Annotated in this window: 105 protein-coding genes, 1 tRNA gene, 3 pseudogenes and 1 riboswitch (2 of these 110 only partly in view); of the genes and pseudogenes, 42 read left to right on the plus strand and 67 right to left on the minus strand. The window is 60.6% G+C overall.

Translation table 11 applies throughout. From position 1 onward, the window contains the following. The 9 genes from pssA to AB1781_02840 all read right to left on the minus strand — a co-directional run. Positions 1-472, minus strand: the 5' portion of a protein-coding gene (pssA, locus tag AB1781_02800) for a CDP-diacylglycerol--serine O-phosphatidyltransferase (protein MEW5703501.1). It extends 344 nt beyond the left edge of the window; the window shows 472 of its 816 coding nt (coding positions 1-472); it begins with the start codon at positions 470-472; its stop codon lies off the left edge, out of view. Then, positions 473-1,141: a phosphatidylserine decarboxylase gene (locus tag AB1781_02805; GenBank protein ID MEW5703502.1), complete on the minus strand. Its 669-nt coding sequence runs from the start codon at positions 1,139-1,141 to the stop codon at positions 473-475. A gap of 48 nt (positions 1,142-1,189) precedes the next feature. Then, positions 1,190-2,161: a GDP-L-fucose synthase gene (locus AB1781_02810; GenBank protein MEW5703503.1), complete on the minus strand. Its 972-nt coding sequence runs from the start codon at positions 2,159-2,161 to the stop codon at positions 1,190-1,192. Beyond that, complete coding sequence (gmd, locus tag AB1781_02815) at positions 2,158-3,210, minus strand: GDP-mannose 4,6-dehydratase (GenBank protein MEW5703504.1); 1,053 nt, start codon at positions 3,208-3,210, stop codon at positions 2,158-2,160. Before gmd ends, AB1781_02810 begins: the two co-directional genes overlap by 4 nt. Before the next feature lie 13 nt (positions 3,211-3,223). Beyond that, entirely contained in the window at positions 3,224-4,747 is a 1,524-nt protein-coding gene (locus AB1781_02820) for a mannose-1-phosphate guanylyltransferase/mannose-6-phosphate isomerase (GenBank protein MEW5703505.1), read from the minus strand. A gap of 86 nt (positions 4,748-4,833) precedes the next feature. Then, positions 4,834-6,852, minus strand: coding sequence for a Gldg family protein (locus AB1781_02825; GenBank protein MEW5703506.1), 2,019 nt, complete (start codon positions 6,850-6,852; stop codon positions 4,834-4,836). A 9-nt stretch (positions 6,853-6,861) separates the two neighbouring features. Further along, positions 6,862-7,596, minus strand: a complete 735-nt coding sequence (locus AB1781_02830; GenBank protein ID MEW5703507.1) for an ABC transporter permease subunit — start codon at positions 7,594-7,596, stop codon at positions 6,862-6,864. Further along, positions 7,593-8,573 (minus strand): ABC transporter ATP-binding protein, encoded by a 981-nt coding sequence (locus tag AB1781_02835; GenBank protein ID MEW5703508.1) that lies wholly within the window; start codon positions 8,571-8,573, stop codon positions 7,593-7,595. Before AB1781_02835 ends, AB1781_02830 begins: the two co-directional genes overlap by 4 nt. A 180-nt stretch (positions 8,574-8,753) precedes the next feature. Further along, on the minus strand, positions 8,754-10,040 hold the full coding sequence (locus AB1781_02840; GenBank protein MEW5703509.1) for a nucleotide sugar dehydrogenase: 1,287 nt from the start codon (positions 10,038-10,040) through the stop codon (positions 8,754-8,756). Positions 10,041-10,471: 431 nt separating this feature from the next. On the opposite strand from AB1781_02840, the gene AB1781_02845 reads away from it, so the two are divergent. Further along, positions 10,472-11,611, plus strand: a complete 1,140-nt coding sequence (locus AB1781_02845) for a DegT/DnrJ/EryC1/StrS family aminotransferase (GenBank protein MEW5703510.1) — start codon at positions 10,472-10,474, stop codon at positions 11,609-11,611. A 117-nt stretch (positions 11,612-11,728) separates the two neighbouring features. Here the strand turns inward: AB1781_02845 and AB1781_02850 are convergent, their stop codons facing one another. Then, a complete protein-coding gene (locus AB1781_02850) occupies positions 11,729-12,289 on the minus strand; it encodes a hypothetical protein (protein MEW5703511.1) in 561 nt (186 codons plus the stop codon). Positions 12,290-12,958: 669 nt separating this feature from the next. Between AB1781_02850 and AB1781_02855 the strand changes: the two genes are divergently transcribed. After that, on the plus strand, positions 12,959-13,960 hold the full coding sequence (locus AB1781_02855; GenBank protein ID MEW5703512.1) for a lysylphosphatidylglycerol synthase domain-containing protein: 1,002 nt from the start codon (positions 12,959-12,961) through the stop codon (positions 13,958-13,960). Positions 13,961-13,972: 12 nt separating this feature from the next. Here the strand turns inward: AB1781_02855 and AB1781_02860 are convergent, their stop codons facing one another. The 3 genes from AB1781_02860 to AB1781_02870 are packed head-to-tail and all read right to left on the minus strand — an operon-like array spanning position 13,973 to position 16,420. Continuing rightward, positions 13,973-14,458: a DUF934 domain-containing protein gene (locus AB1781_02860; GenBank protein ID MEW5703513.1), complete on the minus strand. Its 486-nt coding sequence runs from the start codon at positions 14,456-14,458 to the stop codon at positions 13,973-13,975. After that, complete coding sequence (locus tag AB1781_02865) at positions 14,445-16,100, minus strand: nitrite/sulfite reductase (protein ID MEW5703514.1); 1,656 nt, start codon at positions 16,098-16,100, stop codon at positions 14,445-14,447. Before AB1781_02865 ends, AB1781_02860 begins: the two co-directional genes overlap by 14 nt. A gap of 5 nt (positions 16,101-16,105) precedes the next feature. Continuing rightward, positions 16,106-16,420, minus strand: coding sequence for a DUF2849 domain-containing protein (locus AB1781_02870; protein ID MEW5703515.1), 315 nt, complete (start codon positions 16,418-16,420; stop codon positions 16,106-16,108). A 235-nt stretch (positions 16,421-16,655) separates the two neighbouring features. On the opposite strand from AB1781_02870, the gene AB1781_02875 reads away from it, so the two are divergent. Further along, on the plus strand, positions 16,656-17,132 hold the full coding sequence (locus AB1781_02875; GenBank protein MEW5703516.1) for an Lrp/AsnC family transcriptional regulator: 477 nt from the start codon (positions 16,656-16,658) through the stop codon (positions 17,130-17,132). 10 nt (positions 17,133-17,142) lie between these two features. Here the strand turns inward: AB1781_02875 and AB1781_02880 are convergent, their stop codons facing one another. Continuing rightward, complete coding sequence (locus AB1781_02880) at positions 17,143-18,036, minus strand: helix-turn-helix transcriptional regulator (GenBank protein ID MEW5703517.1); 894 nt, start codon at positions 18,034-18,036, stop codon at positions 17,143-17,145. A 287-nt stretch (positions 18,037-18,323) separates the two neighbouring features. Between AB1781_02880 and chrA the strand changes: the two genes are divergently transcribed. Beyond that, on the plus strand, positions 18,324-19,724 hold the full coding sequence (gene chrA, locus AB1781_02885; protein ID MEW5703518.1) for a chromate efflux transporter: 1,401 nt from the start codon (positions 18,324-18,326) through the stop codon (positions 19,722-19,724). A gap of 13 nt (positions 19,725-19,737) precedes the next feature. On the opposite strand, the gene AB1781_02890 is transcribed toward chrA, so the two are convergent. The 7 genes from AB1781_02890 to msrA form a co-directional block, all read right to left on the minus strand. Next, a complete protein-coding gene (locus AB1781_02890; GenBank protein MEW5703519.1) occupies positions 19,738-20,424 on the minus strand; it encodes a hypothetical protein in 687 nt (228 codons plus the stop codon). Between the two features lie 54 nt (positions 20,425-20,478). Then, positions 20,479-20,727 carry a zf-HC2 domain-containing protein gene (locus AB1781_02895; protein ID MEW5703520.1) on the minus strand — a complete coding sequence of 83 codons (249 nt, stop codon included), beginning with the start codon at positions 20,725-20,727 and terminating at the stop codon, positions 20,479-20,481. Between the two features lie 49 nt (positions 20,728-20,776). Next, positions 20,777-21,361, minus strand: coding sequence for a sigma-70 family RNA polymerase sigma factor (locus AB1781_02900; protein MEW5703521.1), 585 nt, complete (start codon positions 21,359-21,361; stop codon positions 20,777-20,779). A 172-nt stretch (positions 21,362-21,533) separates the two neighbouring features. Then, on the minus strand, positions 21,534-21,968 hold the full coding sequence (locus AB1781_02905) for a DoxX protein (GenBank protein MEW5703522.1): 435 nt from the start codon (positions 21,966-21,968) through the stop codon (positions 21,534-21,536). Positions 21,969-22,152: 184 nt separating this feature from the next. Further along, positions 22,153-22,566: a hypothetical protein gene (locus AB1781_02910; GenBank protein MEW5703523.1), complete on the minus strand. Its 414-nt coding sequence runs from the start codon at positions 22,564-22,566 to the stop codon at positions 22,153-22,155. A gap of 29 nt (positions 22,567-22,595) precedes the next feature. Then, positions 22,596-23,093, minus strand: a complete 498-nt coding sequence (gene msrB, locus AB1781_02915; protein MEW5703524.1) for a peptide-methionine (R)-S-oxide reductase MsrB — start codon at positions 23,091-23,093, stop codon at positions 22,596-22,598. Further along, a complete protein-coding gene (gene msrA, locus AB1781_02920; protein MEW5703525.1) occupies positions 23,090-23,701 on the minus strand; it encodes a peptide-methionine (S)-S-oxide reductase MsrA in 612 nt (203 codons plus the stop codon). Before msrA ends, msrB begins: the two co-directional genes overlap by 4 nt. A 147-nt stretch (positions 23,702-23,848) precedes the next feature. Here msrA and AB1781_02925 point away from each other — a divergent pair, with 147 nt between their 5' ends. The 4 genes from AB1781_02925 to AB1781_02940 all read left to right on the plus strand — a co-directional run bounded on the left by AB1781_02925 (position 23,849) and on the right by AB1781_02940 (position 30,520). Further along, positions 23,849-26,572 carry an HAD-IC family P-type ATPase gene (locus tag AB1781_02925; protein MEW5703526.1) on the plus strand — a complete coding sequence of 908 codons (2,724 nt, stop codon included), beginning with the start codon at positions 23,849-23,851 and terminating at the stop codon, positions 26,570-26,572. A gap of 363 nt (positions 26,573-26,935) precedes the next feature. After that, positions 26,936-28,183, plus strand: coding sequence for a DEAD/DEAH box helicase (locus AB1781_02930; protein MEW5703527.1), 1,248 nt, complete (start codon positions 26,936-26,938; stop codon positions 28,181-28,183). Between the two features lie 34 nt (positions 28,184-28,217). Further along, positions 28,218-30,050: a translational GTPase TypA gene (typA, locus tag AB1781_02935; protein MEW5703528.1), complete on the plus strand. Its 1,833-nt coding sequence runs from the start codon at positions 28,218-28,220 to the stop codon at positions 30,048-30,050. An 89-nt stretch (positions 30,051-30,139) separates the two neighbouring features. Next, a complete protein-coding gene (locus tag AB1781_02940) occupies positions 30,140-30,520 on the plus strand; it encodes a hypothetical protein (protein MEW5703529.1) in 381 nt (126 codons plus the stop codon). Here the strand turns inward: AB1781_02940 and AB1781_02945 are convergent. From AB1781_02945 to AB1781_02960, 4 genes are all read right to left on the minus strand, one after another. Beyond that, positions 30,407-32,161 (minus strand): hypothetical protein, encoded by a 1,755-nt coding sequence (locus tag AB1781_02945; GenBank protein ID MEW5703530.1) that lies wholly within the window; start codon positions 32,159-32,161, stop codon positions 30,407-30,409. The two genes, AB1781_02940 and AB1781_02945, sit on opposite strands and share 114 nt — an antisense overlap. 110 nt (positions 32,162-32,271) lie before the next feature. Beyond that, entirely contained in the window at positions 32,272-34,446 is a 2,175-nt protein-coding gene (locus tag AB1781_02950; protein ID MEW5703531.1) for a hydantoinase/oxoprolinase family protein, read from the minus strand. Between the two features lie 61 nt (positions 34,447-34,507). Further along, positions 34,508-35,074, minus strand: a complete 567-nt coding sequence (locus AB1781_02955) for an acetone carboxylase subunit gamma (protein ID MEW5703532.1) — start codon at positions 35,072-35,074, stop codon at positions 34,508-34,510. A gap of 9 nt (positions 35,075-35,083) precedes the next feature. Continuing rightward, positions 35,084-37,318, minus strand: a complete 2,235-nt coding sequence (locus tag AB1781_02960; GenBank protein ID MEW5703533.1) for a hydantoinase B/oxoprolinase family protein — start codon at positions 37,316-37,318, stop codon at positions 35,084-35,086. Between the two features lie 249 nt (positions 37,319-37,567). Between AB1781_02960 and AB1781_02965 the strand changes: the two genes are divergently transcribed. Further along, positions 37,568-38,710, plus strand: coding sequence for an NADH:flavin oxidoreductase/NADH oxidase (locus AB1781_02965; protein ID MEW5703534.1), 1,143 nt, complete (start codon positions 37,568-37,570; stop codon positions 38,708-38,710). A 3-nt stretch (positions 38,711-38,713) separates the two neighbouring features. Here the strand turns inward: AB1781_02965 and AB1781_02970 are convergent, their stop codons facing one another. The 5 genes from AB1781_02970 to AB1781_02990 all read right to left on the minus strand — a co-directional run bounded on the left by AB1781_02970 (position 38,714) and on the right by AB1781_02990 (position 43,929). Continuing rightward, positions 38,714-40,675 (minus strand): AMP-binding protein, encoded by a 1,962-nt coding sequence (locus AB1781_02970; protein MEW5703535.1) that lies wholly within the window; start codon positions 40,673-40,675, stop codon positions 38,714-38,716. A gap of 53 nt (positions 40,676-40,728) precedes the next feature. Beyond that, entirely contained in the window at positions 40,729-41,022 is a 294-nt protein-coding gene (locus tag AB1781_02975; protein ID MEW5703536.1) for an antibiotic biosynthesis monooxygenase, read from the minus strand. A gap of 16 nt (positions 41,023-41,038) precedes the next feature. Further along, entirely contained in the window at positions 41,039-42,133 is a 1,095-nt protein-coding gene (locus AB1781_02980; GenBank protein MEW5703537.1) for an alkene reductase, read from the minus strand. A 2-nt stretch (positions 42,134-42,135) separates the two neighbouring features. Further along, positions 42,136-42,888, minus strand: a complete 753-nt coding sequence (locus tag AB1781_02985) for a glucose 1-dehydrogenase (GenBank protein MEW5703538.1) — start codon at positions 42,886-42,888, stop codon at positions 42,136-42,138. Between the two features lie 105 nt (positions 42,889-42,993). Continuing rightward, positions 42,994-43,929, minus strand: coding sequence for a hypothetical protein (locus tag AB1781_02990; protein MEW5703539.1), 936 nt, complete (start codon positions 43,927-43,929; stop codon positions 42,994-42,996). 284 nt (positions 43,930-44,213) lie between these two features. Between AB1781_02990 and AB1781_02995 the strand changes: the two genes are divergently transcribed. The 4 genes from AB1781_02995 (at position 44,214) to AB1781_03010 (ending at position 50,483) form a co-directional block, all read left to right on the plus strand. Continuing rightward, positions 44,214-46,625: a heavy metal translocating P-type ATPase gene (locus AB1781_02995; protein MEW5703540.1), complete on the plus strand. Its 2,412-nt coding sequence runs from the start codon at positions 44,214-44,216 to the stop codon at positions 46,623-46,625. A 68-nt stretch (positions 46,626-46,693) separates the two neighbouring features. Beyond that, positions 46,694-48,058: an MBL fold metallo-hydrolase gene (locus tag AB1781_03000; protein ID MEW5703541.1), complete on the plus strand. Its 1,365-nt coding sequence runs from the start codon at positions 46,694-46,696 to the stop codon at positions 48,056-48,058. Beyond that, complete coding sequence (locus AB1781_03005) at positions 48,055-49,602, plus strand: thymidine phosphorylase family protein (GenBank protein ID MEW5703542.1); 1,548 nt, start codon at positions 48,055-48,057, stop codon at positions 49,600-49,602. Before AB1781_03000 ends, AB1781_03005 begins: the two co-directional genes overlap by 4 nt. Next, entirely contained in the window at positions 49,599-50,483 is an 885-nt protein-coding gene (locus AB1781_03010) for a ribose-phosphate diphosphokinase (GenBank protein ID MEW5703543.1), read from the plus strand. Before AB1781_03005 ends, AB1781_03010 begins: the two co-directional genes overlap by 4 nt. A gap of 13 nt (positions 50,484-50,496) precedes the next feature. Here AB1781_03010 and AB1781_03015 read toward each other — a convergent pair whose 3' ends face one another. The 3 genes from AB1781_03015 to AB1781_03025 all read right to left on the minus strand — a co-directional run bounded on the left by AB1781_03015 (position 50,497) and on the right by AB1781_03025 (position 51,438). After that, positions 50,497-50,625 (minus strand): hypothetical protein, encoded by a 129-nt coding sequence (locus AB1781_03015; protein ID MEW5703544.1) that lies wholly within the window; start codon positions 50,623-50,625, stop codon positions 50,497-50,499. 307 nt (positions 50,626-50,932) lie between these two features. Further along, positions 50,933-51,232 carry a hypothetical protein gene (locus tag AB1781_03020; protein MEW5703545.1) on the minus strand — a complete coding sequence of 100 codons (300 nt, stop codon included), beginning with the start codon at positions 51,230-51,232 and terminating at the stop codon, positions 50,933-50,935. Between the two features lie 26 nt (positions 51,233-51,258). Further along, positions 51,259-51,438 (minus strand): hypothetical protein, encoded by a 180-nt coding sequence (locus tag AB1781_03025; protein ID MEW5703546.1) that lies wholly within the window; start codon positions 51,436-51,438, stop codon positions 51,259-51,261. A gap of 463 nt (positions 51,439-51,901) precedes the next feature. Next, a riboswitch (cobalamin riboswitch) is annotated at positions 51,902-52,144 on the plus strand. Between the two features lie 126 nt (positions 52,145-52,270). On the opposite strand from AB1781_03025, the gene btuB reads away from it, so the two are divergent. The 12 genes from btuB to AB1781_03085 are packed head-to-tail and all read left to right on the plus strand — an operon-like array spanning position 52,271 to position 62,901. Then, on the plus strand, positions 52,271-54,091 hold the full coding sequence (btuB, locus tag AB1781_03030) for a TonB-dependent vitamin B12 receptor (protein MEW5703547.1): 1,821 nt from the start codon (positions 52,271-52,273) through the stop codon (positions 54,089-54,091). 21 nt (positions 54,092-54,112) lie between these two features. Continuing rightward, complete coding sequence (locus tag AB1781_03035; protein ID MEW5703548.1) at positions 54,113-54,694, plus strand: hypothetical protein; 582 nt, start codon at positions 54,113-54,115, stop codon at positions 54,692-54,694. 3 nt (positions 54,695-54,697) lie between these two features. After that, positions 54,698-55,303: a cob(I)yrinic acid a,c-diamide adenosyltransferase gene (gene cobO, locus AB1781_03040; GenBank protein ID MEW5703549.1), complete on the plus strand. Its 606-nt coding sequence runs from the start codon at positions 54,698-54,700 to the stop codon at positions 55,301-55,303. Next, a complete protein-coding gene (locus AB1781_03045) occupies positions 55,300-56,583 on the plus strand; it encodes a cobyrinate a,c-diamide synthase (protein ID MEW5703550.1) in 1,284 nt (427 codons plus the stop codon). The genes cobO and AB1781_03045 overlap by 4 nt, the downstream gene beginning before the upstream one ends. Continuing rightward, a complete protein-coding gene (gene bluB, locus AB1781_03050; GenBank protein ID MEW5703551.1) occupies positions 56,580-57,233 on the plus strand; it encodes a 5,6-dimethylbenzimidazole synthase in 654 nt (217 codons plus the stop codon). The genes AB1781_03045 and bluB overlap by 4 nt, the downstream gene beginning before the upstream one ends. Then, on the plus strand, positions 57,230-58,039 hold the full coding sequence (locus AB1781_03055) for a cobalamin-binding protein (GenBank protein MEW5703552.1): 810 nt from the start codon (positions 57,230-57,232) through the stop codon (positions 58,037-58,039). The genes bluB and AB1781_03055 overlap by 4 nt, the downstream gene beginning before the upstream one ends. Continuing rightward, positions 58,036-58,950 (plus strand): adenosylcobinamide-phosphate synthase CbiB, encoded by a 915-nt coding sequence (gene cbiB, locus AB1781_03060; protein ID MEW5703553.1) that lies wholly within the window; start codon positions 58,036-58,038, stop codon positions 58,948-58,950. Before AB1781_03055 ends, cbiB begins: the two co-directional genes overlap by 4 nt. Next, entirely contained in the window at positions 58,943-59,968 is a 1,026-nt protein-coding gene (gene cobD, locus AB1781_03065) for a threonine-phosphate decarboxylase CobD (GenBank protein ID MEW5703554.1), read from the plus strand. The genes cbiB and cobD overlap by 8 nt, the downstream gene beginning before the upstream one ends. Before the next feature lie 2 nt (positions 59,969-59,970). Beyond that, a complete protein-coding gene (gene cobU, locus AB1781_03070; protein ID MEW5703555.1) occupies positions 59,971-60,492 on the plus strand; it encodes a bifunctional adenosylcobinamide kinase/adenosylcobinamide-phosphate guanylyltransferase in 522 nt (173 codons plus the stop codon). Continuing rightward, positions 60,489-61,547, plus strand: a complete 1,059-nt coding sequence (gene cobT, locus AB1781_03075) for a nicotinate-nucleotide--dimethylbenzimidazole phosphoribosyltransferase (protein ID MEW5703556.1) — start codon at positions 60,489-60,491, stop codon at positions 61,545-61,547. Before cobU ends, cobT begins: the two co-directional genes overlap by 4 nt. 9 nt (positions 61,548-61,556) lie before the next feature. Further along, on the plus strand, positions 61,557-62,156 hold the full coding sequence (gene cobC, locus AB1781_03080; GenBank protein MEW5703557.1) for an alpha-ribazole phosphatase: 600 nt from the start codon (positions 61,557-61,559) through the stop codon (positions 62,154-62,156). Position 62,157: 1 nt separating this feature from the next. After that, the gene (locus tag AB1781_03085; GenBank protein ID MEW5703558.1) at positions 62,158-62,901 is read left to right on the plus strand and encodes an adenosylcobinamide-GDP ribazoletransferase; all 744 of its coding nucleotides are present in this window, start codon (positions 62,158-62,160) and stop codon (positions 62,899-62,901) included. A 186-nt stretch (positions 62,902-63,087) separates the two neighbouring features. Here AB1781_03085 and AB1781_03090 read toward each other — a convergent pair. The 16 genes and pseudogenes from AB1781_03090 to AB1781_03165 form a co-directional block, all read right to left on the minus strand. After that, positions 63,088-63,267 (minus strand): annotated as a pseudogene (locus AB1781_03090) (IS6 family transposase). A 140-nt stretch (positions 63,268-63,407) separates the two neighbouring features. Beyond that, positions 63,408-65,528, minus strand: a complete 2,121-nt coding sequence (locus tag AB1781_03095; protein MEW5703559.1) for an HD domain-containing phosphohydrolase — start codon at positions 65,526-65,528, stop codon at positions 63,408-63,410. A gap of 54 nt (positions 65,529-65,582) precedes the next feature. Further along, on the minus strand, positions 65,583-65,828 hold the full coding sequence (locus AB1781_03100; protein ID MEW5703560.1) for a hypothetical protein: 246 nt from the start codon (positions 65,826-65,828) through the stop codon (positions 65,583-65,585). A gap of 600 nt (positions 65,829-66,428) precedes the next feature. Beyond that, positions 66,429-66,584: a hypothetical protein gene (locus AB1781_03105; protein MEW5703561.1), complete on the minus strand. Its 156-nt coding sequence runs from the start codon at positions 66,582-66,584 to the stop codon at positions 66,429-66,431. A gap of 60 nt (positions 66,585-66,644) precedes the next feature. Continuing rightward, a complete protein-coding gene (locus AB1781_03110) occupies positions 66,645-67,841 on the minus strand; it encodes an EAL domain-containing response regulator (GenBank protein MEW5703562.1) in 1,197 nt (398 codons plus the stop codon). Continuing rightward, positions 67,810-69,969 (minus strand): response regulator, encoded by a 2,160-nt coding sequence (locus AB1781_03115; GenBank protein ID MEW5703563.1) that lies wholly within the window; start codon positions 69,967-69,969, stop codon positions 67,810-67,812. The genes AB1781_03110 and AB1781_03115 overlap by 32 nt, the downstream gene beginning before the upstream one ends. After that, positions 69,947-71,032 (minus strand): chemotaxis-specific protein-glutamate methyltransferase CheB, encoded by a 1,086-nt coding sequence (gene cheB / locus AB1781_03120; GenBank protein MEW5703564.1) that lies wholly within the window; start codon positions 71,030-71,032, stop codon positions 69,947-69,949. The genes AB1781_03115 and cheB overlap by 23 nt, the downstream gene beginning before the upstream one ends. Positions 71,033-71,039: 7 nt before the next feature. After that, positions 71,040-73,325: a hybrid sensor histidine kinase/response regulator gene (locus AB1781_03125; protein MEW5703565.1), complete on the minus strand. Its 2,286-nt coding sequence runs from the start codon at positions 73,323-73,325 to the stop codon at positions 71,040-71,042. Between the two features lie 8 nt (positions 73,326-73,333). Beyond that, positions 73,334-74,932: a methyl-accepting chemotaxis protein gene (locus AB1781_03130; protein MEW5703566.1), complete on the minus strand. Its 1,599-nt coding sequence runs from the start codon at positions 74,930-74,932 to the stop codon at positions 73,334-73,336. A gap of 13 nt (positions 74,933-74,945) precedes the next feature. Then, positions 74,946-75,572 carry a chemotaxis protein CheW gene (locus AB1781_03135; protein ID MEW5703567.1) on the minus strand — a complete coding sequence of 209 codons (627 nt, stop codon included), beginning with the start codon at positions 75,570-75,572 and terminating at the stop codon, positions 74,946-74,948. Beyond that, positions 75,569-77,041, minus strand: coding sequence for a CheR family methyltransferase (locus AB1781_03140; GenBank protein ID MEW5703568.1), 1,473 nt, complete (start codon positions 77,039-77,041; stop codon positions 75,569-75,571). The genes AB1781_03135 and AB1781_03140 overlap by 4 nt, the downstream gene beginning before the upstream one ends. Then, positions 77,038-77,568, minus strand: a complete 531-nt coding sequence (locus AB1781_03145; GenBank protein MEW5703569.1) for a chemotaxis protein CheW — start codon at positions 77,566-77,568, stop codon at positions 77,038-77,040. Before AB1781_03145 ends, AB1781_03140 begins: the two co-directional genes overlap by 4 nt. A 129-nt stretch (positions 77,569-77,697) precedes the next feature. After that, positions 77,698-78,291 (minus strand): transglutaminase-like cysteine peptidase, encoded by a 594-nt coding sequence (locus tag AB1781_03150; GenBank protein ID MEW5703570.1) that lies wholly within the window; start codon positions 78,289-78,291, stop codon positions 77,698-77,700. Between the two features lie 615 nt (positions 78,292-78,906). Continuing rightward, positions 78,907-79,365 carry a response regulator gene (locus AB1781_03155; GenBank protein ID MEW5703571.1) on the minus strand — a complete coding sequence of 153 codons (459 nt, stop codon included), beginning with the start codon at positions 79,363-79,365 and terminating at the stop codon, positions 78,907-78,909. Between the two features lie 339 nt (positions 79,366-79,704). Further along, a complete protein-coding gene (locus tag AB1781_03160; GenBank protein ID MEW5703572.1) occupies positions 79,705-80,118 on the minus strand; it encodes a PRC-barrel domain-containing protein in 414 nt (137 codons plus the stop codon). Between the two features lie 188 nt (positions 80,119-80,306). Further along, positions 80,307-80,708 carry a PRC-barrel domain-containing protein gene (locus tag AB1781_03165; protein MEW5703573.1) on the minus strand — a complete coding sequence of 134 codons (402 nt, stop codon included), beginning with the start codon at positions 80,706-80,708 and terminating at the stop codon, positions 80,307-80,309. A 359-nt stretch (positions 80,709-81,067) separates the two neighbouring features. Here AB1781_03165 and AB1781_03170 point away from each other — a divergent pair, with 359 nt between their 5' ends. The 3 genes from AB1781_03170 to AB1781_03180 all read left to right on the plus strand — a co-directional run bounded on the left by AB1781_03170 (position 81,068) and on the right by AB1781_03180 (position 83,679). Next, positions 81,068-81,445: a hypothetical protein gene (locus tag AB1781_03170; protein MEW5703574.1), complete on the plus strand. Its 378-nt coding sequence runs from the start codon at positions 81,068-81,070 to the stop codon at positions 81,443-81,445. After that, positions 81,435-82,184, plus strand: a complete 750-nt coding sequence (locus AB1781_03175) for a response regulator transcription factor (protein ID MEW5703575.1) — start codon at positions 81,435-81,437, stop codon at positions 82,182-82,184. Before AB1781_03170 ends, AB1781_03175 begins: the two co-directional genes overlap by 11 nt. Positions 82,185-82,323: 139 nt before the next feature. Further along, positions 82,324-83,679 carry a HAMP domain-containing sensor histidine kinase gene (locus tag AB1781_03180; GenBank protein MEW5703576.1) on the plus strand — a complete coding sequence of 452 codons (1,356 nt, stop codon included), beginning with the start codon at positions 82,324-82,326 and terminating at the stop codon, positions 83,677-83,679. Positions 83,680-83,726: 47 nt separating this feature from the next. Here the strand turns inward: AB1781_03180 and AB1781_03185 are convergent, their stop codons facing one another. From AB1781_03185 to AB1781_03195, 3 genes and pseudogenes are all read right to left on the minus strand, one after another. Further along, positions 83,727-84,167, minus strand: a complete 441-nt coding sequence (locus tag AB1781_03185; protein ID MEW5703577.1) for a peptidoglycan-binding domain-containing protein — start codon at positions 84,165-84,167, stop codon at positions 83,727-83,729. A 156-nt stretch (positions 84,168-84,323) separates the two neighbouring features. Continuing rightward, positions 84,324-84,455 (minus strand): annotated as a pseudogene (locus tag AB1781_03190) (IS6 family transposase). Positions 84,456-85,080: 625 nt separating this feature from the next. Continuing rightward, complete coding sequence (locus AB1781_03195; protein MEW5703578.1) at positions 85,081-86,175, minus strand: hypothetical protein; 1,095 nt, start codon at positions 86,173-86,175, stop codon at positions 85,081-85,083. 509 nt (positions 86,176-86,684) lie between these two features. Here AB1781_03195 and AB1781_03200 point away from each other — a divergent pair. Beyond that, on the plus strand, positions 86,685-87,131 hold the full coding sequence (locus AB1781_03200; GenBank protein MEW5703579.1) for a DDE-type integrase/transposase/recombinase: 447 nt from the start codon (positions 86,685-86,687) through the stop codon (positions 87,129-87,131). Between the two features lie 93 nt (positions 87,132-87,224). Here the strand turns inward: AB1781_03200 and AB1781_03205 are convergent. Beyond that, positions 87,225-87,317, minus strand: a tRNA-Ser gene (locus AB1781_03205). 266 nt (positions 87,318-87,583) lie between these two features. Here AB1781_03205 and AB1781_03210 point away from each other — a divergent pair. Further along, complete coding sequence (locus AB1781_03210) at positions 87,584-88,120, plus strand: hypothetical protein (protein ID MEW5703580.1); 537 nt, start codon at positions 87,584-87,586, stop codon at positions 88,118-88,120. Positions 88,121-88,147: 27 nt separating this feature from the next. Here AB1781_03210 and AB1781_03215 read toward each other — a convergent pair whose 3' ends face one another. The 7 genes from AB1781_03215 to gatC all read right to left on the minus strand — a co-directional run bounded on the left by AB1781_03215 (position 88,148) and on the right by gatC (position 94,891). Next, positions 88,148-89,245 carry an OmpA family protein gene (locus AB1781_03215; protein ID MEW5703581.1) on the minus strand — a complete coding sequence of 366 codons (1,098 nt, stop codon included), beginning with the start codon at positions 89,243-89,245 and terminating at the stop codon, positions 88,148-88,150. 418 nt (positions 89,246-89,663) lie between these two features. Next, on the minus strand, positions 89,664-90,353 hold the full coding sequence (locus AB1781_03220) for an FkbM family methyltransferase (protein MEW5703582.1): 690 nt from the start codon (positions 90,351-90,353) through the stop codon (positions 89,664-89,666). Positions 90,354-90,508: 155 nt separating this feature from the next. Beyond that, positions 90,509-90,766 carry a hypothetical protein gene (locus AB1781_03225; GenBank protein ID MEW5703583.1) on the minus strand — a complete coding sequence of 86 codons (258 nt, stop codon included), beginning with the start codon at positions 90,764-90,766 and terminating at the stop codon, positions 90,509-90,511. A 55-nt stretch (positions 90,767-90,821) separates the two neighbouring features. Continuing rightward, positions 90,822-91,592, minus strand: coding sequence for a TylF/MycF/NovP-related O-methyltransferase (locus AB1781_03230; GenBank protein ID MEW5703584.1), 771 nt, complete (start codon positions 91,590-91,592; stop codon positions 90,822-90,824). A gap of 82 nt (positions 91,593-91,674) precedes the next feature. Further along, positions 91,675-93,126 (minus strand): Asp-tRNA(Asn)/Glu-tRNA(Gln) amidotransferase subunit GatB, encoded by a 1,452-nt coding sequence (gatB, locus tag AB1781_03235; protein MEW5703585.1) that lies wholly within the window; start codon positions 93,124-93,126, stop codon positions 91,675-91,677. Next, a complete protein-coding gene (gene gatA / locus AB1781_03240) occupies positions 93,123-94,595 on the minus strand; it encodes an Asp-tRNA(Asn)/Glu-tRNA(Gln) amidotransferase subunit GatA (GenBank protein ID MEW5703586.1) in 1,473 nt (490 codons plus the stop codon). The genes gatB and gatA overlap by 4 nt, the downstream gene beginning before the upstream one ends. 8 nt (positions 94,596-94,603) lie before the next feature. Next, entirely contained in the window at positions 94,604-94,891 is a 288-nt protein-coding gene (gene gatC / locus AB1781_03245; GenBank protein ID MEW5703587.1) for an Asp-tRNA(Asn)/Glu-tRNA(Gln) amidotransferase subunit GatC, read from the minus strand. 86 nt (positions 94,892-94,977) lie between these two features. Here gatC and ruvX point away from each other — a divergent pair, with 86 nt between their 5' ends. From ruvX to rpmG, 10 genes and pseudogenes are all read left to right on the plus strand, one after another. After that, on the plus strand, positions 94,978-95,460 hold the full coding sequence (gene ruvX, locus AB1781_03250) for a Holliday junction resolvase RuvX (protein ID MEW5703588.1): 483 nt from the start codon (positions 94,978-94,980) through the stop codon (positions 95,458-95,460). Then, positions 95,457-96,671 carry a CaiB/BaiF CoA-transferase family protein gene (locus AB1781_03255; GenBank protein MEW5703589.1) on the plus strand — a complete coding sequence of 405 codons (1,215 nt, stop codon included), beginning with the start codon at positions 95,457-95,459 and terminating at the stop codon, positions 96,669-96,671. Before ruvX ends, AB1781_03255 begins: the two co-directional genes overlap by 4 nt. 51 nt (positions 96,672-96,722) lie before the next feature. Next, positions 96,723-97,688 (plus strand): aspartate carbamoyltransferase catalytic subunit, encoded by a 966-nt coding sequence (locus tag AB1781_03260; GenBank protein ID MEW5703590.1) that lies wholly within the window; start codon positions 96,723-96,725, stop codon positions 97,686-97,688. Further along, positions 97,685-98,986, plus strand: a complete 1,302-nt coding sequence (gene pyrC, locus AB1781_03265; protein MEW5703591.1) for a dihydroorotase — start codon at positions 97,685-97,687, stop codon at positions 98,984-98,986. Before AB1781_03260 ends, pyrC begins: the two co-directional genes overlap by 4 nt. A 3-nt stretch (positions 98,987-98,989) precedes the next feature. Further along, complete coding sequence (gene plsY, locus AB1781_03270; protein ID MEW5703592.1) at positions 98,990-99,610, plus strand: glycerol-3-phosphate 1-O-acyltransferase PlsY; 621 nt, start codon at positions 98,990-98,992, stop codon at positions 99,608-99,610. Next, positions 99,610-100,730: pseudogene (gene dprA, locus AB1781_03275) on the plus strand (DNA-processing protein DprA). Before plsY ends, dprA begins: the two are co-directional and overlap by 1 nt. A gap of 45 nt (positions 100,731-100,775) precedes the next feature. Then, the gene (gene topA, locus AB1781_03280; GenBank protein MEW5703593.1) at positions 100,776-103,448 is read left to right on the plus strand and encodes a type I DNA topoisomerase; all 2,673 of its coding nucleotides are present in this window, start codon (positions 100,776-100,778) and stop codon (positions 103,446-103,448) included. Between the two features lie 5 nt (positions 103,449-103,453). Then, positions 103,454-105,706: a ribonuclease R gene (gene rnr, locus AB1781_03285; protein ID MEW5703594.1), complete on the plus strand. Its 2,253-nt coding sequence runs from the start codon at positions 103,454-103,456 to the stop codon at positions 105,704-105,706. Positions 105,707-105,715: 9 nt separating this feature from the next. Further along, positions 105,716-107,248, plus strand: a complete 1,533-nt coding sequence (locus AB1781_03290; protein MEW5703595.1) for a S41 family peptidase — start codon at positions 105,716-105,718, stop codon at positions 107,246-107,248. 120 nt (positions 107,249-107,368) lie between these two features. Continuing rightward, entirely contained in the window at positions 107,369-107,536 is a 168-nt protein-coding gene (gene rpmG, locus AB1781_03295; GenBank protein MEW5703596.1) for a 50S ribosomal protein L33, read from the plus strand. A 56-nt stretch (positions 107,537-107,592) separates the two neighbouring features. On the opposite strand, the gene AB1781_03300 is transcribed toward rpmG, so the two are convergent. From AB1781_03300 to AB1781_03315, 4 genes are all read right to left on the minus strand, one after another. Then, positions 107,593-109,020, minus strand: a complete 1,428-nt coding sequence (locus tag AB1781_03300; GenBank protein MEW5703597.1) for a PleD family two-component system response regulator — start codon at positions 109,018-109,020, stop codon at positions 107,593-107,595. 6 nt (positions 109,021-109,026) lie between these two features. Then, the gene (locus tag AB1781_03305) at positions 109,027-109,392 is read right to left on the minus strand and encodes a response regulator (GenBank protein MEW5703598.1); all 366 of its coding nucleotides are present in this window, start codon (positions 109,390-109,392) and stop codon (positions 109,027-109,029) included. 151 nt (positions 109,393-109,543) lie between these two features. Continuing rightward, positions 109,544-110,359, minus strand: coding sequence for a DUF1849 family protein (locus AB1781_03310; GenBank protein ID MEW5703599.1), 816 nt, complete (start codon positions 110,357-110,359; stop codon positions 109,544-109,546). Between the two features lie 17 nt (positions 110,360-110,376). Continuing rightward, entirely contained in the window at positions 110,377-110,622 is a 246-nt protein-coding gene (locus AB1781_03315; protein MEW5703600.1) for a hypothetical protein, read from the minus strand. On the opposite strand from AB1781_03315, the gene AB1781_03320 reads away from it, so the two are divergent. Beyond that, positions 110,621-111,355 carry a GGDEF domain-containing protein gene (locus AB1781_03320; protein MEW5703601.1) on the plus strand — a complete coding sequence of 245 codons (735 nt, stop codon included), beginning with the start codon at positions 110,621-110,623 and terminating at the stop codon, positions 111,353-111,355. The genes AB1781_03315 and AB1781_03320 overlap by 2 nt on opposite strands. On the opposite strand, the gene AB1781_03325 is transcribed toward AB1781_03320, so the two are convergent. Further along, on the minus strand, positions 111,352-112,077 hold the full coding sequence (locus AB1781_03325; protein MEW5703602.1) for a hypothetical protein: 726 nt from the start codon (positions 112,075-112,077) through the stop codon (positions 111,352-111,354). The two genes, AB1781_03320 and AB1781_03325, sit on opposite strands and share 4 nt — an antisense overlap. 102 nt (positions 112,078-112,179) lie before the next feature. Then, positions 112,180-113,991, minus strand: a complete 1,812-nt coding sequence (gene aspS, locus AB1781_03330) for an aspartate--tRNA ligase (protein MEW5703603.1) — start codon at positions 113,989-113,991, stop codon at positions 112,180-112,182. Positions 113,992-114,129: 138 nt separating this feature from the next. Here aspS and rnd point away from each other — a divergent pair, with 138 nt between their 5' ends. After that, positions 114,130-115,293, plus strand: coding sequence for a ribonuclease D (rnd, locus tag AB1781_03335; protein ID MEW5703604.1), 1,164 nt, complete (start codon positions 114,130-114,132; stop codon positions 115,291-115,293). Here rnd and AB1781_03340 read toward each other — a convergent pair. Beyond that, positions 115,290-115,343, minus strand: partial view of a DNA replication protein gene (locus AB1781_03340; protein ID MEW5703605.1) — the end only. It continues 615 nt past the right edge of the window; 54 of the gene's 669 nt are visible here — the last part of the coding sequence; the start codon falls outside the window, past its right edge — the gene reads right to left on this strand; it ends in the stop codon at positions 115,290-115,292. The genes rnd and AB1781_03340 overlap by 4 nt on opposite strands.

Consider the following 115,343-nt stretch of genomic DNA (forward strand, 5'->3'; position numbering starts at 1 on the left):
TGAGAGGAAGCAGGACTAGGGCGGCGGCGGCAGGGGACGGAACCCCGACAAAAAAATTGTACGCCCAGGCTGGGCGCGCCTCATCGTCACCGTCTTGCGTGTTGAAGCGCGCCAGCCGAAGCGCGCAACAGACCCCGTAGAGCAGAACCAGAGCCCAGCCGACGACGCCCCACTCCTGCATCGTCCAGAAGTAAAGGAGGACGGCAGGCGCCACGCCAAAGCTCACGAAATCGGAAAGGGAATCGAGCATGGCGCCAAATTCGCTCGTCACCTTCATGAGCCGGGCAATCCGGCCGTCCAGCGCGTCGAAGATCGCCGCGATGAGCAGGGCAAAGACGGCCGGCTCCCAGCGCGCCTGAAACCCAAAGCGGATGGACGTGAGGCCGGCGCACAGCGCCATCACGGTAAGCAGGTTCGGCACCATCCGGTTGAAGGAATATCCCTTCAGGCGATTGCGTCGCGTGGGAAACATCTAGGGCGCCTCTCCTGCAGGAACCGACCCCGCCGCTTGCAGGTCGGCCAGCACCGTCTCACCGGCAAAAACCCTCTCTCCGACCGCAACAAGCGGGACAAGCCGTTGCGGAAGATACACGTCCATCCGGCTGCCGAAACGGATGATGCCGAACCGCTCGCCGGTTGCCACCCGCTGGTTTGGCTGCAGGTCGCATTTGATCCTCCGGGCGATGAGGCCGGCGATCTGGGCAAACCCGATTCCTTCGCCTTCCGCTGTCGTGATGCGGACAACCTGACGCTCGTTGAGTTCGCTCGCCTTGTCGAAACTGGCATTGAAGAATTTTCCAGGCCGGTAGGCGAGTGCCGCGACGGTGCCGGCGACGGGGACGCGGTTCACGTGCACATTAAAAATATTCAGGAAGATGCTGATCCGCGTATGGGCCTTCGGCGGCAGTCCAAATTCTGGCGGCGGCACGATGGGCTGGATGGCGCGGACGACACCGTCCGCTGGACTAACGATAAGCCCAGCGCCTAACGGCGGGACACGCTCCGGATCCCGGAAGAACCAGCCGCACCACAAGGTGCCGACCAGCCCGATCCACCCGAGTGGCGCATAAAGGATCCAGAGCAGCGCCGCGCCGCCGGCAAAAAGCGCCAGGAAAGGCCAACCTTCACGATGGAGACGCATGCGCAATACCTTTAATAAAAACCCGCTGCCGGAATCGGAAAAAACGGCCTAGGTAGCCGCTTCGGAATAGCTTTCCGTTTCCTCCAAGTACCACCGATAGGTTTTCCGAAGCCCCTCCTCCAGCGACGTCCTGGCCCGCCAGCCCAGGGCGTTGAGACGGCGCACGTCCAAAAGCTTGCGCGGCATACCATCCGGCTTGCTGGCGTCGTGGGCGATCTTGCCGGAAAAGCCGACGACACGGGCAATCAGCCTCGCCAGCTCCGCGATCGAGATATCCGTCCCGGCGCCGACATTGATATGCATGGCGTCCGAATAAACCTTCATGAGATGGACGAGAGCGTCCGCCAGGTCGTCCACGTAAAGGAATTCTCGGCGCGGCGTTCCCGTCCCCCAAATTTCGACCGTGGCGGCGCCGGAGACTTTCGCCTGGTGAGTCTTGGCGATGAGAGCCGGCACAACGTGACTCGACAGAAGGTCAAAATTGTCCCCCGGACCATAGAGGTTGGTGGGCATCGCCGAGATGAAGTCGGCACCATGCTGGCGGCGGTAGGCCTGCGCCATCTTGAGGCCGGCGATCTTGGCGATGGCGTACCACTGGTTGGTCGGCTCAAGCTGGCCTTCGAGCAGCGCCTCCTCCGGGATCGGCTGCGGCGCCAGCTTCGGGTAGATGCAGGAAGACCCCAGAAAAAAGAGCTTCTTCACACCGGTCTTGTAGGCGGCGTGCAGCACGTTCGTTTCGATGGCGAGGTTGTCGTATATAAAATCCGCCGCCCGCGTATCGTTCGCCAGAATGCCGCCGACCCGCGCCGCCGCCAGAAAAACCGCCTCCGGGCGCGCCGCCGCCAGCCAATCCTCGACTTCCGCCTGACGGGTAAGATCCAGGTCCGAGTGGGAAACGGTGAGAATCTCGCAGCCTTCGCCAGCCAGACGGCGCAGGATGGCCGAACCGACCATGCCGTGGTGACCGGCGACCCAAATCCGTCGCCCTTCGAGCGGAAAGAGGTCCGGAGGCGCTGTCATCGCTTTTCCCGGCCTGCGCTTTCAATATCGGATTCGACCATCTCGCGAACCAGCTCGGCAAAGCCGATCCGATGTTTCCAGCCAAGCTTCGCGCGCGCCTTCGACGGATCGCCGAGCAGGCTTTCGACCTCCGTCGGCCGGAAATAGCGCGGATCGATTTCGACGAGGACATTTCCGTTTTTGGCGTCCACGCCTTTTTCATCCACGCCCTTTCCTTTCCAGGCGATCTCGCGCCCGATATGGCCAAAGGCAAGCGCGACGAATTCCCGGACACTGTGCTGTTCCCCGGTCGCCAGCACGTAGTCGTCCGGTTCCGGCTGCTGGACGATGCGCCACATGCCCTCGACGTAGTCCTTGGCGTGGCCCCAGTCGCGCTTGGCGTCCAGGTTGCCGAGATAGAGCCTGTCCTGAAGCCCGAGATGAATAGCGGCGACGGCGCGCGTGATCTTGCGGGTGACGAAGGTTTCCCCGCGCGTCGGCCCTTCGTGGTTGAAAAGGATGCCGTTCGAGGCATGAAAACCATAGGCCTCGCGGTAGTTCACGGTGACCCAGTAGGCGTAAAGCTTGGCCGCCCCGTAGGGGCTTCGGGGGTAGAACGGCGTCGTTTCCGTTTGCGGCACTTCCAAGGCTTTCCCGTAAAGCTCGGAGGTGGAAGCCTGGTAGAAGCGGGTGCGCTCCTTGAGGTTCAGGATTCGCATTGCCTCCAGCAGGCGAAGCGTGCCGAGCGCGTCCGTGTTCGCCGTGTATTCCGGCGTTTCGAAACTGACCTGCACGTGGCTCTGGGCGGCGAGGTTGTAAATTTCCGTGGGCTGGGTTTCCTGGACGAGACGGATAAGATTCGTCGCATCCGTCATGTCGCCATAGTGAAGGAAGAACCGCAGGCCCCGCTCGTGGGGGTCCCGGTAAAGATGGTCAACCCGCCCGGTATTGAGGGAGGAGGACCGCCGTTTCACGCCGTGGACGACATACCCCTTTTCCAACAGGAGTTCCGCCAAGTAAGCGCCGTCCTGGCCGGTGGCCCCGGTAATCAGTGCGACCTTTTCCGCCATGGCGTGCCCCCGGCTAGTTCGTGACCCGTTTTCCACGTCCCGCCTTAGCACGGTTGCCCTTCGCCCCGCCATATTTTCGACCGCCGGCGGAAGGCCGCTCGACGCGCCCGTAGACATCGTCGAAACGGACGATATCGTCCTCCCCCAGGTAGCTCCCCGACTGCACCTCGATGAGGTGGAGGGGCCGATGCCCGGGATTCGCCAGCCGATGAATCGTGCCGGCCGGAAGGTAGATCGATTCATTCTCCCTAAGGTCGAGCGATTTCTTGCCCTTCGTGACGCGGGCCGTGCCTTCGACGACGACCCAGTGCTCGGCGCGGTGGCGGTGCTTCTGCAAGGAAAGCTTGGCGCCCGGTTTGACCATGAGGCGTTTCACCTGAAAGCGTTCGCCGGAATCGACCGTCCGATAGCTGCCCCACGGGCGATGGACGGTCGGGTGGCTTGCCGCCTCCTGGCGACCCTTGGCCCTTAACTTCTCGACGATCGTCTTGACGTCTTGGGCGCGGTCACGGCTGACGACAAGCACGGCATCCCCGGTGGCGACGACGATCACGTCCTTAACCCCAAGAGCGGCCACAAGCGGGCCTTCGCTTCGCAAATACGCGTTCCGAACATCGAGGCCCAAGACGTCCCCCTCCAGCACGTTTCCGCATCCGTCGGCCTTCGCCATCGCCTGCAACGCTTCCCATGACCCGACGTCGCTCCACCCCATCTCGACGGGAACGACCGCCGCGGCTTGCGTCTTCTCCATCACCGCAACGTCGATCGAGACGGCGGCGGCGGCCTTAAAGGCTTTGCTGTTCAGCCGCAAGAAACCGAGGTCTTCTTCGGATTTTGCGACCGCTTCCCTTGCACACATGACGATTTTCGGCTGCAGGTGATCAAGCTCTTCCAGAAAGCGGTCGGCGCGAAAAAGAAAGATGCCGCTGTTCCAATAGATATCCCCTCCCCGGATAAGCTTTTCAGCCGTCTTGCGGTCGGGCTTTTCAATGAAGCGGGTGACCTCGAAGCACCCCTTCGCCCCCTTCATGGGGGCACCGCGCTGAACATAGCCATAGCCGGTCTCCGGCGCGGTGGGGAAAACGCCGAAGGTGACGAGCGCGCCGGCTTCGGCCGCCGGTGTGGCTTTTGCGACGGCTTCAAGAAACCGTTTTCGCGCGCCGATGGCGTGATCGGAAGGCAGCACCAGAAGAAGCGCGCCGGCGGTCTTTTTTTCGGCGAGGCAAGCCGCCGCAGCCGCCGCGGGGCCGGTGTTTCGGCCGGCCGGTTCGAGGACGATATGCCTGGGCTTTACGCCAACGACGGAAAGCTGCTCGGCGATGAGAAAGCGGTGGGCCTCCCCGCCGATCACCAGCATGGGATCAAAAAGGCTTTTGTCCGCCACCCTAAGCGCCGTTTCCTGCAGAAGGCTGCGTTCGCCCACCAGCGGGTATAGCTGCTTCGGGTAAAGGGCGCGCGAAAGAGGCCAAAGACGCGTGCCGGAGCCCCCGGAGAGAAGAACTGGCGTTATTCGCGCCGTCTCACGTTTTTTTGCCATTCACGCTCAACGAGTTGCATCCGTTCCCCCGGCCAGAGGAAACACCGGCGCAAGTGTAGCAGGATGCTACCGTCGGCAAAACAGGATCAGGAGGGAGACACCTCTCCTTGTTTTTCCGCGCTCCAGCGCGTGCCGTGCCGGAAATGGCGATAGACGCCGATCCCAACCGCCAGAAAGCCGATAAGGAGCGGCATCAGACCGATATTGAGGAACCGAAGCTTCGCGGCAAGAGCATCGATGTCTTCGCGAAGCTTTCTTTGCACGTCGCGCTGTTCCTTCCGGGCCTCGAACATCTCCTGGTAGATGTCGCGGATCACCTGTTCACGCGCGGCAAGTTTTCCCGGCTCTTTTTCATAGATGTTCTGGCTGCGGAGGTTTTTTATCTCCATCTCCGCCCCCTGGACGCGGTCCTCGAGTTCTTTCGCGTGGCTGCGGTAGCGTTCCTCGGCGTCTTGAGCAAGCCGATGCAGCCGCACGAAGGGGCGGTAAGACGTGCCCCGGCTGCGCAGCGAGATCAAGTCATCTCCCCCAACCAGGTTCTCAAGCGCATTGACCACGAATTCGCCGTTCGAGGCAGTGGGAGTAAAGGTCTTGTGGCCGTAGAAGTCGCCGGACATCGTCCAGCGGCTGTTGTGCAGCACGTCGGTATCGGCGACGACGATCAGGTTGACCGGCTTTTCGGATTGCCCGATCGGCGGATAGGTCCATCTCTCGACCTCCACCTCCGACGGCATCTCCGGTTTTTTCTTTGCCTCATCCTCCTTGGCTGCTTTGTCCGTTTCCTTCGGCAGTTCGACCGGGGGCGGACCACCCGGGAAAGCCGTCTTCACCAGCCCCGTGATGCGCGCCGCCACGACGAAATTCTGCCCGACCGGCTCGAAATTGCGCAGGAACTTCTCGGGGTCCATGTTGCCAACCAGCTCCGACGTTTCGAAAAGTTTCGAATCCTGGGAGGTCACGACCAGGGGCATGAAAGTCGTCGTTGCCCCGCTCTTCGGTTTCAACGCGCCGGCCGTCGCAAAGTCGATATGCTCAAGCCCGCTCGTCGCCGGATCGCGCTGGTTCAGGCTCTCGGACCCCAAACGAAACCAGGGAAGGTAGCGGACGACTTCCTCGTTTGCGCTTTGGTTAATCTCGAAACCGGTCGTCCCGGTTTCGGCGTTTCGGCGATCGCCGACGAATTTGTTGACGTCGTACTCGATGCCCCACGCATCGAACAGCCGCCCCAAGCTCGACCCGCGATCCGTCATGGCCGGCAGATCCCCGAACTTCGTCGGCAGAGTCCCGAATTCCGCAAACGGATCAACAAAGACGAGGGTGCGGCCGCCGCGCAGCACGTACTGGTCGATGAAATAGAGCGCGCGGTCGCTCAGCTCCTTCGGGTGAACGATCAAGAGAATATCGGCGCCGGTGATTTCACGCATGTCCTCGATGAACCGGACATCGAAGAATTTCTGCATTTCCTCGAGAATGGCGTATGGCTGAACCTCGCCGCGCTTTATGGCGGCGACGCTGACCGCTCCAAATTTCAAAGGAAGCTGCCCGATCACGCCGACGATCGGCCTGGACTCGCGGCCCAGGCCATGAATCAGCTGCGTGATGTCGTATTCAAGGAATTGTTCCTTCCCCAGCTGAAAAAAAGAAATGACGTCCGCAACCCCGCCTTCGCCTTTTGCATCCTTGCCCGCATCGGCATGAAGGCCGAAATAAAACCGGGCGCCCGTTTCATCCAGAGGCACCCCTTGGACGCCGTCCTTCATGGCGCGGTCCTCTTTTTCCGTGAACGGCTCCGGGTCGATGATTTCAAGGCTGAGTTTGTTATCCGAATACGCGACGTATTCTTCGAGAAGCTCTTTCACGCGTTTCGCATAGGTGCGAATTTCCGGCACCGCGTTCGCCATGGACTTCGAATAATAAAGGCGCAAGCTAACCGGCCGATAAAGGCCCTTCAGCACATCGTGGGTGCTGGGTGAAAGCGTGTAAAGCTTGCCTTCCGTAAAGTCAAAACGGGCCGATTTCCACGCCGCGCCCGTAATCGCGTTCACGCCGAAAAAAAGAACCGCCGCAAAGACAAGGCCGCCTGCCGTCAGAAAACCGCGTTTCATTTCTAGTTCCTAGCTTGCTTTCTTGAATTCGATGACGACCGCATTCGCATAAAGGAAAAACCCGATGAGCGTCGAGAAATAGACGACATCGCGGACATCGATAACGCCCTCGATAATGGCATCGAAATGCGTCAAGAAACTGAAGGAGGCGATCAGCTCCACCGCCCATCGGGGCGCCCAGGAGCTGAAGAAATCCGTGACCAGCGGCTGGCCGGCAATCGTGAAGATGAAACAGACGACGACCCCCATCACGAAGGCAATGACCTGGTTCTTCGTGACGGCCGAAACGCAAGACGCGATCGCAAGATAGCCGCCCGCCATGACGAGCGAACCGATATAGCCTGCGAAAATGATCCCGTTGTCCGGCTCTCCCAGGTAATTGACGGTAAGCCAGATCGGAAACGTCAAGGCCAGAGCGATCGCGGTGAATGCCCAAGCGGCCAGGAACTTGCCCAGAACGGTGGCGCCGAAGGGGATGGGCAGCGACATCAGGAACTCGATCGTGCCCGTCTTGCGTTCCTCCGCCCAAAGGCGCATCGCGATCGCCGGCATGAGCAGAAGGTATAGCCATGGGTGGAAGTCGAAGAAGGCGCGCAGATCCGCTTGATCCTGTTCGATGAAGAGGCCGAAGTAGAAGGTGAAGACCCCAGCCAGAAACAGGAAAATGACCAAAAATACGTAAGCGAGCGGCGTTGCAAAATAGCTCGCGAGCTCGCGCTTCATGATGATGAACGTCCTGCTCATGCCGTCGCCCGCTTTCCTTTTTTTTGCCGTCCCGTGACGACGGTATCACCGATCGTGAGGCTGCGAAAAACTTCGTCGAGGCGTCCGCGTTCCGCGTAAAGCTCTTCCACGCGCCACCCGCGGTCCCGCGCAAGATCGCCCACCTCCGTCACGATGGCGGCCCCGGCTTTCGGAAAAAGGGTGAAATAGCGAAGACCGCCAACCCTGACGCCGGCTTCGACGCGCGCCACCTGCGGCAGGGTCTTCAGCACTTTTTCCGCTTCCGACGCGGCCTCGCCCGCGATCGAGATGGTGACCGTGTTATGGAACCGCGAACGCGCTTCAAGCGTATTCGGCGTGCCATCGGCAACAATCTTGCCGTGATCGATGATGATGGCGCGGTCGCAAACGGCGTTGACTTCCTCAAGGATGTGGGTGGAAACGATGATCGCTTTCTCCGGCGCCATATCGCGGATCAGGGTCCTCACCTGATACTTCTGATTCGGATCAAGGCCATCCGTCGGTTCATCGAGAATGAGGACGGGCGGATCGTGCAGGATGGCTTGGGCGACACCGACTCGGCGGCGAAACCCTTTCGAAAGCGTCTCGATCGGCTGGTTGAGCACCGGCTCCAGCCCCAGCTTGGCGATTGCCATATCGATCGCTTTTCGTTTCTGCACCCCGCGCAGGCCCCGAATGGTGGCCGCAAAGTTGAGAAAAGCCCGCGGCATCATGTCCGGGTAGGAAGGCGCCCCTTCCGGCATATAACCCATCAGCGACTTTGCCTTAAGCGGCTGCCTCTGAATATCGAAGCCGCCGACCCGCACGGTACCCGAGGTCGGCTGGAGAAAGCCCACAATCATCCGCATCGTGGTGGATTTGCCGGCCCCGTTCGGGCCCAGAAAACCGAGAACCTGGCCGCGCGGGACCGAAAAGGAAATGTTGTCAACGGCGGTAAAGCGCCCGAACTTCCGCGTTAGGTTTAGAATTTCGATCATGGACGTCATATCAAACGTTTCCTTCTGCCCTTGCGGTCGGGCGCGGAACTTTGATCAAGCTTTTGGCAAAAAACAAGAATTTGTCAAGATACCTAGGCCAAACCAAGATTTTCTTCAAATCACAAATGCTTGATTTTTCCACGGAAGTTTCAAAACGAGGGAAAAACCAGGACAAGAAAGCTATAGCTGCCAGCGTTGGAAACCATCCGGCAAGACAAGGTCACGCCATATGCCCTTGATGTCGGCGACAAGACCTGCCGGCCCGAGCAGGTCGCGGAAGGACTGGTGTGTGAACTCGCGGTAGCTGGTATGGCTGACAGCCCCGACCACGCAATGAAATCCGTTTGCCCCGTTCAGCGACGGCAGAAGATCAATCTTATAAAGCCGTTTTGCCTCAACCGGGTCCGCGCAAGCGTCGTGCACGACGACGCTATGGCCATGTCCTTCCAGCTCCCGAATGAGGTCAACCACCTTCGTGTTCCGAAGGTCCGGCAGATTTTCCTTGAAAGTAAGGCCGAGAACGAGGATCCGCGCCGCTTTCCGGCCAGGCATGGCTTTCTCGATCGCGGCGTGAATCTGCGCCGCAAGGTAGCCCCCCATGCGGTCGTTGATCCGCCGCCCGGCCAGAATGATTTCCGGGTGAAGGCCAAGCTCCTCCGAACAATGCGCGAGGTAGAAGGGATCGACCCCGATGCAGTGGCCGCCGACGAGGCCGGGCTTGAAGTCGAGAAAATTCCATTTCGTCGTTGCCGCGTCCAAGACATCGTGAACCGAAAGACCCAGCCTGGCAAAGATCGTGGTCACCTCGTTGATGAAGGCGATGTTGATGTCGCGTTGGGTATTCTCGATGACCTTGGCGGCCTCGGCCGTGCGGATGTTGCGGGCGACGAAGATGTTCCCGCCGTTGATTTGGCCATAGATCGCCTTCAATCGCGACGCCACTTCCGGTGTTTGGCCGGCGACGACTTTCGTGATGCTCTCGATATTGTGGACTCGGTCGCCGGGGTTGATGCGTTCCGGCGAATAGCCGAGATGGAAATCCACCCCGCAGCGAAGGCCGGAAACTTTCTCCAGAATCGGACCGCAGATATTTTCCGTGACGCCGGGGTAGACCGTGCTTTCGAAGACGACGACGGCGTTCTCGTCCAGGACCGCGCCCACCGCGCGCGAAGCCTCCCGGAGGGCCGAGAGATCCGGCCGGTTTTCCGTATCGACCGGAGTCGGCACCGCGACGATGAAAAAATCCGACCCGCGCAGTTCCTCGGCGGCGCCCACGACCTTGAGCGAGCTCTTCTGCAGTTCCTCGCTCGATACTTCAAACGTCCGGTCCCGGCCCGCGCGAAGCTCGGAAACACGAGATGAATCAAGATCATAACCGATGACCTTGAAATGGCGGGCAAGCGCCACCGCAAGCGGCAAGCCCACGTAGCCAAGCCCAAGAACGGCGATTCGGGGAACCGACTTCACGCGTTTTTCCAAGGAAATTCCGAAAGTTGCTCCGGGCGTGCTTCTATACCGCCAAGTCCCAAGCGTCAAACCAAACGTCGCCATACGGGTTAGCCGCTTGATTATATGAAGAAACGGGCAGTTACATTAAACGAATGGCGGCGAATCCGCGGGGCGTCCTTTTGCCTGATCTTCCAGGCCGTGAAGTCCGATTGACCTTGCCGGTTTTCTTCCCATTGCCGTCGAACTAGGCGCAACGATTGATGCAAACGCGACGGTCGTTTGCGGAACGACGCTTGGCGAACGCTGCTGCGTTTCCCAAAACGGCGTCGTAACGAAGAACGCGCCGGTCGGGCCGGCCACACGGGCGAAGCGCTCGGATAAAGACCGCGTTTGCCCCCGCGAAGGAAACCGGTATTGTGAATCGGAACCGGATAAGCTGGCACGTATCTATCGTGAATGAACCTATTCCATTTATCGACCTGAAATCGCAAACCGAACGGCTGCGCAAGAAGCTCGACGCTTCTATCCAGGGCGTGCTGGACCACGGCAAATTCGTGCTGGGACCCGAAGTTTCCGAGCTGGAAGAAAGGCTTGCCGAATTCAGCGGCGCAAAACACGCTATCACCTGCGCGAATGGAACGGACGCCCTGCAGATTGCCCTTATGGCGCTTGGCGTCGGCCGCGGGGATGCTGTCTTCGTCCCTTCTTTTACTTTTGCTGCCTCCGGCGAAGCGCCCGTGTTGGTTGGCGCAACACCCATCTTCATCGACGTCGAGGAAGGAAGTTTCAACCTCGACATCTTGTCTCTCGAAGCGGCCCTCGCGGTTGCAAAGGCGCAGGGCTTACGCCCCGCCGCCGTCATTGCCGTGGATCTTTTCGGGCAACCGGCGGATTACGATGCCATTTCCGCCCTTGCAGAAAAATACCGCCTTACCGTCATCGCCGATGCGGCGCAATCCTTTGGCGCCACGCTGAACGGCCGAAGGGTCGGAACACTGGCCCCCATTACAACGACAAGCTTTTTCCCGGCAAAACCGCTCGGCTGTTATGGCGATGGGGGGGCGCTGTTTACGGACGATGACAAAATTGCGGCGCTTCTCCGCTCGATCCGCGTGCACGGCGCGGGTACCGAGAGATACGACAACGTCCGCATTGGAATAAACAGCCGCCTCGATACGCTTCAGGCGGCAATTCTGCTTCATAAGCTCGAGATTTTTCCGGACGAAATCGCGGCGCGGGATCGAGTCGCACGGCGCTATTCCGAAGCCCTTGACCGGGTTGCCATCGTGCCGACCGTGAAAAAAGGGCGAACCTCCGTGTGGGCGCAGTATACGCTTAGGCTTCCCGGCGCCGACCGCAACGCGGTTGCCGATGCCCTAAAAGCGAAAGGGATACCGACCGCCGTCTATTACCCGTTGCCGCTGCATCGCCAAACGGCCTTCCTTCCCTACCCGCGGGTGGAAGCCCTGCCGGTTTCCGAACGGCTTGCGAACGAGGTGCTCAGTCTTCCCATGCACCCCTACCTGAAAGAAGAAACGCAAGCTCGCATCGTCGCCGCAATGAAGGAAGCGATCGGCACCCGGACATAGGCGGCCGGCCATAACCCCAAGACCAACACCCATATTTAAAGGCGGGTTTTTCTCATGGAACTTTGCGGGTTCGTCTTCTTAAGGTGGCCCGCAATATCCAGGTCGTCTTTAAAACGGCTAGCTGCTGGCGGCAATCTCATGCACATGGACATGAGTCGCCTGATGTCGCCGGAGAATGTCCAAGGCCTTTTCCCCCTCTTCGGGACGGCGCAGATGAACCCATAGCAGGATGCCGCCACGGTCGAGCTGCTGCTCGTAACGCGCGGCATGTTCTTCCCCAAGTTCGCCGGCCACCAATCCGCCAAAGGTCCCGGCCAAGCCGCCGGCCGCAACGGCGGCCCCAATCGCGGGCAAAAGCGCGCCCCCACTTGCCACAACCGCTCCGCTTGCGGCAAGGGCGGCGATGAACAAGGGGGCTCCTATGATGGCCGCCCCTCCCACATCGACCGCTTCCTTCGATACCCAGGCGGCGCGAGGTGCTTCGGGGTCGTCCTCGGCTTGCTCGACTCGCGTATAGACGTGGCCAAGCTTTTCCTGGACGATCTTGTCATTGGCAAGCAGACTAAGTTCGGAACGATCAAAACCGTTGATCCGAAATTCGTCCACCGCACTTTCCAGGTCTTCCGCGGAATGAAAGATGCCGACGGCCTCGCGCACCGTTGCGGTTGAGTCTGCCATAAAGATCACCCCACTAACGCATTGTTTTACAAAGAATTAATCAGGATACCCCCTACGTACATGTGCAGTATAGCAATTTTTAGTGATCCGCAAAACACGCGCCCGGGCGACCGGCAATGGGTGGGAAGCTCTCAGCCAGAAACAAAAAAGAGCGCCGGAAGGATTTTCGGCGCTCTTTCTCGTTAGGCAATAACTCTTGGACGCGAGGGTTACTCCGCTGCGCAGGGATTACTGCTCTTTGCGGCGCAGGGGTTCTTCCCGGCGCAAGGATTGCCGCTCTTTTTCTTCGCTGCGCAGGGGTTCTTCCCGGCGCAAGGATTGCCGCTCTTGACGGCGCACGGGTTGCAGGGGTTGCAGCCCGCCGAGGCCGGGCTCACCGCCGCGACAGCACCGGCCATCAGAACAGCTGCGCCGAACGCAACCGCCCGTTTCATGGGAAGACGCTTTCTTGAAAGCATGTAATTTTCTCTCCTAATTCCTAATACTGAAGCATCCCGTGTTTTGCTGGGAACCTATATTGGATGTCTCTACGGCAGATAAGGTTACAGCAAAGCATGAACCTGGCCAGAACAACCCAAGCGCCAGAAACTGCCTAACCCGCCGGCCAAAAACGCAGCCGTTGTAGGCGAAGCTTGTCTTGCGCCTCGCTTGGCGGCATAAGGAATCCCCATGAAGAAGGGAATGGTTGCGGCGGCGCTGTTGGGCCTGGTGGTAATTGTCTGCCTGGTCGTCTACCGAGGCGTCTCGGAAGTCTTTGGAGCACTCGCCACCGCCGGATGGGGCCTGCTTTTCCTTCCCCTTTTCCATATACTTCCCCTCGCTTGCTCGACGCAAGGCTGGCGCGTCCTGATCACGGGCAAGCGGCTTCGGTTCCGGCGTCTCATGGCCATCCGCTGGATACGCGAGGGGATCAACAACCTGCTGCCGGTCGCCCAGGTCGGGGGTGACTTCGTGGGCGCCCGGCTGCTCACCTTTTCCGGGGTTCCCGGCGGGGTTGCCGGAGGCAGTTCTATCGTCAGCTTGACGATGGAGGTGATCGCGCAGTTTCTATTCACCCTTTTCGGATTCGGCCTCCTTTTGCTTCACCTCGGCGGCCGGGGATCCGATGGGCTTTTCTGGATTCTCGTCGCGATCCTGATGATGCTGCCGATGCTGGTCGGCTTTCTCGTTGCCCAACGCACGGGTTTCTTCCGATGGATCGAACGGCTGTTCAACAAGGCGATCGGAAATCTACAGCTGGAATGGCTGGGCATTGGCGAACTCCGCGGGCTGCACGAGGCGATCTTGGAGATCTACCGCTCGCCCCGCGCCGTGGCAGCAAGTGCTTTTTACCATTTCCTTTCCTGGCTGGCGGGTACCGGCGAGGTGTGGATTGCGCTTCACCTGATGGGGCACCCGGTCAGCCTTGCCGACGCCCTGATCCTCGAAAGCCTGGGTAAGGCAATGCGAAGTGCGGCCTTCATCGTGCCCGGCGGACTCGGCGTGCAGGAAGGCGGCTATATGCTGTTGGCCCCGCTGATGGGGTTAACGCCGGGAATGGGCTTGGCACTTTCGCTTGCCAAGCGCGTGCGCGAGGTGCTGCTCGGCGGGGGCGCCCTTCTCGCATGGCATACGATCGAAGGAAAGCGGCTTTGGCATCGCCGCGCCTCGCGGGGCGAAAACCAGTCGTAAACGACGGCGCGCCTACCGGCGCAACTGAAGCGCCGTCCTCCGGCCATCCGGCGTTGGCTGATAAACGACGCTGATTTCATCGAAGGCCTTGAGCCATTCTTCGACCTTCGCCTTCTCCGGAATCTCGAAGCTGTCGAAGCCGCAACGCAGCATGAAGAAAAGCTGGTCCCGAAGCACGTTGCCGGTGGCGCGAAGTTCACCCTTGAAACCGTAACGCTCGCGCAGCAGGCGGGCGTAGGAATAGGCGCGGCCGTCCTTGAACTGGGGAAACTCCAGGGCGATAAGCCCGAAATGGACAAGGTCCGCCTCGATGGCGTCCGGCGGTTGATCGCTTTGCAGCCGGATGCCAAAAGGGCCGCCGCGACCGAGGAGCGCCTCGCGCTCCTTCCGCCAGCGTTCCAGCGTGACGATAACGTGCGTTGCCTCCGGCAACGCCGCCTCGTCCGCCACCCTCACCCAAGGGTCGCCGCAAAGTCCTTCGCGGTTAATGAGCGGCATAGAGTTCCCCCTTGAAGGGCGCCACCCCGATCCGGCGATAAGTATCGAGGAAACGCTCGCCATCCCGGCGGTTGGAAAGATAGATCTGAACGATCGTTTCGACCGCGTCGACGACTTCCTCGTAAGGAAAGGCCGGCCCGACGATTTGCCCGAGGGAAGTGTCCTCGTCGGCGTTGCCGCCCAGGGTGATCTGGTAGAATTCTTCCCCCTTCTTGTCGACGCCCAAAATCCCGATATGACCGACGTGGTGATGGCCGCAGGCATTGATGCAGCCCGACATTTTGATCTTAAGCTCGCCGATGTCGTGCTGACGGTCGAGGTCCTCGAAACGCTTCGAAAGGCGCTGGGCTATCGGGATGGAACGCGCGTTCGCCAGGTTGCAGAAGTCCAGCCCTGGGCAAGCGATTATGTCCGTGATCAGGCCGACGTTCGGGGTGGCGAGGCTGGCCGCCTTCAAGGCCTGCCAGACCGTATGGACGTCGGCGAGCCTGACATGCGGCAGGACGAGGTTCTGCTCATGCGTCACGCGCAATTCGTCGAAGCTATGGCGTTCAGCCAAGTTGGCGACGAGGTCCATCTGTTCATGGGTGGCATCTCCGGGCGCTTCTCCGATCTCTTTCAGCGAAACGTTGACGATGGCGTAGCCCGGCACCTTGTGCGGGGCTACGTTCGTGCGGCACCACTCGGCGAAGGCGCGGTCCTCGAACCGCATCGCCTCGAAGGCGGGCTGGACGGCCGGCAGCGCCTCATAGGGCGGCGGCGCGAAGAAGGCCTGGATACGCGCGACTTCTTTTTCCGGCAGAACCAGGGCGCCGTCCCGGATATGCCGCCATTCCGCTTCGACCATCTCGGCAAAACGTTCGGCGCCTGTGCTCTGCACCAGGATCTTGATTCGCGCCTTGAATAAATTGTCGCGGCGGCCGAATTGGTTATAGACGCGCAAAATCGCCTCAAGATAAGAAAGCAGGTCGCGCTTCGGAAGGAACCGGCGAATCGTCACCCCAATCACCGGCGTGCGCCCCATGCCGCCGCCGACTAGCACTTCGAATCCCACCTCGCCTTTCTCGTTCCGCCGCATATGAAGGCCGATGTCGTGCAGGCGGACGGCGGCGCGGTCGTGGGGTGCGCCGGTGATCGCGATCTTGAACTTGCGCGGCAGGAACGAAAATTCCGGATGGAACGTCGACCACTGGCGCAGGATTTCGGCATAAACGCGGGGGTCTTCGATTTCGTCGGCGGCGACGCCCGCGTACTGATCGGCCGTGATGTTCCGGATGCAGTTGCCGCTGGTCTGGATGGCGTGCATCTCGACGGCGGCGAGATCGGCCAGGATGTCGGGCACGTCTTCCAACTTCGGCCAGTTGAACTGAATGTTCTGGCGGGTCGTGAAATGGCCGTAGCCTTTGTCGTACTTCCGCGCGATATGGGCCAGCGTACGAAGCTGGCGGGAGGAAAGCGTGCCGTACGGCACCGCGATCCGGAGCATATAAGCGTGCAGTTGCAGGTAAAGACCATTCATCAGGCGAAGGGGACGGAACTCGTCTTCGGTGAGCTCGCCCTTTATCCGCCTGGCAACCTGGTCCCGGAACTGCTCGACGCGCTCCCGAACCAGCGTGCGGTCGTAATCGTCGTAGCGGTACATCGGCGTTAACTGTGCTCCTTGAAATCGGGAACGGCCTGCTTGCCGAGATCGGTTCGCGTGGTCGGTCCCTTCGCGCGAATCCGCTCGCGGGCGCTCAAGGGCCGGATGGTTCCTTCCACGCGGGCGACCTCCATCGGATAGACGCCGATCACTTGCCGCGCCTTCTCGGCTTCCTGGCCAACCTTCAAAAGCTCCGCCTCCCCTTCTTCCGTCTCGGCGACGGCCGCTTCATCGAGCCATGGGGTCCATCGGCTACCTTCGGCCAGGTACACAACGTCTCCATCGCGAAGAAAATTTGCCGTGACGACCCGTAGCGCCATCCGTTCGTTTCCTGCCTCTGGTTGAGTTCCGCGAGGCGAAGGAGGCCCTTGCCGCCGCTACGCCTTGGACTTAGCGAATTCAGGCCTGGCGCACAAGTGGGAATGGTAAAAATATTAGAAAACTTTTTCTTTATATGGTTTTTTTATGCTAGATTTTAGTATCTAATTCTAGAATACAATTTATATATAGAAAGTTACACTAACATAGACTGAATCGTCTTGAAAGCGAGGGCACATGGACGCCATCGACCGGAACCTTCTCGCCTGCCTGCAGGAAAACGCGACGATGCCGCTTGCCGACCTCGCCGAACGGGTCGGCCTTTCCGCCACGCCGTGCTGGCGGCGAATCCAGAAGATGGAGGAAAGCGGCGTTATCCGGGGCCGGGTCGCCCTTCTCGACCCGGTGAAGCTAAACGTCGGCGTAACGGTCTTTCTTTCTATCAAGACGAACCAACACAGCCGCGAGTGGCTTGAGAAATTCGCGAAAGCCGTCGTCGAGATGCCGGAAGTTGCCGAGTTCTACCGCATGAGCGGTGAAGTGGACTACCTGCTTCGCATCGTCGTACCCGACATCGCGGCGTACGACGCCTTCTATAAGCGCCTCATCGACAAGGTGCCGCTTTCCGAGGTCAGCTCGAGTTTCGCGATGGAGCAGATCAAATATACGACAGCGCTTCCCCTCGACTACATACCGATGACGGACGGCTCTTGAGAGGCGGATATCAAGAACCCAGATAGCGGACTTTTCCGAAGCCGGAAATGTCGTAGCCGCAAAGCCCCTTGGCCTTGGCGACAAAAGCCGCCGTGCGGCAGAAATCGAGGAAACGCTGAAAGGGTTCTTCGAAATAGGCCCGGCGAAAGACGAGCAGGTCGTAACGTTCTCGCAGCAGCGGTACGAAACCCAAACGAAACTGGCCGGCGATGGCGGCAAGCCCGAAGCCCCCGTCGGCCTTGCCATCCGATACCGCGACCGCGACATCGGCCTCGCTTCGCGCCGGTGGCATGGCGCTTTTCAGCGCCGCCATGGGAATCCCTTCTTTCTCGAGCAGCGCCTCAAAAAGCACCTGGCCGCCCGCTTCCGGCTGGCGCAAGATCACGCGGAGAGCCTTAAGATCGGAAAGCCGTCGTAGCTTCTTCGGGTTTTTGGCCGGTACGATCAATCCACGCTCGCGCCAGGCCCATTCGAGAAGCGCCACCGGCGCATCCGCAAATTCCCTGGCAACATGGGCGTGGTTCCACTCGCCCTCCGCCGCATCGTAAAGATGTAGGCCGGCCGCAATGGCCTCACCCGCCTTCAGGCGCTTGAGCCCGTCGAGACTGCCGTCGAAGAAAGAGGCGATCCCGCAGCGGGATTCGCGCAGCGCCCATTCCAGCAGCGGGTCATGGCTGCCGACGAAAACGGCCGGCTGGCCCGCCTCAGACCGCGACAGCGGCCGACCGGTGCTATGGCTAGCGACCCAGGCTTCAATATCCCGTCTCGGAAACAGCAGCTTGCCCATGGCGCGGCTGCAGGGAATCTCGCCCGTCGCAACCATCGCATAAACCTTGCGCTCCTTAATGCGCAAGAGTTCCGCAAGTTCACGGACGGTCAGATATTCGAGCGTTTTGCTAGGCATTTGCCAGTAATTTACCGCGTATCTTTCTCTTAAGCACGCGGTCAGATTTGCACTGATTATTGCGCCCATCAAGGGGCGGACCTATGATGACGGCCTCTGTCGGGGTAGTAGGCTCCCGGCTCATCCAAGACGCCGAAAGGTGTCCAAGCCCTGCGAAGTTTTCTGCGTGCGCAGAGGATGAAGCATGGACACCTGGGAACCCATCATAACAACGGCCTATGCACTGCGCGTTGGCGCGGCGGCGACTTTCGTCGGCACGCATGGCCGACGCCACGAGGAACGACACGATGGCTGAAAAGACCGCCGTCCGGGACGCGGCTTCCGCCAAAGGGTGGCCGCCGGTGAGTTTCGTCGAGGCGTCACGGCTATGGCTCAAGATCGGCTTCTTGTCGTTCGGCGGGCCGGCGGCCCAAATCGCCCTCATGCATCGCCTGCTGATCGAGGAAAAAGGCTGGATCGGCGAACGGCGGTTTCTGCACGCCCTCAACTACTGCATGCTGCTGCCGGGTCCGGAAGCGCAACAATTGGCCGTCTATATCGGCTGGCTGCTGCACAAGACCTGGGGCGGCATCGTGGCCGGCGCCTTTTTCGTGCTTCCCGGCGCGCTCGTCATGCTGATCTTGAGCGTCCTTTACGCCGGCTTCCAGGAAATCACCTTCGTCCAGGCGGTCTTCTTCGGCATCAAGGCAGCCGTGCTTGCCATCGTCATCGAGGCGGTCATCCGGATCGGCCGACATGCGTTGAAAACCGGGATTCTCTACGGTCTCGCCGCGGCGGCTTTCGTCGCGATCTTCTTCTTCGAGGTGCCGTTTCCACTGATCGTCCTGGGAGCAGCGCTGATCGGTTTCCTCGGCAGCCGCTATGCCCCGGCACGTTTCGGCATCGGCGACGGGCATCAAGAAAACGGCGAGCGAGCGGCTCTCGACGCCGCCTTCGACGAAGATGCGCTTCCGCACACCCGCCCTTCCCTCGCTCGCGCCCTCAAGGTGCTCGCGGTTTGCATTCCCTTATGGTTCGGCCCGGTCGCCGTGCTCGTCCTTGCCTTCGGCGGCACCAGCGTCTTCGTCCAGGAAGCTATCTTCTTCAGCAAGATGGCCGTCGTCACTTTTGGCGGCGCCTATGCGGTGCTGGCCTATGTTGCCCAGGAAGCGGTCGCGTTTTACCAATGGCTCACCCCCGGTGAAATGCTGGATGGCCTGGGTCTCGCCGAGACGACGCCGGGCCCGCTTATTATGGTAGTCCAGTTCGTGGGCTTTCTCGGCGCATACCGGGACGCCGGCGGGATGGACCCGATGCTGGCCGGCGCCCTTGGCGCGCTGCTTACGACCTGGGTCACTTTCGTTCCCTGTTTTCTCTGGATATTTCTTGGCGCGCCCTATGTCGAGGCGCTGCACGGCAAGAAGAATTTAAGCGCGGCACTTTCGGCCGTAACGGCGGCGGTTGTCGGCGTGATTCTGAATCTCGGCATTTGGTTTGCGCTTCACGTGCTTTTCGGCACCGTCACCGAACTCCGGCCGCTCGGCGTCGTCCGCCTGCTGGTGCCGGACTTTGCAAGCCTGGAGCCCGCGGCGCTTATCCTTTCCTTCGGCGCCCTCGTCGCCATGCTCAAACTCAAAATCGGCATGCTGCCCGTGCTCGCCGCCGCCGCCGCCCTGGGCGCTGGCTATTATTTCTTGGTTTTGGCGTAGACGGCCCCTTCCATCAGGCCGCGCCCTGGCGCCGGTGCCCGATCTCGGAAAACACCCAGACCGCTGCCGTCTTGATATCGATCGCCTCGCTCTGCTGGCGCTTCGCGCGCGTCGCGTTCAGTTTTGCAAGCACTGCCTTGGGATCGTCCGTCACCGCTTCGTATAAGGCGAGGTATTTCAGCGGGCAGGCGTTCCACATGTCGTCGGTCAGGGCGAACCGCCGGGCCGTTCGCCAACCGGCCGTGGCAAGCACCTCGTTGAGGTGAACGTCCTCGTACCAGCGGTTATATTCGGCCTCCTGCCCTTCCGTGGGGTTGCTGAAGACCGCCACAAGGCGCTTCGTTCCCGGTTTTTCCATTTTGACGTTCGCAAAGGCCGGGTTCTTGTGCTCAGGCCCGATCTCGGAAAACACCCAGACCGCCGCCGTCTTCTTGTCGAAGGCCGCATTTTGCTGCCGCTTCGCCCGCGTCGCGTTCAAATGGGGAAGAACGCTTTTCGGATCGTCCGCCTCGGCCTCGTATACCGCGAGGTAGCCGTGCGGGCAGGTGTTCCACATTTCGTCGGCCAGGGCAAAACGCTGGGCGCCTTGCCAGCCGGTCGTGGCGAGCATCTCGCCGAGGTGCACGTCCTCGTACCAGCGGTCGTATTCATCCTCTTGCCCCTTCACGGGATTGCTGAAGACCAGCACAAGATGCTTCATCGCGACTCCCCCCTGCGGTGCGTTCCTCGGCCTTCAGTCTATCAAGCTTTGGCGCTAGCCGGGATTGCCTTCTTCTCGCGCCGCCAGGATTGCCTTCAGCAGATCCGGCGGCATTTCGGGTGGAGCGGGCGGCTCGGCGCGGCTTTCGTGACAAAGTGCGATGGTTTTCGCATACGCCTTCAGATAGGCGCGGCATTTCGGGCAAAGGGCGAGATGCGTGCGGAACACCAGGCGCTGGCGCAACGGCAGCGTGCCCTCTAGGTAGTCCACGATGAACGCGTCCAGTTCCCGGCAGGTCGGCATCCAATTCCTTGCCTTGTTCTTCAATGGCATATTCGGCCCTCGCGTCCCTCTAGCTCTCCTGCTCGCGCAGCGTTTTTTCGAGCCGCCGCTTCAGGGCCGCCCGCGCCCGATGCAGGCGGGTCTTCGTCGCGGCAAGGGAGAGGCCGAGAAGGTCAGCGGTTTCCGCCGTATCGTACTCTTCGATGTCGCGAAACAGGATCACGTTACGAAAATCGTCCGGCAATTCGTCGATCGTCCGCCGCACAAGGCCTTGTATCTCCCGGCTTTCCAACACCGCCATCGGTTCGCGGGTCAGCGCCGAGTTCTCCGCCTTTCGCATGCCCCGCTCGTCAAACTCGGAAGGCGGATCGTCGAGGGGAGCTTCCTGGCGGCGGCCCCGTTGCCGAAGTTTCATCAAGGCCGCGTTCACCACGATCCGATGAAGCCACGAGCCAAGGGCCGATCGCCCTTCAAAGCCCCCGATGTTCCGGAAGGCCTGAAGAAAGGCTTCCTGCACGCAATCCTCGGCCTCGCCTTCGTCGCGAACGACACGACGGGCAACCGCCAGCATCCGTCCGCCGAAGGTCTTGACCAACGTCTCGTAGCTGGACGGATCCCCATCCTGCAACCGGCGAATCAGGTCTTCTTCGTCCACTCGATCCCACTTCCGGTGATTGCTCGGCGCCCGACCCGCGGGTTCCCCGCTTTAAAGATCCCTGTAACGAAATCGGCCGGAGCGGCATCGAAGTTCGGGTCCTCTCCAGGCCCGGCTCGCATCCGGGGCGCAGAATCTAACAAGCCCCCAGCCTGCGCCCCGGAGCGAGCTTTTAATTTTCTTTCCTGACGCCGCCAACCGTCAACCATGCGTCGCTTTCCCGTAACAGGAAAAGGGCGACGAGCGCACCAAGGACGGGAACGGCAGCCCAAAACAGATGGTTGATTCCCTCATAAGGATCGGCGAGTTGGGCAATGGTGGAAAGCGTCGAGACGGCGTGCATCAGAAGAACGATGCCGTAGGTCCAAATTTTCCAAAGGCCGCAGGCAAAAGCAAGCACGAGGGCGGTCTGGACAAGACCGATACCAATAGCGGCCATGACCGGAAGCGATTCGATGAAATAAAAAGCCTTGAAAATGCCGGCTGCGCGATCGGGAAACAGGATCTTCTCAACGGACCAGACAAGCAGAAAAGCGGCAACCGTCAGACGAACGATTGCGAGGCTCGTCCCAAGGTGGTGTGGGCGGGAAATGGCTGGATCCTGCATGATCTTGTCTCCTTTCGGTAGCCCAACCTCCCCGCCCGGCGGCGGAAAGGAAGTTGCCGGTCTTGCAAATACACGTTGCCCGTCAGCCTAGCAGATGCCGACCCGTCCGGCTACTCGCCTCGCCGCGCGGCAAGACCCGGAAAGGCCACCGCCGGAGGCGTTCGATCGGAACGGGTCCGGGTGTTCAGCGCTTGCAGAGAAAAGTATAAAGGGGGGAATCGCTTCCCATGAGAATGGGCGTACCCGGCGGCGTCGCCGAGCCGAACAGCTCCAGCTCCATGGCTTCCCATTCGGGGTCCGAGGTGGCGACCTCTTTCTCCCAGGCGCCATACGCATTCAAGTCGTATTGCTCTCGCGTCGCGCAGTCGACGGCAGACCAGGACGGGTTCGCAAAAGAGCCGCCCACGTCCGGCGCCACGCCTTTCTTGGCGCTATGCGCAAACTGATAAACGGTGAGAGCGCCGTCCTGCCGGAGGCTGTCCAGATCGACCCAAAACCATGGGTCGTTCGAGTATTGATGCCAGCGAACGGCCATCGCGGGGGTTGCGTTCCATGCCAGGATGGCGGCGGTCAAACCGAAGAAAAAGATGGGTCTCATGATGAACCTCCAAGTCTCTCGGGTTTTCTTCAAGCGGTCCGTGGATCGCCGCGGTCAAGCCTGTCCGGCAAAACCGCGCCTTCCGGCACGAAGGCAAGCGAGACCGAGTTCAGGCAATAGCGCGCCCCGGTCGGCGGCGGGCCGTCGGGAAAGACGTGACCCAGATGGCCGTCGCAGCGCGCGCAGCGGATCTCGACCCGCTCCATCCCGTGGGACACATCGCGGAGTGCTGCGATATGCCGCCGATCGTAGGCTTCGAAGAAGCTCGGCCAGCCGGTGCCGGATTCGAACTTCGCGCCGGATGCGAACAGCGGCAGGCCGCAGGCCCGGCAAACATAGACGCCGGCTTCCTTGTTCGCCAGAAGATGGCCGCAAAACGGCGGTTCCGTGCCATGGTCGAGCAGGATGCGCCTTTCCTCATCGTTCAGATCCGCCGTCAGCTTTTGCGTCTCGGCCGTGGAAGGCGGCCGCAAATCGAACCCTTTCTCCGAACGGGCGCTTCGCGGCGGGGTCGGGTTTGCGGTCATGGCTTGTCCGATCGCAGCTTGTCGCCGAAATGCCGGCGCAATTTCTCGACCTTTGGGCGCGAGACATGAACGACATAGGGTTCCATCGGGTTGCGGGCGGCGTAGTCGTGGTGGCAGTCCTCCGCCACGTAAAAGCCGTTCAACGGCTCGAGCGTCGTAACGATCGGAGCGCCGAAGACCCTGGCGCGCCCGAGCTGCGCGAGGTAGGCCTTGGCCACGGCCTTTTGGTTATCGCTTCCATAAAAAACGGCGGAACGGTACTGGCGCCCGCGGTCGTTCCCTTGCCGGTTCAGTTGAGTCGGATCGTGGGCGACCGAAAAAAAGATTTTTAGGATTTGTCCGAAGGTGAGGCGTTTAGGATCGTAGCGCACCTCGATCGCTTCCGCGTGGTTCGTCGCGCCGCTGCAAACCGCCCGGTAATCGGCTTTCTCCGCCACGTCGCCAGCGTAGCCCGGCCGCACCGAAAGGAGGCCATCGAGTTCCTTAAAGACGGCCTCCGTACACCAGAAACAGCCGCCGGCGAGAACGGCAACACCTTCGCCTTCCGCCAGCGGATCAAATTCGGGATCCGGAAAATCGCCTGGTTCGACGCGTAGACTGCCTTCCATTCTTTTCTTTTCTTTTCTCCGACGCCCCCTACCCCCTTGCACCGATTTTCGGCCACTCCTTTTCCATGGCGCAATACGGTACTGTATAATTGTAATCCACGCGCCGCCGGAACGCCATACAAGCAAGGGGCCGACAAGGGGCTGAACTTGGCTTTTGATTTTCAACGCCATTGGCACGCCGTCGAGACGGCGGAGGTGCTTGCCGCTTTCGACAGCCGGCCCGAGGGATTGTCGGAAGAAGAAGCGGAAACGCGCCGCGCGGTCTATGGCCAGAACCGACTGCCCGGAGCCGCAAGGCGAAGCGCCTTGGTCCGCCTCCTGCTGCATTTTCATAACCTTCTGATCTACACCTTGCTTGTCGCCGCGGTTCTCGCCGTGCTCATCCGGCACAACGTAGACGCCATCGTCATCCTGGCCGTCGTCCTTGTGAACGTGGTGGTTGGGTTCATCCAAGAAGGGCGGGCCAAGCGGGCGCTCGAAGCGATTCGGAGCATGATAGATCCCCGCGCATCCGTGATGCGCGAAGGGCGGCGGGTAACCGTTGCGGCGGATCAGGTCGTTCCGGGCGATATCGTGCTGATTGGGGCCGGCGACCGCGTGCCGGCCGACCTTCGGTTGATTCGCGCGCGCAATCTGCGGGTCGAGGAAGCGGTCCTTACCGGTGAATCGGTCGCCGTCGAAAAAGCGCTCGCGCCCGTTGCCGACGACGCCGCCCTCGGCGACCGCACCTCGATGACGTTTTCGGGCACCTTCGTAGCCGCGGGCCAGGGCATGGGCGTCGCGATCGGCACCGGCGTTCGAACCGAACTCGGCCGCATCAGCCAGCTCATCGGCGCCGTCGAGAGCCTGAAGACACCCCTCACCCGACAGATGGACAAATTTGCCAAGCAACTGATGTTTGTGATCCTCGGCATTTCAACGACCATCTTCGGGTTCGCGACGTTTATGCGCGGCTACGATTGGGCCGAGGCGTTCATGGTGCTGGTCAGCATCGCCGTCGCGGCCATCCCCGAGGGTCTGCCGGCGATCATGACCATCACGCTTGCCATCGGGGTTCAGCGCATGGCCGCCCGCAACGCCATCATACGGCGGTTACCGGCCGTCGAGACGCTGGGTTCGATCTCCATCATCTGCTCGGACAAGACCGGCACGCTGACGCGGAACGAGATGACGGTGCGCAGGATCGTTACCGGCCGGGCTGCGTTCGAAGTGACGGGTGCCGGCTACAAGCCGGTCGGCGAGTTCCGATCGAAGGACCGCGACATTGACCCCAAGGGCGAGCCGATCCTTACCGAAATCGCGCGCGCGGGGCTGCTTTGCAACGACGCCGAACTCCGGCAGACGGGCGACGACTGGGTGATGGGCGGCGACCCCATGGAAGGGGCGCTGATATCCTTGGCGATGAAGGCAGGCCATGACGTGAAAGCCGTTCGGCAGCAGATCCCGCGGACGGACGAGATCCCGTTCGATGCGAAACACCGCTTCATGGCGACCCTTCATCACAGCCACGAAAAGACGTCTTTTGCCGTCATCAAAGGCGCTCCAGAGTGGGTTCTTGCGATGTGCGACAAACAACGCACCACCGCTAGCGATGAAACGCCGATCGAGCCGGCGTTCTGGCGCGACCAAACGGAGGCGCTTGCCTCCGATGGGCACCGCGTCCTCGCGATCGCCGTCAAACCCATGCCGCACGGCAAGCTCGACCTGATGTTCACCGACGTCGAGAACGGCGCCACCCTGCTTGGGCTCATCGGTCTGATCGATCCTCCGCGGGAAGAAGTGATCGCCGCTATCGCGCAATGCCGAGCGGCCGGCATCCGGGTCAAAATGATCACCGGCGACCACGCCGTGACCGCCGGCGCCATCGCGCGGCAGCTTGGGCTTGCCGAAGAACCGAAAGTTATCGAGGGCCACGCCCTGGACGCGCTGGACGCAAGCGCCTTTCGGACGGCGGCGCGCGAGGTGGCCGTGTTCGCGCGCACCAGCCCCGAACACAAGCTGCGCCTTGTCGAGGCGCTGCAGGCCGATGGCGAGGTGGTCGCCATGACCGGCGATGGGGTCAACGACGCGCCGGCCTTAAAGCGCGCAGATGTCGGGGTGGCGATGGGAGGCAAGGGCACCGAGGCCGCGAAGGAGGCAGCGGAAATGGTCCTGGCCGACGATAACTTTGCCTCCATCGTGGCCGCTATCCGGGAGGGCCGAACGGTTTATGACAACCTGACCAAATCCATCCTGTTTTTACTACCCATCAACGGCGGCGAATCCTTAAGCCTTGTCGTGGCAATTCTATTCGGACTCGTGTTGCCGATCGAACCCCTGCAGATTCTCTGGGTGAACATGGTAAGTTCCGTGGCCCTCGCCGCCATTCTCGCCTTCGAGCCGACCGAACCCGACGTCATGCGGCGACACCCCCGTTCGCCCCGGAAGCCCCTGCTGTCCGGCTTCGTCCTTTGGCGCATCGTTCTCGTATCCGCGTTGTTCCTGATTGGAATTTTCGGCGTCTTCGAATTCGCCCTTGCCCGCGGAGGCAGCGTCGAGCTGGCCCGCACGGCCGCGGTCAACACCCTTGTCGCAATGGAAATCTTCTATCTTTTCAGCGTCCGGTACCTGCGGACGCCCTCCTTCACCTTCCTGGGCATCAAGGGCACGCCAAGGGTGCTGGCGGCCGTTTTTCTGGTGTTCGGCCTCCAACTGCTCTTTACCTACGCGCCGTTCATGCAATCTCTTTTCACGACCGCGCCGGTCCCTTTCGATCTTGGCGTCGTGGTGGTAACCGTCGGCGTCCTCGTGCTCGGCGTCCTCGAAATCGAAAAGCTGCTGCGGTGGCGTTTCTTTACGGAAACGGCGAAAGCCGCCGGCGGAACGCGGTGAAAAATCGGTGTGTTTCCTTGTAATTCTGCGTCTTGGCGCGCACAAGGAAAGGCATTCCTTTAACGAAATTCGTATGGCCAGCCACCCGCCGCGACCCGCCAGACGGGCTCTGTCACTTAAGCATCCAGAGAGCTTGTCCAACCCTGCACGCTTGACATTGCGCGGGGGAGAGCGCATTTATGCACTGCAACATTATCTCGCGATAGCGCGACGCGCTTCCGACTTCTTCGAAAGCGCCACGTCCCGAGATCCTCATTCATCATTTGCCTGCCCCGAGCGCGCGGGGATAGGACAATACGCGTAAGCCGCGTGCCGCGTTTGGAACGCGGAGCGCCGTTTGCGAATCTAGTAAAGGAAATTTACGTGACTGTTTCTTCTTCTCTTTCATTCTCGGACCTCGGTCTAGTCGAGCCAATTCGGCGCGCCCTGGAAGCCAAAAACTACCTGCATCCGACGCCGATCCAGGCGCGGGCTATCCCCCCGCTCCTTGCCGGTGGCGACCTGCTCGGCATCGCCCAGACCGGGACCGGAAAAACGGCGGCCTTCGCGCTGCCGATCCTACAATACCTTTCCACGCTCAAGACGCCGGCCGAGCCTTGCGCGCCCCGCGCGCTCATCCTGGCGCCGACCCGCGAGCTTGCGATCCAAATCGGCGACGAATTCCGGGCCTACGGGCGGCACCTTAACCTGCGGCAGGCCGTGATCCTTGGCGGCGTTGGGCAAGGGCCCCAGGTCGAAGCCTTGAAGCGCCGCGTCGATATCCTGATCGCAACGCCCGGACGCCTCCTGGACTTGATCGGCCAGCGTCACGTTCGACTCAACCGGGTGAGCCACCTTGTTCTTGACGAGGCCGACCGGATGCTCGACATGGGCTTCGTTCGCGACGTCAGGCGAATTCTCGCCACGCTGCCAAAACAACGGCAGACGGCGTTTTTCTCGGCGACGATGCCCAGCGACGTCGCGCGCCTCGCCGACGAGATTCTCACCGACCCGGTTCGCATCGAGGTGACGCCGGCGGCTACCACCGTCAATCAGGTCACCCAACACGTCTTCTTCGTCGGCACCGCGAACAAGCGCGCCCTTTTGGCCGAGGTGCTTAAAGACCCCGCGCTTGCCAGGGTTATCGTTTTCTCGCGCACGAAGCATCGCGCCAACCACGTCGCCGAACACCTTGGCCGGATAGGCGTTTCCGCCGAGGCGATCCACGGCAACAAATCCCAGAGTGCCCGCCAGCGCGCCCTCGAACGGTTCCGGTCGGGCCAAGCGCGGGTTCTGGTGGCGACCGATATCGCCGCCCGCGGGATCGACGTGAACGACGTGACGCATGTCATCAACTACGAGCTGCCGAACGAACCGGAGAGCTATGTTCACCGGATCGGCCGAACGGCGCGCGCAGGCGCTTCGGGTGCGGCGTTCTCGTTCTGCGACCATACCGAGCGCACTTACCTTCGCGATATTGAAAGGCTGACGAAACACCGGCTCACCGTCGTCGACGACCAACCCTTCCATGAAGCCGGATCGAGCCCGTCGAACGCCGAGCACGCACGCCCCGCCACCCCGCCAAAGCATCGGCGCCGGTTCCGCGGCAACAAGAAGCGTCGGGCAGCCTGAGCCCTCTCCCCCACCCGGACAACGGTCTGCGCCCATGACGAACAGCACGAACAGCGTCAGCGATCTTCGCAATATCGCCATCATCGCCCATGTCGATCACGGCAAGACCACGCTCGTGGATCAGCTTCTTCGCCAGTCCGGCACTCTCCACGAGTTTGGGAATGTGATGGAACGGGTGATGGATTCGAACGACCTCGAGCGTGAGCGCGGCATCACGATCCTGGCCAAAAACACGGCCATCCATTGGAAAAGCTGGCGGATCAACATCATCGACACACCTGGTCATGCCGACTTCGGCGGCGAGGTGGAGCGCGTGCTCTCGATGGTGGATTCCGTCCTTCTCCTGGTTGACGCGGTGGACGGGCCGATGCCACAGACCCGTTTCGTAACCAGCAAGGCCCTGGCTCTTGGCCTGCGCCCCATCGTCGTCATCAACAAGGTGGACCGCCCAAGCGCCAGACCCGACTGGGCGATCGACCAGACCTTTGACTTGTTCGACCGACTGGGCGCAACGGACGAACAGCTGGATTTTCCGGTGGTCTACACGTCGGCGCTCCAGGGTTGGGCCTCCGCCGACCCGGCGGTGCGCGGCGAGGATATGAACCTTCTGTTCGAGACCATCGTCCGCCATGTGCCGCCGCCCAACGTGGACCCGAACGGACCTTTCCAGCTTCGGGTCAGCGCCCTCGACTATTCAAGTTATGTCGGCGTGATCGGCATCGGCCGCATCCAGCGGGGCCGCATCCAGCGCGGCGCAGCCGTGACGGTGATGGGTGCCGATGGCAACACCCGGAACGGACGGGTCCTGCAGATCCTCGGCTTTCATGGCTTGGAAAAGCTGGAATGGCAAGAAGCCGAAGCCGGTCAAATCATCGCCTTTACCGGCCTCGATACGCTAAAGATCTCCGATACGCTGTGCCACCCGGAGGCGGTCGAGGCGCTGCCGGCGCTGGTCGTCGACGAGCCGACCATCGCCATGACTTTCCAGGTCAACGACTCGCCGTTCGCTGGCCGCGAGGGAAAATTCGTGACCAGCCGCAATTTGCGTGAACGCCTTGAGCGGGAAGTGGTCCACAACGTCGCGCTCCGCGTCGAGCCGACGGACGATCCGAATAAATTCAAAGTCTCCGGGCGCGGCGAACTGCACCTTTCGATCCTCGTCGAAATGATGCGGCGCGAAGGCTACGAACTTGCCATATCCCGGCCAGAGGTCGTCCTCAAGACGATCGAGGGCAAAATTTGCGAACCTTGGGAGACTCTGACCCTGGATATCGAGGAACAGCACCAGGGCGCGGCAATGGAGAAGCTCGGCGAACGCCGTGGCGAATTGCGCGACATGGTGTCGGACAAGAAGGGTCGCGTGCGCCTGGACTACCTCATCCCAAGCCGTGGCCTGATCGGTTTCCGATCCGAGTTTCTGGCTTCGACCTCCGGAACCGGGTTGATGTACCACGTCTTCGATCATTACGGCCCGCAGGTGGCCGGCGATCTCGGCGAACGCCAAAACGGGGTGCTGGTTTCCATGGCGACCGGAAAGGCGCTGGCGTATTCCCTGTTCAACCTTCAGGAACGGGGGCGCCTGTTTATCGGCCACGCCACGGAAGTGTATGAGGGGATGATCATCGGCATCCACTCGCGCCCCAGCGATCTGGTCGTGAACCCGCTCAAGGGAAAGCAGCTCACCAATATCCGCGCCGCGGGCAACGACGAGAATATCCTGCTGATCCCGCCCATTCCACTCACGCTGGAATACGCCCTCGCCTTCATCAACGAGGACGAACTGGTGGAAGTCACGCCCAAATCCATCCGGGTGCGCAAGAAACACCTGCGCGAACACGAACGCAAACGGGCTTCGCGCGCCGCCTGATTTCGACGCCGTTCGCGGATGCCATCTATACTATTTTTGGTGCCCGCCGCCATTGGGTTGCCGCTCAACCGAAGATCGTCGAGAGGGTAATGCGCGCCGGCCAGAGATTCGCAACGAGCCCCATCGGCGGGATATTGCTGTGTGCGGCGAGCGCGGCGGCTGGCTATGCCCTCCGCTATCGATTCGTCGAGCCCGAGGCGATGGGGGCGGCGTGCGAGCGCGCCCGGCTCTGGTGGTGCCCGTTGCGCACCGGCTTTATCGTGTTCACCGAGTGGCGCGGCCTTGGCTGGCTGGCGCTGGCGCTGGCCGCCATGGCGCTGCTGGCCGCAAGCACGCGCCACGTCGAGCGCGCTCGGTTATGGGCTGCGCCGACGCTGGTTGCAGCGGGCTTCGGCATGGTTCTCTATAACGCCACCCTCTCCGCTCCGGCGGCCGTACTCGCCACGCTGGTGCTGGCGCGGCGGCCCTGAATCCGGTCCCTGCCGCACCCTGAGAAGGTACCTCCCCTCCGCCCACGCATCGCCCGCCCAGGGCAGCGCGAGCAGGAGGCAGACGCCGGCCCACACCAGGGCCTCCCGGTTGACGATGGCGTCAACGCAGAATGGCGCGCAGGCGACGAGCAGGCCGGCGATCCAGCCCTCCTCCGCGCGCGGTGCCGGATGGCCGTCGCGCCGGGTCCGCCAGGCAAGCCACGCGAATCCCGCCGCCGGCAGCCAGAAGGCGAGTTGCAGGAAGTCGCGGTGGCGGCCATCGACAGCGATCGACAACGCCAAAACCGCAGCCGGCAGCATGACCGTCCAGTGCAGCAGGCCAAGCCCGACCGCCGCGTTCCAACGGCGGTGATGGAGGGCGGCCGTCACAGTGGTCAGCCCCGCCGGCCGCGGTAGTGTCAGGCCGATAACCTGTGCGATCAGCAATACCCCTCCGGCAACGGCCACGCCCATCAGAAAGAATGCCCAGATGCCACCGATCCAGCCGATCGCTATTGACGCGAGATGGTTGCCGAGCCCCCACAGCGTCGCTCCCGTGGCTGGGGCAACGATGCCAAGCGCAAGCCAGCGCGGCCAGGAAAGAGCCGGGCGACGCCCCGCCCCCCACAGCAGGACGCCGAGCGCGAGTCCGAAAGTGAAGCCGGCGGCTGTTCGCCAGCGCGGCCATTCGCTGACCGGCCCGGTCAGCGGGAACTTAGGCTCGCGATCCCGGTCCAGGATCCCCCAGTAGCCGCCGACGGTGCCTTCGGGCACTCGCTTCCACGGCTGATCAATCGCCTCAATCAAATTATAGGGTAAGCCGATGGCCGCCGATTGCGCGGCGAATTCGCGCACGAAGCGGGCCTCGTTGACCAGCGAGGGTACGGCGCCGGCGCGGGTGCGGCCGGCCGACGGCCAGCCGATTTCGCCAATCTGCAAGCGTTTGCCTGGAAAGGTGGCGCGCGCCTGTTCGATGACACCCCGCACATGCGCCTGCACGTGGTCGATATCGACCGGCGCCGGATCGTCCCAATAGGGCAAGGCGTGGATGGTGACGATATCGACCGCCTCGGCCACCATCGGGTTGCGGCGCCAGAATTCGTAGATGTCGGCGTAGGTAACGGGCAGATCGGTCCGCGTCTTGACGGAGCGGATGATCCCCGCCAGCCGCTCGCCCGTCATTTCGCGGCGAAGCAGCACCTCATTGCCAACCACGATAGCCCGCACCGCCTCCGGGTGCGCCTCGGCAAGCGTCAGCGCGCGTTCGATCTCGCGCGCGTTGCGCTTGTCGTCGGCCCCGATCCAGATGCCGACCATCACCTTCATACCGGCCGCAGCGGCATGCGCCAGCACATCACCTTGCGCGCCGAGCATCGAATAGGTGCGAACGCAGTCGGTGGTGCGAACAAGCGTCGCCATGTCCGACGCGATGGAGCCGGCAGGAACCGGGAACACGCCATCCTTCGCCTTCAGCGGCGAGGCGTCACCGATGGCGGGCGTATAGGACAAGCATTCGAACCGCCCGCCGGGCGCATCGACGATATCGATCGACCGTCCAAGCCAGGCCCAAAGCCCCGCCGTAAACCCGGCGGCAATGGTCACAGCAAGAAGAAAGGGAAGGATTCGGAACGCTTGCAGCATTGCACCACCCTAAACAACGGAAGGCGATTTATGCCACAAATCGGGCCGCCCGGTGGAAATGCCAAAATTGCGAAACTTCGCGCAGCGATGCTTGACCCGGTTTTTTCTTCCTAGCGGTAGTGCAGGAGGCGGTAGCGGTCGAACGCGATCCGCTTCCCGGGCGGGATAACGACCGTGGTCATAGGGTCGCGAATGATAGCCGGTCCCTCGACAACGTTGCCGGCCCGCAGCGCTTCCATCTGCCAGACGCTGAAATCGCGCCACGCGCCATGGTGAAAGGCTTTCCGCGTTTCGACATAGGCGTTGGAATCCGGTTTCGCGTCCGCCATCGGGTGTTCGACGATAACGGGCTGCGGCTTCGGAGCCACCGCCTGGATATAAAGCTCGGTGATCGAATAGCCGGCGTCCGGGAAGCGCGCCCCTTCCGGGTAGATTTTTGTATACATCGCCTCGAAGGCATTCACGACGCGATCCACGTCGGATGCCGAAGCAAATTGACCGAAGGAAAGCGGGGTGTCGAAGCTTTCGAGCTGGCCGAGATAGCGGACATAAGCGCCATAGCGGAACGCCACCTGCTTGGGGTCCACGCCCTCCTGGATCATCTCCTGAAGTGCTGCCTTTTCCAGCGCGCGCCATTCGGCGTCCAGGCGTTGCGCTATCGCCTGTTTTTCCCCTTTCATCATGCCGGTCGGAATCAGCTCGACGAAGCCGCGGTGGTAGCGGTGCATGTATTCGGCGCAAGCCGCGCCAAAGGCCGAGAACCCGGCCGCCCAAGGGAAGGTGATGACATCGGCTAGGCCGATCCCTTCCGAGAATCCCCACATATGCACCGGCCCGGCGCCGCCATAGCAAAGCATCGTGAATTCGTGCGGGTCGTATCCCTTCGACGTGATCATCGTCGCAGCCAAGTCGCGCATCTGGGTGTTGATGACCTCGATGACGCCGCTGCCCGCCTCGTAAACGTCAAGCCCTAACGGTTGCGCGACTTTTTCTTCAAGGGCGGCAAGCGCGCGGTCACGATCGAGCGTGACCTTGCCGCCGAGGAAATAGTTCGGGTCCACGTAGCCAAGCGCGACGTTCACGTCCGTTACGGTAAGCTGGTCGTATTTGTAACAGATGCCGACCTGGGCGCCGGCCGATTCGGGCCCGACGCGCAAGCGCTTGTATTCGTCCACGACGACCGCCGAGCCGGCGCCGGAGCCGGACGAATCGATCGCTACCATCGGCAACGCCAGCCGGTGGCCAGCAAAGTCCGCGTCCTTTCGGATGCCGAGCATGCCGTCAACCAGAAGCCCGACGTCAAAGCTGGTGCCGCCCATGTCGGCGGTGACGATGTTGCGAAGACCAAGCTTCTTCGCAAACACCTGCGCCCCCATCAGGCCGCCGATGGGGCCGGAAATGATGGTCTCGTAAAGGCGGGCATAATCCATGTTCACGGCGCCACCATAGGAAAGGAGCGTCAGCAGCCGGCCTTCGTACCCTTCTCCTTTCGCCGCGTTTTCGACGCTGCGCAGGGTATCCCGCGTGAGTTCCGCCGCGAAACACTGCACAAGCAGGCTTTTCAGGCGATTGTTTTCGCGCGAGACGGGCGCCACCTTGATAGAGCAGACGACGGGCACGTTTTTCCCGGCCTTCCGCACGATCCCCTCCGCCACCGCCTTCGCCCGCAGCTCGTGCGCCGGGTTGACGTAGGAATTGAGGAACAAAATGCCGATCACCTCGACGTCGCGGTCGAGCAGGGTCTGGGTGGCGTTGCGCACCTCCTCCTCGTTCAGCGGGATTAGCACTTCGCCGGGAGGCAGGTGCGACTTCATGAAATAGCTGCCTCCGCAAATCCGTTCGGAGACGCCCAACACATTGGCGGGCTTCACCATGGGCCGGGTGTGTTCGTGCAGTTGCTGATGGAGGATCTCGGCCTGGGTCTGCCCAAGATAGGTAAGCCCGCCCTCGATGACGCTGATGTCCTCGAAGCCGCGCGACACCAAAAGGCCGACCCGGCGCCCGGTACCGGTCAAGAGCGTGTTCAGCATACCGGTGCCGGCGTAGATAGCGGTGGAGGCCCGCGCGTGGACGTCGGCCGAACAAAGGTTCAACGCCCGCGCGGCGTCGTCAACCGATTCGAGGTAACTCGAAGCCTCGTTCTGACGGTTGGTCAGGGACTTGCCGATCGTGAAGTTGCCGTCCGGCTTGACGAGGATCGTGTCCGTCATTGTGCCGCCAGCGTCCAGCGCCAGGATGTATTCCTTGCCGCCCTTCGCCGCCGAAGACGCCGTCGCCTCGCTCATTCCCATCCCCCTGAATTCGGCCCGGATCGCGCCAGGCCGGTCGCCCGTTAACGTATGGCGTTTAGCTTTTCCCGCCGGCCCAGGCCGCGGTCGTTTCGAAGGTTCGGTCGTCGAACCATTCCGGCTTCTCGTCCGGCAAGGGCGTGCCGAGATAGTCGCGATAGAACCGGTCGAGGTCCGGCAGCATCTCGAAAACGATCGGGTAGCCGGGCGGCACCACCTCGACGGCTAGCTGCGCGACGCAACCCGGGCAATAGAATTCACGGATTTCCTGCCATTCCGGTTCGGGACAGGCGGGCGCCGGGTAATAGACCTCTTCGAATTCCTTCGCCGTTTCGCGAACGCGCAGCAGCGCACCGAGCTTCCAGTTCGACCGGTAATCTCCGAATTCGTGACCGCAGTCGCACTTGACGATACGCAGCCCTTCCCCTTTGCAAACGATGTAGAGGTGATCGGAAATCCGCATCAGAATCTTTTCTTCCCACGGCACCCGTTCCTGCAGCACTTCGAGATAGGTTTGGAAGCGTTCCGGGTCCTTCCGGGCAAGCCGAAGAAGGCTGTGCGCATCCCCCCGACCGATCGTACCGTCGATCAGCTGGCGGACCAGGTCCTTGTTCACTTTTCCCATCGTCCGCCCCTAGATCTTGAAGTCGGCATCGAGCTGCCAAAAGCCGCGAAACTCGCGGTCGAATTTCGGGAAGCTCGTCGAGCCGCGATACATATCGGCGATCGGTTCTAAGAAGTCCTTCTTCTGAACGCGCTTGCGCGTCTTGCGCCACCATTCCGCGACCGGCTGCGCTTTCTTGCGGCGGGTCTTGCGGATATTTTCCCGCGCCTTTTCCGTCGCCGCCACGTCCAGCACCCAGACGCCCGCGGCGTCCCGTTTCGCCACGACGCCGTAGAGACGGCTGGCGAAGTCGTAGGGAATGGCGACGGCGTTCAAATCCTGCACGATCGCCTTCGGGTCGCGTTCCAGCGGATCGCCCCAACCACCCGAGGCGCCGGCCGCGTTCGCCCACAGGTCATTGTTTTCCATGGTCAGCTCCGGCGGGTCGTGCTTCCAGACCTCGAGCTGACGGACTTTCAGGCGGCCTTCCTCGGCGTGTTGCAGAAGCTCGGCCGCGTTCCTCGGCGTATCGCCGCCGTTGGCGATCTTTTCGTCCAGATTCGTGCCGCGCGCCGTGACGGTGAAGACATTCGGCGCCGGGTAGGCGCCGTTCATGCCGTTGGCGAGGAAGGTCGTCATCGACGTGCCGGCGCCGCCGCGGCTGACGGCAAGGCGTTGGCCGGGCTGGACCACCCAGTGGACGGCCGACTGCCCAAGCCCGCCGCGGTATTTTCCATGGCCGCAGAAGCCCGGGATCAGCCCCCGGCCGAGATAGAAGAAAGGCGGGATGAGGTATTCGAATTCCTCGGCATTACCGACGTTGCAAAGCTGCGTCCACTCGGCCCAGCACACCGGCTCGCCATCACGGTAGCAGAAGGCCCCGCGCGACACGCCGCCAACCCACTCAAAATTCGTAAAGCCATAGGGCGTGCCGTCGGCCAGCATGCCCGAACCCTGCACGCCGTCCCACGCGCCGTCCGTCGTGAACGCCTCTTCCAGGTAGCCACGGCAAAACAGCGCCCGGTTCATAGCGTTGAAGGCGAGGCTGTTCATCGTGACGGACTGCGCCCAGATGTTGGCATGGCTCGCGATGTCGGTGTCGGGGTTGTAGATGGACCCTTTCGGATAGATGCTTTCGACGGCAAGGTTTATCGCCCCCGTCACCTTCGTGTTGTGGGCGAAGGTGTTGATCATGCTGAGATAAAGCGCCACGTTGGCGCCGCCGGGATAGCCGTTGAAGGCGTGGTAGCCCCAGCGCGAGCTGCCCTCCATGTCGACGACGATGCGGTTGCGGTCGTCGAAGCGAAGCTCCTGGCGAATGTGGATGAGGTGGTCGCGGTCGGCGTGGGCCCATATCTTCTGCAAGCCCTTGTAACGGGCGACGCGGAAGGCGCAGCCTTGATAGCTGCCGGGGATCATCAGCGAGTGGATGTTGTCCATCACGCGCCCGTAACTTTCCTCGATGATCTCGCGGATGGCCCGGCGGTAATAGTCAACTCCGAATTCCTCGACGATCTCGTGGATCGCCTTGTGGATCATCGCGCAGCCGGCCAGCCGCATCTTGTCATCCAGGATGTTCAGCGTCGCCGCCCGTGTGCGCCGTTTCCAAAGCGCGTTCCACCAGGTGGCCTGCCGCAGATTTTCGCCCGTCTTCATCGGCGGGAAGACGAAGCCGTCCATGAAGGTATCGACAGAGAAGCCCGGCCAGCTGCCGGCAACCGGCGCGCCCGCCTCCATGATGTGGTTAAGCCCAACGGCCCAGGCGATCACCTCGCCGTCCACGGCGATCGGAACGTAGCAATAGGTGTCGCCGGGATGGGGCGAGCCGCCGGTCGGCCCATCGTCCGTCATGAAAACGTCGCCGTCGCGGATGCCAGGGTTGTCCTCATAGTTCTCGTTGATCATGTAGCGGACGGCAACCGGCATGGCCGAGGTGTGCGAGAAGAAGCCGAGCGACATGGCAAGCGAGTCGCCTTCCGGCGTGGCCAGCGCCCAAAGCGATTCGCCCATCTCGCGGCCGCCCGGGCTTGCGGCAACGAAACGAGCCACCTCGCGAGCGGCCAGCACGGACGAATGGATGCGGGAATAGAAGCGTTCGTATTTCAGCGGGTCCGAATCGCGAAGGCTCAGCTCCGTCACGCCGCAGTAATGCCCGGTTTCTTCCGTCAACCGGTCGCGTTCGACGAGCATGTCCCGCAAGGTGCGCTTGCCTTGTGCGCTTGCCTCGCCTTCCTCCGGCCGGATCGGCTTGGTGACGACGTTCATGCTTGCTCCCCTTCCGGCAGATTCGCCGGATTTTCCAGTCTCAAGCTCTTGAGCCTCAGGACCTTGAATGGGGCCTGGGAGCGCATCACCCCCCGGTTGTCGCTCCGTTAATTGGCTATATTCGCATGCAGTCTTTCATGCTCCCATAAATCCGGACGTACAACAAGGTGTTCAGGCGCGCCCTCCCGGCGAATTCTGGGGGGCGCTTTAAGCTTGCGAAATGCAAAGAAATTTCTCATCTTTGCTGCCATGCAAAAAACCCCGACCCCCCTGCTTTTCACCCCCTTCGAACTGCGCGGCGTCCGGCTTGCGAACCGGATCGTGCTTTCGCCGATGGTCGTCTACTACGCAGACGACGGCTTCGCGAACGACGCGCTCTTTTCCCACCTTTCGAAATTCGCGGTCGGCGGCTTCGGCCTTGTCTTCACCGAGGCGGCGGCGGTCGAGGCGCGCGGACGGATCAGCTATGGCGATCTCGGCATCTGGAAGGACGAACACATCGCGCCGCTTCGCCGCGTTTGCGACTTCGTTCATGCCCGCGGCGCGTTCGCCGGGCTGCAACTCGCCCATGCGGGCCACAAAGGCAGCTACCAGCGCGCCTACGAAGGTTACCTGCCGCTTGGCGAGGCGGACGCCCGGCGCGGCGAGCCGCCGTGGGAGACGATCGCCCCTTCGGCCATGCCTTACGGCCCCAACGTGCCGCCGCCGCGCGCGATGACGCTTGCCGACATTGCCGAGGTGCAGCAGGCTTGGGTGGCGGCGGCGCGGCGGGGGGTGGCGGCCGGTTTCGACGTCCTCGAAATTCACGGTGCCCACGGTTATCTCCTTCATGAATTCCTTTCGCCGCTGACCAACCATCGCACCGACGCCTATGGCGGAGACCGCCGCGGGCGCATGCGCTTCGCGCTCGAGATCGCCGAGGCTACCCGGCGTATCTGGCCGGCGGACAAGCCGGTCACCTTCCGCCTTTCCGTCGTCGATGGCGCCACCAAGGGCTGGACGGTGGAGGATTCCGTCGTCTTCGTCCGCGCGCTCAAGGCCATAGGAATCGACGCCGCCGACTGTAGCTCCGGCGGCACTGCCACCCTGCGCCGCGAGGACGCGCTTCCCCGCCAGCCGGGTTTCCAGGTGCCGCTCGCCGACCGGCTGCGCAAGGAAACCGGCCTGCCGACCATCGCCGTTGGCCTCATCACGGAACCGGCCCATGCGGAAGCGATCCTGCAAAATGGCCAGGCCGATCTCATCGCGCTGGGAAGGGCGGCGCTCAATGACCCGAACTGGCCGCTGCACGCTTGGCTTGCGCTAGGCTCGCCGCTCGACTATTCGCGCTGGCCGCCGGAATATGGCTGGTGGCTCGAACGGCGGGCGAAGACCGCCGCCAAGATGGAGTAACGGTCAGGCTTTCGCCTTCGCCCGCAATTCTTCAATCGCCGACATATTCACGAGAGACGAAAGGTCGCCCGGGTCTTGGCCGAGATAGACGCTACGCACGACCCGGCGCATGATCTTCATCGAACGCGTCTTCGGAAGATCCGTTACGAAGACGACGTCCTTCGGACGGAAGGCCTTGCCGTGGCCGGCGACGACGGCGTCCGCGAGTTTCTCCTTGAGGGCAGCGTCCGCCGAAACGCCCTCCCCCGGCACGCAGACGCAGACGACGGCCGAGCCTTTGACTTTGTCCGGAACCCCGATGGCGGCGGCTTCCTTGACGAGGCCGGTTTCCAGCACGGCGCCTTCGATCTCGGCCGGGCCCGTCCGCTTGCCGGCGACCTTCAGCGTATCGTCGGAACGGCCGAGGATGTACCACATGCCGTCCCCATCCACCGTCGCCCAGTCGCCCTGCCGCCAGAGTCCGGGAAAAGTGCTCCAGTAGGTTTCCAAATACCGGTCCGCGTCCTTCCAAAGCCCCCGCGAAAGGCCGATGGAAGGAAGCCGGAGCACGAGTTCACCGACCTCGCCGCACGGCTGGGACTTCGCGTTTTCGTCAACGACGTCGGCACCCATGGCCGGCAGCGGTGCGTTGAAGGAGCAGGGTTTCAAGGGCCGGGTGACGACGCAGCCGACGATCCCGCCACCGATCTCGGTGCCGCCGGAAAGGTTGAGAACAGGTACCCTCTTTTTACAAACATGCTCGAAGAACCAGCGCCAGGCGTCCGGCGTCCACGGCTCGCCGGTCGTCGTTGTGATGCGAAGGGAAGAAAGATCATGCCGCTCAGCGGCATTTTCCCTCTGCGCCATGAAGATGCGAACGACCGTCGGCGCAATGCCGAGATAGGTCACCCCATATTCCTGCATCAATCGCCAGAGGCGTCCCGGGTCCGGGTAGTCGGGCGTGCCTTCCGCCAGCACCAACGTGGCGCCGGCAAAGGCCGCCAGCATGATCTCGAGCGGCCCCACGATCCACCCCATGTCGCTCATCCAGATAAGGCGGTCCTTCGCCTGAAAGTCGTGGCAGAGGATCATGTCCGCCATGATCTTCGTCAGGAAGCCGCAATGGGTGTGCACGGTGCCTTTCGGCTTGCCCGTCGTACCGGAGGTATGGATCACCATGAACGGCGCCTCCGCGTCCATCTCCTCCGTCGGCGCCTCACCGGGTGCGCCCTTTACGCTTTCGTGCCACCAGTGATCGCGCCCCGCCCGCCAGGGTACGTCGTCGCCAAGGTGCTTGAAGACGATGACATGCTTCACGCTTGGCGTTTCGTCGAGCGCTTCGTCGAGCGTCGCCTTCATCGGCACTCGCTTGCCGCGGCGAAGCGTGCCGTCCACGGTGATAACCGCCTTCGCCTCGCAATCGTTGAGGCGTACCGCGATCGCCTGTTTGCCGAAGCCGGAGAAAAGCGGCACAACGATGCCGCCGATCTTGGCAACGGCGAAGAAGGCGGCGGCGACCTCCGGCACCATCGGCAAGAAAAGTCCGACCGCGTCGCCCGGCCCAAGGCCCAGGCGACGAAGGGCGGATGCCAGCCGCGACACCTCCGCCGCAAGTTCCGCATAGGTCCATTCGCGGCGGGCGCCGTCCTCGCCCTCCCAGAGAATCGCCGGCTTTGCCCAGAAGGGGCCGTCGCGGTGCTTGTCGAGGCAGTTGAGAACGATATTCGTCGTGCCGCCCACGCACCAGCGCGCCCATTCGACTCCTTGCGAGGTATCAAGGACGCGCGCGTAAGGCTTGTAAAAACGAATATCGAGATGCCGGATAGCGGTGTTCCAGAACCATTCCGGATCTTCGTTCGAACGCGCGATCAGCGCGTCGTAATCGGCAAGCCCGTGCGCGCGAAGGAAGGCGAGAAGATTGCTTTGCTCGGAAATCTCCCGCGATGGCCACCATGCAATCGCTCCCGCCGTAAACGCGTGGTCCATCTTCCCCCCTCACCCATCCTCATGCCGGGCACCTCCGACGATGGCGCGAAGGATCAGAATTCGTTGATCTCGTAATATTTGATCGAAGGGTCGGCGCGCAACATGCCGAACACCTTGTCCAGATCGCCGCGCTCTTTCCGCCAGGCTAGATATTTCTGGTGATGCTCGCGGGAATCCCATTCTTCATAAACGACGACATCCGCCGGCTGGTCCTTGTCCACCAGCATGACGATCTTCTGCGCGCCTTTGAAAGCGGCCGTTTCAGGCAGAATGGATTTGATGGCCGCCTTGTATTCTTCGGCCTTCTTTTCGTCGAGCGGAAAGCTGACCAGTGCAATCGTTGGCATGAAATCCTCTCTGTGGTTATGCGCCCGCCGTCTCCAGCGCTGGGTAATCCGTATAGCCCTTGGCGTCACCGCCATAGAAAGTGGCCGGGTCCGGCTGGTTAAGAGGCGCACCGATTTCGAGCCGGCGAATAAGATCCGGATTGGCAAGGAAAGGCCGACCAAAGGCGATGAGGTCGGCGCGGCCTTTCGCGACGGCGTCTTCGGCGCGCGTGCCGTCGTAGCCGCCGTTCGCCATGTAAAGTCCGCCGAAGGCCTCGCGCAGGGCCACCCAGTCGAAGGAAACGGCTTCCCCCACCAAGTTGACCTCGACGACGTGCAGGTAGGCAAGCTTCTGACGGCCCAGCATGGCGGCGACGGCCGGGAAGGTCGTCTCCGGCGCGCTGTCCTGCATGTCGTTGAAGCCGTTGACCGGCGAAAGCCGCACGCCGACCCGATCCGCCGTCCACACCTCGGCGACGGCCTCCACCACGTCGTGCAGAAGCCGCGCGCGGTTCATAAGCGAACCGCCATAGCGGTCCTGGCGGTGATTCGTGCCGTCCCGCAGGAACTGGTCCAGAAGGTAGCCGTTCCCGGCATGGACCTCGACGCCGTCGAAGCCCGCTTGCCTGGCGTTCTCGGCACCCATACGGAATTGCTCGACGATGCCGGGGATCTCGTCGGTCGCCAACGCCCGCGGCATGACGAAAGGCTTTGGGCCCTCATAGGTCATCGCCTCGCCGGCCGGGCGGATGGCGGAAGGGGCGACGGGCAGTTCGCCGCCCGGCTGCAGGGAAGGGTGCGAGATGCGCCCGACATGCCAAAGCTGCAGGAAGATGCGCCCGCCCTCCGCGTGCACGGCTTCCGTCACGCGCCGCCAGCCCGCCACCTGTGCCGTCGAATGGATACCGGGGGTCGCCGGGTAACCGACGCCTTGCGGCGACACCTGCGTCGCTTCCGTGATGATCAACGCCCGCTTTGCGCGCTGGCGATAGTAAGTGGCGTTGAGGTCCTGGGGCACGTTGCCGGAAGCGGCGCGGTTCCGCGTCAGCGGCGCCATGACGATGCGATGGGGAAGGTCGTAAGGCCCCAGCCGCACCGGCGTGAAAAGATGGGAAAGTTTCGTCTTTGCCATCGTCACATCGCCGTATAGCCACCATCCACGACGATCTCGGCGCCGTTGACGTAGGAGGATTCGTCGGAAGCCAGAAAAAGGACCGCGTTTGCCACTTCCTCGGGCTCCCCGGCCCGTCCCAGAATCGTCGGACCAAGCACCTGCTTTTTCAGATCCGGGTCGTCGTTGATGCCGGCGGTCATCGGCGTTTCGATGAGACCGGGGTGCACGGAATTCGCGCGAATGCGATGGGACGCGTATTCGACGGCGACGGACTTCGTGATCAGCCGCACGCCGCCCTTCGACGCCTGGTAGGCGGCCGCGTTCGGGGCGCCGACCAAGCCGTAAATCGAGGAAATATTGACGATCGAACCACCCCCCGCCTTCTTCATCGCCGGCAGGATGTGCTTGCAGCCCAAGAAAACGCCGCGCAGGTTGATCGCCAGGACGCGGTCGAATTCCTCGACGGAGGTGTCCTGGATGGGCTTGTAAGTCAGGATGCCGGCGTTGTTGACCAGCGCGTCCACCTTGCCGTATTCGCCGATCGCCTTGTCAACGACGGCCTTCCACGCGCCCTCGTTGGCTACGTCGTGGGGAAGGAAAATGGCCTCGCCCCCGGCCTGTTTGATGCCTTCGACGACGGCCCTGCCCTCCTTCTCGGCGAGGTCGGTGACGACGACCTTCGCCCCTTCTTGGGCAAGCAGCCGGCTATGCGCCTTGCCCATGCCCATGGCGCCGCCCGTGACCAGCGCCACCTTGCCTTCCATGCGCCCCATTTTTCCTCTCCCGAAAAAGTGCTTCCTGCGCTTCTTGTGTTTCAGGAAAACGTCGGTGGATAGCAGCCGGAAGTCAAGCCCGGAACTCGCCCGCCGTCGAGCCGCTCAAGCGCTACGCCGCAGAATGTTGGGCATGCTGACGACATCCTGGCATTCGCCATAGCCGATCCGGCCGTCCATGTTCCATTCCATGAGCGTGGCGAAATCGCAGGTGTTCGGCCAGCACATCCAGGGAAAACCCGTCATCGCGCTGCCCGTGAAGTGGTAGCGACGGTCGCGGACATCGGTAACCTCGACGTTCATGCCAACCTGCAGCAGGCCGTTTCGGGTGGAGTGTCCCTTGCCGTCCTTCAGGCCATAGACCTTGCCGTTCTCCAGCACGTAGCCATGGGCGAAGGGGGTCAGGATTTCGGCTTGCATCGGATCGAAACCGAAGATGCAGTGGATGGTCATCTCGCGGCCGAAACTCACATGAAACCAGCTGGCCGAGGGATAATCGGCCTCCGGCCTTGGCCCCCAGCTATGGTCCATCGTCGAGACAGAATCGATCTTGTAGTGTTTGCCGCGCACCTTGAGCGCGCCCTTGAAATGGCCGGTCTGATCGAAGTGGCCCTTGATCGGCTTCTCCTTCGGCGCCTTGGGATCCATCGCCGGGTCCGTAATATCATAGGGTGGCATAAGGCCTTCGAACTCCACGTGAAATTCCGTATCGTTCTTTCCCTTGTAGGTGAGGAGGTAGTCCATCGGCGGGTTCACAGCTTTCACGCTAAGGCCGTTGTTCAACGCATAATCCCCGATCTTTTTCGGCAGCGGCAGATGGGCGTGTTCGTCGTAGTAAAGCGCTTCGATCCGGTGATTGGAAAACCCCTGGATGACTTGTACGCTGGACAGGACAACGCCAAGAGTGGGGCGCGAAAGGAAATAGACGCCGACGTTGATTTTCTCTTCCGGGATATTGAAGCCGAAGAAATTCGTCTCCGCCCACAGAGGATCGCCGTCCGCCGGAATATGGAATTCCATGACGTCTCTTGCCGTGATCATGCGCGCCCTCCTTTCGGTGTTGCTCTACCGCCTCTGAAAGTATAGCCGAAACCGCCGTTGGCGCCTTTCAAACAAGGGGCGCTGCCCAGCCAGCCCCCCCTAACCACGGCCCCATAGCCGCTAAAGCCTTCCCGGGGAAGGGCTTAAGTCGTTATGGTGGGTGTTGGTCCGCGGTCGGCAGAAAGGGGCTAATCCGCGGGGGTTGATCCGAGGCGTCGAACGGAAGTGCGCACGGGGAATCCCACCATGCTTGAACGCGCGAGAAAGACGAAAGGAACGACGTCATGAGCGGACGCTGCGGCGGACACGATCCTTCTTCGACCACGGCCCACGATCATGCGAAGGCGCACACCGCGGGCCACATCACGACCGATGGCAAGACCGCCACCGACCCGGTCTGCGGGATGACGGTCCCCCTCAAGCCGGAAAGCCTCAAGGCCGAAGATCGCGGCCACACCTATTACTTCTGCGGCGCAAAGTGCCGCGAGAAGTTTCTCGCCGACCCGGCGCGCTACCGGACGCCGCAACCGGCCGCGACGACGGCTTCTCCCCCCGGCGTGAAGTGGACCTGCCCGATGCACCCCGAGATCGTGCGCGACGGCCCGGGCGCCTGCCCGATCTGCGGCATGGCACTCGAACCGATGACGCCGACGGCGACCGCCGCGCCCAATCCGGAACTCAAGGACATGACCCGGCGATTCTGGATCGGGCTTGTGCTAAGCCTTCCCATTCTCACCCTCGAAATGGGCGGCCACCTGCTGGGCCTGCACCGCCTGCTGGGCCAACAGGGCTCGAACTGGGCGCAACTCGCGCTCGCCACGCCGGTCGTGCTATGGGCCGGCCGGCCGTTCTTCGAGCGCGCCTGGGCCTCGCTTCTCACCCGCAGTCTCAACATGTTCACGCTGATCGCGATGGGAACCGGTATTGCCTGGGTCTACAGCGTGGTCGCGACCCTTGCGCCGGAGGTGTTCCCCGCCGCTTTCCGGGCGCCCGATGGCGCGGTCGCTGTTTATTTCGAGGCGGCGGCGGTCATCACCGTACTGGTTCTGCTGGGTCAGGTGCTCGAACTGCGGGCGCGCGAGACGACGAGCGGTGCCATCAAGGCGCTGCTCGATCTAACGCCCAAGCTTGCGCGTCGGGTCCGTTCCGATGGCGCCGACGAGGAGATCGCGCTTGAAAACGTTGCCGTCGGCGATGCCCTTCGCATCCGCCCCGGCGAGAAAGTGCCAGTGGACGGGGTGGTTATGGAAGGCCGCGGCGCGGTTGATGAATCGATGATCACGGGCGAATCGATGCCGGTCACGAAGGAGCCGGGCGGCAAGCTGATCGGCGGCACGATCAACCAAAGCGGCGGGCTTCTGATGCGCGCCGAAAAGGTCGGGCGCGACACGGTGCTCGCCCGCATCGTTCAAATGGTGGCCGAGGCGCAACGCAGCCGCGCCCCCATCCAGCGGCTAGCGGACCAGGTCTCGGGCTATTTTGTTCCGGCGGTGGTCCTCGTCGCCTTTGCCGCCTTCCTCGTCTGGTCGCTCTGGGGGCCGCCGCCCGCGATGGGCTTCGGGCTGATCGCAGCCGTCACGGTTCTCATCATCGCCTGCCCCTGTGCGCTTGGGCTCGCCACACCGATGTCGATCATGGTCGGCGTCGGGCACGGCGCGCAGAGCGGCGTCCTGATCAAGAACGCCGAAGCCCTCGAACGCATGGAGAAGGTCGACACCCTTGTCGTGGATAAAACCGGCACGCTCACGGAAGGCAAGCCGAAAGTCGTCGCCCTACGCCCCGTCGCGGACGGGAAGGATGCCGAGCTGCTTCAGCTCGCGGCCAGCCTCGAACGGGCAAGCGAGCACCCGCTGGCGCAGGCGATCGTGGCGGCGGCGAAGGAGCGCGGCCTGACGCTGTCCGAGCCGGAAGGCGTCGACTCCCCGGTCGGCAAAGGGGTGCTTGGGCGCGTCGGAGGTCAATCGATCCTGATCGGCAACGCCCGCTTTCTGCGCGAGCAAGGCGTCGACGTCGACACGCTGGAGACGGAGGCGGAACAGTTGCGGCACGACGGCGCAACGGTAATCTTTGTCGCCGCCGATCAACGGCCAGCTGGCCTCATCGGCATCGCCGACCCGGTCAAGGCTTCGACGCCGGAAGCGCTTAAGGCGCTGACGGCGGCGGGTATCCGCGTCATCATGCTGACGGGCGACAATCGGGCGACCGCCGAAGCGGTTGCCCGACGGCTGGGCATCGCGGACGTGGAAGCGGATGTCCTCCCCGATCAGAAAAGCGCGGTGGTTGCGAAACTGAAGGCGCAGGGCCGCGTCGTCGCGATGGCGGGCGACGGCGTCAACGACGCGCCGGCGCTGGCGGCCGCCGATGTCGGCATCGCCATGGGATCGGGCACCGATGTCGCCATTGAAAGCGCCGGGATCACGCTGTTGAAGGGCGACCTGAACGGAATTCTGCGCGCCAGGCGTCTCAGCCAGGCGACCATGCGCAACATTCGCCAGAACCTGGTTTTCGCCTTTATCTATAACGTCGGAGGCATTCCGGTAGCGGCCGGCGTATTCTACCCGCTGTTCGGGTGGCTACTCTCGCCGATCATCGCCGCGGCGGCAATGGCGGCGAGTTCGGTCAGCGTCATCGCGAACGCGCTGCGGTTAAGAAGTGTCCGGCTGGACCGGGATCAGCAAGTGCCACCTGAAGCCTAAGCTTTGAGATCGCGCGGGCTTTACGCTAGAACCTTCCGAAACGGAGTTGCGGTTTTGCGTTTTCTCCGATGAGTCTGGACATCACTTTCCTGGGCGGGGCGGGAACCGTCACCGGCTCTAAGTACCTGGTCGAGAGCGCCGCCGGACGCGTTCTCGTTGATTGCGGTCTGTTCCAGGGGGTCAAACAGCTTCGCCTGCACAATTGGGCCCCGCTGCCCGTCGATCCCAAGGGAATCGACGCGGTGGTGCTGACCCATGCTCACCTCGACCACTCGGGCTACCTGCCCCTCCTGGTCAAACGGGGTTTCACGGGACCCATCCTATGCACCAAGGCGACGCACGATTTGTGCGCGGTGCTGCTTCCCGACAGCGGCTTCCTGCAGGAGAAGGACGCGGAGTTCGCCAACCGTCACGGACATTCCAAGCACAAGCCCGCCCTGCCGCTCTACACGCGGCAGGACGCCGAGGCCTCGCTCAGCAGTTTCGCGCCCGGCAATTTCGACGCAAAGCGACCGGTGGCCGGTGGTTTCACCGCGCTGTTCCGGCACGCCGGCCACATATTGGGCGCGTCCATCGTCGAACTTGAATACGAGAACACGAAGATCGTTTTCTCGGGCGATCTAGGCCGGCCGAACAGCGCCACCATGGTCGCCCCGGCGCCGATTGCGACCGCGGATTATCTTGTTGTCGAGTCGACCTACGGCGATCGCCTCCACGACCGCCGCGACCCGGAGGATATGCTCGCCGAGATCATCGTCCGCACCGCCTCACGCGGCGGCACGGTGCTGATCCCCTCTTTCGCCGTCGGCCGCGCGCAGTCGCTCCTGTTTTACCTGCAACGCCTTAAAGCGGGCGGGCGGATCCCCAATCTACCGATCTTCCTCGACAGCCCGATGGCGATCGACGCCAGCGAAATTTTCTGTCGGCGCTTCCCCGATCATAAGCTCGACGAAAACCAGTGTCGGACAGCTTGCGGGGTCGCTCGCTACGTCCACGACACCGAGCATTCAAAGGCGCTCGACGCCGAACCCATGCCAAAGATCATCGTCTCGGCAAGCGGCATGGCCACCGGCGGCCGCATCCTGCACCATCTCAAGGCCTACGTGACGGATCCCCGCAACACGGTCCTGTTCGCCGGTTTCCAGGCGGCCGGAACGCGCGGCGCGGCAATGACGGCGGGCGCCGACCGCATCAAGATTCACGGCCAGTACCTGCCGGTCCGCGCGGAAGTCCAGAACCTGCACATGCTGTCCGCCCACGCCGACGCAAGCGAGATTCTGGACTGGCTCCGAAAATTCGAGAAACCGCCACGGATGACCTTCATTACCCACGGCGAAGCCACGGCGTCAGACGCGCTGCGCCTGCGGATCGAGGAGGAGCTGGGCTGGCGTTGCGTCGTGCCGGAATACCGTGACCGGGTGACACTCGCATGAACAAAACGCCGCCAAAACCCGGCGCCGTTGTGGGTAAGCGCACGGCCACGCATAGGCTGCACGCGCGCCGCCTCGGCATCGATACGCAGTACGAGGCCATCGTGCTGATGCACGAGGATTGCGACGTCTGCCGGGCGGAAGGTTTCGCCGCGCGCGCCCGCGTGCAGCTCAGCCATGCCGGCCGCGACATCATCGCGACTCTCTATCCGGTACGCGGCGACCTGGTCGGCCTGAACGAAGTGGGCCTGTCGGAACCGGCCTGGCGGCGGCTCGGTCTTGCGGACGGGGAAGAAATCACCATTAGCCACCCGCCCCCGTTGACATCGCTGAGCCTGGTCCGGGGAAAGATATACGGACAGCGGCTGGACGCCGAGGCGATCCGCGCGATCGTCACCGACATCGTCGGGGGCAGTTATTCGGACATCCACTTGTCGTCCTTCATCACCGCCTGCTCCGCCCGCCCGCTCGACCACAGCGAGATCGTGGCGCTGACCGGCGCCATGGTGGAGGTTGGCACCCGCCTGCACTGGGATGAACACCCCGTGATGGACAAGCACAGCGTCGGGGGCCTGCCCGGCAACCGGACGACACCGATCGTCGTCGCGATCACCGCCGCGAGCGGGCTCACCATGCCCAAGACCTCGTCGCGAGCGATTACTTCGCCCGCCGGGACCGCCGACACGATGGAAACTCTAGCACCAGTCGCACTTGACCTCGCCGCGATGCGCCGCGTGGTCGAACAGGAGGGCGGCTGCGTCGTATGGGGCGGGGCCGTGCGGCTCAGCCCGGCCGACGATACCCTGATTCGGGTGGAGCGCGTGCTCGACCTAGACAGCGAAGGCCAGCTCGTGGCGTCCGTGCTGTCAAAGAAGATCGCCGCCGGCGCGACCCATCTCGTGCTCGATCTGCCGGTGGGGGCGACGGCGAAGGTGCGCACCGGAAAAGCCGCGACAAGCCTCGCCGACTGCTTGCTGCGTGTCGCCGAAGTTTTCGGGCTGGAGGCGCGAGCCCTCGTCACCGACGGCAGCCAGCCGGTCGGCCGCGGCATAGGCCCGGCGCTAGAGGCGCGGGACGTTCTGGCCGTGTTGCGGGGCGACGCTGCGGCCCCATTGGACCTGCGCGAGCGCGCGCTCGCACTCGCCGGAGCGGTGCTGGAACTCGCCGGCACCGCCCCGGTCGGCACGGGCTTCGCCCACGCGACCAAAATTCTCGACGACGGCCATGCCTGGGCCAAGTTCCAGCGCATCTGCGAGGCCCAGGGCGGGATGCGCGAGCCTCCCGTCGCCCGGCACCGACACCCCGTTGCCGTCGCCCGCACCGGCCGGGTTTCGACCATCGACAACCGGCGCCTGGCGAGTGTCGCCAAACTCGCCGGCGCACCCGGCGCCAAGGTGGCCGGGGTGGATATGCAGGTGCGGCTGGGTAACAGCGTAAAGGCTGGGGAACCGATGTACACGGTACACGCCGACACGCCCGGGGAGCTCGCCTATGCGCTCGAATTTGTCGAGGCGAACCCCGACATCGTCGAGGTGACCGCGCAATGACGCCGCTTCTGATCCCGATGGCCGGCGACCCCGCGCTCGCCCGGACCATCGCCGACCGCCTCGGCGCCGATTTCGGGCGTATCGAAATCCGGCGGTTTCCGGACGGCGAGACGTATCTACGGCACGACTCCGCCGTCTCCGGGCGGCCGGTTCTTCTGTTCGGCAGCCTGGACCGTCCGGACGACAAGTTCCTGCCGTTCGCCTTCGCTGCCGCCGCCGCGCGCGATCTTGGGGCGGCGAGCGTCGGCCTGATCTGCCCTTACCTTGCCTACCTGCGCCAGGATCGTCGCTTCGCGCCGGGCGAGGCCATCACGTCGGCCTATTTCGCAAAGCTGCTATCCAGCCAGGTCGATTGGCTGGTGACCGTTGATCCGCACCTGCATCGGTACGCAGCGCTTGGAGAGATTTACAGCATCCCGACACGGGTCATTCATGCGGCACCGCTCATCGCGGACTGGATTTGCCGCGAGGTTGACCGGCCGCTGCTCATCGGCCCCGATGAGGAGAGCGCCCAGTGGGTCGCGGCCGTGGCGGCGAACGCCGGCGTTCCGCACATCGTCCTGCGCAAAATCCGTAGCGGCGACCGCGACGTCGAGGTCTCGGCGCCGGAGGTCGAGCGTTGGCGCGATCGCACCCCGGTGCTTCTCGACGACATCGCCTCGACCGGCCGCACCCTGCTTGCAACGATTACCCACCTGCGCAAGAAGGAAATGCGCCCACCCGTTTGCATGGTCGTGCATGGCGTCTTCGCGGGTACGGCCTTTCAAGAACTCCTCGCGGCAGGCGCCCGGGTCGTCACCTGCAACACCGTCCCGCACGAAACCAACCGCATCGATACCGCGGCCCCGTTGGCAGAAGCGGTGAAGGACATGATCCGGTAGGGCGGGTTTATATTTACGGAATGGGCACCGCCTCGTAGCGGTCGATCCGGTAATGCAACCCGTCGGGAAAAAGACGGTAATCCAGCTCAAGAAAGTCTTGCCCGGATTCCAGCCGATACACCACCGTCTTGGAATCAATCAACTGAGGGTTAACCTTTGCCCGCGGCAAGATGGGGGCGTCGGGCAACGGTTTTGTAAACGTAAATCGCACGTCCACCCCATTTGGAATCTTCTTCGGATTAAACGTGTGACGAAAAATAAGACCGGGGAAATATCTGGCGCCAATGTGGTCGAACATCTTTGTTAATTAATTTTGTATCGCGGCTTGCATGATATCTTCCGAGGAACCGTCAATCTCGCCCAAGGAAAACTTTTCCGCAGTTTTGCCCAACGGGATTTCCCTCTCCAACCGCACAAGCCCATCGTTAAACGCATACCCGACCGTGGTTTCATAAGGGACTGGAAACGTGGAATAATTCTTCGTTATATATTTCCTTTCCCGGCAGCAGAATGGTTATGTCTTTCCACGACTGTCCACTCTGCAATCGGGTTATGACTTCATCGATCCAAAGAAGTTTTCCGGTCTCCGGGTCGACGAAGGCATAACCAAACATGGGGTCTATATATACCCAATTCGAATTATCCACCCGAATCGCAACCGCAGAATGGCCGTCGGAAGACAGCACAATGTTTACTTGTTTTATTTCAACGCGGGTATCGTTTCTGAAAACCCAGATAAGCGCGGCCACCAGGCGGTTGCACAAACCATATCCGTTCAAAAAATCAATGGAGCCGAACGGGAGTTTTCGTGGGCCGGGGAGTTGCCGAGCCCAAATTCGCGCGCATCGTCGTAATTCTGGACTTTCCAGTAACGCGCAGCCCATCTGGCGGTAGATAAAATCGTTTCCTTGGGATCTTTTTGGAGAATATCCTTTTTAACTTCATCCGCCTTCAAGCGTGCATACGCATATAAGCCGCCCGTTATCGAAAATGAGCAAAGCGCCACCACAAGGACGGCTAGCGCTGCTCGCCCCCCCAAAACCAAAGTTTTAAAGAAATAGGTATTGGCTGCTTATGGTTGGCGCCGAAGGATTCCGATATTCTGTATAAACAGGAACGCCACGGAATAAAACAGGCGTTCCCGCGCGCCGAGGCGGCTTGAGAACGGCGGTCATAAGGCGGCGGCACGCATGCGCTTTCTCGAATCCCGGGGCGCTCGCGGTCAAAACGACGGAACTCCATCTCGCATTTGCACGTGAAGGCGTATCCCAAAAAACATCCCAGCGGCAGCGGTTTTCGGGTGCGGATGGACCCGGCGCGGATCGGCCAAGGAATTGAAATGGCGGCGCAGAGAATTTCCTGAAATTACCAACGCAAAATTTTTCACGCCTTGACAGCCCATCCAACCAATGATTAGGTTTTCGTGCGTTGCTTCAGGTGCCCCAGAGGCTTTTGCCCGAGGGACAAAATAGGAAGCCGGTGCGTTCCTGACTTTGTCAAACAACGAAGTCAGATATGGAACAATCCCGGCGCTGCCCCCGCAACGGTAAACGAGTTAAGGCTCTGCATTACGCCACTGTGCTTGTCGCATGGGAAGGCGCAGGTCCCGGGGATACCCCCACTCGTGAGCCCGTAGACTGGCCTGAAGTCGTTAGTTGGCATTGCGGAGGGCAATGTGACGGCTTAATGGGTCCTTCGTCCCCTACTAATCCGTCCCATACATTTTCCTCTGGCGTGTCGGTGTATCACTGATTCGCACGCGGGTGAGCGTGCCGGAGGAACTAGGAATGAAGAAACGCTGCCTGCCAGCAGCATTGCTGCTGCTGGCTTCCCACGCTGCCTTTGCCGCCAATATTGACCCCATCATCGTCACAGCGACCCGCACCGCCCAAACGGCGGACGAGGCTCTCGCCTCGGTGACCGTCATCACACGCAAAGATATCGAGCGCCAACAAGCCCAATCCATTCAGGACCTGCTGCGGGGCGTGCCCGGCGTCAGCATCGCCAACAATGGCGGGCCCGGTAAAGCCACGTCGGTGTTCCTCCGCGGCACCGAATCCGACCACGTGCTGGTGCTGATTGACGGCGTCAAGGTCGGTTCGGCAACCCTTGGCACCGCCCCATTTCAGCATATCCCTATCGATCAGATCGAACGCATCGAGATCGTGCGCGGCCCGCGTTCCAGTCTATACGGCTCCGAGGCCATCGGCGGGGTCATACAGATATTTACCCGCAAGGGCGGCGGCGAACTCAAACCGTTTTTCAGTGCCGGCCGCGGCCGTTACGGCACCTATGACGCCTCGGCCGGGGTTTCGGGTGGTGGCGAGAACAGCTGGTTTAACCTGAGCGCCAGCGGCATCGACACCGATGGTTTCAACGCCTGTCGCGGCAAGCCATCGCCCGGCGGAGCCGGTTGTTTTACCACCGAGTCTGACAAGGACGACTACCAAAACCTATCGGGTTCCGTACGCGCCGGGTACCGATTTGAAAACGGGTTGGAAATTGACACCCACGCGCTGCGCGTCAATGGCGAAACCGAATTCGATGGAAACACCACCAATGAATCTGAATCCGTTCAACAGGTTCTGGGCGGTAAAATTCGCTTCTCGCCAGTGAATATCTGGGGGCTAACCCTGGCTGCGGGTCACAGCCGTGACAAGTCCGACAATTTCAAGAATGGCATCTTTAAAAGCCAGTTCGAGACTATACGCAAGACCATCTCCTCGCAGAACGACATCACCATCGCGGACAACCAGATACTCACCCTCGGCGTTGACTACCAGAACGACGAAATCGACAGCACGACCGTCTACGCGATCGACTCCCGAAGCAACAAGGGGCTGTTTGCCCAGTACCAAGGGACCTACGGTGATTATGACCTGCAACTCAGCCTGCGCCAGGATGACAATGAGCAGTTTGACCGGCGCACAACCGGCGGGGCTGCCTGGGGTTATGCGCTAAGCGAAGGCTTGCGGGTCACCGTCTCCTACGGCACAGCCTTCAAGGCGCCGACGTTCAACGAACTTTACTTTCCGGGCTTCGGCAATCCCAATCTGCAACCAGAAGAATCGCGCAGCCTTGAAATCGGTCTTAGCGGAAAAGCCGGTTGGGGCCATTGGGCACTGAACACCTATCAAACCAGCGTTGATAATCTGATTGCCTTCGATGCGAGCATCTTCGCGCCCGCCAACGTCGATCAGGCACGCATCCGCGGCTTCGAGGCAACTTTTAAAACACAGATCGAAGGCTGGGATATCAACACGAATCTCACGCTGCTCGATGCCCAGGACCGCTCAAACGGCGCCAACAGGACAAATCAGTTGCCACGGCGCGCGCAACAATCGTTTCGGCTCGAGGCGGATCGTGGGTTCGGTGAATATCGCTTTGGCTGGACGCTGCTTGCGGAAAGCAAGCGTTACGACGATCTGGCTAATACCCGTAAGCTCGACGGCTACGCCACCGTCGATCTGCGCGCCGAATACATCATCGACAAAGACTGGCGGCTGCAGGCTCGCCTCGAGAACATGCTCAACAAGGACTACGAGACCGCTGCGTTTTTCAACCAACCGGGGCGCGGCCTGTTCGTGACCCTGCGCTATCAACCCTGATTTGCCACGGAGGAGAAAACCATGCTTACCCTGTCCTCACGTCACCAACTTCTGATCGGCTTCGGCCTGATCGCCCTCATAGCGGCGACTCGCGGCCACCATTTCGCCACGCTAGAAGCTCTGCCCGGCGCTTCCTGGGCGGCGTTTTTCCTGGCCGGTATTTATCTACGTCCGATCTTGGTTTTGCCGGGGCTGCTTGTCCTGACCTGGCTGCTGGATTTCGCTGCATTCACCTGGGGTGGCGCAAGTGGTTTTTGCCTCACGCCGGCCTACGCCTTCCTGCTGCCGGCCTACGGCTCGCTGTGGCTTGCCGGGCGCTGGTACGCCCACCAACACCGGTTTGAATGGCGCACAATTGCACCGCTTTGCCTCAGCGCACTTGTTGGCGCATCTGCCTGTGAACTGTTTTCCAGCGGCGGGTTCTATTTCTTCTCTGGCCGCTTCGCCGATCCGACTTTTGCCGAATTCGGCACGCGGGTTCTGCAATATTTTCCAGGCTATCTGCAGTCGTTGGCTTTTTACATCGGCATCGCAGCCGCGATCCATACGGCGTTCAACTTTGCACGCGGGACATCCGGCTACGACAACGCCACGGCCGGATAAGACATGCATATAGTTGACCCAGACCAGCGCCACCGGAGCCGTATGAAGCGCAAGAAAGCGGTGGTCGATGCCTCCATTACCCGCGCCGATCGCAAACAAGGGCTGCTGCTGGTGCTAACCGGCAACGGAAAGGGCAAGTCCAGTTCGGCCTTCGGCATGGCGGCGCGCGCCCTGGGTCATGATATGCGCGTTGGTGTGGCGCAGTTCATCAAGGGCCGTTCGGACACCGGCGAGGAGGCATTCTTCCACCGTCAGACCGGAATAGTCTGGCACACGCTCGGCGAGGGTTTTACCTGGGAAACCCAAAACCTGGCGCGCGATACCCAGACCGCACAACGCGGCTGGGCCGTCGCGCGCGAGATACTGCGCGACCCAAGCTTTGATTTGGTAATCCTGGATGAACTGACTTACCCGCTCAAATATGGCTGGCTAGAGATTGAAACCGTGCTGGCCGACCTTAAAACCCGACCGCCGATGCAGCATGTGGTGATTACCGGGCGCGGCGCGCCCAAGGCCCTTTGCGAAGCGGCCGATACGGTGAGCGAATTGCGCGACGTTAAACACGCTTTCCGCGCTGGCGTGCAGGCGCAAAAAGGGGTCGATTTATGAGACATTGCCCTGCCCTGTTCATCACGGCACCCGCCTCCAACCAGGGCAAGACCACGGTCACCGCCGCCCTGGCACGTTTCCATCGCAACCAGGGACGCAAGGTGCGCGTGTTCAAGACCGGACCGGATTTCCTCGATCCGATGATCCTGGAACGGGCCTCCGGCAACCCGGTGTACAACCTCGATTTGTGGATGGGGGGCGAAGATCACTGCCGCCAACTTCTTTACGATGCCGCGCAGGAAGCCGACTTTATTCTGATTGAAGGCGTGATGGGGCTGTTTGATGGCGAATGTTCCAGCGCCGATCTCGCCATGCTATTCAACATCCCCGTGCTTGCCGTGATTGACGGTTCCGCCATGGCTCAAAGCTTTGGCGCTATCGCGCACGGGCTGTCGACATACCGCCCAGGCCTTCCCTTCGTCGGCGTGTTTGCAAACCGTGTGGCGGGCCCATCCCATTACCAAATGCTGGCCGAGAGCTTGCCGTCGGGACTAAGCAGCTTCGGCTGGCTGGCACGCGATGCTGACATCGCCTTACCTGAACGTCACCTTGGTCTGGTGCAGGCAGCCGAAATCCGCGACCTGGATGCCCGCATCGCGAAGGCCGCCGCCGCACTGAAGAATGCCAGCGATGTTCTGCCACCGGCCACGGCCATCACCAAGCCTGCCCGGATATCCCGCGCGCCATTGCTTGAACGCACACGCATTGCCGTCGCGAAGGATGAGGCCTTTGCGTTTCTGTACCGCGCCAACCTCGACTTGTTAAGCGCCTTGGGTGCAGAACTTGAATTTTTCTCACCGCTTGCCGATACCGCGTTGCCCGAGGCGGGCGCGCTCTACCTTCCGGGCGGCTACCCAGAACTGCACCTCGACCAACTTGCGGCCAATTCGTCCATCAAAAAAGCTATTTGCATGCACCACGGCGAGGGCAAGCCCATCGTCGCCGAGTGTGGCGGCATGCTTTATCTTGCAGAATCCCTTACCGATGTTGAAGGGCACCGCGCGCCCATGGTCGGGTTGCTGCCCGGCAAAGCCGTCATGCAGCCGCGCCTGACAAATCTTGGCATGCACCACGCAGCCCTGCCGGAAGGTGCGATCAAGGGACATACCTTCCATCACTCCCAGATGGAATGCGGCCTTACGCCCATTGCCCACTCAAAATCCGCCCGTCACCACGGCCGGCTCGAACCGATCTATCGACAGGGACGGCTAACCGCTTCGTATCTGCATTTTTATTTTCCATCCAATGCCGAAACGGCCGCACGACTGTTTTTACCATGAGCCATTTCACCGAACACGAGATAGCCGCGGTATACCGCGTAATGCGCGAACGGCGGGATATGCGCCACTTCCTGCCCGACCCCATAGACCCGAAGGTGCTTTCGCGTCTGCTTGAGGCGGCGCATCTCGCACCAAGCGTAGGCTTGATGCAACCTTGGCGTTTCGTGCGCATCACCAACCCCGCGTTGCGCCGCGATATTCATGCGCTGGTCGAAGCGGAACGCAAAGCCACCGCAAAGGCCCTGGGCGAGCGCCAGGAAGAATTTTTGCGCCTCAAGGTTGATGGTGTGCGCCAATGCGGCGAGTTGTTCGTCGCGTCGCTTATGGACGGGCGCAAACATCATATCTTTGGCCGCCGAACGCTGCCGGAGATGGATATCGCCTCGGTGGCCTGTGCTATTCAGAATCTGTGGCTGGCCGCCCGTGCCGAAGGGCTGGGAATGGGATGGGTCTCGCTGTTCGATCCCGTAGCACTTGCCAAATTATTGAAGATGCCGATGGGCGCCAAGCCACTGGCCGTCCTCTGCCTTGGGCGTGTTGAAGCTTTCTATCCCGCGCCGATGCTGGAGATGGAGGGCTGGACCCGGGGACGTCCATTGCAAGAACTGGTGTTTGATAACAGCTGGGGCAACACGGGGACGTTAACGTGACCTTTGCCCAGAAAGAACCGCAACGCATTGTCTGCCTGACCGAGGAAACCACCGAGACGCTGTACCTGCTCGGCGAACAGCATCGCATTGTTGGTATTTCTGGTTTTACCGTGCGCCCGCCCCAGGCGCGAAAAGAAAAACCGAAGGTCTCGGCTTTCACCAGCGCCAAGATTGACAAGATCCTAGCCCTTGAACCGGATCTGGTTCTGGGTTTCTCCGATCTGCAAGCCGACATTGCCGCGCAGCTAATCCGTGAGGGCGTGGAAGTCCACATGTTTAACCAACGCACCGTGGCGGGCATTTTTGGCATGATCCAGATGCTTGGCGCCATGATCAACGCAACGACCAAAACGGAAACCCTGATCACCAAATTGCGCGGCAGCCTGGCAAGCATCGAGCAATCGGCCGCACGACAGAAACGCCGGCCACGTGTGTATTTCGAGGAATGGAACGCGCCTTTGATTTCCGGCATCGGCTGGGTGTCGGAACTAATCACCCTTGCCGGCGGCGAAGATTGTTTTGAGGAACTGGCATCGGCACAATCGGCCAAGGACCGTATCATTGCCGATGAAACGGAAGTCATCCGCCGCGAACCGGACATCATCATCGGGTCCTGGTGCGGCAAGCCTTTCCGCCCCGAACAGCTATGCAAGCGGCCGGGTTGGGCGGCGATACCCGCAATACGCAACGGGCATCTCTATGAAATCAAATCCTGCGACATTCTCCAGCCGGGGCCAGCGGCGTTAACCGACGGCGTGCATCAACTCCATGCCCTCATCCAGCGTTGGGTAGAGAGCCAAGAATGACAACCGCGCTGCTGGCGCTGGCAGCCGTGCTGCTGGACTGGTTGTTGGGCGAACCACGCAGACGGCATCCGCTGGTCGGCTTCGGCAGGTTGATCAACCGTGTCGAGCGCGGACTTTATGGCAGCGCCTTTGGACCGCCAGGCGCCCTTAAGATGCGCGGTGTATTGGCCGTAGCGCTATTGCTCCTGCCCTTCACGGCAGCTGCCGCGGCACTGGCTGCCCTACCTTATGCCGGCATTCTCTTCAGCCTATGCGCGCTTTATTTCGCCATCGGCCACAAAAGCCTGCATGACCACGCCCGGCCTGTGGCGATAGCACTCCAGAAGAACGATGACGATGTGGCGCGCCGGCTGGTCGGCCGCATGGTCAGTCGCGACTCGGCCGCATTGGACGCTCCTGCTGCTGCGACCGAATCGGTATTGGAGAACGGCAACGACGGCGTGTTCGGCGCGCTGTTTTGGTTCGCCGTCGCAGGGGCGCCCGGCGCCGTGCTCTACCGATTGGCAAATACACTCGACGCCATGTGGGGTTACCGCAATAACCGCTACCGGGATTTCGGCTGGGCCGCCGCGCGCCTCGACGATGCGCTGAATTACCCGCCGGCGCGTCTTACCGCGCTTACCTACGCCCTGCTCGGTAACACCCGGCAGGCCTTGGCCTGCTGGCGAACCCAAGCACCGGCCTGGGACAGCCCCAACGCCGGCCCCGTCATGGCGGCCGGCGCCGGCGCGCTGGGTATCTCTATCGGCGGACCCGCGCGTTACGAGGGTGAATGGCATAAACGTCCCGTCCTGGGCGTAGGCGCGGCGCCCAAGGCCTGCGACATCGAGCGTGCGCTCAGACTGGTGCGGCATGGCGTGTGGCTGTGGCTTGGATTGCTTGTCCTCTTCGCGGGGCTCATCAATGCTTGAGCACGGCGGCAGACTGAGGCAAGCGGCCGTGCAGTACAGCATACCAATTGCGGATTGGCTGGATCTCTCTACGGGAATTAATCCCGATGGCTGGCTGGTGCCCACCGTCCCGACCTCGGCCTGGGGGCAGCTGCCCGAAGACAATGACGGGCTAGAACAGGCCGCGCGCGAATATTACAACGCTGAATATCTTTTACCTGTTGCCGGTTCGCAAGCGGCAATCCAGGCACTGCCGCAACTGCGCGCGCCCTCTCGCGTCGGTGTATTTGATCCCGGCTATGCCGAGCATAGGCATGCCTGGCAGCGTGCCGAACACTTCGTCACGCCAGTCACTGCAAAGTCTGTGGATCAAGCGGTGTCGGAACTGGAGGTGCTTGTCCTTATTCATCCAAACAATCCCACCGGCGAGTGCTTCCCGGTGGAACAATTGCTCGCTTGGTACGGGCAACTCGCCACCCATGGCGGCTGGCTGGTGATAGACGAAGCCTTCATGGACGCCACACCCGAGATGAGTCTCGTTCCCCATGCTACCCGCCCCGGCCTGATCGTATTGCGCTCGCTAGGCAAGTTCTTCGGCCTTGCCGGAGCGCGGGTGGGGTTTGTGTGCGCGCAACCTGAACTGCTGACGCGGCTCAATGCCATGCTCGGCCCCTGGACCCTCAGTACGCCCGCGCGCTGGGTGGCCAGCGCAGCGCTGAGGGATCGCGCCTGGCAACAAACTTTCCGACAACGGCTGCTCGACAACAGCGCACGCTTGCGTGCCTTGCTCACGCGGCATGAACTCGCGCCTGATGGCGGCTGTGTCCTGTTCCAGTGGGTGCGCACACCGCAAGCGGCCGCGATGCATGAAAGGTTGGCGCATCAAGGCATCCTGACACGCCTGTTCACCGATCCGCCGAGCCTACGCTTCGGTCTGCCGAACACCGAAGCGAACTGGCAGCGACTGGACACGGCACTGGTCCACGCGGCCGCATGCGATCTTGCCTGGGTGAACCCATGCGCGCCCGCACGCCGATGACGGTGAAGACCTTGATCCTCGGCGGCGTCCGTTCGGGCAAGAGCCGATTGGCCGAAAGCCTCGCAGTCAAAAGCGGCCTTCCCGTTACCTACGTTGCCACCGCCACGGCCGATGATAAGGAGATGGCCACGCGCATTGCTGCACATCGCGCACGCAGGCCAACCCATTGGCAACTAATCGAGGAACCGATCCGGTTAGCTTCCGTATTGAACACACATGCGGTTGTCGGACACTACGTGCTCGTTGACTGCCTGACGCTCTGGCTCACAAACCTGCTGACGGCAGAGGATGCGGCCCTATTCAAGCACGAGCGCGCGGCCTTGCTCGCGGCGCTACCAAAACTGGCGGGCCAGATTCTTCTGGTTAGCAACGAAACCAACATGGGCGTGACGCCGCTGGGCGACTTAAGCCGCCGTTATTGCGATGAGGCCGGCCAGCTGCATCAGGAACTTGCCCAAGCCTGCGACCAGGTGATCCTGACCGTCGCGGGTCTGCCCCAAATATTGAAAGGAGCCCCCCTTTGAACGCGACCATCGACTGGCTACAGGTACCGGCCGCACTGCCGGACGGCGATGCCCGGCGGGCCGCCGAAGCGCGTCAGGCGACTCTCACCAAGCCGCCCGGTGCCTTGGGAAGGCTCGAGGAAATCGCGATTCGGCTGGCGGCGCTGCAAGGCACCGAGCGACCCCACGTGGACCCGGTGTGCATCGCCGTATTTGCCGCCGATCATGGCGTGGCGGAGGAAGGCATCTCGGCCTTTCCCCAAGCGGTCACCGCCGAGATGGTAAGAAACTACGCCCATGGTGGCGCCGCCATCAACGTGCTGGCCCGCGCACTCGGTGCGGAACTGGAAGTGATCAACTTAGGTACGGTCGACGACCCTGGCCCCCTGGAAGGCGTGCTGAACCTTTCACTTGGTCCCGGCACCGCCAATTTCTGCCGGGAACCGGCCATGCACGAAGAACAGCTTTTCCGCGCCCTGAGTGCGGGCCGCCAAGCGGTTGAACGCGCCAAGCTGGCCGGCGCGCGACTCTTCATCGGCGGCGAGATGGGCATTGGCAACACCACCACCGCAGCAGCGCTGGCCTGCGCCTTGCTTGATGAAGCGCCGGAACGGCTCGCCGGTCCGGGCGCTGGCTTGGGTGCGCAAGGGATCGCGCATAAGACCGGGATTATCAGCCAAGCACTGGACCGGCACAGCCGATACCATGGCGCACCGTTGGAAGCGTTGCGCCGGCTCGGTGGCTTTGAGATCGCGGCGTTAACCGGCAGCTATATGGCTTGCGCACAGATGGGTCTGCCGTCGCTGGTGGATGGCTTCATCAGCTCGGTGGCGGCGCTCATCGCTGCACGGCTATGCCCCGGTGCCGAAAGTTGGTTTCTTTTCTCGCACATCTCGGCGGAACCAGGCCACCGAACCGTGCTCGACACACTAGACGCTCGGCCCTTTCTAGACCTCGGTATGCGCTTAGGCGAGGGCAGTGGTGCAGCAGCCACGGTGCCACTGTTGCGCCTCGCCTGCGCGCTACACAATGGAATGGCGACCTTTGCCGAAGCACAAGTCTCTGAAAAAACCTGATACCGCGTCATGAAAAATTTCACCCGCATTGATCTCCTGCGCCACGGCGAAACGCAAGGCGGCGCTTGCTTTCGCGGCAGCACGGACGACCCGCTGACCGATACCGGGTTGGATCAGATGCGATCTTCCACTAACGGAAACCATGGCTGGGATCAGGTGATCACCTCGCCGCTCGAACGTTGCGCCAGCTTCGCCAAAGCGTTTGCGCGGCAGCGATCGCTTCCCATAACGTTCGACAAAAGGATCCAGGAGATGCATTTCGGTGCCTGGGAAGGCCACACCGCCGCCGAACTCGCGGCCAAAGACCCGGACGCACTTGCACGCTTCTGGAGCAATCCGGACGGATACCCTCCGCCTGGCGGCGAGCCGCTCGCGCAGTTTCAGGCACGCGTGCTTGCCGCCTGGAACAGCATTACCCATCGTCACAACGGGCAACACGTGCTGGTCGTTACCCATGGTGGCGTGATCCGAGTCCTGCTCTGTCACGCGCAACAACGGCCCATTGGCAAACTGCTGGAAATCGAAGTCAAGCACGGGGCGTTGTACAGCCTGCGCGTCTCTATTGATTCGAAGCAAGCGCGCGCCTCCGAGCGGATCGGCAAGGCCTAATATGTTCTTGCTCCACCCTTTCCTAATCGCCCTGCAGTTTCTCACCATACTGCCAGTACGGCTCAAAGAACCGCCAGACAGCAAGGCAATGGGCCGTTCGCTGCCCTATTATCCGCTGATAGGCCTGCTCCTCGGTGCGCTACTTGCTTTCCTCGGCTGGGGGCTTGGTGACGCGCCCACGCTCATAGCCACCGCCTTGATACTTGCTGTTTGGGTGTTGTTGACAGGGGGGATGCACCTTGACGGGTTAGCAGACAGCGCAGATGCCTGGATCGGTGGCATGGGGAATCGTCAAAAAACGCTCGCGATCATGAAAGACCCCTGTTGCGGCCCGGCGGCGGTGGCCACTCTGCTCTTGCTTCTTCTGATCAAATTCGCGGCACTGGAACACCTCGTCGCGACCAAAAATTGGGAAATCCTGATGCTGCCCCCTGTCCTCGGCCGCACGACATTGGTGTTGCTTTTCCTCACCACACCCTATGTCCGGCCAAATGGCCTTGGAAGCCAGATCGCAAACCATTTTTCTCGCCGCGCGAGCGCAGCCGTCACTCTTTTCGTCTTGGTTGCTGTTTTTCTCTTCATTGGTATCGCAGCATTTTGGCTGCTTTTACCCGTGGCAGGCGCTTTCTTAGTGCTACGCACGCTCATGCAGCGGCGCATCGGTGGCGCCACCGGTGATACCGCCGGGGCGTTGGTCGAGATCACCGAAACAGCCGTGCTGCTTACCGCAGCCCTGATGGGATAATGACGCCGGGTGCAGGAAGTCGGTGCTGTCAGTCTAATACGACCCCCCCCTCCTATGTGCCGGGAAATGCTGGGATCATGCCGCCAATCGAAGCGTGAATGGCGGCGAATTTCTGCAAGGTTTTGATGTCCCTGAATTTCGCCATCGCGCCCTCTCGTCTCCGAAACGGCTGGTGAGAATTCTCGGCGCAAGCATCGATCCGAACCGGTGCCACCAGAAACGCACAGTCTCGTGGCAGATATCAATGCCACGTTCGAACAGCAGGTCTTCGACCTGGCGCAGCGATAGCGGATAGCGGATATACATCATCACCGTGAGGCGAATCACCTCAGGAGAACTGTTGAAACAGCGGAAAAAACTTTGCATCCTTGGAGGGTATGGAAATCCCCTTCCCGGCTCAATCCGATTTACTCTGATAATGCCATTGAAATAGCGGCGCAGTTCATGGACAGTCAGATTTCAGTACTAGCGAGCCGATTAACGTGACAATTCCACTATCATAAAAATTATCCGGAGAGTCCGGAGAGTTCCGCAAAGCTACGCCAGCGCTCGCGCCCGCCGCGGTTTTCCAAGTGGTTGACTAGCGCGACAACGACACGACGATCGAAAAGCGTTCCCTCGCCCCGGCGCAAATTCTCGATCGTTTCGTCAAAACCGATACCGTCCCGGTAAGCGCGCGGCGAGACCATGGCGACAAAGGCGTTAGCGACCGCGACAATGCACGCCGTGAGGAGAATATCCTCGCCAGCCAGCCCGCTTGGGGCACCGCTGCCGTCCCAGTGCTCCTGCAATTGGCGAAGGGTGGCCGTAACCGGCCCGGCGAAGGCGATCCCCTCAAGCAGGTCAGCACTGGCCTGTAGGCTTTCCTGGACCAACTTCTTATCGGATTCGGCCAGGGGGCCTTGGCGCGTGAGCAGTTCCTCTGGCACCAGGATCTTGCCAAGATTCATCAATTTTCCCGCCGTCTCGGCGGTCTCGACCAGCTCCGCCTCAAGACCCATCTCGCCGGCGATCGCACGGGACACTTCCGCCACCCGTTCGGAATGATGCGCCGCATAGGGGTCGCGTCGGTCCACGAGGGCGACAAGCGCCGCGACCAGCTGGCGCAGCGTCCGTTCATGACGTTCAGTGGCCAGAATAATCGCCGTCAGGTCCTTCTCGGCAATGAGAACGCCACCCCCCATCTCGCCAACTCCCGCCAAGGGAACGTGGATGGATTCGAAGACGCGCCGCCCTTTCTCTTCGCCTTCCTTGCCCTGCCGGTGAATGGCGGTAACGACTTTCCCGCTGCGAAGCGCCTCGCAATTCAGCGTCTCGAGTCGCTGCGCTGCCGCCGGGCCGAGCACGCTGGCGAGCGTCTTGCCAATCGTGTCTTCCGGCGTGATCCCCGCCGCCCGCGCCGCCATTTGGTTGGTAAAGCGATAGCGGTGTTCAGAATCCACCAGATAAAGCGCGTCCGACTGACTGTCTGTCACCAGACGGAGGAAATCTTTTTGCCGCTCGAACCGCTCAGCGAGTTTGCGGTATTTCGCAGCGGCCGCCTCCGCACGGCGAGACGATCCATGCCACCAGACCGCGACGAAGGCAACTGCGAGGAACGTCATTCCAAATAGGAAACCGCCGACGAGGCGTTTGCGTCGCGCTTCGCTTCCAGCCAACGCTTCCGCCCGGTCTACCTTGGTGATCAGAGTCCACGGCAGGACGGCGAGGGCGCGGGACGTCGCCAGCACCGGAACGTCGCGATAATCGCGCCCGGTCACGAAACCGCCGGGCGCGCCCAGCAAGGCGGCGTCGGCTAGTTCGGGCGTATCCAGCGCCAGGCGTTTCTGAAGGGGGGCGGCACCATCCCGCAAATGCGACAGATATTCAACCGTCGCTCCCTCCACGCGCACGAGAAGGCTTTCCAGACTTTTCTCGTTAATACCCGGCTGGGTAAGCAGGGCCGCGATGGGCCTGCCCGCCTCACGCACACCAAGGACGCGACCCACCTGCTGGCTTGCGATGCGATCGCCCTGGACGGCAAAGATCGGCACGATGAAACCCAGCGCTGGCTCGCCGGCCGGATCCCGGTAGAGGTCGAGGAAGCCGCGTTCGCCGAGAGGCGTGCGCGCCAAGGCTTCGGCAAACCGGCCTTCGAGCGGCGGCATGTCCGGCGTGGCGACGAGGAGTTCGTTCGAAGGACCAAGCAGGGCAAGCCCAGTCAGGCCGACGCGCCGGACGTTTGCCGCTACGTCCGCACCCAAGGGTTCCGCCCCGAAGCCAGCCCGCGCCGCTGTTGTGACCAACAAGTTGTATAGGTACTCGCGCTGGGCATTGAGGATGCTGGGGTTGGCCCCGGCGTCCTTTGGACCGGTCAGTCCCATCAGGTAGATTTGGAGCGCGGCGTTGTTGGCGAGTTCCTGCAACACGCCGTATTGGGAATCGACCCAGTCATTCACGGCAACTGATCGGCTTTCGACGACGATGCGGAGACGATCCTGCCAGACTCGCAGGTCGCGGGCGCGTTCCTGTTCCGCAAAGCGAAGAATGCCGAAAACCCCGGCCAGGCAGACTAACCCTAACGCCAGCCAGATCGTAACGACACGCAAGTTCACATGCATCTTTCCCGCCCAGCCCGCTTTTGCCATTCGATTCCCCGATTCTTTGTCCTTGGAATATCGGTAGTGGCGGGAGAGCGCACCCTAGCCGTCGTGGGGGCGGACATGGGCGACGGCGGCTTTGCTGATGAGGTGCATCTGCTCGGCCTCGTCCAGGAAGGGAAAGAAACGGTGCGAATCGTTCAGCAAATCCTGAATACGCATCGTCGCCTCGATAAAGACGTGTCCCTTGAGGACCTTCCCGTCCTGCAGTGTGATCTCGATGTATTCTCGGATCTTTGGAATCTTTGGCGCTATTCTCGGTATGCGGTGCCGACTGACCTCACTCATGGGCGACTCCTACACCTCGGGCCTAAACCTTATGCCATCTTCGCTTAACCCAACATTTTATTTCCCGGACAGTCCCTGAATCTAACTGCAATGATAGCCGAGAATACAACTCCGGGAAACCTCAGAAAGGATAGCTGGCGGGTTCGTTACAAGCCTGGATGTTCAGGTGGACCCATGGGGCCCTTTTGGGTTGTTCTTCTTTAGCCGGACACGCGTCTATCTGACCGTCAAGGCCGACATTAGCGGAAGTGGGCGCAGTTCATCAATAGACCATAAGGCCATAGGATTTTCTGAAACAGACCCGTGGCATTGTGACTCGGCCATCTAAGAAGATAACAAGCGCCCGTGACGGACCACCTCGGCTCCGACCCTCATCAGCCTGTTCCGCAACGTAGTAAGCGACTGGAACTCAATCACCTCAAGTGGAGCCAGCGCGCACATCAAGTTACCGAGATTGTCAGTTAAAACATGAAGCTGAAGGCGAGCGACGTCGTTGCGGAACGAAAGCTGGCCATCCCGATGATGGGGCTCAACGCTTGCTCAGCCCGAGAGTCTCCCGGACGTGAACAACCAAACGCCTCGTAAGGTGTTACCCCTTTATCACGCAAGACCTCTTGGGGCCGCGTTGTTGCGTACGGCTTTCGCGAGCGGCTTCTTAAGCTTCACGTTCTTTTCCTTAAGTGCCCTCAGCCGCTTGGCCTCGGACACCACCATGCCGCCATACCCCAACTTCCATATTGAGATGTATTCTTTCATCGCAGATACATTCTGCGGGGACCACGTCAAATCATATCCGCATGGTTCGCACCACGTTGACTAACTTTTTTCCCCGTCATTAGTCGGCTCTCTCTGCTCCATGACGGTTCGGCTTCGGAGGAAGGTGGAAAGGTTGTCCGCGGACATAGGCTTGCCGATCAGATAACCTTGTGCGGTGTGACAACCAACATCGCGCACTAAAGTAAGCGCCTTTTTTGATTCGACCCCCTCCGCACAAAGGCGAATTCCCAGACTGTTGGATAGGCCAGCAATCGAGCGGATGATCTTCACCGCCTCCGTATTGGTGTCACTCTCGATGATAAAGGACTTATCGATCTTCATTTCATTGAACGGCATTCTATGAAGTTGAACCAGCGACGAGTATCCTGTTCCAAAATCGTCGAGCGAAAGCCAAAAACCCTTTAACCTGAACCGCGTCAGGACATCCATTGTCAAGGTAACGTCTTTCATGGCGGCGCTTTCTGTGATCTCTAGGATCAGTCGGTTTGTATCGATTTGGTTTGACCGACACATATCATGATAACGGTCGGGAAGATCGATATCTTTCAAAAGTAGAGGTGAGATGTTTATCGAGACAGATAGGGTAAACCCCTGTGCCTGCCAAGCTATTAGCTGCTTGAGTGTCTTTTGAAGAATCAGTTCGGTTAAAGCCCCAATCAGCCCCGTGCTTTCGGCGATCGAAATGAATTTAGTTGGATCAAGCAGACCCCGCTCAGGGTGGTCCCAACGTGCCAGCGCTTCACAAGATGAGACATCACAGGAGTGATCGGCTGTTAGATCTAACTTTGGTTGATAATGAACGGTAATCTGGCCCTCCTCGATTGCCTGGCGCAAATCCGACTCATTGGGTGACCCAAGTTGAGACAATCCTGGTCCGAGAAGCTTCTCGATATCGCGAACCCGTATTGGCTTCTGAAGGATGCCAAGCATACGGAGTCCGCGGTTATTTCCCAATTGCAGGGCCGATTGCAGCACACGCTGATCGGCACCGCTCATTATTGCGATTTGGGCGGTAGTTTGACATTCTGCAAGCTTACGGATCAGTTCTATGCCATCTACATTAGGCATTTTAAGATCTAGGATGATCACAACAGGATTGACCGCATCGTAGTGCACCCAGAAGACATCGGGGTTATCGGTTGCTAACGCTTCAAAGCCTAGATCTTTCACAACTTCGCAAATGAAGTTCCCGACATCCGACTCATCATCGATAATGAGAAGGTGTTTTGCGATCACGACTGTTTCCCCTATGTTTTCTTCTCGAGTACTTGTTGGAGTTTCTTGGACAATTCAGCCATGCTATAAGGCTTGCCAATGAAACCGTATCGGGGGTTATAATCCGACCGTTTACTGCAGCAGAATCCGCATAACCTGAACAGAATAGTATCCTCAGATGTGGCCAACGTTTCTGCGCCTCCGCCGCCAACGCAACGCCACTCATACCGCCTGGCATGATGACGTCAGTGAATAACACGTCGATACGATCATGCTTTTCCAAGAGTTCCAACGCCTGCTGGGCATTTTCTGCATGGATTACATGGCAGTTTAGGGCTTTCAACATCGAAATCCCAATCTCGCGAACATCGGGATTGTCGTCCACGATAAGAACCGTCATAGAATCATGCACAAACGATCTGGAAAATTCCCCGCTCGCATCCTGTTGCTCGGTTTCATGAGAAGCAATTAATGGTAAGTACATGCGAACGGTAGCGCCATGTCCTTCCTCACTATAAATACTTACGTGCCCGCCGGATTGCTTGATAAAACCATAGACCATGCTGAGTCCGAGGCCTGTTCCTTTATCTTTTTCTTTGGTTGTAAAGAATGGCTCGAAGACATGCTCCAAAACGCCAGCAGACATTCCGGTACCGGTATCGGAGACGGATACCATGACATAATCACCCGGCTTCGTGTCGGCATAACAAGCGGCATAATTTTCGTCGAGATATTTGTGGCCGATTTCAATCGTGAGCTTGCCACCATTGGGCATCGCATCACGAGCATTAATAGCCAAGTTGAGTAGAGCATTCTCAAATTCTGACTCATCGATGTTAGCCCACCATTGACCATGAGAAGCCGCTGACTCGAATTCGATTGCTTCGCCGAGGGTGCGACGTAGCATCTCATCCATGCCAGATACCAGCGCGCCGACGTTACACGTCTTCTGTTCCAGCACCTGCTGGCGCGAGAACGCGAGCAGCCTATGTGTCAAGGCAGCCCCACGCTCGGCAGCTTGGCGCACAATTTGAACGCGCTTTTGAAGCTGTTCGTCGACAGGCGTTGCTCTCTCAAGCAATTCAAGATTTCCAAGGATCACGGTAAGCAGATTATTGAAATCGTGAGCGACACCACCCGCGAGATGCCCAATCGCTTCCAGTTTCTGTGCCTGACGGAGTTGCCGCTCTATTGCCTTCAGAGATGAAAGGTCCCGTACGACGCCGACGAATGCGCGGTGAGCACTAGCACTCATTTCGTTCACGCCCACTTGCATCGGGAACGTCGTTCCATCCTTGCGCCGCCCCTCAACCTCGCGCGGCCCCTTGCCGATGATCTTCCCAACTCCGGTATGGATGTACGTGGTGAGGTAAGTGTCATGCTGGCTATGGTACGGTTCTGGCATCAGCATATTGACGTTCTTTTCGACCACTTCGTCAGCCGTGTAGCCGAAGATGCTTTGTGCGGTTAGATTGATCGATTCAATAATGCCTCGTTCATCGATCGTGATGATTCCCTCGGTCACACTATCGACGATTATGCGATACTTCTCTTCCGACGTGCGAACGCGGCCTTCCAAAAGATGAGCGTATTCCTCTATCTTGGCTTTGGCGGATGCCAATTCCTCCTTGCTTTTTTCAAGATCCAAATTGGTTTGAACAATGTCCTCAAAGGTGGAGATCAACAGATCCAATATCTGTTCCTTCTCGGCTCCAATGGCGAACGTCTTACCAAAGAATTCGATCTCAACGCCAACCCGGAGTTTTCCTCGCATGCGCAGCTCCTTGTTGTGAAGGATCATGCGAATACGGTTGATCAGCCGGTCTGGGTCATACGGCTTGGTGTAGAAGTTGTCGGCGCCGTACTCCAAACCCCGAAAAATGTCCATCGGGTCCTTGCGGGTGGTGAGCAGAATGACGGGAATGTTTTTCCACGCCGGCTCAGCCTTGATATTGCGGCAGAGATCGTAACCTGATAACCCGGGCATGACGATGTCAGAAATTACTATGTCGAACGATAATTCGGCAAGACGCGCGAGGGCCGCCTCGGCGTTGACGGCAACCTCGGCATCGAAGCCTTCTTCATCGAGAATCAACCTCAGTTGTTCGGCCTGAGTCGGGCTATCTTCAACGATTAGAATGCGGGCCATGGGGACCCTCCTCGTTTTTGGTTGTCCTCGTATCTGCAACCATTGCCGTCAACCACTCTCCGATCGAGTATACTGGCAAAACGTTGTCAACCAATCCCTGAGCGATCGCGGCCCCTGGCATGCCGAAGACGATGGAACTCGACTCGTCTTGCGCCACCACGCGGCCGCCGGTGGTTCTAACGGCGCGCAAGCCTTCAACCCCATCCTGGCCCATGCCCGTTAGAATCACGGCCACTGCGGAAGGGCCAAAAACTTTCCCGACTGACTCGAATAAATAGGTCGCCGAAGGACGGAATCCATTGATCGGGCGGGCGTCATCGAGCTTGATTCGGGAGTTGGGACTAACGCCCATGTGGGCACCATCCCCGGCTAGGTAGACGGTGGAAGGAGCCAGTGGATCGCCGTTCTTTGCCACTTGAACCTTCAAAGCGCAGGCGGTATTCAGCCACGATGCCAAACCATCCACAAATCCGCCTGTGATGTGCTGCACGATCAGGATCGGCACTGGAAATTGAGCCGGCAGATCCCCCAAAATACGTGCCAGCGCGGCTGGCCCACCCGTCGAGGCCGCGACCGCGATACCGCGGACCTGGGCCGACGGCGGCGTGTTGGCTGCGCGCGGCGAACGCTGGGGAACTGCGCGCATCGGCCAATGACGTATGACCTTGACGCCGGCCATCGCCTTGACCGTTGAAATGAGATGCGCAATAGCTTCTTTAAAATGGGGAGAGTCCATTCCCGGAGGCTTCTCCAGCAAGGCAAGGGCCCCTGCGCATAGCGCGTTCATGGAGATCTTGACATCGCGCACGTCTACGCTGGCCGAAATAATAACAATTGGCGTTGGCGTCTCGATCATAATCCGTTTGGTCGCCTCGAAGCCGTCGAGCTCAGGCATGTTGACGTCCATGGTGACGACGTCAGGCCGCAAACGCTTGACCTGTTGGATCGCATCGCGGCCATTCTTTACCGTGCCGACAATTTCAATCTCCGGATCTGCACGAAGAACCGTGACCAGAAGCTCCCTGATGGTGACTGAATCTTCGGCGATGAGTACGCGGATCATCCAAGCCTCATATAAGCTCTTCGATGGCCTGGATCAGCTTTGTCTGATCGAATGCACTCTTCAAAAGATAAGCGTCGGCGCCGGCATCTAACCCACGCATCTTGTCCTGTTCGGTCTCCATTGCCGTGACAAGAATCACTGGCAGGTTTTGAAGACGCTTGGAGTTCCGGATCGCCTCCGTCAATCCGAAGCCATCCATGCGCGGCATTTCGACATCGGTCACCACTAGGTCCGCCCCCTTCTCTTGCAGGAGTTGCCACGCCCCCATCCCGTCAGAGGCGTCCAACACCTCGTAGCCAGCGGCCTCCAGGATGCTTTTCATGAGCGTCCGCGTAGTCACGGAGTCGTCCACGACGAGCAAGCGTTTCTTCGCTTCGAACGGACGGCTGGCGAGAGCATCCGAAAGTGCATGAGTGGCCATGTGTCCGAGGGCAGTGTGCAGGAGGTCGGCGGCATTGAGGATTAGTGCGATTCGCCCCGTCGGCAGGATCGTCGCCCCGGCTATGTTGTTTACGTGCTGCAGTCGCGGGCCGAGATCTTTTACCACCACTTCCTGCTCTGCAAGCAATTCATCAACCGTGAAGGCGGCGTGCTTGGCGTCTACTCCGAGGACGACGACTAACGCTTTGCCGTCGACATATGCCGCCTCGTGCGTCTGCTGCCCTAGAATATCCGCCAGGCGAAACACCGGCACGGGAGCACCATCAAAGACCAAGACATCGCGTCCCTCTATTGTCCGCAGATCACCTACCTCGACGCGGCGCAGACCGCGAACTGCGGCGCTGTCGAACGCATATGTCTGCCCCTCGGCCCTCACCAGCAAGGCTGGCAGCCTGGTTAAGGTCAGCGGCACGGTCAAAACAACACGGCTGCCACGCCTAGGCTCGAAGACAACATCGTAGCTGCCCCGCTGCGATTCAGCGGCCGTCTTGACCACGTCGAGGCCGACGCCCCGTCCGGAGATTTCGGTGAGGATCGGGGACGTCGTGAAACCGTGTGTAAAGGCAAGACGCGCGATCGCGCGATCATCTTCAGGCAGCGGCAGACCCCGCTTTTGCGCTTGCGCGCGGATGGCTTCGATATCGAAACCACGACCATCGTCAGCGACGGTGATCTCGACCCGTCCTTGACGAAGCGCCGCGGTCAAAGTAATCTGACCGCGTGCGGCTTTTCCGGCGACGACTCGCGCTGCCGGAGGTTCGATGCCATGGTCGACCGCGTTCCGCACCAGATGTAGAAGCGCATCCTTAATCGCCGCGACGACCGAGCGATCGATTTCGATCTCTCCGCCTTCGACGGCAAGATCGACTTCCTTGCCAGTTTCCTTGGCGAGGTCGCGTGCTGCACGATCGAGTCCCTCGCAAGCCTCGGCGAACGGCACCATCCGCGCCCGCATCACTTCCCTTTCCAGGGGCGCCGCAACCTGGTCAAGCGCCTTGCGATCAGCCGCGAAGTCAGCCGCCAAATGTTCCGTTTGTCGCATTAGCCACAGCAGGTTCTCCTTGCCTTGTTCCAGCATTCGCATCACCGAAAGGGAGGCCTGGGGGGTACCCGAGGATATATCTCCATGGCCATTATGGCGCCACGACCCGCGCATTGACTTCTCGACAGCCTGCCATTCCGACTGCCATCGCTTCAACATGTCTATGAGGTGCTCTAGGTCCGCGTCGCGATCCGCGGTTCGACTTCGAGCGACGCGCAATTCCCCGCCGAGTGTGATCAATCGGTTGAGCCTGGCCGAGGGAATACGCACGAATGCTTCTCTTGCTTCTCTCGTTGAAATTTCCGCTGCCTCACTGATCGGAGCCCCGCCAACGGACGGCGGTGCAGCTATACTCTCGCCAGCCGTGGTCACGAGAGCCACGTCGGACGGCTGCGAGGCCGGAACCGGGCTGGCGCAAGCAGCCTGCAATCTGGGCAGCAGTGCCATAAGCGGGCTTTTCGAGACGTCTTTTCCACCCCCAAGCCGTTGGCCCATATCCTTGATGGCATCGGCCGTCGCGAACAAAAGCTCGAACAGCTTCGCGTCGATATTGATGGCGCCGTCCCGGGCGGCGGCAAAGATTGATTCGAGGTGGTGGCCGACGGTCTCAAGCACGTCGACGTTTACTGACCGCGCCGCCCCCTTCAGGCTGTGGCCGGTACGGAACAGATTCTTGAAAACTTCCATCCGGACGGACATGTCCGACTCCCGTTCGAGAATTAGGAGATTCCGGTCGAGCGCCTGCACGTGCTCTTCGAGTTCGCCAAGGAACGTCTTTAGCAGCCGACGGACGAGCGTGTTTTTGTCCATTTTGGAACCTACCCCCAACCAGCAATCAATTCCTTGAGCTTGGCACCGAGAGCATTCAGGTCCTGAGCCGCGCGCTCGGCCTGCTTGGTTGCTGCGGTGCTTTGGGTGGTGGCCTGACTGATGTCGTGCATCGCCTGCTGGACCTGACTCATGCCGGTCGCCTGCTGGACCGCCGAGGCGGTGATCTGGTTCGCCGCCGTCGCCGCCTCGTCGATAGTCACGGCCAACGTGCGGATGGTCTCGCCCGCACGGGTGACTGTTTTGATGGTGGCGTTGACGCTCTTGCTTCCTTCCTCGGTCACCATCACCGCGTTGTTCGTCGCCTTCTGGATCTCGCTCAGGATCTGACGCACCTGTGCCGTCGCCTTCTTCGCCTGGTCGGCGAGGTCCTTGATCTCGCGCGCCACCACGGTGAAACCCGCCCCCTGTTCCCCGGCCCGTGCTGCCTCGATGCCGGCATTTAGCGCCAGCAGGTTCGTCTGCTCAGCAACATCGTTGACCGAGGCGATGATCTCGCCGATCGCCTGCGCCCGCTCGGCCAGCGCCAGGATGTTCTCGGCGATCGATTCCGTCTGCTCCTTCACCGTCGCCATCGCGGCCACCGACTCCTCGACCGCCTGTCGCCCCGTCTTGCCGATCTCCGCCGCGCGCTGGGCCGACTCCGCCACCGCCTTCGCCCGTTGTGCCGCCTGCTTGGACGTCTGCTGCACCTCATCCACCGTGCTCACGGTCTCCGCCACCGCCGCCGCCTGTTCCTGGGCGCTTGAAGCCTGCTGCGTCGTGCCCGCCAGAAGCTCCGAAGATGCGGACGCCAAGCTGTTCCCGGTCTCCGCGATGGCGCTCAGAAGCTTTCGCAGGTTCCCAGTCATGGCATTGAACGTGCTCGCGAGCACGGCGACTTCGTCGCTGCCCTCTACCCTGGCTTCCAGCGACAAGTCGCCGGCACCGATTCCGCTGGCGGTGGACGCCAGCGCGCGGACCCGCCCGGCGATGTTTCTGGCAAGCCACAAAATGCCCCCCAGGACAACGATAACAACGGCCACAAGGAAATATTGGATATTCGCAAACTGACCGACTCTTTCCTCCGAAAGCTTTTGGTATGTCGAGACGGAGTCGTCCAGCTCTTTCCCGAATGCACCAACAGCCCCCTCAATGTGCGCAAACATACGCTGTTTCTCTTCTGCTGATGGAAGGTCGATCATCTGTTGGAGAAGGGGCCTTACCGTCGTGCGCCACGACTGTTCCCGATCGCGCAGCTCCGATAGAACGCGGTTGTCCCTGACCGGAAGGATCCCCAAACTCGGATCCCCCTGGATGAAGACTTGGGCGCGACGATCGGTGCGTTCAATCACATCGCGAAGCGCCGCCGCAAGCTTAGCTTGCCTTTCGCCGGTTTCATCGGGGAGCCGATAGGCTAGGTACAGCATTTCGTTCGCTCTTTCCCGGTCCCGGCCGAGTTGACTTATGGCGGCAGCGTCACCCTTGATACCCGACAATGCATACAGATTGGCCCCCACGAGCATGAGGGACACGGCCAACATCACCAAAAAGACCCCCACTAGCTTTGCGCCAAGAGTTCGGGTCCAAGGAATATTTTTCTGCATCATCGCTCCTCTCGGACTAAATGCCCGATTCTTTTTCGTTTCCGATTATCAACCGTTGGTCTCCGAGCAAGGCCGCGCCATCGAGGATGATCAACGCTTCCCCGGTCACGCCCCGCAGGTAGGCACGGCCGATTCCTGACACCTCGTCGGGAACCGGCAGGATATCATTCACTGTCAACTCGATTTGACCATGTGCTTCATCAGCAAGAATACCGAACTCGACTTGCGTGGTTCCCAGCACGATGATGCGCGATAAGTCCGTCACCCCCTTTTGGGGAACGTTGAAGAACCGACGAAGGTCGACGACGGCAAGCGAGACACCGCGAAGGTTGGTAACGCCGACGATGAATTCGGGCGTTCCAGGAACGGGGGCGTAATCTGAAAAGCGAACAACCTCACGCACGAAGCGTGCCTCGATGGCGTAGCACTCCTTTCCCAGACCGAACAAAACAACATCAACGCCGACGCCCGGCGGTCGAGCTGGTGCCGGCACCTGCGATAACGCTCGGGCACGGGCATCCATAATTGCTTTCGCGCGCTCGGGCGAAGGATTCAGGGCTTCCTTCAAAGCTATTTCGGCCCGTTTCACGTGGGCGCGAACCGTCTGCCAGTCGATGGAACCGGTACGCTCTTTCGTGTTCATCTGCTGGTCTCCAGAAGCGATTCTAGGACCTCTATCCGAGTCGCTGCTGCCGCCGCCAACCGTCCGGCTTTTTCACCATCGGACAGCGGCACAATTTCTTCCGGGGACCGTTGGGCCGCTATATCATAGGCGTTACGATAGGCGCGCACCGCCCCCTTGAAATTTCCGAGTCGTTGAAGCGTCGCGCCAAGAGTAAACCGTGCGACTGCCAACGATCGGTCCAGGTAGAGAACGCGTCGCAGAACACGGTCCGCCTCGCCATAGCGACCGAAGTTCATAAGGAGAACCGCATGTAGATAGCCAATTTCTATAGCAGCAGGATACGTTGCAGCAGCCTCCGAGGCCATCTCAGTGGCCGTCTCGACATCACCAAGGTTAGCGAACGCGCGCACCTTGAGTGCGATCGCTGCGACATCTGTTCCCAGAGGATGTGTCAGTTCAATGACGCGGGCGTTGTCTCCCCGTGCAAGAGCTTCGCGAGCCTCGGCGAGTATGTTAGCCGACGATAGGGTGGAAAGACACTGCTCAGCAGGCGCAGCGGATATAGCCGCTGACAACTTGTTAGGCGTGGTGGCGAGGGGTGGAACGACAAGATCGCTAACGGCAGGCGCGGCCGGAGGAATTACTAGCCGCCGAGTGGGGTTGGTAGGCTTTCGATAGATGACTCCGGACGGGGTCGTCAGAGTCTCGTAGGGGGCTTGCTCCGCGAGTGAAGGATCGGATGGGCCCGTAATCAGGAAGCCACCGTCGGCCAGGGACTCATAGAGATGCCGCGCGACGTAGCGGGTTGTCTTTGCGTCGAGATAAATGAGGACGTTACGGCAGAATACCAGATCCATACCCCAAGTATTTGTCGCGAACGTCGGGTAAACATTCTGCGCCAAGTTGAGATATGCGAACTCGACCCGTTGACGGAAGCGCTCAGCGAGCTCGAAGCGACCGCCCGAATGGCTAAGGTATTGGCCAACAAGACGCGCCCCGTCGCCTCTGAGCGACCAGACACCGTAAGCGGCCTTCCGAGCCCGGGCCAACGCCACTCGCGAAATGTCCGTGGCAAGAATTCGGGTTCGTTCAGAAAAGCCTTCCTCCTCGAATAGAATGGCGAGCGAGTAGGGCTCTTCTCCACTGGCGCAGCCAGCGCTCCAGACGCGAACGGTGTGTTCCGCGCCGCGCAACCGCCGCACTTCGGGAATGACGACTTCCCGGATAAAGGCGAAATGATCTGGTTCACGAAAAAAATATGTCTCCCCAATTGTAAGCTCGGCTATCAACTCGTCAAGCAAGAGTGAGTCCGCTTCAAGGCATTCAAGGCATTCTCCAGGGTCGGCAATCCCCGTCTTTGCCATGATCTTTCGAATGCCAGTTTCGATGTCGGAGTACCGGGCTGGTGAAAAAATAAGCCCCGTGCGAGCGCGTACCAAATCAGCTATCGCATTAAAGGTAGAATCAGCCGTAGCTACAGAATTCATGGAACACCCGCTGAAGAATTGTCGAGCGCCTCGTTAAGATCCCGGACTTCGGAATCGGCGAGAAATGTGCGCAGGTCATGAATCAGTACCAGGCCATCCAGAAGCTTCGCCACCCCGGCCAAATATTCCGTTTTTGACGTGATCGCCATCGCGGTTTCTATGTCTTTTGGATCCACGTCCTCAATGCCCAGAACTCGATCGACACGCAACGCGACCAAGCGCGAACCTGCCTGCGCCACGACAAGATGATCTGCCGGATGTGGAGGTTTTTCGGGCAGGCGGAACCGCTTGCGAACGTCCAATACCGGAATCACTGCGCCGCGGACATTGATAATGCCTTCGATGATGGGGGGTGCCTTCGGAAGCGGCACGATGCTTGGAACGCGGAAAAACCCCCGAGTGTCGGCCAAGGAAATGCCATAACGATGTCCACCGAGTTCAAAGACATTGATCTTGGTATACATCATGTCAGTCCATGATCGATCTTGCGTATCGAGATCGCTATCGTTAGTGGCGGGATCGCACATTTTGGGATGCCCAATCAGAGCCCAATGACACTATCGATGCTACAATGAGCTCCAATGCCTAACGGTGGAAAATTAAAAAGGCGTGCCCCATAGACGTTATTAGCCAGGAATTAAGAAAAACTTGCACGGTCAGAAGGGCCGGTAGAGCCACCCGTGGGCTTCGTTCACGGCATAGATTGGCTGGTAATGGAGGATGGCAAAAGCTGGAAGAACATAGCGAGTCTGGCTGTCGAGGATATATGGCTGATCGCCATCATAGACCACCAACACGGCGTGAAGCACGCGCAGGTTCAGGTCCTGTACAACCGCGACCCGCAAATCTTTATCCGCGAAGCCCAGCTCGCGCAGTGAAAGGAATTTTGCGATCGCGTAATCCTCGCAATCGCCTTGTCGGCTCAAATGTTCGCTGGGCGTAGCCCAATACTCTGGCACGCCGTAGTTGATCGGGTCCTCCAAATAGGGAACGGCGTTCAGATAACGGTTGACTGCCTCGATCTGGATCCACCGGTCCTTGCCGCGTAAACCGTGCAGGAAACGGATCCATTCCTGCAGATGGCAGCGCGTAAGAAAGTTTTCCTCACAGCTTCCTTCCGCAACCCCCTTCTCGGCGAAGTAGCGTTCGAGCGCGCCCGTCCATTTCGTCAATGCTTTAAGATCGGAGAATTGATAAGTCTCTCGTCCGAAGAGCTGCCGTGAATCCGCTTCGTTGGCGAGGGCTGGCATATCCCCAAACAAAAGAAGAAATGTGACCAGCGCCAAGACCTGCGCAGGTGTCGATCTTCTAGGATGGTTACTCTCAGGCGTTCTTCGATGCAGCGGCAACACACCAATCTCCGCTTTGCCAAAGAAGAAAACTGGACGATCGTTTTTAACCTGACATTTCCCAAGTAACTTATGACCTCAACTTCAATGGTAGCCTAGAACGCTGGATTTGGAAACAGGGTTTGTTGCGAGCCTGAACGTGCAGGCGGGCGTCAATGGGATATTGTCAGACCAATCTTCGCAAGCGCAAACAAGCGTCAAGCTTTGTCGGATTAATCAGGCTTTGTCAGACTAAACGGATCGAGCCTGGCAGATCAGCAGTGGCCAAGGCTCTCACGCGGCGAATTGACGCCATTCAGCGAGCACGGTAGCGCGGTTTCGTTTGAAAATGTCTCAGTGGTTGAGGTGACCATTTAATATCGTACTGAATTCGTCATTACCTACCAACATGTCACTGAAACAGCCGTCAAAAGTTTAATGTGTCTATTTTTGAGCCTCAGCTAAATTGTCTTCTGTAACGTATAAAATTGGCTTCACAAGTTAACATCAATGGTTGACCCGAACTCCTGTTGTTTCTCAAGAGTTGGCATTCAGCTTTTCGCGGAGATATCTGCCCAGCGAACGAAGCGGGATCGGCTTCTCGATTATGGCGAAGGCATCCAGCTTTCCCTGATTGGCTTCGATGATCTTTTCATGATAGCTGCTCATCAGAATGACCGGAAGATTTGGATGCTTCCTCTTGATGTGATTCAGTGTCTCGATGCCATCCATGCCCGGTATTCGAATATCCATCAACACGATACCAATCGGATATTGGCGTATTTTTGCAAGAGCCTCGAAGCCATTGAACGCATCGACACACTCCAGTCCGATTGCCGTTACAAACTCCCGCAATTCCTTAACTTGAAGTAGGTCGTTATCAACGATTAGAAGAGTCTTTGGACTCCGTTGAGAAATATCCTCTCCATGCAGCTTGGAAGTAGGCATATCGAGCAACGGCCTATTGTATCTGTGTAAACGCATCCGGTTTGCCATTACTTACAGCCCGGCGGTTCAGGATTCTCCTCGCACCGCGGATCCATCGGTAAAGATACCGGTGGTTCTTGCTGATAGACTGGCACGTTCTGGGCCTTGGTCGCACCAGTGACGGCCAACGACGCCAGCAGAAGTGCCAGACTTCCCCGATATCCGAAGCGGCGTGTAACCCTTATCGTCATGGTTCAACCTCCCTCCTTAATTGGTTTCCCAATTTTTCCCGACCACTTCAAAGGCCCAGCCTGCCAGGCTGGCCGTATCCTTCGTGTAACCAAGAACCATCATTTTCCGGACAAGGCGCAGAACCAAAGGAGAGCCCGCTTTGCTGGACAAATTCGCTCAAGACTGGATTTCCTCATAAGATTCTATCGTCTCCAATGCGTTTTTGCCTATCGGTAGTACGATTGCATTCGCCGTAATCTGTAAGTGGTCGTAAGGAACCTTGATCAGCTTCTCGCCAAGACTGAGAAAGCCGCCTGTCGCGAGCACGACATGGCTAACCTTGCCGTCCGTATCGAGAAGCAAGTTTTTGAGGGTGCCCAACTTCCTGTGTTGTTCATCTTGTATGGTGCGGCCCAACAGCAATTTGCTTTGTAGGTTTGTCCGATGTTGCAAGAATCCCTCCTTCGGAATAGGCCCGATGGGCGGCGCCGGGATGGCGGCTGGCCCTTGCGACCAGGCAGATCCTCCGGCCAGCAGGCTCATCACAACCAAGGCGGAACTGAGGAAATAAAGGGCTTTTATTTTTTGCATCTTTAATCTCCTTAAATCTCCTTATTTTATTTTCCAAAACCTTCCAGTCGTCACGGAACAGCCTGACGGCCATCTCGTATTTTTGGCGTAATAAGGAGAGGTAATTTATGGAGCGCCGTAAAAATTGCCCCGCCACTGGCGGGGCAAGGCATAGGGAGAAACGTGGAACGTTTCTCCAGGGGGTGCGGTCAAGACTTGGCCTCCTCATAGGGTTCCATCGTCTTGAATTCTTCCTCGCTCACCGATAGCAGGATTTCGTTGGCCGTAATCTGCAGGCGATCATAAGGAACCTTGACCAACTTCTCGCCAAGACCGAGAAAGCCACCGGTAGCGAGCACGACATGGCTGACTTTACCCTTCGTGTCGAAGACCAGTTTTTTAATTGTACCGATTGTCTCGTGCTCAGCGTCCTGCACATTACGGCCTATCAGTGATTTGCTTTCCATGGCCGCTTGCTGCTGCGTGACTCCTACTTTCGTCAAGAGGATGGGTGTAAACTCCTGCGACCAGGCAGGCGCCTGACTCAACAGGCCCACCGCAATCAAGGCGGGAGTAAAGACAAAGAAACGAGTCGTTCTCACCTTCTGCATCTTGAACCTCCTTTTTTTCCAAATTTTCTCGCAACACCACGACAGGTTGATGGCTAGGGCAGTGATTTCGTGTGCCGCTCAATGCATTTGGTGGGAATCAAGATGCGTTACGTAATGACGCTTAGCAAGCAAGGCCGAAAAAGGATACATCACCACACGATTGTATCTTTTTTATGGCATGTGGAATGATGACATCGATATTCCTGACCGCCCGAGAACTATATAGAATGTAATAAATTTTTTGTTCTTTGCCACGGTGTCGACGCAAGGTGAGGCAGGCCATATTGTTTCTTGGATGGAAAAATATGGAAACCGGACTACGGCGACCCTTTCTTTAACGTCCATACGATACAAACCGCATGCGCCCTCCCGTCTCATCCGTTATATTGGTTTCCCTGCTGCTTTCGGCCTGCCACCCTCTTTCTCTGCCTTGGGAGAAAAAAGAGACAAAAAGCAACGCCACCTTGCTGCCAGCGGAGAATGCATTGGGCGTTCTGATTGGCCTTAATGAGTCACAGGTCAGCCAACGCCTCGGCTTACCCGTCAGGACCGGCGATGCCTCTCCCGCCACGGTTTGGGAGTACCAGCGCGATCGATGCCGGTTAACGCTGTACTTCTATCTCGACCTCCAGACCGAGAAGAAGCAAACCCTTGTCTACGATTTGAAATCTGAAGAGGATACTGAATCGGCGCGACGACAATGTGTGCGGACATTCCTTTCCTATCATGGCAACTGAAACCAGCTTTTCGAATCGTGAACACGTTATGGTCGTGGACGATGACGACCTGTTTCGTGAATCGCTAGTCGAGAACCTAAAAGCGTCCGGTTTCAACGTTTCCACCCATTCAAACGGCCCCGACGCATTAGCAGAACTGCTTAATAGCGATCGCCATACCTTGCTGTTGCTGGACTGGCGCATGCCGAAGATGACCGGGATTCAGGTTCTGCGGAAGATGCGGGAATCACAAATCGCGATTCCGGTCATCTTTCTCACGGCACTGGGAGACCAGATGTACGAGGAAGCGGCGCTAGCGGGCGGTGCGGTCGATTTTGTTGAAAAATCACGAAGTTTCTCCATTCTGCTGCGGCGCATCGGGTTGATTTTGGAGGGTGGCAAAACGAAGCCAGCAAGCGAAGCGACAACCGATGACGTTCTGCAGGACGGGAATCTAAAATTGCATCTCGATACCTCCCGCGCCTTCTGGAAGGACAAGCAGGTGCCGCTGACCCTTCGAGAGTTCGAGTTGATTCGTTATCTGGCTACGCAGCCGGAAAAGGACGTCAGCTATCGCGAATTGTACAATTTGGTGCGGGACGAAGACTTCTATATAGGTGCCGATTCGGAAAGCTATCGCTCGAATATTCGTAATTTCATCAAGCGAATACGGAAGAAATTCCGGGACATCGACCAGACGTTCGACCATATCGAGAACTATCCTGGGTTCGGTTACCGTTGGCGGCATGGAAAATCCTGAATTGCCTGATTCTTTGCAATGGAAGAAGAAAGTCCTGCGATCCTTTTCGACCAAATTCGTTCTGCTTCTTTTTATCTTTCTGATGGTTCCAATTATCATCTACGGGCAACTCCAATCCGCAGACGAACGGCAAAAAACCTTGCTGCTTCAAAGTCTTCAAGATCAGGGGAAGATCCTCGCGGAAAGTTTGCGTGGCCGACTTGCAAACCTGAACGCGGAAAAGATCGCAACGCTGTCAGACGAGCTGCGATCATTCTCGACAAACCGTTTCCGGGTGAAGCTTTTGTTCCAGCCGGTCAAGGGCGAGAAGCGCGACACGGTCCTCTATGTTGCTTCCATGCCGCCCATTTCGGCAGAATACCTTCAGACAGAACGGAAGGAATTGATCGCAAGCGGCATCCTGGGCCGCGTGCGGGACACCTGCGAAGCAAACCAGGCCCTTGCTACCCATCATGTCAATCCGGCCGGGGAAAGAGAAATCCTAACTTCGGTTATCCCTCTCAAGACGCAAGCCGGCTGCTGGATCGTTTTAATCGCCACCTCTACTGAAGAAATGGCAGGCGCAGCGCTGGACAAGCCCTACTGGAAGTCGCCGGAAATTCTTTTCGCAACCGTGATCTACTTGTTGATGGCGCTGGTTATCGCCTCCTTGTTTTTCGCTGCCTGGCAAAACGTCCGGCGCTTCGCCAAGCAGGCCCAGGATATACGGAACCGAGAAACGAACACCTCTTTTTCCGATCTCAACCGGATTCCAGAACTGGACTCCGTCGCCAAAGAATTCGATGCGTTGGTTGAATCGATGCAGCGACTTGCGGATTCAATCTACCAAGCAGCCGAAGAAAACGCGCACGCCTTCAAGACCCCCATTGCCATCATTTCTCAGTCGATCGAGCCGTTGAAACGTGCGGTCGCCGACAAAGACGCGAACGCTTCTCGCGCGCTTGAGCGGATTTCTCGCGCGCTTGAGCGTCTCGACTCGCTGATTGGCACCGCACGCTACCTCGAAAAGACGACGGCGATGCTATTGGACGTCCGGAAACATTCCCTTCGCCTTGACCTGTTGCTGGAAGAAATTTTTTGCGGTTACACGCAAACGCTTCTCTCCGAAAACGTGCGGATTCACCTGCAGCTCGAAGGCCCCATGACGGTAATGGCGAACGAGGAAATGATCGAAACCATGGTCGAGAACCTGTTGGACAATGCGGTGAGTTTTTCGCCGGCGCAGGGCAGGGTCAACGGGCGTCTTTCAATAGACGGGAACATGGCCCGACTAGCGATCGAGGACGAGGGACCCGGGGTTCCCGATGAGATACTGCCCCAAATTTTTGAGCGGCATTTTTCGCAGCGCGATGCCGCAAGGGCCGATGACGAAACGCATTTCGGCATCGGCCTATGGACCGTCCAGCGTTGTTGCGAAGCCTTGGGGGGAAACGTCCGTGCCGAAAATCTTCCCAAAAGGGGCTTGCGGGTCACCTTGTGGCTGCCCCGCGCATAAACCTGCCCTTCCCAATGGGCGCAGCCCTGGCTGGCGCCGCCGCAGGGTTAGCTGTTCGTTCGCCGTATATGCTGTAAAAGCTCGGGGCTGACATGCCCGTCTACCAACAGGCCATGGCTACGCTGGTAAGCCTTAACCGCGGTCACGGTGTCGGACCCGACCTTGCCATCTGCTGAACCGGGATCGTAGCCCGCTTTCGCCAGTTCCTGCTGGGTTGCCTTTACAAGGGGCTCGTTGTTTGCGTGCTGCTTCCAGATCGGCTCACCCAAATTCACCTGCTCTTGACTAGTAACGGCACCAACACCTCCCCCGGCCAGAGCGCCAATGGCAGCACCTTCGACAACAGAGAGACCTGTCAGAGCGCCGATGATGGAACCCCCGGCGGCGCCAATGCCCGCCCCACTCAAGGTACGATCCTCAAACGTAGTGCCACAGCCCGACATCATCAAACTCGATACCACTAATGGAATGGCGGCTAATCGATGCATTGTGCCCCTTTTTTTCCTTCGAAGAATCTCTAATTGGAAGAAAAAACGTGGCAGAATTTCTGTAACCGCTGAGGGCAAATGCTGTAACAAATATGTGGCAAGCGGTGCTGTCAGTCTAATGCGAACCAGTCTCCAAAGTATACGATGGCGAGGTTTTCACGCTGCAAGCTCACGCCATTCGACCAGTGCGGTGGCACGGTTTTCTTTGAAGGTTTCGCGGCGGTTGAGGTGGCGGTCGTGGTTGAAATGATTGTGGATAGAGGCATGGGCGGCGGCAAATTTTTGCAGGAGCGGGCAGTCTTGCGCGAACTCGTCTCCGGCCCAATCCCCTGTTTAACGGAGAAAATATAGGGAATTTTCGCAGAATCGGCTTGATTGAGCTCTCAACCTATCGATAACCGGCTGATATTAGTCGGCATTTTTGACGAATTCCCTAAACGGCAAAACAGGGAATTTTCGGAACCGAACAGGGAAAATATGGCCCGAAACAGAGAGGTTTTGGGACCTGCTTGCTGGCACACGCAAGCCCCGTGCTATCGTTCATCTGTTGGACAAAATTGGCGGTGCTTTGGACATTGAAAGGCAGGATTCCAACCGGATGAAATTGTTGGTAACGACACCTGGCGGACGATGGCGATCCATCGCGGAACAGCTGGCTGAAAGCAATAAAGCGCTGCAAAAAGCAGGCGGTCCCAAGGGGTAAGCTCTGGGCGTTGGCCGATCTGGCGTTGCAGAACGGCCACCTGATGACGGAGGGCTATGTTTTCAGCACCTATCGACGAGCCCACAAGAACGCGTCGGGCTAAACCCCAGAGAAGGGACTTGAGAAAAGCCAACATCGTCACCGGATCGTTGCACGATCCGTCAAATGGTCAAGAGCAAAAGTCCGGATATAGTTTTTGGTAGGGACAGGTCAACAGGAGCCCGCATCCGTCCGCCATCGGGATTCAAGCGGTTCCATAAGGATCTGGTGGGGGTCACGCCGCGCGGCCTCGATCTCCTCTTCGGTGACGGCGTAGTGCAGGAAATTTCCCTCGTGGTCCTCAAGGCAGGTAAAAATTCGTCCACTCTCATGAAGGATTTTTTTTGGGTCGGCGTAGGTAAAACGCCCGATCATTGTGGCAAGCCGCTTGGGATTGTGGTGTTTGGCCAGGAACGGATCGAAAGAGCGCGGTGTCTGCGTTTGCGCGATAACGGCGCCCAAGGGCTTGTTCCAGTAATATTGGACACGCAGCGCATCTTCATGCAGGACGGTGTGATCGTAGAAAATCCGCGCCGCCAGCTCGCCGAACTGTATGGGATGCAGCTTCTCGCAAATCAGATGCTGGAACCTGTGGAGCCTGAATTGGCGATGGACCCCGCCGTCATAGGCGCAGATGAGGCCAAGATTGCCGGCCCTTAACGCCGCGCCCAGCGTGATCAGGTTGTCGGCGAAATCGAACGCCTCGAACCGTGTATCCCGTGTGTCTATCTCGACAACATAGAGCGAATAAGGCGGGCCGTAGAAGAACTCCGGGATCGGCGGATCGGTGAGATAGCATGTGTACATATCTTTGCGCATCGCGTAGGCGCGCTCGATCATGCCGAGATAGGCTATGCCGGGCATAAAGACCTGCGGGACGATACTGTCTGGCACCGGGTCGTCGCGCGTCCGGTGATCCTGGTAAGCATGGCCTTTGCGGCATAGCAGCCAGAGAATCTTGCCAAGCCAGAGTGCAAGCAGTTCCGGATCAAGCTCCTGCACAGCGGAAAACGCGTCGCCCGAACACACGTGGCGCGCAATTTCGGACTCCAGACGGCCGAAGCGTTGATGATTGCATTTCTCGCAAACATCGATCCTAACGCTCTTGTAGGTCTTGCCGATGAAGTTCGGCAGGGTCAGCCGGGCCGTTTCCAGTTTGTGATGTTTTTGCAGCCAGCGGGGAAAGATATGTTCTTGTGTTTTGGCAACCCTGCCGAACTTCCGACCGCACAGCGGGCAGCAGGACGCAATATCCCGCAGGGCCAAAATCGCTTATCATCCGCAGCGACATGATCAGTCAGACACGTCGCCATTTGAGTGACAGGGGGCTGGCTTGGCCTTCATGGCCGTCACCTCCGAAAGTGCGGCGTTCAGCGCTCTTCCAGGTTGGCATCCTCATGCCTCATGCCTCATGCCTCATGCCTCATGCCTCATGCCTCATGCCTCATGCCTCATCCTCGTCTTCGTCCTGATAAGTTTTGTCCAAAAAAATAGGGGCTATTCATACAGGGTATCTTAGAACGCCTAATAATTGCTCTAATCGCGGTGATCGGGTTGCATTATGCCATATCTTCGCGGTCAGTTGGATGGGCCTGAAATTGGCATCCGGTTAGAATAGGACGGGGAGTTCATCAGAGAGGATTGAGCCATCCCCTGACAAAAACGAACTGGAAAAGCAACAACTAGATTGGGAAACGCGGAGACGTGGTGCATTTGGCGGGCATTGTCAGAGTAAATGGCTTGAGGCGGAGTGTAGCATTCCATAGCCTCCGGGGATGCAAAATCCCTTCCGTTATTTCAACAGCTCGCCCGAGGTAATCCGCCTCGCGGTGATGATGTACATCCGTTACCCGCTTTCGCTGCGGCAGGTAGAGGATCTTCTCCACGAACGCGGCATCGATATCTGCCACGAGACGGCGCGTTTCTGGTGGAACCGGTTTGTTCCGATGTTTGCCGCGGAGATCCGGGAGCGGCGGGTACAGCACCATTCGTATTCGAACTGGCGCTGGCTCAACAAGCGTGCCGAAAACTCACACCAGCCATTTCGACGACGGGAAGGAGCGATGGCCAGATTCAGGGATATCAAGACCCTGCAAAAATTTGCCTCTGCCCATGCCTCGATCCACAATCATTTCAACCTCGACCGTCACCTGAACCGCCGCGAAACCTTCAAAGAAAACCGTGCCGCCGCACTGGCCGAGTGGCGTCATCTTGCAGCGTGAAAACCTCGCCATCGTATACTTTGGAGACTGGTTCGCATTAGACTGACAGCACCCCAAACGCGAAGCGGCCCCGAAAACGGGGGCCGCTGCGCTTGGCGGAGGGAGAGGGATTCGAACCCTCGATAGGGCTTTACGCCCTATAACGGTTTAGCAAACCGCCGCCTTCAGCCTCTCGGCCACCCCTCCTCGCCTACCCGAAACGCCGAGCGCCGGCCCGTTCTAGCGAGCGGCCCGCGACCTTGTCAATGCAAGTGCCGCGGTTTTTTCCAAATCCACAAGCCTTTCCAGAGACTTCGTGCGCGCGCCCGGCCGGCGGTGGAGATTAGGACGTAACCGCTTCCCCTGCCTAGGCTTTTCCGTTAACAATTTCCTAAGGGAGAGGGTGCGATCCTCTGCAGGAAACGAAAAACGATCGGCCGGCAAAGAAAAGCCGCCCGCACGGGGGATTAAAGATGAAACTGGCAGGGGCGATCCCGATGGCGCTGGCGGTCTTTTGCGCCTGCGCCTTGCCCTTGCCGAAGGCCGCGGCCGAAGAACCCGGCGCGGAGGTCGCCAAGGCGGCATCCATCCGCTTGCTCCAGTCCGAGTTGATGGTGGCCGCACTCGCCTGCAAAGGTGACATCGGTCAGACGCTTGCCCAAAAATACAACGCGTTCGTACGCCACTTCTCGCCGGCGCTCATTCGCAGCGCCGACACGCTCCGCGCCCATTTCCGCAAGACCCACGGTGCCGCGCACGCTTTCCACTTCGACGCCTTCCTCACGACGCTCGCCAACCACGCCTCCCTCACCAGCATCCGCGAAACGGCCTATTGCCAATCCCGGGCAAGGCTGGCCGAGACGGCGCTTGGCCTTAAGGACGCCGAACTCGAAGGCTTCAGTTTCTCAACCTATACGACCGTGACCGCAAACCTGCTGGCGCGGGAAACCGAGCCCGCCGCCTCGGCCACCCGGCTGGTTGTCCGTGAAGTGGCGGCCGAGGCCGACTAAAACTCAACAGCGAATAATTTTTGGTCTTTAGGGAAGCGCGATCTCGACGCGGCGGTTCCTGGGTTCGCGCACGCCATCCGGTGTCGCGACGAGGGGGTCGTCTTCGCCCTTGCCAAGCGTCGCAATCACATCTGCGGACAGGCCTTGGCCAACAAGGAAATCCTTGACGGCCAGGGCCCGGTGTTCGGAAAGCCTCTGGTTATAGGGCCGCGGTCCGGAACGGTCGGCATGGCCGACCAGCCGGAGAACAACAGTAAGCGCACCCCCTTTCGCGGCCGTTGCGGCTTCCGTCAAGATCGCAGCCGCGTCGGGGCGGATGTCCGACTTGTCCCAATCGAAGAAGACAAGGAAGGTTTTCTTTTCGGGCGCCGCCGGTGCGGGAGCGGGAACAGGCGCCGGAGCCGCTACCGGCATCACCGAAGGCGTAGCCGGCGCAGGCGCCGCCTTGGTGGGCGCGCCGAAATGCCAGGTGATCCCGAACAGGACCGAATGATCCTCGACGTCCGACTTGACGGTACCGCCGGCGACCAGCCCGAATTCCGGCCGTTCCGTCGCGAAATAGCGGTAATCGAGGTTGACCGACCATTGCGGGGCAAAACGATGACGAATACCGGCCAGCGCCTGGTAGGCAAAAACGCTGTCGCTATCGTCAACCAAGGAGGCTCCCCCTTCCGTCACGTCGTCGAGGGAAACCCTAGCCACGCCGAGTCCGAAGCCGGCATAGAGATCAAAAGGCCGGTCCGGATAGGCTTCGAACGAATAGATGTCGTAAAGAAGGTTCGCCGTCGCGCTGCGAACCGAACGGTCGCCCGAAACCCCCGTCGATACCCCATTCAGTGCATCGAGACCGTTCCGGCGGTAGAGGAATTCCCCTTCGAGGCGAAGCTTCCCGAAAGCACGGCCCAGCGCCGCCCCCGCCACATAGCCGGTGGCGATATCGCTTGTCCGGTTGAAGACCGTCCCCCCGGTGCCCCAGATATCCGGATCGTCCGCGAAATTGCCGCCGCCCTGGGCGCGGAGATACCAGCCGTCCTCCTCGGCCACGGCCGGAAGAACAAGGCCCGTCATCAAAGAAACGGCCAGAAAAGCGGAAAGGCTTACGGCTCGAAAAGCCGAAATTCGCATTTTTACTATCTCCAATACCTTGGGAATCTGCATGTGCAATATCTCCGCACGCGCAATATCTAGGACTTCGCAAGAAGAATTACATGTCTTTTATCATAGAAGGAGACGCGCTCGCAATCGAGTCCCGGCGGACTTCTGTCTTGCCCCTCTTTCAGAAGCTCCAATCGCTGTCGAGATTTCGGCAAGGTTCGCCATAGCCCGCCTCCTAGCTGACTGCTCCCTTGAACTGTGAAGATATGAGGCCGCCTACCGCCGTCGTAACTGCGTCGCCCCAAGGGCGACCCTTTGGCAACGATCACGTTTCGCCATTTTTTCAGCCATTGCGCGCTCCATAAGTGTGTAGGGGTTGGGCCCGATCCATCTGCAAAGAGATCGGGGCCGCCCTAAAAGGAAAAGGCGCCCGGAGGCGCCTCGCATTCTAGATACCGAGAATTTGTCGCAATCTATCGAAGCGCCTGCGTCGCTGCGCCTGCGTGCGAGACACCCAAGCGTCACGATCCCGGAACTGGCCCCGCTTTTTCACAAATGCCATATCGACTTGCCCCAAAGCGCCGTCGAGCGGACGGAGAAGCCCGTCGAAGATGTCGTGTGGAACGAACCCCAGCTCCTTCATTTTCAGAACGGCCTCGACCATGGTGATGCCGGTCTTCGAGAAATCGAACAGCGGCACTTCGAGAACTACGATTTCCGTTTGCTCAAGGGTCTTTACCGAACCTTCTATAACCTCGAACTCCGCGCCTTGAACATCGATCTTCAGGACAAACGGCCCCTTCATTTGGTGTTGCTCGACCAGGGCGTCTACGGTGATGACTGAAACCGACCGCTCGCCGCCGTCTTCAGCAACGAGGGAGGCGCCGTGAAGGTTTGCGCCAAAGTGGATTTGCGCGCTACCCTTCCGCGATCCGGCGGCAGCGATCTCATAAATGCCGTTGTGCTGACGACAAATCCGCTTCAAAGCGGGCTCGAACTCCACCATCGGCTCGATCAAAAGAAACCGGCTGTCGGGAAACCCTTCGTAAAGGTCGAAGGTTCCATCCGCCACGCCAACATCGATCACCGTTCGAGGACGGAACCCCATCGCGCGAACCCGCGAGAAGTAGTCTGCCATCAAAAATCTCGGGATCTTATTGGCCCGAATGCCAAAGAATCCGAGAGCCTTCTTCGCAAAATGCTTGTGACGCGGTCGCATGAAATGAACGTACAGGACCAAAATTGGACCCGCAACGCGGCTTATAGACTGCTTTTCACCGTGACGAGCCAGCTCTATCCGTCGTGCTCGATTTCAACCCATTGATTTGTTGCAAAAGCCGCCAGCGAGCCGGTCCCCACCTTGAGGTTGAAAGCACCCCCTGCCGGACGGGCGATCCGGAATTTGGCCCCCTGAAACCCACCCGCCGAAGTCACGGCCCGATCGGCGGTCAGGGTGGTTCCGAAGAACGCCGTGGATGCGGAGATTCCCGCCGTCAACGTCGCGGCGGCATCGCTATAAGAGATAGTTCCGGGCTGGATGCCGAAGGGCAACCATGTCCCCGGCGTGCCGCCCGTTTGATGGCCAAATTTTAGAAGTGCTGGCCCTTTACTTCGTCCGCTTGATTAAGATCCCCTGGCCCGTAAGATTGTGGATGAAAATACAATCTTTCTTTTGACGCCGATCATTGACCAGATGCGTGATTCCTGGACACGAAACAAACCCATAGTCATCGAAAACAACAATGGCCTCGTGCAACAGCCGCGGCCATAACCAATCAAGAATCGCCTTGGCCGATTCGTAAACATCAATGTCTATGTGTGCAAAACGGAACTTATTGCCAGCTACAGCATGCCCGGTTTCGTCGGGAAAAACGCCCTGCATAATTTCTACGTGGGCATCAATTCCTTCGGCCAGATCGACGACGATTTGACGCGTAGCATCACTATGCGCACCATCGCCATAGCCTCTGTCTACAGACGATGATTTGACGACTCCGGAAAAGGTATCGGCTAAATATACTACCGCAGAGGGGGCAAGGGTTGCGAACCGCTTGGCTAGGAGGCATCCGCTGCCGCCCCGCCAAACCCCCACCTCGATTACATCGCCCTCCGGTAACTTCGCCGCTTCGCCGGCAAGTGACCACAATGCGTAGGCGCGGTATTCATCAAGAAGTGTGTGATCGGAAACCTTATTAAATACGGACCGAAAATCAGAATCCAAAAGCCATGGCGCATAACCGGCCGTCGGAACATTCAACGCATATGCCAGGTCATCAGGATAACGCGACGTAATTTGCGGCAGCCCGATAATCTTGTATCCAAGCCGCTCCGCCAGTGTCTTTATCGTGCCTTTGCCGACTTTGACAAGATTTCGCACTACCAGCCACCCTCAGCTTGAAGGGCTTGCTACTATAAGCTTTCCAGGCTACCGGGCCATAAGATTCCGGCAAACAAGCCGGCTATTCGGAAAGCTTCTTCTTGAGAATCTCGTTCACGAGCTGCGGGTTCGCCTTGCCCTGGGTCGTATTCATTACCTGGCCGACGAAATAGCCGAAAAGCTTTTCCTTGCCGCCTTTGTAGGCGGCCACTTTGTCGGGCTCGGAGGCAAGAACGTCAGCGATCGCGCTTTCGATGACGCTTACATCCGTCACCTGGCGCAGGCCTTTCGCCGCGACGATATCGGCCGCGGGCTTCCCGCTTTCGACCATTTCGGCGAAGACGTCTTTGGCGATTCGCCCCGAGATCGTCCCGTCCTCGATGAGCCCGACGAGGCCCCCCAGATTTTCCGCCGAAACCGGGCTCGCCGCGACGGTCGCGCCTTGCTTGTTGAGGGCCCCGAACAGCTCACCGATCACCCAGTTCGCGGCAAGCTTGGGGTCGCGCCCCTTCGCCGCGCGTTCGTAGTAATCGGCGCTTTCCTGGTCCGCCACCAGCACGCCGGCGTCGTAAGGCGACAGGCCGTAGGCTTCGATGAAACGCCGCTTCTTTTCGTCCGGCAGTTCCGGAAGCGTTTTCCGGATTTCCGCGACATAGGCCTCGGTCAGGCGAAGCGGCAAGAGGTCGGGATCGGGAAAATACCGATAGTCGTGGGCCTCCTCCTTCGACCGCATCGGCCGCGTCTCGCCCTTTGCAGCATCGAAAAGCCGCGTTTCCTGCACGATGTGGCCGCCCGCTTCGAGGATCGCGATCTGCCGGGCGGCTTCGTATTCGACCGCCTGCATGGCGAAGCGGACCGAGTTCACGTTCTTGATCTCGCAGCGCGTGCCCAGGGGCGCGCCCGGCCGTCGCATCGAAACGTTGACGTCGCACCGCATGGAGCCTTCCTCCATGTTGCCGTCGCAGGTGCCGAGATAGCGCAGGATCGAGCGCAATTTCCGAAGGTAGGCGCCGACTTCCTCCGAGCCGCGCAGGTCCGGCTCGGAGACAATTTCCATGAGGGCGACGCCGGCGCGGTTCAGATCAACATAGGTCTGGTTCGGGTGCTGGTCGTGGAGGCTCTTGCCGGCGTCCTGTTCGAGGTGCAGCCGCGTGATGCCGACCGTGCGCGTGCTGCCGTCGGGAAAGTCGAGCAGGACGACCCCTCGCCCCACGATCGGGTGATTCCACTGTGAAATCTGATAGCCCGCCGGCAGGTCCGGGTAGAAATAATTCTTGCGGTCGAAGACGGAGAAAAGATTGATCTCGGCCTTCAGGCCAAGGCCTGTCCGGATCGCCTGGCGGACACACACCTCGTTGAGGACGGGAAGCATCCCTGGCATCGCCGCGTCAACGAAGGAAACCTGCGTGTTCGGCTCGGCGCCGAAGGCCGTCGCCGCGCCTGAGAAAAGCTTCGCCTGCGAGACGATCTGGGCGTGCACTTCGCAGCCGATCACCATTTCCCACCCCTGGCCGCCGGTTGCCGCCTGCGTCATGCCCCGTCTCCCGGGCCTGCCAGATCGGGGGCGGCATCCTCCAGCGCTTGCGCGGCGCGAAGGACCGTCTCCTCGTCGAAGGCGCGCCCGATCAGCTGCAGCCCCAGAGGAAGCCCATCCGCCGAAAGGCCGGCCGGCACCGAAACGGCGGGCAGGCCCGCCAGGCTGGCCGGGACGGTGAAGACGTCGTTCAGGTACATGGCGATCGGGTCGTCCGTCTTCTCCCCGATCGGAAAAGCGGGCGTAGGTGTTGTCGGCGTAAGAAGAACGTCCACTTTCCGGAAGGCCGCCTCGAAATCGGCGGCGATCAGCGCGCGCACCTTCTGCGCCTTCCGATAATAGGCGTCGTAGTAACCGGCCGACAGCACGTAGGTGCCGATGAGGATCCGCCGCCGCACTTCCGGGCCGAAACCCTCGGCGCGGGTCTTCTTGTACATATCGGCAAGGTCCTTGCCCGCGACCCGAAGGCCGTAGCGGACGCCGTCGTAACGCGCGAGATTCGAGGAGGCTTCGGCCGGAGCGATGATGTAGTAATCGGCAAGGGCGTATTTCGTGTGGGGGAGTGAAACCTCGACGATCTCGGCCCCGCCCTCCTCCAGCCACGCCCGGCCCCTTGCCCATAGATCCCGGATCTCCTGCGCCATGCCGTCCACCCGGTATTCCTTCGGGATGCCGACCTTGAGCCCGCGAACACCCGCCTTAAGCGCTGCCTCGTAATCGGGAACCGGCAGATCGGCGGAGGTCGAATCCTTGGGGTCGAAGCCCGCCATCGCACCCAGCAGGATGGCCGCGTCCCGCACGGTACGCGCCATCGGGCCAGCCTGATCGAGGGAAGAGGCGAAGGCGATGATCCCCCACCGCGAGCAGCGGCCATAGGTGGGTTTCAAGCCGACGATCCCGCAGAAGGCGGCGGGCTGACGGATGGAGCCGCCGGTGTCCGTGCCGGTAGCGCCGAGGCAAAGCCTGGCGGCGACGGCCGCCGCCGAGCCGCCCGAGGAACCGCCGGGAACGAGCGGGCGCATGTCGCCCCGACGCCGCCAGGGATTCTCGACGGGGCCGAAATAGCTCGTCATGTTCGAAGACCCCATGGCGAACTCGTCCAGATTCGTCTTTCCCACCAGCACGGCGCCGGCTTCCCACAGGTTTGCCGTCACCGTCGATTCGTAAGGGGGCGTAAAACCATCCAGAATGTGGGAGGCGGCGGTCGTGCGGACCCCTGCCGTGCAGAAAAGGTCCTTCACGGCGAGCGGGACGCCTTCCAGCGCCCCGCCTTCGCCCCTGGCAAGGCGTGCATCCGAAGCTTTGGCCGCGGCAAGCGCCCTTTCCGGCGTTTCCGTGATGAAGGCGTTGAGGCCGCGCCCCGCCTCAGCCGCCTTGAGGTGGGCGTTAACAAGCTCGCTGGCGCTGAAGTCTTTCTTGCGCAGGCCCTCGCGCGCCGCGGCGATCGTAAGGTCGGTCAGCCTCACCATGAAGCGGCCTATTCCACGACCTTTGGCACGGTAAAGAAGCCCGCCACGCGCTCCGGCGCGTTGGCGAGGATTTCTTCGCGGCGATCGGGTTCCGTGACCTTGTCGGCGCGCAAGCGCAAGCCTTGGGCGGCGACCGACGTCATCGGCTCGACGCGCGCGGTATCAATTTCCTCAAGCTGCTTGACCCATTCGAGAATCTGCGAAAGCTCGGCGGCAAGCTCTGTCAGTTCGTCCGCATCCACGTGCAGGTGGGCAAGCGAGGCGATGCCTGCCACAGTGGCCTTGTCCAGCGACATGCGGTAAATGTCTCCTGATCAGTAACGTCGGAATGCTTTGAAAACCGGGGCATCCGGTAGAATATCGACGGAAGGTATCACCCGGCATGGCGATCTGCAACCTTATGGAACTCCGGCAACGCCTGAATCCCGGCGAGCGTCTCATCGGTTTCGACGTCGGGGAAAAAACTATCGGGCTTGCGCTTTCCGATCCCTCCCTTGCCATCGCCACGCCGTTTGAAACGCTGCGGCGAACCAAGTTCCGCGAGGACGTCGAGAAGCTGAAGCACCACGTCCGGGCGAACGCCGTCGGCGGCTTCGTCATCGGCCTGCCGATCAACATGAACGGAACGGAAGGACCGCGCTGCCAATCCACCCGGGCGTTCGCCGACAACCTGCTTCGGGAGATTGATCTTCCACTCGTCTTCTGGGACGAACGCCTGTCAACCGCCGCCGTGACGCGCACGCTGATCGAAGCCGATCTTTCCCGCAATCGCCGCCGCGAAGTCGTCGACAAACTCGCCGCCGCATACATCCTGCAAGGATTGCTCGATTTCTTTGCCACATCAAAAGAGAGAATGAATACGTGACCAGCCCGCTTCAAGACCTGCGCGTTCTCGACTTCACCCGCGTCCTCGCCGGACCTTTCTGCACGCAGCTTCTCGGTGATTACGGCGCCGACGTCATCAAGATCGAACGCCCCGGCGCCGGCGACGATACCCGGAAATGGGGTCCTCCCTACCTTAAGGACACGCACGGCAGCGATACGGCGGAAAGCGCCTATTACTTGAGCGCCAACCGGAACAAGCGCTCGGTCGCGCTTGATCTCGCGCAGCCGGAAGGCCAGGCGCTAGCCAAGCGGCTGATGGAGAAGTGCGACATCGTCGTCGAAAACTTCAAGGTCGGCACCCTTGCCAAATACGGCCTTTCCTACGACCAGGTGAAGAAGGACTTTCCCGGCCTGATCTACTGCTCGATCACCGGCTTCGGCCAAACCGGTCCCTACGCCCATCGGGCGGGCTACGACTACCTGGCCCAGGCGATGGGCGGCTTGATGAGCATCACCGGCGAGCCGGAAGGCACACCGATCAAGGTTGGCGTCGGCGTCTGCGACATCATGGCCGGCATGTACGCGGCAAGCGCGATCCTTGCCGCCCTTCACCGGCGGAGCCAAACGGGCAAAGGCGAATATATCGACATTGGGCTTCTGGATTCGCAAATCGGCTGGCTCGTTTACGAGGGCCAAAACTACCTGTGTTCCAGGAAGGTGCCGCAGCGACAGGGGAACGCGCACCCCAATATCGTTCCCTATCAAACCTTCCAGGCGGCGGACGGCCATCTCGTGCTGGCGGTCGGCAACGACCGCCAATTCCAGAAGTTCTGCGGCTTCGCCGGGTGTCCCGAGCTGGCAACCGACCCCCGTTTTGCAACCAACCCCATGCGGATCGCAAACCGCGAGGAGCTCACCCGGCGCCTTGGCGATATCATCTTACAAAAGCCGGTTAACTACTGGACGGAAGCTCTGGAAAAGATGGGCGTACCGGCAGGACCGGTGAACAACATCCGAGAAGCGTTCGAGGACCCGCAGGTCCGGCATCGAGGCATGAAGATTGCGCTGCCGCACGTCTTGCGGGAGGCGCCCGTCGATCTGATCGGGAACCCGGTCAAGCTGAGCGAGGCACCCGTCTCCTACCGCTTGGCCCCACCCACCCTTGGCCAGCACACGGAGGAGGTTCTGGGCGAGCTTCTGGGCATGGCCGCATCGGAATTCGTCACGTTGCAGAAAAAAGGTGTCCTCTAGGCTCACCCCTTCTTGCCGAACGCCGGGCGAGCGGCGTATAGTGCCGCTTTGATGAAGAAGACTGACGCCACCACCTCTTTTCCCCATCGCCACCTGCTGGGGATCGAAGGCCTTTCGGCGGGCGAGATTTCCTTCCTCCTAACCCTTTCCGAATCCTACGTCGAACAGAACCGCCAGGCGAACAAGAAGCGCTCGCTTCTGCAGGGCCGCACGGTCATCAACCTGTTCTTCGAAAGCTCGACACGCACGCGCACCTCCTTCGAGCTTGCCTGCAAGCGTCTCGGCGGCGATGCAATCAATATGACCGTTTCCACGAGCGCCATCAAAAAGGGGGAGACCCTGATTGACACGGCGATGACGTTGAACGCGATGCACCCGGATGTCCTTGTCGTGCGCCACTCCCACAGCGGCGCCGTGCAGCTGCTTTCCGAAAAAGTCACCTGCTCGGTCATCAACGCGGGCGACGGCAGCCACGAGCACCCGACGCAGGCGCTGCTGGATGCGTTGACTATCCGCCGGCGGAAGAAAAAACTGCAAGGCCTTCGCGTGGCGATTTGCGGCGACGTGCTGCACAGCCGCGTGGCGCGCTCGAACATCTACCTTTTGAATACGATGGGGGCCAGCGTGCGCGTCGTGGCACCGGAAACCCTGCTGCCGCCCCAGATCGAACGGCTGGGCGTCGAGGTTTTCCACAACATGGCAAAAGGACTTAAGGACTGCGACATCGTCATGATGCTGCGCCTTCAGCGCGAACGCATGAACGGAAACTTCATTCCCTCCACGAAGGAATACTTCCGCTTCTTCGGACTGGACGCCGGGAAGCTTGCCAACGCCAAACCGGACGCGCTGATCATGCACCCCGGCCCCATGAACCGAGGCGTCGAAATCGACAGCGAAGTGGCCGACGACATCGGCCGCAGCGTCATTCACGAACAGGTCGAGATGGGGGTTGCCGTCCGCATGGCGTGCCTGGACGCCCTCACCCGTTCAGCCGCGGACGGAAAGACGGCGCCATGACGGTGAACGGCAAAACCGCCTATGTGAACGCCCGTCTCCTCGACCCGGCCAGCGGGCTGGACGCGCGGGGGGCGCTGCTGACGGAGGGAGAGACCATCCTCGATTTCGGTGAACGCCTCTTCGCGGAAGGCGTGCCGGAAGGCATCGCGCAGGTGGATTGCGAAGGCCATTGCCTGGCCCCCGGCCTGATCGACGCCCGCGTTCAGCTTCGCGAACCCGGCGACGAACATAAGGAAACGATCATGACGGCCAGCCTCGCCGCCGCCGCCGGTGGGGTGACGACAATGCTGTGCCTGCCCAATACGCAGCCCCCTATCGACGACGTCGCCCTCGTCGAACTCGTGAAACACCGGGCGCGCGAGGCGGGCCTCGTCAACATCCGCCCCTTCGCCGGCATCACGAAAGGGCTGGCGGGCGAACAAATCACGGAAATGGGCCTGCTTAGCGAAGCGGGCGCGGTGGCGTTCACGGACGGGATTACGGCGGTCAAGAACACGCTGGTCTTCAAGCGCGCCTTGAGTTACGCCCGCACCTTCGATCTTCTGCTCGTCCAGCACCCGGAAAACTCGGACCTAGCGAGCGCCGGCACGATGAACGAAGGGGAAATGGCGACCCGGCTCGGGCTTGCCGGCATTCCCACCGCCGCCGAGACGATTCTCGTCGAGCGCGACCTTTGCCTTCTTGCCAACACCGGCGGGCGTTATCACGCGGCTCATCTTTCGACGGCGGATGCGATCGACGCCATCCGCCGGGCAAAGGCAAGAGGCCTCCACGTCACCTGCGAGACGGCGCCGCCTTACTTCGCGCTGAACGAAACGGCTGTCGGCGACTACCGGACCTTCGCCAAACTCTCGCCACCGCTGCGCAGCGAGGCCGATCGGGTGGCCATCATCGAGGGCCTGAAGGACAACACGATCGACATGATCGCAAGCGATCACGCCCCCCACGACCAGGACAGCAAGCGGCTGCCTTTCGTCCAGGCCGAAAACGGCGTCATCGGCCTGGAGACCCTGCTGCCGTTAACGCTCGAGCTCTACCACAACGGCTCCCTCCCGCTGCTCCGCGCGCTTGCGGCGCTGACCGCGGCGCCGGCCCGCATCTTCCGTCTGGCCGGCGGCGCGCTGGCCAAGGGAAAGCCCGCCGACCTCGTGCTTTTCAACCTGAACAAGCCGTGGAAGATCGCCGTCGATAAATTCCGCAGCAAGTCGAAGAACTCGCCCTTCGACGAGCGGCCCGTGCAGGGTTACGTGCTGCGAACGGTTGCGGCCGGGCGAACGGTCTATAGGCGGGAGCCATAGAGGATGGGCTGGGCCGCCCACGTCTTGTCGGTTGAGGCGTTGATGGCGGTAGCGCTTGGCTATGCGCTCGGTTCCATCCCCTTCGGGCTTTTGCTGACGCGCCTGGCCGGGCTTGGCGATATTCAGAAAATCGGCTCCGGCAACATCGGGGCGACGAACGTGCTGCGCAGCGGATCGAAAAGCCTTGCCCTCGGCACACTGCTTCTCGACGCCGGCAAGGGGGCGGCGGCCGTCGTCATCGGCGGCGCGCTCGGCGGGCCGTTCGCGCTGATCGCGGGTGCTGCCGCGGTCGCCGGCCACATGTTTCCGCTCTGGCTCGGGTTCCGCGGCGGCAAGGGCGTCGCCACGACGCTTGGCGTGCTGCTGGCGTATGCCTGGCCGGTGGGCGGCATCGCCTGCGCCGTGTGGATTTTGATCGCCGTGCTCTTTCGGTACTCCTCCCTTGCCTCGATCGTTGCCATCGGTACGGCGCCGGCTTTCGCTTTTGCCCTCACCGATACAATGTTCACCGTCTTCACGGTTCTGATCGCCGTCCTTGTCCTGCTTCGCCATCACGCCAACGTCCGACGGCTGATCCGGGGGGAAGAATCCCGGATTGGGAAGCGGGCGACACCGGAGTCCTGATGCCGCCGCGCGCGCTTTCAGACAATGAGCGCCTCGACTGGCTCCGCCTGATCCGGAGCGAGAACGTCGGCCCCATCACCTTCTTCAAATTGCTCGAAGCCTACGGCTCGGCCGCCGCGGCTCTGGAAGCCGTGCCCACGCTTGCCAGCCGCGGCGGGCGGCGAAACCCGATCCGTCTTTTCCCGGTCGCCGAGGCCCTGCGCGAGATCGAGGCCCACACCAAGCTGGGCGCGCGAATGGTTGCCTTCGGCGAACCCGATTACCCGAAGGCGCTGGCGCAGATTTACGACCCGCCGCCGATCCTGAGCCTGCGCGGGCATACCCATCTTTTCGAGAAGCCCACCCTTGCCATCGTGGGCGCCCGCAACGCCTCAGCGAACGGCCGTCGGTTCGCCGAGAGGGTGGCGAGGGATCTGGGGCAAAACGGCCTTCTCATCGCCTCCGGCCTGGCCCGCGGCATCGACACGGCCGCCCACGAAGGCAGCCTCGCAACGGGCACCGTCGCCGTGCAGGCGGGCGGCGTCAATGTCCCCTACCCGGAAGAGAACACGCCTCTTTACGAACGGATCGTCGAGCAAGGGATCGTCTTTTCAGAACAGCCCCTCGGCACCGTGCCGCAGGCCCGCAGTTTCCCGCGACGGAATCGGCTGGTCTCCGGCCTTTCCCTCGGCGTACTCGTCGTCGAGGCGGCGCCGAAGTCCGGCTCGCTGATTACGGCGCGGATGGCGCTGGAACAGGGCCGCGAGGTTTTTGCGGTGCCGGGCTCGCCGCTTGATCCCCGCGCCCAAGGCGCGAACCATCTCTTGCGCCAAGGCGCCGTGCTTACCGAATCGGCCCACGACGTCCTGACAGCGCTCGCCGGGCAGCTTCGCAAGCCCCTTGAAGAGCGGGACCCCCCCGGCCGAAACCGCCGCCACCCTCGCCAGCAACCGACCACGAACTCGCACAAGCCCGCGAGGAAGTGCAGGGAATGCTAGGGCCTTCGCCCGTAGTGGTTGACGAAATCCTTCGCCGATGCCAATTGTCACCCGCCGTTCTAGCGACGGTTCTTCTCGAGTTAGAGCTTGCGGGCCGCCTTGAACGCCACCCCGGTAATCAGGTTTCGTTGCTGACTCTCTAGCCAGAAGACGGGATTTTAACACTTGGCAGCAGTGATTGCTTGCGCATGAGCCTTGTCATCGTCGAATCGCCAGCCAAGGCGAAGACCATCAATAAGTATCTCGGCAGCGGCTATCGGGTCGTCGCGAGCTACGGTCACGTGCGCGATTTGCCCTCCAAGGCGGGATCGGTGGAGCCGGGGGAAAATTTCGTCATGCATTGGACAGTGGACGCGAAATCCGAAACGCGAATCCAGGATATCGCCGACGCCATCAAGGGCACGAACCACCTTTATCTCGCAACGGACCCGGATCGCGAAGGCGAAGCCATCGCCTGGCACATCGAGGAAGTTCTGCGGGAACGCAACGCGCTTGAAAACGTCGAGGTGCATCGCGTCGTCTTTCACGAGATCACGAAATCGGCGGTGCTGGAGGCGATGGAGCACCCGCGCGCAATCGACCGCAAGCTCGTTGAATCCTACCTGGCGCGCCGGGCGCTGGATTACCTTGTCGGCTTTACGCTTTCGCCGGTGCTGTGGCGGAAACTTCCCGGCAGCCGTTCGGCGGGCCGCGTCCAATCCGTCGCCCTTCGCCTGATCTGCGAGCGGGAAGCCGAGATCGAGGCCTTCAAGTCGCAGGAATACTGGACGATCGAAGCCGCCTTCGAGACGGCGAGCGGCGAGAAACTTCCGGCCAAGCTGGTCGAACTCGACGGTCAAAAAATCGAGAAGCTGAGCCTGACCTCGGAAGCGACTGCGATGGCCGCGGTCCGCCGCCTGGAACCGCTTGACTTCGCCGTCACCCGGATCGAACGCAAGCAATCCCACCGCCACCCACAGGCGCCCTTTACGACATCGACGCTGCAGCAGGAAGCTTCGCGCAAACTCGGTTTCTCCGCCCGCCAGACGATGGATGTCGCGCAACGCCTTTACGAAGGGGTGGACATCGGCGGCGACACGGTCGGCCTCATCACCTATATGCGGACCGACAGTGTCCAGATGGCAAAGGAAGCGGTCGCCGCAAGCCGCGCCGCGATTGCCGACGGCTACGGCGAATCCTACCTGCCGAAGGCACCGCGCACCCACCGAAGCCCCGCAAAGAACGCGCAAGAAGCCCACGAGGCAATTCGCCCGACAGACTTTCGCCGCCGGCCCGATAGCGTCGCCAAGTTCCTCGGCGCGCAGCAGGCGAAATTATACGAACTCGTTTGGAAGCGGGCGATGGCGAGCCAGATGACAAGCGCGCTTTTTGACAATGTCGGCGTCGACATCACGGCTTCGGCCGGAAGAGACAGCTTTCGCGCAACCGGCTCCGTCCTCGTCTTCGACGGGTTTCTAAAACTTTACCAGGAGGGCCGCGACGAACCGGGCGAGGAAGAGGAAAGCAACCGGCTTCCAAACGTCGCGGAAGCGGAGCGGTTACCGCAAAAACAAATCCAGCCGGAGCAGCACTTCACCCAACCCCCGCCGCGCTATTCAGAGGCAAGCCTCGTCAAGCGCCTCGAGGAACTCGGCATCGGCCGGCCCTCAACCTACGCCTCGATCATCTCGGTCCTTCAGGACCGCGACTACGTCCGGCTGGAAAAAAAGCGTTTTACCCCCGAAGACCGCGGCCGCCTGGTTACCGCCTTCCTGGCCAATTTTTTCCAGCGCTACGTTCAGTACCACTTTACGGCCGAGCTCGAAGATCAGCTCGACGACATCTCTCAAGGCCGAACCGACTGGAAGCGGGTGCTGCACGATTTTTGGACACACTTCGAGCAGGCGGTTGACCAAACCAAGGATCTCGCGATCAAGGATGTGCTCGACGCCCTCGATCAGGCGCTTGGCCCCCACCTCTTTCCGCAAACGGATCCGAACAAGGACCCGCGCCTCTGCCCGGCTTGCAAGAAGGGGAAGCTTTCGCTGAAGCTCGGCAAGTTCGGCGCGTTTATTGGTTGCGCGACCTATCCGGAATGCCGCTACACCCGCCAGCTTGCCGAAGGCCTACAGGGGGAAGACGGCCTGGCCCTCGACGGCCCCCTCGAACTCGGCGAAGACCCCGAAACCGGCCTCAAGGTGACGCTTCGCAAGGGACCTTACGGGCATTATTTCCAACTGGGAGAAGCCGAGAAGAAAGGCGACAAGCCGAAGCGGGTTTCGCTTCCGAAGGATCGCGCGCCGGCCGAGGCCAATCTCGACTTCGCGCTGAAGCTGCTTCGCCTGCCGCGGGAGATCGGCACGCACCCGCAAAGCGGCCAGCCGATTCTGGCTGGGCTTGGGCGGTACGGTCCCTACCTCCAGCATGAAAAGGAATATCGGTCGCTGCCAAACGTCGAGGACGTGCTCACGATCGGCCTCAACCGCGCCGTCGACGTGCTGGCGACGCCGCCCGCGAAGCGGCGGGGAGCGGCGGCGCTGCGCGTGCTTGGCGCGCACCCCGACGACGGCAAACCGGTTACCGTCCACGACGGAAGGTACGGGCCTTACGTGAAGCACGGCGGCACCAACGCCACCATTCCGAAAGACAGCTCCCCGGACACCATCGCGTTGAACGACGCGCTACAGTTGCTCGCGGCCCGAAAAGAGCGCAAAAAGCAGAAAAAAGGCGCTAAAGGCCCCGCAAATAAGGACCGTTCGAACAAGACGAAGACGAAGACGAAGACAAAGACAAAAACGAAGACGAAAACAAAGAGAACGAAGAAGGCGGGGAAAAAGACGGCCGACGGCGCTTCGGCGCCCCCCGCATCAACAGACGATTGAGGCTCGTGTCCGCCAAAGAACGCCCACGACGAACGTTCCCGCGCAAAGAAGAAATCCTCGATTTCATCCGACAAAGCGCCTCGCCCGTCGGCAAGCGGGAGGTTGCCCGCGCCTTCCGCCTTTCCGGCCGCGATCGCCTGGAGCTGAAGACGCTGATCAAGCGGCTGCTGGAGGAAGGCGAACTCGTGCAGGCCGCAAACCGGCGCCTCGCCGTGCCCGAGGGCTTGCCCCCGGTTGCCGTTCTCGAAATTTCCGGCACGGATGCCGACGGCGAAGTGCTTGCCCGCCCGATCGCCTGGAAGGAGACGGAACCGCCGCCGCCAATCTATGTGGCGATGGAACGCCGCGGGCGCGCAGCGCTCTGGCCTGGTGAACGAATCCTGGCGCGGGTCCATCCGACGAAGGACGGGGCCTACACCGCCCATATCGTCCGCCGCATCGGCGCGGCGCCGGACCGTATCCTGGGCATCCTTGAAAAAACGACCGATGGCAGCGCCTGCCTCGTGCCGACGGACCGCCGTCACAAGCACGTCTATACCGTGCGGCAGGAGGATATAGGGAATGCCCACGCCGGCGATCTCGTCCGCGCCGAGGTCATGCATGCGTCCCGCCGCTATCGCGAGGTCCGAATCGTCGAGCGGCTGGGCGCTGCGAACGAAGCAGGCTCCGTCAGCCTCATCGCCATCCACAGCCACGACATCCCGACCGAGTTTCCGCCGGAAGCGCTGGCGCTGGCAAACCACGCCGGTCCAGCCGATGCGAGCGGGCGCGCCGACCTTCGAACGCTTCCTCTCGTCACGATCGACGGCGCGGACGCCCGCGATTTCGACGACGCCGTCTGGGCGGAAGCGGATGGCGATCCGAAAAACCCGGACGGCTGGCACCTCCTCGTCGCCATCGCCGACGTCGCCCATTATGTCCGCCCGGGCGACGCGCTGGACCGGGTCGCTTTCGAGCGTGGCAACTCCGCCTATTTTCCGGACCGGGTCGTGCCGATGCTGCCCGAATCGCTCTCGAATGGCTGGTGCTCGCTGAAACCCGGCGAGGACCGCTCCTGCCTTGCCGCGGATTTATGGATCGACGGCGAGGGCGTTCTGCTTCGCCATGAATTCCGGCGCGGCCTCATGCGCTCCGCCGCGCGGCTCACCTACGAACAGGTCGAACGCGCGCAGAACGGTTTCCCGGACGCGACGACCCTGCCACTTCTCGACCGTGTCATACGGCCGCTTTATGGCGCCTACGCGGCGCTTAGCAAGGCGCGCGCCGCCCGCGGCACGCTTGAACTCGATCTGCCGGAACGGAAAATGGAATTCGGGGCGCACGGCAAGGTTGCCGCCATCCAAACCGCCGAGCGGTACGCCAGCCATCGATTGATCGAGGAATTCATGATTCTCGCCAACGTCGCCGCCAGCGAAACCCTGGAAAGCCGTCGCACCCCCTGTCTGTACCGCGTTCACGACTCGCCGCCGCCGAACAAACTGGAACCGCTTCGCGAATTTCTCGCCTCGCTGAACCTGCGTCTGGCAAAGGGGCAAGTCCTTCGCCCGCACCATTTCAACCGCATCCTGCGCGAGGCCGCCGGCACGCCCTATGCCGAAATCGTCAGCCTCGTCGTCCTGCGAAGCCAGGCGAAGGCGGAATACAACCCGGAGAACCGCGGGCACTTCGGGCTGGCGCTGCGACGCTATTGCCACTTCACCTCGCCCATTCGCCGTTACGCCGATCTGATCGTGCACCGCTCCCTCATCCGGGCGCTTCGCCTGGGCGAGGACGGCCTTACGGCCGAAGCGGAAAACCGCCTGACGGCAATCGGCGAACATATCTCGCTTACGGAGCGCCGCGCGGAAATCGCCGAGCGCGACGCCGCTGACCGTTACGCGACTCTTTTTCTGAGCGAGCGCGTCGGCGCCGAGTTTGCGGCCCAGCTTACCGGCGTCACCCATTTCGGCCTTTTCGTCACCCTGGACGAAACCCGGGCGGACGGTTTCATCCCCATCCGCACCCTGGGCTGGGAACGTTTTCTTCACGACGCCATCCATCACGAGCTGATCGGTGAGCGCAGCCGGCTCACCTTCCGGCTTGGCGATCGGGTAAGGGTCCGGCTTGCGGAGGCGAACACGGCGACGGGAAGCCTGCTTTTCGAACTCGTCGAGGGCGGCCGGAAAGGCAAAGCGCGCGCGGCCTCCCCCCGCGGAAAAGGCCTGGCAAAACAGTCCCAAACCGGAAAAAAGGCCGCTCGGAGGCGGCGAACGCGCTAAGATTGGAGGATGGGCAAAGGCAGCAAATACCGGCCCGGCTGGAGTTTTCCGGCAGCCTTTCTGGCCGCTTTTTTTCTTGCGGCCTGCACCGGCGGCACCCCGCCCCCCGTCGCGGCAACGGACGGCCCCCTGCCGCAGGCCATCTTTGCCGCAGGCTATGGCGGCATCGCCGAGAAATATATCGAACCGAGGACGGCACGCGATATCGCGCTTGATGGGCTGCACGGACTTTCCGATGCAGACCCGGCGCTGGAGATCGAGGCAAGCGGTGATCTGCTCCGGCTCGACCGAGACGACCGACCGCTCCGTGTAGGTGTGGCGCCGACCGCACAGAATTTGGAGGGCTGGGCCTCCTTGAGTGCGGATTTCCTTGTTGCCGCGCTCACCAATCCAGCCGCCGGGGGCGAGAGGGATTCTCTCATGACGGCGATGTTCACGCGCGCGCTTGAAACGCTCGACTCCTATTCGCGCTACGCGGCGCCGAAAGCCGCCGTTCGCCAGCGCGAAAAACGGAAAGGCTTCGACGGAGCCGGGCTGTACGTCCAGAGGTTCGAAGACGCCTTCTTCATCACGGCAGTGATCCCGGAAAGCCCCGCCGCACTGGCCGGCGTGCGCCCGTCGGATGAAATTCTGGAAATCGACGGCGCGCCCGTCGCCGGGCTCGATCTGGAGGCCGTGCTGGACCGGTTGCACGGACCCGTCAACAGCACGCTTTCGCTTGCCCTTCGCCGGCGCGATACGCCAGCGCCAATCGGGATCACGCTCCAACGGCAGCACGTCTATTCGCCGACCGTCGAATACGAACGCCTTGGGGCCATCGCCTATTTTCGCCTGAGCAGTTTCAACCACGACACCGCCCAAAGCCTCGCCCGCCATATCGCCAAGGCGGAAATGGAGGCGGGAAAAAATCTTCGCGGCCTTGTCCTCGACCTGCGGGATAATCCCGGCGGGCTCATGGATCAAGCAATCGCCGTCGCCGATCTCTTCCTCGAGTCGGGCCGTATCGTTTCCACCCGTGGCCGACACCCGAACAGCAACCAAATTTACGACGCCGCCGCCGGCGACATTGTCGATGGCTTGCCCATCGTCGTTTTGCTGAACGGCAAGAGCGCCTCGTCCGCCGAGATCGTCGCCGCCGCCCTTCACGACCGCCGGCGCGCCGTGGTCGTGGGCAGCCGGTCTTACGGCAAGGGAAGCGTCCAGACGATCCTTCCCCTCCCCAACCAAGCGGAAATCACCCTGACTTGGTCGCATCTCTATAGGCCAAACGGCCAATCCCTGAACGAGGCCGGCGTCGCACCGGACGTTTGCACGGCGAACGCAAAAGGAAAAGAAGAAGACATGGAAGGCCTGCTCCGCGCCATGGCGCAGCCCGGCGGCCAGGGGGAAACCGCCTGTCCGCCGCTGCGAACGGAGAACCCTCTCGACCTCCCCCTCGCTAAACGGCTGCTGGGAAATGCCGAGCTTTATGCGAGCTTCTTCCGGGAAACCCCGGAAGAAATCGCCAGGGCGGGCGGCAAGATGGGCGAAGGAACGAGGTAACCTGGCGCCTGCCCCGGGGGCCGACCGCTTGCGAATCCGGCTTTCGACTTGACAGGCCTTGCGAAAAAGCTAAGTTTGCGCCGCCGAAGGCAGGCAAGAACCTGAAGGGCTCCTTCCAAAATGGCGAAATCGAACACCCTTTTGATCAAGCTGGTCAGCACTGCGGACACCGGATACTTCTATCTTCGGAAGAGGAACCCGCGGCAGCAGACGGAGAAGCTCGAGCTCAAGAAATACGATCCCGTCGTGCGCAAGCACGTCCTGTTCAAGGAAACGAAGCTGAAATAGAAGGCGCGGCTTAACGCCGGTCGAAGCCGCCCGCGGGCGGCTTTTTCAACGGCCCGTCAGGCTAGCCGTTCCATGTTGCCCACATCGCCGGCTTTTCCATCGCCCTTGTCGTCCAGCACCCACACCTTGTCGCGACCCAAGGCCTTCGCCTGGTACATGGCCCGGTCGGCCCGTCCAAGCAAATCTTCCGGCGTCTCCGATGGGTTGCAGATTTGGGCGACGCCCAGGCTTATGGTCACGCGAATCTCCTCCACGTCGTCCGGAACGCGAAACGGCCGTTTCGAAATACTGGTGCGTACGCGCTCAGCCATACTACGCACGAACTGAAGCGAACAATCCGGCATAACAATGACGAATTCTTCCCCGCCGAGACGGGCAACCAAATCGAAGCTTCGCACGTTTGCCCGAATCCGCGCCGCCACTTCCTTGAGGACCTCATCGCCCGCGGCGTGACCGTAGGTGTCGTTTACATTCTTGAAATGATCCACGTCGACGATGGCAACCGTCAGGGCCTTGGCGTCTTCGACGGCCTGCCCCATCATGCGCGGCAGATGGGCGTCCAGGTACCGCCGGTTATAAAGGCCCGTCAGGCTGTCCGTCACCGCCATCGCCAGATTGTCGCGGTAGGTGCTGGTCAAGCGTTCCTGATAGCGTCGATGCCGAATCTGAGCGCGGCTTCGCAGGATGAGTTCGCTTCGTTCGATCGGCCGCACGAGATAATCGTTGACGCCAACCTCGAAGGCCTTGGCAAGAAGGTCCTCCTCGTGCTCTTCGACGAGGACGAGGATAGACAGATTTCGAAGCTCTTCCCGGGCGCGCATCTGAGCGACAAGCCGAAGCGCATCCTCTTCCATCAAATCCAGGCTTAAGATAACGAGCTCGTAGGCATTGCCAAGAGCCGAGGCGAGCGCCTCCGGGCCGTTATTCACAACCGTGACGCTATCGCCCTTGACCGAGGCGAGCGCCTCGCAGAGGTGTTCGGCGCTGGACGGGTTGTCCTCAATCAAAAGAACTTTTGCCTTGTCGACGTCTTCCCGGGAGGAGTCGCGTATGTCGGAAGGAAGCCCAAGCTGTTCATTCGTCGCGATTCGGCTAAGCCAGGCGTCGGTCATCATCTTGATCCGCGTCAGGTTTCGCACGCGGGCAAGCAGCGCTTTGTCGCTGACCGGTTTCGTCAGGAAGTCGTCGGCACCCGATTCGAGACCCTGGATGCGGTCCTTCGTTTCGCTCAGCGCCGTGACCATAACGACAGGGATATGGGCGCTTTTCGGATCCGATTTGATCTTCTTGCAGACCTCGAAGCCGCTCATGCCAGGCATCATAACGTCGAGCAGCACGATGTCCGGCGATTCATTTTTAATCATTTGAAGGGCGGAAGGCCCGTTCGTGGCCGTGATGACGTCGAAATATTCGTTCGATAGGCGCGCTTCCAGCAATTTCACGTTTGCCGGCATGTCGTCAACAATCAGAACGCGCGCGGACATGACGTCTTAGCCTATGACTTTTTTGATGGTTCCCAAGAAGTGCGGAACGGAAATCGGCTTAGCGATATAAGCTTCGCACCCGCCTTCCCGAATTTTTTCCTCGTCCCCCTTCATCGCAAAGGCGGTGACGGCAATGACGGGAATCGCTTTCAGCGTCTCGTCTTCCTTGATTTGCTTCGTGATGACCAAACCGGAAATTTCCGGTAGCTGGATATCCATCAACACGAGGTCCGGCCGATACTTCCGCACCATTTCCAGCGCCTCGAAGCCGTCCTTCGTCTGCAGGGTCCGATAGCCATTGGCAACCAGAAGGTCCTGGAAAAGTTTCATGTTGAGATCGTTGTCTTCAACGATGAGGATGGTCTTGGGCATCATCAGACTTTCCGGTCGGCTACCCCCGAATGCGCCTTCTTCTTAGGCCCCGGATGGTTAGCATATTCTTAAGGCTTGCCGACGGCCCGCCTTATCTCTTTGAAAATTTGCAGGAACCGCCGATCCAGGCGGAGAAACAACCGGTCCCGCCTCAGCATTTCGGCGCCGCCAGCCACTCGACCCGCTCAAGCCGGCTGGTGATTGTGAAATCGCCGTAGTCGAACACCATGCTTTCGGCAATCCCCGACCGCAGCAGCCTTACGCCAATCTCGAACTCGGGCTCGGGTTCGCTCGAGCCGATGGGGAAATAGGCCAGTCGAACCGGCCAGCCGCGCTCGCCGGCCAGCCGTTCGAGGCCGGCCTTGCGTCCCGCCGGAAAGGCGTAGGGACGGCCGATGACGGCGTTAATCTCATAGGCACCGCCCATCTTCGTGCCGTCGAAGACAACCTGGGAAAACAGGAACTCGCCAGCATCGGCGCGCTCGATGAGTTTGAGGATGTATTCGGTCGGGAATACGATTTTTTCCGGCAAGGCCAGCGGCACCACCGGCGGCCGCGAGAAAGTCGCTTCCCCTGCGGCGCCTTTCGACCGAATCTTGGCCTCGCCGAGCATATTCTCCTGAACGGAGCCATCGTTGTGGTGGGTGTAATTAAAACGGAACACAAGTCCGTTCTTCGATTCCCAGCCCAAAAAACGAACGTCCACAACGGATTCGCCGCCTTGGCTGTTCGAAAGCAACAGCCGGGTACCCTCGGTCGTTTGCCAGCCCTCGCAGGACTCGACCGCTTCCATGACGATGGCGCCTTGAACGTCCACGACCCGGCTCGTCTGTTTCACATCACCGATCGCGGCCGAGTAATAGGCCCGGTGCGGCATCATCTTGGCGCCCGCCGTAGCCTCGTGGGCAGAAAGCGAAAAAAGAAGGCCGGTAAAAAAGAGGGTGAAAAGGAAGCCGCGCAAGGTCACCTTTCGTCTCCTTCCCTTCATTTTCTTCCGCCACCCCCCATGAGCCACGCCGGGCGGCAAAGAGGGAAGGTAAATTTCGCCGACTTTTGCTCGTGGCTGCGACCGGATGGGAAATTCTTACCCCCTCCAATGGCGAGGCACAAGACTAACACCTTCATTTCTAGGCTTTTTTTCTTGGCACGCGCCTTGCTTTCCACTTCTCTAGACACGACCGGCTGGTCACAAAAACAAGCAACAGGCTTGGACAGGTTGCGATTAAACATGACGACAGCAAAACCCGATTTCAATTTTACTTCCACCGCCTGGAAGCCCGCGCCCGCACCGGCAACCGGGCAGCCGGCCGCTCCCGATCGATTGCTCTCGAAACGCTTGAAACCGTGGGAAGAGCGTCTGCGCGGCGTCAACCAGCTAACGCTGCTCGAACAGGCCTTGCACATGGCGGCGGATGCCGAACGGCGACTCTCCGCTCAGGCCGACCGCATCGCAAGGCTCGAAGTCCTGACGATGACGGACGAACTGACGGGCCTTCTCAACCGCCGCGGTTTCGACAACGAGACCAATCGCGCGCTCGCTACGGCCAACCGTAACGGGTCGACCGGCGTTCTTGCCATCTGCGACGTCGACAACTTCAAGTATATTAACGACCATTACGGCCATCCCATCGGCGACGAGGTTTTGCGCGAGGTCGCGCGCCGTATCAAGGCCAACGTGCGCGAGACGGACTACGTGGCCCGTTTGGGCGGCGACGAATTCGCCATTTTGCTGACAGAAACGGAAACTTCTTACGGGTTTCGTCGAATCGAATCCCTTAACCGACTAATCCGGCGGAGCGTCGTCACTTTGAACGGCCACCGGATTCCGATCCAAATCAGTTTCGGGATGGAGTCCTTCGGGCCCGGCGACAAGAAGAAGGATCTGATCGAGCGCGCCGATTCCGCCATGTTCGAATGCAAGCGGCGCAGGTCCCTCGCCGCCGCAACCGTACCGAGCGCCTAACCGTTCAAGGCAACTTCCGCCGCCGGTTTTTCGCAGGCCGCGCCCACCCCTTCGACCCCGCACAGCCGCACCCGCCAGGGTTCCGGCACGCCGGCCTCCAGAAGGGCCGCCCTGGTGGCCTCGAACTCGGCCGGGCGCAAGGGCCCGATCACGACCCGATAGTACCGCTCCCCATTGATCAGGGCCGATACGATATAGGGGGAATAGGCCGCGTACCGCTTGGCCGCCGCGACCGCGTTCGTGCGGAAACGGTGGCTACCGATGGCGAGGAAGGTTGCCCCCGTCCCCAGATCGCCAGGATAGACCCAAGACGTTTTCGCTTCCGGTTTCCCGTCTCTTACCGAAGGGGGCGCGGCTTCCGACGGCGCCGCCAGCGTCCCCCCTCCGAAGCCTTTGGAAGGAATCGGTCCTGGATTCGCCATCGCCAACTGCTCACCCGGCTCCGCCAAGCCGCCGGCGTACGCCGCGCCCCCTTCGGGCGCTTCCGGATGGCAGATGCTTTCGCCCAGGATCACCCGGTGAAGCGTGCAATCCTCCTGAACGGCGAAGGAAAGCGCGTGATCGGCCACTGCCCGCCCGCTGAAGGCGTAGGCCACCCCATCGGCGGCCAGACTCGCCACCGTGACGGCGGGCGGCAATGCGCAGCCGCCGACGGAGGCGGCAAACGCAACAGCCGTCGCGACGCCAAACTTTTTTACAGCCGATTTTGCAAAACCGCGCATCACCACCCAGGAAACCCAAGAACGGAAACGAGAAGCCTAGCGCCCGGCGACTAACGCGCCGTTAAGGACTATCGTTAACTTGCAGAAAATAAAGAAAAAATCTTAACTTTCCGCCGCTTCGTTCGGGCTTTTCGGGCCGGGTTTCTTCGGCAGGACCACGTTCAGGTGCAATTCCCGAAGCCGTGCCGGTGCAATCGGGGCGGGCGCCTGCATCAGCGGGTCCTGCGCGTTCTGATTCATCGGGAAAAGGATCACCTCGCGGATGTTCGGCTCATTGGCCAGCAGCATGACGATGCGGTCAAGCCCCGGCGCGATGCCGCCATGAGGCGGGGCGCCATATTTGAGGGCGCCGAGAAGACCGCCGAACCGCTGCTCGACATCGGCTTGCGAATAGCCGGCAATGGCAAACGCCTTGTACATGATTTCGGGCAAATGGTTACGAATGGCGCCGCTCGAAAGTTCGACCCCGTTGCAAACGATGTCGTACTGATAAGCCTTGATGCGGAGCGGGTCCTTCGTCTCCAGCGCCTCAAGCCCGCCCTGCGGCATCGAAAAAGGGTTATGGCTGAATTCGATCTGCTTCGTCTCCGGATTCCATTCGTAAAAGGGATAATCCATGACCCAGCAAAAGCGGAATGCGTTCTTTTCGATAAGGTTGAGGTCGCGCCCGAGCCGGTCGCGGACGGTACCGGCGAATTTCGCCGCCGCTTGCGGCACATCGCAGACGAAGAAAAGAGCGTCCCCTTCGCCCGCCTTCGCCGTCTCGCGCAGTTTTGCCAAGCGGTCTGCTTCCAGGAATTTCGCAATCGGTCCTTTGCCGCCGTCGGCCGTGAAGACGATATAGCCGAGGCCGGGCGCGCCTTCCTCCCGTGCCCAGTCGTTCAGCTTGTCGAAGAAGCTGCGTGGGCACGACGCGGTGGCGGGCGCCGGAATGGCCCGAACGATGGCGCCTTTCTCGATCGCTTTCGCAAAGATCGAGAAGCCGGAACCGCGAAAGACTTCCGTCACGTCCGAAATCCGCAAGGGATTACGCAAGTCCGGCTTGTCGCTGCCGTAAATCAGCATGGCTTCGTCATACGAAATTTGCGGAAAGGGAAGCGCGCTTACCGTCCGCCCATTCGCGAATTCCTCGAAGAGCCCGTGCAAAACGGGGGCCACGGCGTCGAAAACGTCGCCTTGCGTGACGAAGGACATCTCGATATCGAGCTGGTAGAACTCGCCGGGCGAACGATCGGCTCGGGCGTCTTCGTCGCGGAAACAGGGCGCAATTTGGAAATAGCGGTCGAAGCCCGCAATCATCAGAAGCTGCTTGTATTGTTGAGGTGCCTGCGGCAGCGCGTAAAAACAGCCGGGATGCAGCCGGCTGGGCACCAGGTAGTCGCGGGCCCCTTCCGGCGAACTGGAAGTAAGGATCGGGGTCTGGAATTCCGTGAAGCCGGCTTCCGTCATGCGCCGGCGAAGGCTGGTGACGATTCCGGTGCGCAGCAGAATGTTCCGGTGCATCTTTTCCCGGCGAAGGTCGAGATACCGGTAGCGAAGGCGTGTTTCCTCCGGATAGTCGATGTCGCTGTTGACCTGCAGCGGCAGCATCTCAGCCGCCGACTGGACAAAAAACTCCGTGATCCGGATTTCGATGTCGCCGGTCGGCAAATCTTTGTTCACGGTGTCTTCGGTGCGCGCAACGACCGTACCGGTGACGGTAACGACGCTTTCCGGGCGGGCTGCCTCGGCCAGGCGAAAAATGGAGCTCGACGTCTCCACGACACACTGGGAAAGCCCGTAATGATCCCTAAGGTCGAGGAAGAGCAGGCTGCCGTGGTCGCGCTTGCGGTGAACCCAGCCGGAAAGCCGGACGGTCTCGCCAACATTCGCGGGCCTAAGCTCGCCGCAGGTATGGGTCCGGTACGGGTGCATTGTTCTCCCTCTCCGCCGGCCGTGACGGCGGGAACACCGCACGAAACAAACGGCCTTGTCAAGGCGTCTCCTACGCCATCCCGGAGCGAAACCGTTCATCGCTTTCATGGCATGTCGTTTCCGTGTATAGCTCCCCCCATGCAGATGATCACCGACACGGTATCGCTCGCCAATCTCTGCAAGCGCCTGTCCGAAACCCCCTACGTTGCCGTCGATACGGAATTCATACGCGAGAAAACCTACTGGCCGCAGCTTTGCCTCGTCCAGGTCGCCGGGCCCGAGGAAGCGGTCGCCATCGACCCGCTGGCCGACGGCATCGACCTGGAACCCCTGCTGGCCCTGATGGCCAACGAAAACGTGCTCAAGGTCTTTCACGCCGCCCGCCAGGACGTTGAAATTTTCCACCACCTGAATGAAACCATCCCCCACCCGCTTTTCGACACCCAGATCGCGGCGATGGCTTGCGGCTTCGGCGATTCGATCGCCTACGAGACCCTCGTCAATCGGCTAGCGAACGCCAGCATTGACAAAAGCCAGCGCTTCACGGATTGGGCGCGACGGCCCTTGAGCAAGAAGCAGGTCGAATACGCGCTGGCCGATGTCACCCATTTGCGCGTCATCTACCAGAACCTTCGCGAAAGGCTGGAGGCGACAAAACGGATGGACTGGCTGGAAAGCGAAGCGGCAATTCTAACGAATCCCGCGACGTACCGTGTCGAGCCGAGGGAATCCTGGCGCCGGCTGAAAATGCGGAACGCAAACCGGCGATTCCTTGCCGTCGTCCGGGAAGTCGCAGCCCTTCGGGAAACGCTTGCCCAGGAACAGGACGTTCCGCGCAACCGCGTCTTGCGCGATGAGGCGATCCTCGAGATCGCCGCCCAGATGCCGGAGAATATCACCGACTTGCGGGACTGCCGGGGAATCGGCCGGATGGCGGACCGTTTGGGCGACCTCGTCCTGGAAGCCGTCCGGACGGCCCGGGCGCTGCCGGAGAAGGCGTGCCCAACGCCGCCGAAACGGCTCGGCAAGCCGGCCGGCATCGGACCGACGATGGACCTTTTGAGGGTCCTGCTGAAGATGCAGTGCGAGGAACATTCCGTCGCCCAGAAACTGATCGCGACCGGGGACGAACTCGAACAAATCGCCGCCGATGACGGGGCCGACGTGCCGGCGCTTCACGGCTGGCGGCGGAAGGTGTTTGGCGAGGCCGCGCTCAAGCTCAAGCATGGCGAGCTGGCGCTGGCGGTCGAGAGGGGCAAGGTCCGGCTCGTGCCGGCCCGGAACGGACAGGCGGAAGGCTAGTTCCCGGTTCCCAGCGTTTCACGAACGAAAGGCACGGTGATCCGCCGCCG

This window comes from Pseudomonadota bacterium (assembly GCA_040752895.1).
Classification (GTDB): domain Bacteria; phylum Pseudomonadota; class Alphaproteobacteria.

Coding starts and splice junctions, on each gene's coding strand:
- rnd (MEW5703604.1), top strand. CDS start 114,130: ATGCAGATGATCACCGACACGGTATCGCTCGCCAATCTCTGCAAGCGC.
- AB1781_03175 (MEW5703575.1), top strand. CDS start 81,435: ATGGCAACTGAAACCAGCTTTTCGAATCGTGAACACGTTATGGTCGTG.
- AB1781_03005 (MEW5703542.1), top strand. CDS start 48,055: ATGAACAAAACGCCGCCAAAACCCGGCGCCGTTGTGGGTAAGCGCACG.
- gatA (MEW5703586.1), bottom strand. CDS start 94,595: ATGGTGAGGCTGACCGACCTTACGATCGCCGCGGCGCGCGAGGGCCTG.
- AB1781_03220 (MEW5703582.1), bottom strand. CDS start 90,353: ATGGCAGACTACTTCTCGCGGGTTCGCGCGATGGGGTTCCGTCCTCGA.
- AB1781_02950 (MEW5703531.1), bottom strand. CDS start 34,446: ATGAGCGAGGCGACGGCGTCTTCGGCGGCGAAGGGCGGCAAGGAATAC.
- gmd (MEW5703504.1), bottom strand. CDS start 3,210: ATGGCGGAAAAGGTCGCACTGATTACCGGGGCCACCGGCCAGGACGGC.
- AB1781_02960 (MEW5703533.1), bottom strand. CDS start 37,318: ATGAACGTCGTCACCAAGCCGATCCGGCCGGAGGAAGGCGAGGCAAGC.
- AB1781_02945 (MEW5703530.1), bottom strand. CDS start 32,161: ATGCTGCAAGCGTTCCGAATCCTTCCCTTTCTTCTTGCTGTGACCATT.
- AB1781_02835 (MEW5703508.1), bottom strand. CDS start 8,573: ATGATCGAAATTCTAAACCTAACGCGGAAGTTCGGGCGCTTTACCGCC.
- AB1781_03305 (MEW5703598.1), bottom strand. CDS start 109,392: ATGCCCAAGACCATCCTCATCGTTGAAGACAACGATCTCAACATGAAA.
- AB1781_02895 (MEW5703520.1), bottom strand. CDS start 20,727: ATGCCGACCTGCCGGGAACTGGACGCGTTCATCGTGGACTACCTAGAG.
- AB1781_02855 (MEW5703512.1), top strand. CDS start 12,959: ATGAAGAAGGGAATGGTTGCGGCGGCGCTGTTGGGCCTGGTGGTAATT.
- AB1781_03215 (MEW5703581.1), bottom strand. CDS start 89,245: ATGCGAATTTCGGCTTTTCGAGCCGTAAGCCTTTCCGCTTTTCTGGCC.
- AB1781_02995 (MEW5703540.1), top strand. CDS start 44,214: ATGAGCGGACGCTGCGGCGGACACGATCCTTCTTCGACCACGGCCCAC.
- AB1781_03085 (MEW5703558.1), top strand. CDS start 62,158: ATGTTCTTGCTCCACCCTTTCCTAATCGCCCTGCAGTTTCTCACCATA.
- AB1781_02810 (MEW5703503.1), bottom strand. CDS start 2,161: ATGACAGCGCCTCCGGACCTCTTTCCGCTCGAAGGGCGACGGATTTGG.
- AB1781_02805 (MEW5703502.1), bottom strand. CDS start 1,141: ATGCGTCTCCATCGTGAAGGTTGGCCTTTCCTGGCGCTTTTTGCCGGC.
- AB1781_03200 (MEW5703579.1), top strand. CDS start 86,685: ATGCAAAATCCCTTCCGTTATTTCAACAGCTCGCCCGAGGTAATCCGC.
- AB1781_02850 (MEW5703511.1), bottom strand. CDS start 12,289: ATGGCAGACTCAACCGCAACGGTGCGCGAGGCCGTCGGCATCTTTCAT.
- AB1781_03115 (MEW5703563.1), bottom strand. CDS start 69,969: ATGGCCCGCATTCTAATCGTTGAAGATAGCCCGACTCAGGCCGAACAA.
- pyrC (MEW5703591.1), top strand. CDS start 97,685: ATGACGGTGAACGGCAAAACCGCCTATGTGAACGCCCGTCTCCTCGAC.
- AB1781_03150 (MEW5703570.1), bottom strand. CDS start 78,291: ATGCCAGCCCTCGCCAACGAAGCGGATTCACGGCAGCTCTTCGGACGA.
- AB1781_03185 (MEW5703577.1), bottom strand. CDS start 84,167: ATGCATCGATTAGCCGCCATTCCATTAGTGGTATCGAGTTTGATGATG.
- AB1781_02990 (MEW5703539.1), bottom strand. CDS start 43,929: ATGATCACGGCAAGAGACGTCATGGAATTCCATATTCCGGCGGACGGC.
- AB1781_03300 (MEW5703597.1), bottom strand. CDS start 109,020: ATGTCCGCGCGCGTTCTGATTGTTGACGACATGCCGGCAAACGTGAAA.
- AB1781_02970 (MEW5703535.1), bottom strand. CDS start 40,675: ATGGACCACGCGTTTACGGCGGGAGCGATTGCATGGTGGCCATCGCGG.
- AB1781_03135 (MEW5703567.1), bottom strand. CDS start 75,572: ATGAACACGAAAGAGCGTACCGGTTCCATCGACTGGCAGACGGTTCGC.
- AB1781_03325 (MEW5703602.1), bottom strand. CDS start 112,077: ATGCGCGGTTTTGCAAAATCGGCTGTAAAAAAGTTTGGCGTCGCGACG.
- btuB (MEW5703547.1), top strand. CDS start 52,271: ATGAAGAAACGCTGCCTGCCAGCAGCATTGCTGCTGCTGGCTTCCCAC.
- AB1781_03320 (MEW5703601.1), top strand. CDS start 110,621: ATGACGACAGCAAAACCCGATTTCAATTTTACTTCCACCGCCTGGAAG.
- AB1781_02875 (MEW5703516.1), top strand. CDS start 16,656: ATGGACGCCATCGACCGGAACCTTCTCGCCTGCCTGCAGGAAAACGCG.
- chrA (MEW5703518.1), top strand. CDS start 18,324: ATGGCTGAAAAGACCGCCGTCCGGGACGCGGCTTCCGCCAAAGGGTGG.
- ruvX (MEW5703588.1), top strand. CDS start 94,978: ATGGCGATCTGCAACCTTATGGAACTCCGGCAACGCCTGAATCCCGGC.
- AB1781_02965 (MEW5703534.1), top strand. CDS start 37,568: ATGCAAAAAACCCCGACCCCCCTGCTTTTCACCCCCTTCGAACTGCGC.
- plsY (MEW5703592.1), top strand. CDS start 98,990: ATGGGCTGGGCCGCCCACGTCTTGTCGGTTGAGGCGTTGATGGCGGTA.
- rpmG (MEW5703596.1), top strand. CDS start 107,369: ATGGCGAAATCGAACACCCTTTTGATCAAGCTGGTCAGCACTGCGGAC.
- AB1781_03160 (MEW5703572.1), bottom strand. CDS start 80,118: ATGCAAAAAATAAAAGCCCTTTATTTCCTCAGTTCCGCCTTGGTTGTG.
- topA (MEW5703593.1), top strand. CDS start 100,776: ATGAGCCTTGTCATCGTCGAATCGCCAGCCAAGGCGAAGACCATCAAT.
- AB1781_02955 (MEW5703532.1), bottom strand. CDS start 35,074: ATGGGAAAAGTGAACAAGGACCTGGTCCGCCAGCTGATCGACGGTACG.
- AB1781_02910 (MEW5703523.1), bottom strand. CDS start 22,566: ATGAGACCCATCTTTTTCTTCGGTTTGACCGCCGCCATCCTGGCATGG.
- AB1781_02830 (MEW5703507.1), bottom strand. CDS start 7,596: ATGAGCAGGACGTTCATCATCATGAAGCGCGAGCTCGCGAGCTATTTT.
- AB1781_02820 (MEW5703505.1), bottom strand. CDS start 4,747: ATGGCAAAAAAACGTGAGACGGCGCGAATAACGCCAGTTCTTCTCTCC.
- cheB (MEW5703564.1), bottom strand. CDS start 71,032: ATGATCCGCGTACTCATCGCCGAAGATTCAGTCACCATCAGGGAGCTT.
- AB1781_03125 (MEW5703565.1), bottom strand. CDS start 73,325: ATGGACAAAAACACGCTCGTCCGTCGGCTGCTAAAGACGTTCCTTGGC.
- gatB (MEW5703585.1), bottom strand. CDS start 93,126: ATGACGCAGGCGGCAACCGGCGGCCAGGGGTGGGAAATGGTGATCGGC.
- gatC (MEW5703587.1), bottom strand. CDS start 94,891: ATGTCGCTGGACAAGGCCACTGTGGCAGGCATCGCCTCGCTTGCCCAC.
- AB1781_02940 (MEW5703529.1), top strand. CDS start 30,140: ATGCGCGCCGGCCAGAGATTCGCAACGAGCCCCATCGGCGGGATATTG.
- AB1781_02865 (MEW5703514.1), bottom strand. CDS start 16,100: ATGTACCGCTACGACGATTACGACCGCACGCTGGTTCGGGAGCGCGTC.
- cobC (MEW5703557.1), top strand. CDS start 61,557: ATGAAAAATTTCACCCGCATTGATCTCCTGCGCCACGGCGAAACGCAA.
- AB1781_03010 (MEW5703543.1), top strand. CDS start 49,599: ATGACGCCGCTTCTGATCCCGATGGCCGGCGACCCCGCGCTCGCCCGG.
- AB1781_02980 (MEW5703537.1), bottom strand. CDS start 42,133: ATGGCAAAGACGAAACTTTCCCATCTTTTCACGCCGGTGCGGCTGGGG.
- AB1781_03210 (MEW5703580.1), top strand. CDS start 87,584: ATGAAACTGGCAGGGGCGATCCCGATGGCGCTGGCGGTCTTTTGCGCC.
- AB1781_03105 (MEW5703561.1), bottom strand. CDS start 66,584: ATGAAAGAATACATCTCAATATGGAAGTTGGGGTATGGCGGCATGGTG.
- AB1781_03290 (MEW5703595.1), top strand. CDS start 105,716: ATGGGCAAAGGCAGCAAATACCGGCCCGGCTGGAGTTTTCCGGCAGCC.
- typA (MEW5703528.1), top strand. CDS start 28,218: ATGACGAACAGCACGAACAGCGTCAGCGATCTTCGCAATATCGCCATC.
- AB1781_03095 (MEW5703559.1), bottom strand. CDS start 65,528: ATGGCAAAAGCGGGCTGGGCGGGAAAGATGCATGTGAACTTGCGTGTC.
- AB1781_02880 (MEW5703517.1), bottom strand. CDS start 18,036: ATGCCTAGCAAAACGCTCGAATATCTGACCGTCCGTGAACTTGCGGAA.
- AB1781_03260 (MEW5703590.1), top strand. CDS start 96,723: ATGAAGAAGACTGACGCCACCACCTCTTTTCCCCATCGCCACCTGCTG.
- AB1781_03100 (MEW5703560.1), bottom strand. CDS start 65,828: ATGAGTGAGGTCAGTCGGCACCGCATACCGAGAATAGCGCCAAAGATT.
- AB1781_03000 (MEW5703541.1), top strand. CDS start 46,694: ATGAGTCTGGACATCACTTTCCTGGGCGGGGCGGGAACCGTCACCGGC.
- AB1781_02985 (MEW5703538.1), bottom strand. CDS start 42,888: ATGGGGCGCATGGAAGGCAAGGTGGCGCTGGTCACGGGCGGCGCCATG.
- msrB (MEW5703524.1), bottom strand. CDS start 23,093: ATGACCGCAAACCCGACCCCGCCGCGAAGCGCCCGTTCGGAGAAAGGG.
- AB1781_03035 (MEW5703548.1), top strand. CDS start 54,113: ATGCTTACCCTGTCCTCACGTCACCAACTTCTGATCGGCTTCGGCCTG.
- cbiB (MEW5703553.1), top strand. CDS start 58,036: ATGACAACCGCGCTGCTGGCGCTGGCAGCCGTGCTGCTGGACTGGTTG.
- AB1781_02975 (MEW5703536.1), bottom strand. CDS start 41,022: ATGCCAACGATTGCACTGGTCAGCTTTCCGCTCGACGAAAAGAAGGCC.
- AB1781_03130 (MEW5703566.1), bottom strand. CDS start 74,932: ATGATGCAGAAAAATATTCCTTGGACCCGAACTCTTGGCGCAAAGCTA.
- AB1781_02870 (MEW5703515.1), bottom strand. CDS start 16,420: ATGGCGCTACGGGTCGTCACGGCAAATTTTCTTCGCGATGGAGACGTT.
- aspS (MEW5703603.1), bottom strand. CDS start 113,991: ATGCACCCGTACCGGACCCATACCTGCGGCGAGCTTAGGCCCGCGAAT.
- AB1781_03145 (MEW5703569.1), bottom strand. CDS start 77,568: ATGTGCGATCCCGCCACTAACGATAGCGATCTCGATACGCAAGATCGA.
- AB1781_03140 (MEW5703568.1), bottom strand. CDS start 77,041: ATGAATTCTGTAGCTACGGCTGATTCTACCTTTAATGCGATAGCTGAT.
- AB1781_02890 (MEW5703519.1), bottom strand. CDS start 20,424: ATGAAGCATCTTGTGCTGGTCTTCAGCAATCCCGTGAAGGGGCAAGAG.
- AB1781_02905 (MEW5703522.1), bottom strand. CDS start 21,968: ATGCAGGATCCAGCCATTTCCCGCCCACACCACCTTGGGACGAGCCTC.
- AB1781_03315 (MEW5703600.1), bottom strand. CDS start 110,622: ATGTTTAATCGCAACCTGTCCAAGCCTGTTGCTTGTTTTTGTGACCAG.
- cobO (MEW5703549.1), top strand. CDS start 54,698: ATGCATATAGTTGACCCAGACCAGCGCCACCGGAGCCGTATGAAGCGC.
- AB1781_02860 (MEW5703513.1), bottom strand. CDS start 14,458: ATGCCGCTCATTAACCGCGAAGGACTTTGCGGCGACCCTTGGGTGAGG.
- msrA (MEW5703525.1), bottom strand. CDS start 23,701: ATGGAAGGCAGTCTACGCGTCGAACCAGGCGATTTTCCGGATCCCGAA.
- AB1781_03170 (MEW5703574.1), top strand. CDS start 81,068: ATGCGCCCTCCCGTCTCATCCGTTATATTGGTTTCCCTGCTGCTTTCG.
- bluB (MEW5703551.1), top strand. CDS start 56,580: ATGAGCCATTTCACCGAACACGAGATAGCCGCGGTATACCGCGTAATG.
- AB1781_03165 (MEW5703573.1), bottom strand. CDS start 80,708: ATGCAGAAGGTGAGAACGACTCGTTTCTTTGTCTTTACTCCCGCCTTG.
- AB1781_03045 (MEW5703550.1), top strand. CDS start 55,300: ATGAGACATTGCCCTGCCCTGTTCATCACGGCACCCGCCTCCAACCAG.
- AB1781_03155 (MEW5703571.1), bottom strand. CDS start 79,365: ATGGCAAACCGGATGCGTTTACACAGATACAATAGGCCGTTGCTCGAT.
- cobD (MEW5703554.1), top strand. CDS start 58,943: ATGCTTGAGCACGGCGGCAGACTGAGGCAAGCGGCCGTGCAGTACAGC.
- AB1781_02825 (MEW5703506.1), bottom strand. CDS start 6,852: ATGAAACGCGGTTTTCTGACGGCAGGCGGCCTTGTCTTTGCGGCGGTT.